The sequence below is a fragment of the Paenibacillus sp. J22FR5 genome (assembly GCF_059691975.1).
This window is the reverse complement of the sequence record NZ_JCAUAN010000001.1, coordinates 173,014-284,633: the sequence shown is the minus strand read 5'-3', so window position 1 is coordinate 284,633 and position 111,620 is coordinate 173,014. Positions and strand designations below refer to the sequence as shown.

Sequence of the window (111,620 nt, the reverse complement as noted above, 5' to 3'; positions counted from 1 at the left end):
GTTTGCTCTGCGCTTTGTTCGTCGCGAGTCCCTTTGCGCTTCGGCCATGCGAATGGGTCCTTCTTACGCTCGTTGCTTATATAGGTTTGACAGCTATCAAGAGTGAGTCCGACTTGATCAGCAATATCCGCAATCCGCATGCCGGAAATGAACAACGTATGTAGCTGTTCCATATTAACTCCCATCTTCAACCCTCCCTCTGATCCCACAGCAGCCTAGCCACCATAGTGATCTGATCGTAATTGTGCACCGCCTGCCAGCCCTTGTCTTCAACCCAAATATCGACCTCTGCCCACTTCTTGCCTTTGTTCCTAGTAAAGTTACTAGCTCTGTACGTTCGCCTGTTGACTGTAATCTGAGGAAGGAGATTAATCTCGACGGCAGGTTTGTTCATCTTGTTTTACCTCTAAACAATCGACCTACGATCCTCGCGCCAATTACTGCTATCACAGCCACAAGCGTCGGCTGGCTGACTCTGATCAAGGTATATAAATACGGATGAAATTCTGCCCATCTCCAGTACATCATTTCCGACGACGCGCTTGAGTGCTGATTGAATAGGTCCCACATGGTTAGCCCTCCAAGAGTTCGGGGTTTTGGTGGATGTTTCCAATGATTTCGCATTCTTCTGCAATATAATCGGTGTCTTCATACATTGGCGTCTTATCTAAACGAAAAGAACATCCATAAAAATCTACAATTTGATTGTTATATGTCATTGATGTATTTTCGGGAAGATCGTACCAATCAGGAACTTTTAAAATATCTCCTTCGTATATCTCCCGATTACGCTTGTCATTAAGACCTGTGAATTGACTGACCGTTTCAGGTCTTACCTGATATGCAAATGGCATCCCTACCGCGTTAGAAATATAGTGGCCTTTCTTAAGATGTCTGGCGTTTTCCGTCAAGACAGCAAGGTTTCCATAGAACCATCTTCCATCTATGTCCATCCCTCGAAACTTAATCTCTCTCATAGGTTAGCCCTCCACATCAATCCAACATTTTTGCCACTCTTCATCACTTGTGTTTTTGTATCGATCGAAGTCACCTGTTTTTCTGAGCATATGAACCTTAGTCGAACAGGTGTGTTCGGTCTTCCCGATTGCAAAAGATACACTCCTAAGTCCATCAATTTCATAATATTTGCACATATAAATAAGGTCGGACTTTGTAAAAGGCTTACCATGATTCGGATGAAAGTCAGGATGATATTCCATGCGGCCACACTTGTTATAGGTTATCCCGTCTTTTATTTCATCCTCATCTAACTCACGCACAAACATTTCACTCACTCCTTTATAGGAGCCCCCGCAGCGCAGGGGCATCGACTGATTACCATTTCTCGTTACTGTCTTCGTCGTCGTCTTTTTCAACTTTTATAGGTGCATCTGGATCATCTTCGGAGATGTCAGAGTTCTTCACGCCATCTCCTTCGCTTTCTTCCGAATTCGCTTCTTTTTCATTCTTTTGGCCAGACGCTTGAGCAATTACTTGATCAACTACCTTTTGTTGACCTTGTCTCCATTCATCCCACTTGGCAGCTAATGGAGCAATTTTTCCATAGTAATCTTCAAGTAGCTCAGCAAGTTTACCACTACTCAAATCCAAGCTTGATGCAATTCGCATGTACGATTCCCCATCAGCATGCCTTTTGACGATCAATTCAAAGTTGTAATCACCTTGACGCGGTGCTAGTCCTGATAAGATGAATTCATCAACAATATCGCGTGTAATTTCGGCTGTTTCTTCTTTGATAACTGGTTTCTCTGCTGGCAAACCAAGATCAAGTTCTGTCTGAGAACCTTCGATTTTAACCTCTTCAACTACACCTGAATCACTGACTTTGTAGCTGATGATTGGTTCATCGGTCTTTGCATTTTTACGAACACTGTAGCTAATCACTTGAGAATCGAGTCCAAGAGCAACATCCTGATCGATCATCTCACAAATAGCTTCAAGTTCACCTGCGCTCATCCTTACATTTGTTTCAAAGACAAATACCTTCTTGCCATCCTTACGAAGATCCACTTTCAAAAGCTTAGCTTTAAGGTTTGCAAACATATTTCATCACTCATCCTTTTGGTTTATTTTTTATAACCACTTGCCACAAATAAGACATTCATCATGGTCTGGTTGCATCACATATTCGCCCGGAATGTAACTCCAAACTTCGTGCGTTAATGGATGGTGACAATTTAGCTTGAAGCGCTCGTACCGTTCTTCGCTGTCTTGTTTTTCGTAAGTGCAACGAGCGCAGAAATGCTTAGTCACACCAATAATTTCGTTCCCGCATTCATAAACTTTCCGCTTGGTGTAATAAATGTGACCTTTCAAGATCGGTTTTCTGCATATAAGACAGCAATTTTTAATTTTTCGTGGTGCTATATGACGCTTCACTTCGGACCCTCGCCCCTCGGCTGCCCATTCCACTCAGCTTCCAGAATCTTCTTTTGCTTGTTCTCCGCGCGCTTCTGCTTGTCATATTCCTCTATGGTGATCCATCCGCCGAATTTCTTCACATATTTCATGACAACCAAGGGCGGGAACTCAGGGAAATTGTAATCAAACTGCTTCCTCTTAATAGGGAATTTCTGATCTTCAGCTCCCTTAACATCAATGAAGATCGTTTTTCCACTGAAATACGTCACTTTAAAATCTGGTGTGTAAGTTACTGCCTGGTGCTTGATACCCTCTTTTTCGAATTTGGGAATTAGAGTGAATTTGGGTTGCATCTCAACGATGATTGATCTTTCCTTGATCAATGGCAGCAACTCGTCAAGGTAATATCTACCTTCCAAATAAGAATCGAAGAGGACATGAAGCGTTTCGTCGTATGCTGTTTCTTTGAATTTCTTGAACTGCTCCTTTGTCACCTTGACCAGTGAACCAGTGGCGATCGTTAATATGGCGTTATTAGCGTTGTATTTGTTCTTTGGCTGTTCGCTTTCAACTTTCTTTTTAGCCCCGAATCTCATACTCGTTTCCTCCGAATCTTTGTTTGAGTTGTCTTGGTGTGAGACTGCGATTGCTGGCGCCGTCGAATTTCATTCAGGGCCGCCAGCTTGTGCTCAACACTGCAACCAGAATCGACATATGCTATATCCACTAATTGATAGAGCTTGGCTTGCTTCCACTTCACTCTGCTTTCACCGCCGTCCGTTCGGCTATCTCATCATCTGTAAGCCCTGAGTAAGCGTAATGGCAGGCGTCCACAGCTTCATAAGGCGGAACAGCCAGCTTATCGAGAGCACTCTTAACTGGACATCCACCGTTTAACTCCGGTGATCCGTCGCACTCTTTACAAGCAAATTGCATCGTTGCAAGCGCCAAGTTGAGAACTATGTCCACTTCTTCTTGCACAATCTCATTCCGCATCTGAGCATCAAGAGCAGCGTTCTTCCGGACAATCTTTTGTGCATCGTTCTTATGCATTAAGCCGAATTTGTAAACTTGGCTTTCTCGGTAAACCGTCGCTGTTGTCTTCAGGTCCTTATCTTTAACCCACTCATGGGCTCCGAATGCTATCCACTCTCTAGCCTGTTCGAATGCATATGTAGACATCTGAGGCATCGTGGGAATCTTGGACATTGCAGCTGGGAACTCTGTTGCCAGGGCTAGTGCGACTATAAATGCATCACGTTCTGCGCTGTTCATGTAGTGTTTGGCTTTGTGCTGGACCAGAGTGAAAGTTTCAGTCTGATCAACTCGAACCGTGTAATGAGCGCCGCAGAGTGAATTACCTGTCTTTGGGTCCGCATATCTGCAGGTAATGCTCATCGTCTTTCGCTTCTCTTCGGCCGGGATTTCAATAACGTTAGGATGAGAGCATTTTGGGCATTTAGAGCGATAGTGAGTGTGGATCATCGTCCATGACCTCGAAGCTTTTCGATATGACTCTCATTACATTTACGGATGAACTCATCGACATACAAACTCACATCTTCACTAACCAATGTCTCCTTGCCAGCTGCCCGAAGCATACTGACAATTCCCTGTCCTGCGGCCAAGTATGCTGCGAGCATCGCTTCTTTGTTAACCGGCTGAACACATAATTCAGAGATGAGATCGTCCAGTGCTTCGAGTGTCTTCCTTCGCGCTTTCTCTTCGTCATGTCCTGTCTCTGAGTTGTTGAGTGTTATGATAATGGATTGCATGGGTTACTCCTTCCTATAGCCACTCCGCAGCGCTAGTGTAATCATTGGTTTCTGTTGCGGCAGGCTCGTTTTGTGTTTCTCCGTCACTTTTACTAACGACTTCGGTACTTTTAATCACATTAGGGGCAGTCGTATCCCGTGGTTCGGTTTTTCCTACTCCTACTACCCAGCCTAGTTGTTCGTAGATAGCGCGGACGCCGGGGTATTTCTTACAATACTCAGCGCGGTCGTAGCCTTTCATGATCGATACCATCTCATCGTAAGCCAGTATGTAACGGGCTTTTTCAGCTGGTTCAAGTAATGGATCCGCGATAAGCACCGAGGCTTTAATAATTCTACTTTGCATTTCATCACGTTCGGCATCATTGGTAACCTGATTTGTTTTCGCCATGTATTAGATCGCCTTATCTTGATGACTTCTATCGATATTAATAAAGCGACTAGTGGATCGGACATAAATCATTTCAACAACACCAGTTCCAACATCTCGACCTTTAGCAATGATGAGCTCAATAATGTTTTTCTTCTCAGCATTCGGGTTATAGTAATCATCCCGATACAGGAAGATAATAACGTCAGCATCAGATTCAATGGAGCCTGATTCTCGAAGGTCCGACATCATCGGCCGTTTGTCCTGGCGTTGCTCACATTGACGTCCAACCGCGGAAATTGCGACTACCGGAATATCATAATTTCTAGCTATTTGCTTCAATCCCTGAGATACAAATTTAATCCCATCATCATTTTTGACGAATTTCTTTCCAGGGTTAATCAGTTGGAGGAAGTCAATATACACGATAAGATTTGGAAATTTCTCTTTCAATTTCTTTATCTTTCTCTCGATGTGATGCAAAGCAAGACCTGGTGTATCATCGATGAAGATATTAAGGCTGTTAAGCTTCCACAAGCCCATATGCCATTTTTTCCAATCACCTTCATCCATCTGACCAGACTTAACTTTTCGACCGTCTAAGGCGCCCAAGGAACACACAGCACGCTCAGCAATCTTTTTACTTGGCATCTCTAAACTGAATATCACGGCAGCTGAACCTTCATGTTTATTCTCTTGCGCGTGATCCTGACCGGATATTGCATCATTGATAAGGAAAGCAGTTTTGCCGATAGATGGGCGAGCTGCCACGATAATTAGGTCTTGCTTTTGATGACCTCCGGTTAATGCATCCAGGTCCTTGCCTGCCGTCTTTACCCCTGTAACACCTTTGCTCTCCCTACGTTTTGCTATTTCTTCCTCATGGTCTTTTAATACCGATCCAAGCTTAACCATTTCACGATCAACTTGAGTCTTGTTAAGTAACCCTTCTAAGGATTGAACAGCATCAGCAATATACTCGGCTGCATTGTCGGCTGCAAATCCTGCTTCTGTCTTTTCCTTTAATACAAGGATAGCTGTTCGTGTGTCTGACAGATTCTTCACAACACTTTGGTAGTAAGAGAAATTCGATATGCTCGGGACAGCATCTTTAAGTTGAACTAGGTAATCGAATCCACCAATTTTTTCGATGCGGTTTCCTGCTTGCTTAGCAATTGATAGTGGATCAATAGGGATATTGTTTTCGTTCAAGTAAATAAGGTACTGCATAATTAGCTTGTTTCTAGGATCGTAATCATCATAGAAATCATTTGCCTCTAAATTACATTCAGAGATCAGTTCGGGCTTCTGAAGAATACTGCCTAGAGCAAATCTTTCTGCATCCAAATCATGTGGCAGCTCAAACGTTGTCGACATCTTTATCAACTCCTTCCGCTAAAAACAAGGTGCGTAGATGCGGCGGGCAATCAATGGCTTTTTTAAAACCTTCCTCTTGTGCTTGGAGGAGCACTTGGGTTTCTTGGCGCAAATGTTCATAATTTACGAATTGATTAACATCTTCACATCGGATGTCGGCAATGGTTGGAGGGAAGCGATTGGTCTTAATATGGTTGGCTAGATTCTGTTGAGCTTTACCAAAATCCATATCCTGCAGCATGCTATGCCAGAGAGCTGCTTCTTCTTTACTCAGTTCCACGTTCCGGTAAGCTGTGGTTACCAGTAAAAGTAACTGCGCTGTCTGAGCCTTGTTCATCGTGCGCCTCCTCCATCATTTCTTTTAAGAGTTGACGGTTACGGTCTGATTTACCTTGGCTTGGAAAAGGTAAGTGTTGTTGATCAGGCATCTCCGCTGGTATTTCTAAAAAGTCTTTGTATGTTTCTTGGTTAACATAGGATGAAGCATCTTTGTAGAAACGCTTAGCTGTCTTGCAGTAATTAACGTAATTCTTTGTTCCAAGGATAAAATCATCAAAGCTGAATTTTTTATCTTTATGCAAACGTTCAAAGTGTCTTAATGCGTCTTTCTTTCCTACTTTCTTTGGGTAGTAGTTCCAGAATTCATTAAAACGACTATTTATTATTTCTTTAATATCTTTCTTTAAATCTTTCTTTATATGGGGGGTGCTGTTGTCCTCTCCAGAGTGGGTACTATTGTCCTCTCTAGAGTGGGTGTCCATGTCCTCTCCAAACAAATCTTGAGGGGGTAATTCTGTCCTCTCCATTTTTTTCACACTCCCATCTATTCGCCACAGATCAACGTATTTATTGAAGCCTATTTTTCTTGGTGCTTTGTTCGTAGGCTGCTGAGTAACTATTAATACACTTGCATCGATTAAACTTTTTAAGTCTCTTCTGAGTTGTCTTGGATCAAGTTCGGTCAATTCTTCAAGGAAAGCTAAACCAAATTCATGATCCTTTCGCTGGTATCCGTATGTGTATCGCCAAACAGCGTGAATGATTCGATACTGTGTAGGAGAAAATTTAGTCTTCATCATGGCATCTAGGATGTTATTGGCGACCCTGGTGTATTTGTCTTTGAGATTTGACAAGGCGGATCACCTTCTCACTGTGCTGCTTGATCCTCGCGGATGATTTGGGTTACTCGATTGAAAACCATTTTATCAAAACAAACTGCCGACTCATTGGAATCATTAAATTCGAGTTTTGACCATTCATCACGCACATCCTTGATTGCTGCTTTGATCTTGTTTTCAACCGTTTCGACTGTGTAGCCATTGACGAGTGCCTCTAAGAATCTGCCGCCATTGTTCTTAATGAACGTCTTGAGGACAACTGTGGGCGGAATATCTTCCAGCTCAATCGGTTGCAACATTCGCGATACGAGACTACAGTAGCTATGGCTATAACGGAAATATTCAATTGCATCTGCTACTTCCAAAGGAATTAATACTGGTTTCTGTCTTTCGACCTCATGCTCGATTTGTTGTAGAAGTAAATTCTTCTCAGCAATAAGTTCATCCAACTTCCTGACCATTTTGCCCATTTCATAACCACCAATCGAAATGTCACAGTGGTTAACGGATATTGTTTTACCTGCATCAGGACCTTTTCCGATCACTGTATAATATCCATCACCAGACGGTTCGACGAAATGACTTGCTCCGAGCTTTCCTGTGTACCAATTATCATGTTTCCAATTTTTAATTATTGCTTTCATTCGCTGACCACCTCCAAGTGATAGTGTTCGCCTTCCTTAAATCCCTTTTCCCGCAGCGCCCTCATGACTTCAGCCCGAGCATGCATTGGAGTGTTGTTGCTGCTGGATAAGTGGGTGAGTATGATTCGTTCTTGCTTGCCCTGTATTAACTCTTTCAGTGCTGCAGCTGTCTGAGTATTGGATAAGTGGCCCCGATCTTCACTCAGTATCCTTGCTTTCAAGATGTCGGAGTAATCACCATTTACCAGTAGATCCTCATCATGATTGGCCTCTACAATGTAGATGTTGCCTTCCATCATATGGAGCATATCCTCGTCAATCTTGCCTGTATCGAACACTACGCAGCATCGATTTCCAACGTCATCCTCTATTGCATATCCGACTGGCTCATGTGCATCATGGTAAGTTGGAAAGGGATAAATGTGTAAATCACCAAGTTCAATTGTTTCGTATTTTCCGTATGTGCTAGACAATGTGTGCTTCAAATCATCATTCACTCCCGATATACCGCGCCATTCGCCTTCAGTCGCGTACACTGGGTAGCTGTATTTATTCGCAAGTGTCAATCCGCGAATATGATCAGAATGGGAATGCGTAATGCATATGGCTTGAATGTCTGTTACTGGGTTGATTCCTTTCTCATTCAACCGTTTTTCTATATCCCTTTTCCACTTGCCAGCATCGATTAGAACGCCTGAATTACCACTTTGGATGTGCACGCAATTCCCGTCTGAGCCTGAGGCAATGATGGTAACCTTCACCCCTTATTCCTCCACACTCAGCGGCGTTTCATCTTCCGCCTGCTTATCAGCGATCTTTTGATCAAGTAGCATGATCACGCCTTGCAGTTCAGCTAACGTTGGTTTTTTCCAATCCTTCATCTTTACGCCATTTTCTTGGAAGAATTTAAATTTATCGTCCCGTTCAATAATTCCAAGTTTGTTGAAACGATCTTTCATATCATTTTGCGCTTGCTCAATTGGATCGACCTTAACTTCAGGTTCAGGCTTCTTTGTAGGATCTGTGTGGTTCGCTTCTGATGTAATATCTCTGCGCCCTTGATATTCTGGTACAGCAGCACCGCCACTCGCTTCAACCGGCGTATCATCCTCAGCAATCTCAATTCCAAACTGACCTTTTGCCGATCGCTTCGTGCAAGTCTTTTTAAAGAAGTCATTGAAATATTTCTTCCAGTTCCCAGCATTGGTGCCTGTAAGGTGATGTTGCACTTCATCCACTTCCATGAATACTGTGTATGGCTTGAATCCTTCTCTATAAGCGATGGAGTAGCAGGCGATAACCTTACCTCGTGGAAACTTGAATTTATGAACACCGATAACCCACTTGCCATCTTGATCAATGTAAGCCTCGAATTCATCATTCTCATGGACCAATTGAGTGTCAATCCCTTGGTAACCTTCCACCCGTTTGGCAAGGAATACGATCCCCTCAACTGATACCTGGATACTCATTTTGCCGTTGTATACGATGCAGTAGATGTGGTTAAGGAATGGATTAAGTCCAGATGCTGCAGCCGTACGAATAAAGAGTCCGAACTGAGCTGGTGTAGCGCCTACTGCGAGAGTCTGCTGCATGACCTCGACTTCCTCGATTGAAAAGTTACCGACTGCTTTAATTTGTGTTGACATTTATTTGTTTCCTCCCGTTTATCGAATAATGTAATCAACCGTTACCTTGAAAAAATCAGCAATCTTGATGAGTGTCTTTATATCCGGCTCCCTGCGGCTTTTCTCGTAATGAGATAAAGCTGCACGCTCAATGCCTATAAGTGGAGCGAGCTGCCTCTGTGTAATGCTCCTAGACCTCCTCAGCTCAGCTATCTTGCTGCCATATGCCATATGATCACCAACAAGCAACCAGCAATGAGCACCACCCAAAGAGCCAACGAGATAATAATTCCATTAATGATGCCCCGCGCTGCGCTGAGTTCATCCTCTTCCAGCTCTGTCGGAACTTCTACCATCTCAAATGGCAAGCCCACCGCCTTAAGCCACTTAGTTTCTATTAGCGCCTGTACGGACGATAACGCGAAGATTAAGCATATATAGAAGGTAATGGTTGGCGACAGCAGATATCCGCCTATTACAGCCGCTGAGACCCATATACCCGCACACCAATAACAGTTCATTATCTTGCCAATAAACTTCCGAACCTTTCCGCCTTGAAGTGTAAATGTTAGGTTCTTACCATCAAATCCACGTGTTACAAAATGCTTACGGATGGGTTCGAAAATTTTGTCAAAGACGATTAGGTGAGTAATGCGGTAGACGGCAAGGGCTAGAATGATGAAGGTTAGGAAGTTAAATGTCATAGTTGATAACCTCCTCCTGCTGCCTTTTCAATTTATCAAGTAGTAATATTAGGTCGTATGAAAATTCATCCTTATCATAATTGCGACCGAGATTACCGTTCTTAAGTCGGTGCTCGAGTGCTTCAATATTTGTTTCTTCCAGACTCCATTGACCCTCTAATCCGTAGCAGGAGCAATGTGAGCCGTTTACTTCAAATAGCTTTCCTTCTTTGATAAGGAGGACAAATGCTGACCCGGAATAGCATTCATATGTGTAAGAAGCTAATAAAATTTGAACACCTTCTAAGACGGAGGAACCAATTTCGAAATCACTGATCATTCCTTCTTGACCACTCTCGGACCAATCATTTAGGTACAATGGCGTCATTCGCTACATCCTCGCTTTCAATCAGCAATTTTTGATCCGGTACCGCTCTCCCTGTGATGAGTTGACCATATACAGCAACCTTGCCCGTGTACTCCCCGATACCATCCACAAAGGTAGGAACAATCAATTCGCTTTGCTTATACAAGACCTCTGAAAGCTCTAAGCCCGCGCTAATCTTCTCTCCAACTGACAATGCCGGATAATCCTTGCCGTTCATCTGGATGACGAATGCAGGCTTGTATTCGCCTGTCGATGCGACATAATCGAACAATCGGACTGACAGAGTGGTGAATAGCTCTTGCACTTTGGACACCTGAAGTTCAGCTTCCTTCGCTTTGAAAGCCTTAATCGCATCAAGTACAAAGATCGCATCGTTCTTCGCTTTGAGGTAATCCACTTCATTCTGCTTCGCCTTCTCAAGATCCTCAGTTGCTTTTGTTCGAACGATATCCGATTGAAGCTGTGAGTTAATTTCGCCGATGCGAGTGATTAGGTCTGCAACCGAATAATCAGGTCCTTCCAACACCGGCAATGCTTCAAGCTGCTTAACGTGTTCCTTCTTTTGTTCAAGGAAATCATTCACTCGCTTAGCAATCCCGTTTACAACAGTCTTTTTGTTACCGAGCGATGTTGCTTTAGCCTCGTCCGTTAAATCTTGGCCGCATGAGCTGCATGTAGTGCTGATCTCGGTATCCTTTGATCTGGCGTGATCCTGCTTGCCGTCAATAATGCGCTGGGACAATGAATCAATTTGTGATTGTAACCGACTCCGCTCTTTATCACGTTGGATAACTTTTGCTTTGTCATCCTCATAAGACTGGATTTTAGCATCGAGCGTATCGCCTTCTTGCTGAAGTGCTTCTTTATCAATGGCTAATGCCGGCCCCAATAAATCAAGCTGAGCCTTGAGTGTTTTAACACTACCCTGTGACTGAATATGTAGTTTGTCGTTCTTGCCCTTGAGGTCCGTATGCTTCTTCTCCAGGTCGGCTATGGTGAGTTTCTTCAATTCCTCTTCAAGTCGCGCAGCCTGCGGGTTAAGCACAATATCCTTTGCTTTCTGATCAGGTGATGTGCGGGACATTGCTTGGAACACTTCTTTATTAGAAGGCGCCGATACATGTTGCATGACTTGTTCTCTCTGCTTTGACCAATGTTGAGTAAAGAAGAAGCCCGGGCTGTAAAGTGAAAGGAACTGTTCTTTATTGAAGATTGATGAGATGAATGCGTCATACTCAGTAGCCTTTTGCGGCACATCGTTAATGTAGAATTTGTTGGAGCCATTCACGATCTCCCGAGCAACGAGAACATCAGTGCCATCTACTGAGAGCAGCAGAGAACCGAATACGCGGTCAAAAGGTCGATCTGTAGGTGATGGATTGAACTTACCTCCTGCTAAGTCGCAGCCCCAGAAGATCCATGCAGGCGATCCACCGATTGAGGATTTACCTTCACCGTTCTGGCCGCTGAGCTTAGTGATGTCGCCGAACTTAACTGTGATTTCGTCGTGTCCTGTGTAGCTGATAAGGTGTAATTGTTTGAATTTAATTGTTTTAGGCATGCGGAGCCTCGCTTTCTTTATTTTTTTACCTACCACTCAGCAAGCGGCCATGCTTTCTTAATGCCGTCCACAATTTCCTGAGCCATATTCATAACAAGGCTTAATCGAGTATTCTGGAGCACGAAGTATTCCATGAATCCACCAACATTGACTATTCCAGTTATGTGAAATTCACCAACCGGTGGTAAATCCTTATTTACTCCTGCACCGGGTTTAAGTGAACCTTTTTTCGCTTTGATACTCCCTACTGAGCTCACTTGCCCGAGGCATGCATCAATCGCTATAACCTTTTTCTTATCACTTATTTCATGCAGTCGTTCGCATAAATTCATTGCGTGTAGCGGTTCATCTAATGTGCCGATTACGTTTGTGTATCCCAATTCTTCCAGATAGGTGCCAACCAGTGGACCAAGCGAATCTCCTGTTGATCTATCTGTTCCAATACAAGCGAAGACTGTATTTTTAAGCATCAAACGATTGGGAATTACTTTTCGGAGTTCTTTGGAGAAGATATCTGAATGAGTCATTCTGGTTCCTCGCTTTCTTCATCATCTGGCGAAATTCTAGTTTCTGGATTTCGCTGACTTTTCGCAAAATCATAAAGTCTTTTTTGCTCCATCCGCTCGATCATCCGCTCGACTTCCTGTTCCTTGTAATCCGCCATCTCGTCCTCGCGAATGACACGGCCTGCACGTTCCCAGGACATCGGACGTTTAAAGCGATCTAGCAAACCGAAACCTATCTCAGCTTCGAATATCTTCCCCGCGATCATATCCGCATCGGCCTCATGCAGCAGGCCACTGTTTAAGATGTTGTGCAGCTGGTTAAGATGGATAGCATCACCGACTGTCATTTGCATCTGAGCGCACCTCCCTGAACTTCTCGGCCATCAAACCGATAAAGTTACCGTTCGTTGGCTTTTCATGAAATAGGTACATGCCGCCTGCATTAAAAGCAACTTCAGTCGCATGACGCATTGCTCTTTCAACCTTAGATGCAGTCGTCCTGAATTGTTCAGCTATCAATTCGTACAGATTAGACATGCTTTCGAGCTTAGACTCATCGCGACTCACTTCTGAAATAGCTTCACGAAGGAATTTATAACCTTTGATATTTACGGGTACACCGATTTGGTTAAGAGTAGCGGAAATGTCTGATCTGAGGTTGTTTGCGGGCTTCAACGATTGCTCTGCTATCCGAGCTGCAATAGTTGGTTCAGGTTTGGAAAAGATTTCGGATAGTAGCACCTTAAGTTCGTCTCTGACGAGTTGGCGTATTTGTTGATCATTCATCTTGCCAATGCCTCCTTAAATCATTTGTAATTCGAGTTCTTCAATTTGCTCACAAATTTCTTGGACCCATCTCATGTCGCCGGCAACTTGTGCTTCTAAGGCTAGGTTCTTGAGCGCATCGTGCTTCCAGACTAGTTCATAGTTCTTCTTTAGTAGCGGCATGATTTGCATAATTGTGACTGAATCCATATGTAGAATACCGTCTTCGTCCGTGTTCATCTGAGTAATAACGGCCAGCTTACGGTGAATGTCATGAATACCGATCATGCGAACAATCCTCCCTTAGCGATCATATAGATGAATGCAGCTCCAACAAGGATTACCGTGTATGCCTGAGCATCGGAAGCTGAAGATGATTCAATTGTGATTTTTGTGTTTCTGTCGATGTCCTTGCCGCCAACTTTGATCCGCATAGATAACACACTCCCATGTATTATTTTCATTACCACCACAACGATTAGTACGAATAGGGAGTATTCGATTGCGGGGAAGGACTTTTATTTCTGATCGTTCATGAATGATTGCAGCAGCATTAATTGACACATAATAAATTCGAGTGTTGTTTGATCTACATCGTTGATTAATTGAGTGAATTGCTCGATGACTGATTCTTTGGTGAGATTTTGTTGGGCTTCTTTTCGCAATAGCTCGGCTATGTATGCTTGATAAGCACTCATTCACATCACCCTTTTCATGAGATATAAAAACACGGCATTCATTTGTATGAGTTTAATTTTCACAAAAACCCCATGACTAAACAAACGTTTTGGAAACAAACGTTCTGATTGCGTGTTTTAAAAACACAAAGTATAATGAAAATGTAATCGAGAATATCATTCCATTGTTTTCAACTTACGAGTAACATTCTCCACTGCAATGGAGAAGAGATCAGGAAAAAGTTCTTCAAGTGGCTTTTTAAAAAGCACTGAATACATGAAAGCACTTAGTAAATTTGGAGTAGAGTCACCATCCTCAGTTTTTCTCACAGAAGAATCAGTTACCCCGAAGAAATGCCCGACCTCTCTTGCAGATCCAAAGTTATGTCTGCATTCCTTAAGTAAGCTTCGTTTCCCGTCTACAGAGATTTTAGTGCTTGGGCCTCGTCTCTTTTTTGTTTGCTTGTTCATATTGTCACCTCCTTGTGAAAACAATACTACCACGGGAAAATAAAACCTGCAATACCCAAAATTGTGTTTTTTAATCACTAGATAAATTTTACATGGAAAGGTGTGAGTAATTTGACTCCGGAAGAAAAGAAAGTTTTGGGAGAAAAGATACGCGTTCTAAGGGAAAGAAGGAGTATGAGTCAAGAAGACTTTGCTCATGTTATTGGCAAAACAAGAGACAATATCTCAAGTTATGAAATCGGAAGAAGTGCTCCCACAGCGGATACTTTAGTCAAGATGGCTGATGTATTTAAGATTTCAACAGATTACCTTTTAGGTAGAACAGAAGATCCAACTCCGCCAAAAATAGATAACGAAATTCCTACAGAGGATGAAATTAAGAAGAGAAAGTTTATGATCGAGATGGAAGAAATTCTGAGGAGAAGCAGCAACCTTGATGATGTCTTGATCCAACATTCATTGAAAATAATGGAGGTTACTTTCGTAGAGGGATTAAACAGAAACAAAAATAAGTAGAGTGGACAAACTTCGACAGTATTTTACAAAAAGGTCGTGTTATAATGTAACCCAATGTTCCTATTTTTTGGAACTTGGGAACTGTTTTTGTCATCATGCAAGATGACAAATTCGCCGGAAGAGGACCTAAATCAGTCTTCTTCATACGCTTGTTTCCCGCTTAGATGTGATTTCTAGGTATCAATTCATACACTCTCATCGGATCGATTCCGTATATCTCGCAAACGGTCAAAAGCAATGGGGTATGCATTTTTGTTTCTCCCCTGATTGTTCTTGATGCTTGTTGACGAGACATGCCTAATTTTTCCGCAAAGTCTTGATTCGTGACACCTAGTTCTTTAAGGATCTCTGGCAGGAAACAGCGCCCCAGCTCATATCGACGCATTGGAGAACTGTCCTTCCACCCAAAATTTGTATTACAAAATTAATGTAACAGCGCTCTTAATTAAAATCAAATCTTATTCTGGAAAAAGGAGGAAAAATAAAAAAACCATTCAACAATGTGCAGTAGTTTGGCCGCTCCAGCACAGAGTCAATGGTTCTCGAAAAATTCTTTATACAGATATTATACTACATAAAATTCTATTTAAAAGTGTAAAGTTTTAACATTTTTACGTTTTAAAATTTGCGTTGAGATGCAATTGAAAATGTATGCTTACGTATTTAGGCTTTTCAATTACACTCTCTAACATTACATAACCTGGAGGATGATTGAATGTACGATGACCAGAAATTGAATGCTTACAGATTGGCGATTCTTCAAAATGTACATGTTGAGCCCGTACCTCTCGGAGATATCTGTGGAATATATAAAGAGAGCGATCCCGGATTTTATCAACTCTTCCTAAATGAAAGTCTTTGCGCTGACGAGAATAAACGTGATCTATGCGACAGAACATTATACATCCTTATGAGACATCACAATAGCGATAAAAGAGGAGTTACGAAGGTTTTAACTCTTGATGATCTGGATTTCTTCAAACGAGTACGCGATGAAATTAAACGATATGAACAGAAAGCTGTTGATGGTTTTCTGAACAGTATTTCGTTTGGTAAAAAATTTAAGCCAGATTTGGAGTAACGAAAAAGGCGGGACCTCAATTACTGAGGAAACCCGCCTTTTAATTTATGTATTTTATTTCATCAATTCTTGTGGTACGTCTTCATTGTAGCAGCCAATCCAACAATTTGTTTTGCTGAATTTCTTACCAAGAAAACCAAGAACAGCTCCAGCTTTTTTAGCGACGAATTCTTTCATCCTTCCCCACCTCCTTTTATAACTTCAATTTGTGGATCAGCATTTGGGAGTACTTAATCGTGGTTATTGCTTGAAGTAAGAATGCCACGGCAAGACTGTGTGAATGAAAAAGGAAGTTTGTAGAAGCGATGACAACAGCTAAAACCTTAAGTATGGGATAATTCTTGGGATCCATTGTTCCACTAACACCATTTGGTGCACAAAACAATAGGACTAATACAGCAATTATATTTATAATGAGTCCTACATTCCAGTAATTAATTGGAAAATAGATTGCTGTTAGAATGAAACCGCAAGTAACCACATTACAAAAAGCATTTGACTTAAAGTGCATACCACCAGAAATGTGCCTGAGCAAAGGAAATGCCCAGACACAAGACAATGCATCTATAAAATGACCGGTTAAAGCAGCGATAATTAAGACGCTGGACATAATTACGAGAAGATTAATTAATACCTTGATTATGTATTTCATAACGGCCACTGAACTGCTCGGGTCATACTTATTGATTGAAGTTGCCAGGTATGTAGCTGCTTTATCTATTGTTATCATTAAATTCCTCCAACTTCATTTTTTCCAATACATCTTTCCTATCTTGTTGATCTTTTTTATTTTGAGAGTAACCATATCCTAAGAAGATAATTAAACCTAATCCTATAAGCCCAAGTATGCATTCGTGTAAAGAGTTAACGTATATTTTTTGACTTGAATAGATAAGGACTATTGTTAATGCAATAACTAAGACCATCCAAACAACATTGAATTTTTCGATTATGTAAAACTTATACTTATGAGCAATCAATCTATATCCAATATTAAATTTAACTAGGAGAAAAGCAATAATAAAATAGATGAGGGTTTGAACTAAATGAAACACTGTGAAATGTGTTAAATTATTAGCCATTAGATCAAAAGTACTAAGTTTAAGTCCAATTACTCCGAAGGAAACTCCGAGATCCATGAATGATCCAGCGGCTGATCCTCCAGTAACAACCAGGCATGAAAATAATAATGGATAACGTCTAAGTGCTGCTAATAATACGATATAAGTCAATGTTTGAATCAGTATAAAATATGGCGAATCAATTACGAATTTAAAGTAAAAGTTAACTCCGCCTACAACTAATGCTAATATTGCAATCTGCTTGTCATTTCCCTTGATTGGTAGTTTAAAAATAGCAAAGTTCAGAGTTATAAAGGCTGCCATGTAAATAATTGATAAGATCAATTTTAGAAATAATTCCATCTAGGTATTCCCCTCGCCTTTTGCTATTTTCTTTTTCTTTTGTTTCAATTTGTAATTCTCAGCTATTAAACGGCGGACAAACGATGATATTGATTGCTCAGATTCTTCAATAATCAACCATTCTTCTGCAGTTAGAGTCAATGCAACTCTTCTTGAAGTACCAATTTGTTTCCTTCCAGCTCCTTCTCTTTTTCCTCCTCTTGTCAATCAATTCACCTGCCTTTCCATTTGATTTATGTTACATTAATCATATTATAAATTTGTTGTTTAGTCAATTGAAATATGTTACATTAATCAAAAGAAAGAAGGTGCTTAATGAACACGATACTTGTCATCTCGATTCTATTTTTTATGCCAATTCTCAACGTAATCATGGTCAAGAAAATAAAATCAGCTACGTACAATGACAGAGCTAAAGAACGTGGTTACCTACTCATATACGCCGTTTACTGGTTACTCACATTACCGATCATACTTATGGGTCAAACAAACTACATAGCGCCTGAGAGCCCGTTTAACACCTTCTGGCACGTTCTCATTTGGATTCTAATCGCTTATCAAATATTTACCGTTGTATTGCCCTTCGTGCTTCTTCCATTCGTTCAAACGCTTCGTGAGAAGGTTGCAGAGAACTATGATTCTAAACTCTATCCTGTCACTGGGAAGCAACAGTTTATGTTCATTGGGGTCACTATTACCGTGGGGATCTGTGAGGAGATTATCTTCAGGGGATTCTTGCAGCAGTATGCCGTAAGTCTGGGGATGTCGGAGTTAGTGGCACTTGTGGTCATCTCAGTAATCTTCGGGGCCGGACACTTCATGCAGGGGTTAAGCGGGGTTATCAGCTCTACAATATTCGGATTGATTATGGGATATCTGTACTTCGTAACGGGCAGCCTGCTTGTGCCGATCATCATTCATATCTTTTACGATGCAAAAGCAATTTACATAACGAGGGTATTGCAAAATAATAAATAAAAAAGGCTCCCTTGGTTCATACATTCCGAGGGAGCCTTCTCGTTATCATTAGTAGATATGATGACTTAATTTTTCACGGGCTGGGATTAAATAATAGTCAAAGAGGGAATCCACGGCTTGAACAAGTTTTTGGGCCTCACTCTCTTTGCCCTCTATTCCAGCTAATGTTTCTGATGCATCAAGAATAAGACTAAAAGCACCAGTTAATACCCGCATTTCTGAGATTGCTTCATACAATTCGTCTTTAATTCCCAAAACCAACCAATCCCCTCTATTGATAATATTTATGTAGTTCAGGTATTCTAATAAAGTTAAGTACAACTTCCCGTCGCTGCTCGACAATCACTAAACAATTGATTCGATAAACAATCACCCCTAATCAGAATTAACCAAAATAAAAAACCACTATTGCATTTGAAAATAGACAGTAAAGAACTTGGATCCCCTTATCTCAGAACATGGGCAAACTACACCAATTTTATATTATCGAATAGGCGAAATTAAACATACCTATCCTATATTATGGGTAGTAAACAGATTTCACAGTGCACACTGAGTCTCACAGCATGCCTGTAACTATTGTAAGTTGCTCATAAACTCGACATGTAAGGGATAAAATTCTTACTTTCTGCTTTCAAATAAAATAGTAGTTTGAATTTTGGAATGATTAGAGTGTGATTGATGCAATAGATTAAAATTTTCTTAAGTACGTTTCAATTCAACATCTTATGTATTAGAAGATTCCCTGAGAACATTACCACTAATTGAGGTATATGTGCATGGTTGACCTCCCATGTTGCTCAATATAAACTTATCCGTCGACTATACTTCCACATAAAATAATAAATGTCTGTCTTAATGTTATAAGAATATTAGGATAATAAATTCAATGTTTTCCTTATTTCCCCGCGCATCATAGATATACTCATAAAAAAATCAGTCATTCTCTAGAATTCATTTAAAAAATATTTTTAAAATAAATTATCAAATCTAAATAAAAAATCTACAACTTATACTATTTATACTATTTTTTAATGTCATTTTGTTATCCTCCTTATGATTAGATTATTTAAAAAAATGAAGTCACATAATGGTGACTTATCAATAATATTAAAGCTTGTTCGCTTTTTTTGTCAATTAAGATTTGATAAAGAATTCTGAATATTTTTGGTAGACAAGCATTAATTTAGGTGATATTATATTCTTGTACCGGAAGCACTGGACAAATAAAAAGCCCTGAGGGAAAGAATCCCTTTAGGGCTTTTTTTATTTCACTTCTACTTCTTCTTTATTGCTTTTATTAACTGATTATGTCTGTTATCTGCATTGTATTGATTTACGACAAGAATTGCATGGATGACACCCGGTAAGTAAAACAAACATGTTAGAAGAATACTGAGGAAAAATTGAAATACCTTTCCACATGACAATACTGCAAGCGGTGGTATAAAACATAATAAATACCTCAAAGTACGATCCCCATCCCTCTTTTTTGAATAATTCAAATATTCTTTATTTGGATTAATTTTCCTTCTTCTAATATATGAGGGGTTCAAATTATTATTAGATCGGTTTCGGCAATTTCGAAAAAAACCTCGACGTACCCCCATGGGATTTATGTTTTTCTATATTTCATGAATCCCACTTATCACATTCAACTCTCTATTTTGAATGCTCAAACCTCCAACGTTTTTCTGTGTGGTTAGAGCATAGATATGTGGTAATATTACTCCGCTTCCCGACTTCCATTGTTGAAACTCTGCGATCTTGAAGGCTTCTTGAAAGAATGAATTGTATATGTCAAATTTACTCTGCCATTGCCTCGCACTTAACGGTGTTCGCTGCACTTCTACGCAGGCCAGTTTTTTCTTTCCTTCTGGTGTCGTAAATGCGAACACCGCATCAGGGTTCCACACAAGCTGCCTTCCTGCAAAATCAAACGTCTGCTTGTATTCATAGAGCCATTGAAACGGCTTCAAGGTAAAGTATATCTCCCCAACGTCTAACGCGTGTTCTACGTGCTCACAGGGCTGCCTAGATCCATTCATCATCATCAAACCTTTGCGTGTTAGCCTCCATATTTTTGATCTCTTGTGCCATTCCCATTCGATTAATTTTTCCTGTAGAAGGTCCTGAAGATGTTGTGAAGCTTTCTTTAGCGGACTGGAGTTGGAGTGGAACAATTTTGCGATTTGGTCCGTTCTCGCTATGGGCACTTGTGAAAGAGCCTTCAGTATAATTTCTTTCTTTGTTGGTGCGCTTAGAGCTGCCATTCTCGATGATCATTCCTTTCTTGAGTGGAGCCAATAACTTCTCCCACTCTCTATCGCCGCCAATGAATGGGACTTGAACTAGAACATCTTCTCCGTGTGAATAGATGCAGCGGCCTTTGTCTTTGGGGTCTATTTTTTCAGCGCCAGGTCGATCGATAATTATCTGAGATGCAAAGTGATCCTTGGTTCGAAATGCAATAGATGCCTCGACGTTATCTTTGAATTGTTTGTTTATTACGCGGGCATCCGGACGTTGTGTTCCGTAAATACAAAACACTTTTGGTTCTCGACCTTTGCGGCCAATAAATCCAATTGCATAGTCACAATCAAAAGCTATTTCTTTTTCTAGTGTTTTAGTGGCATACTGAGATGGAGAAAGGTCGGCGGCCTCATCGATCAGCACAACAATAGGTTTAAAAGTAGCTATGGTTTCCTCGCGATTACCCAGCTCTCTCGATTGTATTAATACCTTTCTCCGCTCCAATTCCTTCACCATTCCGAGCAATATCTTCCTGCATGTTTTAAGATCGTCAGAGACTGATACAAGCCCTTCGAATGGCGCAAATGAATATCCCTTCATGTCGCAAATATAAACATCATATCCCTGCAATAGAAGTTGATACGCAATCCATCTTTGCCAATCCGTCTTACCGGTCCCCGACGCCCCACCTTCAAGAATGTGTACGTTTAACGGATGATACACTGGCTGCAGTAATCGATCGTAACCAATAAGCAATTGATCGTTTTTGAGATGTTCCTTTTTAAATCGCAGCGGCGACGGCCAATCTTTTTCTATAATTCTACAAACAATAAGTCCTTTGTAATCGAGTAGTTCAACGTCTACTCCGCACGTCGCTATAAGAGCAGGAAGGCACTCTACGGCCTTTTCATAGGACGAACTTAGCGGTACATGGAATCCGATTTCCCATCCGCATATAACCTTTCTATGCTTGTGATAAGTCCAGCCCTTGCGACCTTCTTTAATATCTTTCTGTAGTGGTTTGTTTAGAACCTGGAGGATTCGTCTTGTGTAGTTCATATGCTTATGAGGATAAGTGCTGCTGCGATAGTTAGAAGTAGTACGAGCGTGGTTTTAGGATGTTCTTTAAACCAATTACTGTCCGGAGTAGATCCGGGTTGGTCTTTCCAAAATGGATCCATATAAGACAACCTCCACTGGATGAAAGTCCAAGCAACATTCATTGCTTGTTTATGAAGCATAATAATGAAACTCAGGGGTGATTGGTACAAGGAAGTAATTCTTTGCTTGTTCGGCTTATTTACCAGGACATTCACCCCCATCTTTTATTTCGTATCCTTTCGTCTCGTTTTCACTCATCTCACTTCTTCTCGCTTTCGCGATTAAAAAACGTCTGCCATTTCTTCGAATTCGGCAATTTCCCAAAGACAACACCTTCATGTTGCTGTCCCATGAACAGGACCATCAACAATGTAATCATGCCGTTTTCCCCACCAATCTTTTATAAGCTTTTGAACCTTTTCGAACCGTTGTAAATCGTTGTTTTTCATTTAGAATTTTGTATCCTATCCAAGAACCGATGATGTAGTAACGGTAAGCTGGGCATACGATATAGACAGTAATTGCGGCCAATGCAAAAGCTGGCTTTCCAATTTTCATGACATTCAACTCCTACACAAAGTTGTCTAAATGGTCAATCATAGACATTCCCTTTTCTTTAAACACTCGAATCATTTCTCGTATGGCGTTTTTGTCGTCAATATCAATGACTTTATTCAATATTTTTTGATACAAACCGTGCAGCAAACTATTGTCATAATGATTGTCAGGCTTACCTAGATACCTGTAGATTTTGTCTAAGTCCTCGACGCTCGAGCTGCTGTCGATTAAATCTTTAACGTAAGAAGGCGAGAGATCTACATCCGTTTTTAGTTCAGCAATCTTTTCGGCATGCGTCCAACGGAAAGAGTTCCCTGCAATTTGAATATCCTTGGCGACAATCCGGCCACCTTTATTCCCTAATTCTTTTGCGAGAAATTTGAGTAGCCCTCCTAATGGGCCGAGCATTACAGCAACAACTCCTTGACAATACTGATGATGTCGCCAGCAGTTTGTTGATTCATGACATCGGTCATATCTACCTTTGAAGCTTTGACCATCATTTTAAATATCCATCCCATAGTAGATCACTCTCCCTTTAATCTCCAGTACAACCGATACATCCATGTTTGCGGTATTTTTTCGTATATCTCTGGGTTATCATCCTTATCTGCGTAGAGATTTCTAGCTAGGTCTTCCCAAGTTTTAGACCTATCAAGGATATCTCCAAACCTGTTTAATGCTCTCGAATTCCTCTCTGACTCCTTTAAGCAGTAATAACCTCCGCGCGCCCATTCAACGATGTAAGCTGCAATGACTAATTCAAACACCATACTGACCAACTCCTATTTTGTTCGTGTGAAACTCATGTTATCTCCGATGTGATACACATAATGCGGAATATCTATCCACCAATCTATAGAAGCGATAAAAATCTCCAATGAGATACCGCCGATTGCAATTACCCATGCGAGTGTGTCTTTGTTCATGTTAGCCTCCTACTACTGCTTTGCAGCAATCATTTACCCACCACCAGGTTGTGTTATCCCAGAAAGTATGCAAATAATCGTGGCCTGCTTTCATGGTTCCGTGATAAACATCTTTACTAAATCCACCTAGTGATTTAATGACTTTCAAAGTGTCGGGTTCTGCTATGGCCTTGCCAATTAACTTTGCTGTGCATGCATCAGGGCTAGTGTTAGCCCCGCAAGCATCAATAGCCTTCTGACAGTTCGATTGATCAGTTAGCTGCGAACACACTCTTGGGACCAATTGAATGTTCATAACATTATGTGGAACATCGGGGCAAGTTCTTGAATCTTATCCCACGCGTATTTGATTCCAATGATTGCAGCTGCCACATCCAAAATAATTGTAAAAAAGATCCCGAAGTTTTTACCACCTAAACTTACAATGACATTGTTGCCGATATGACCAATTACCGCTAAACCAACAATGGATATCACTTGACCAGGAACAATCATTTTTTCACTTCCCCGTAATAAATTTGGAGCGCATTGCGGATAATCTTTGATGCATCTTTTTCTTTGAGCAACATCTCCAGCAACCAACCTTTCAAACGAAACGTGATTCGTTTCTCCATCACTTACCCAGCTCTTGCAGATGCGTTTTAATGACATCTCTTACTTCTTCTGTAGAAATCCTCTGAGCTTCTGATAAATCACTTTTCAGCAGCTGCTCTACTTCACGTTGCAGATGTTCCAATCCCAACTTAGTTGCACGTTTCAAAAACTGACTTTCCTGTTTTGCCATGTTGTTTTCCCTCCCCTGATTACCAGCGATTCCTTGAATCTTTGCGGCTTTGCACGATTGCGTTAGCCATGTTCAGAAAACTTTTAACCTCTTGTTCTTCCCTTTCTTCTCGTTCCTTTTTACTTTCGCATCTCCGCTTCTTATCAGCTTCCCGTAACGATTTGTCATACTCTGCTTTAGACTTCATATTTTCAACCACCTCTCTTGTTGTCTGACAATATAGGTATATGGCCTATGCTTGGGCATGTTGTAAGGAATTTTGAAAACAGCTTGTATCTTTTTCATAGATTTTGTCCACTCTGGTGATATAAAGGGAGAGTGGATAATATGTTTGGATTAGGTAAACCAAGAACTAAAGCAGGGCGGTATTTGGATCGAAATAAACTAACTCAGGAGAAGGTGAGGACTGCCGCGGATATTGACCGTATGACAATGGCTGAAATATGCGGGAACGAGGACTACAACCCTCACATCAAGACGAGAATTAAATTCGTAGGGGCACTTCGCAAATTGGGGCATGACGTATCAATAGAGGACTTCTGGTAAACAAAAAAACGCCATCAGAGTTACCCGATAGCACCGCGGTCTTATTGCTGAAATTAATTCCACTAAGTATAATATGAGAACGAACATTCGCATCCGAGGATGGTGTTATACTTGAGCATTACACGAAGAGAAACATCCGATTTTGTTTCAAAATATATACATGAGCGATATGGGAAAACAATTACTGGTGATGAGTTGTTGTTGCAAAAACCTTGGCATTTAATCGTTTGGTATAAGTTTATGGCATATGCTTACTACAAAACAAAGGATTTTTACGAAAGATGGGATGATGTGCCAAAACCTTATTACGAGGGTATGTTGGTGTCCATTGTTACCGTTGATATTATGGAGAGGTACCAATTTAAAAATGGAGGATGGTATGATTTAGGATCCTGTGATGCGAGTTGTTGGAAGGAATAGGGATTTATTTTGAATCCTTTTTAGAGGATTATACGTAGTTATATAGAATCATTTTGTATTCTATTATTTACCTGAGGAGGAATTTGCTTGAAAAAGAAATTACTGATCGCGCTTGGACTATCGGGGATTATCGCAGCTTCGGTTGCTGTGGGAGCTTATGCGGCATCGGATATTAAACTATTGATAAACGGGAAGTTGATTAATGCTGATCTTCAGATTGTGGATGGATCGAGTTATGTACCGTTGCGAGTTGTAAGTGAATCGCTCGGAGCAGATGTGAAGTGGGATGGGGATAAACGGGAAATAAGTATTGTTCAAAAGGGTGCATCAGTTCAAAAGGAAACAGATGATCAAATAGCATTAGAATACGTAAATACCTTTATGATAAATGATGATACAACAGCACGCCAAACTTTCTTGGAAAATAAGATCCATCCTGAAGTTAAATCACTTTTTTCGTTAAGCGTAAATCTAAAGAAAAGCGATATGAAATTATATACGTCCCCGAAAGTGATAAAAAACGTTCCATACCAGGCAGGGAGTAAAAGTGGATCATTGACTTTAATTCAGACCGACCAAGAGAAATTAATTGTTTTGGTTGTCGAAAATAAAATGAGTTACATTTATTTAGAAAGTGCTACGAATGCTGATCTTAAGGCCGCTTATGATGACCTAATAAAAAAATTCTAAACAAAAAAATCCCCCGCCAGCCATCACGGCCAGTGGGGGATTTGTCGTTTTACATCATGCGTTTTCTTTAGGTTGCCCTGAAGCAGCGCGTAATTCGTCAGCTAGTCGGCCAATCTCAGGATTCGGAGATAAATCGTAAACCGCCTTTAGAATAGCAATAATCTTGTTTGCATCCTCTGCCTTCAACATCGTTTCATCCTCCTTTTTCAGGGTGTTCCAAGTGCCTTCGTTTCCAGATCCTTCGTTCAGATCTACACTGATTCCATTCATGGATAATCCTAGACCTTCCGGACCGCAATCGTATTGATAAATATTAGCATATTCCGACACTTTTCCGTAACTCCATGCTCTTGTTTGCCAAAAACGTGAACATGCGCCCGCAGCTCGCATAGCTTCTACAACCGCATAAGAGCCGTACACACCAGTCGTATATTCGGGAGTAGCTTCACTGGATGCCCTAATATAATCAACCACCGTTGCCATTTGAGCTTTCGTAGCCTCGAAGTCCACAGCGAAGTAAATGCATGTTCCAACCGGCTGATCAACATTCTTGGCAACCTGCACAGCTACGGCGCCGTCAGCCAATCCCGCTGCACGCCCTCCGAGAGCTCTATCCGCTGTAGTCTCGAACACTGACACAATATCCAAGCCTGCTTGATTGATTAACTCAGCTTCAGCATTCGTCAACCGTTTCCCACCACTCGGGACTAGGTAACGAGCTGCAAAAGAATATCCATCGGATGCGAATGCTTCAGCAGTCTCGGCCGTCAACGGGGTTGCAGTATCAAAACCTTTTGTCATAATCCTTGACTCCTCCTAGCCTCGTTGGTTTTCTGCATCTGCCGCCCATTTGCGGAACCCTAGCAACACGTATTCATAAGAACCGTTGGTCAATGTTCCATTATGGAAAGCTTCTTCAAACCCTGTCCAAAATTCAGGAGTATCGAAGATCCCGTATTTAACCGCAATGTCGATTGAATCTTTAAACGTTAAATCCTCCGGTAACACTTTCTTAGGCGTATTAACATTACCCGTCCACATGTCCGTAACAAAACCTTTGTCAAAGAACTCTTGCGGAATGTAGCCATATCCACGATTACCCCAATCAACGCCCCATGAGTTTTTAGTAATTGCGTATACTTTGCCATCACTGAATTTCTGATAACCAACGACAAGCACCGCATGACCGCCTAAAAATTTCTCATCAGCTTTAGGCACAGTCACAACGCCCGTCAATGACGTATCGTGACTCTCGAATGATTCGTAGACCTTAATCCCAATGACAACAGGTAGTCCGTCAGCAAGCGCGTGCTGCATGTCTGTGAAGGTCAATACTCTGTGGTATTCATTGATCTTGTAGGCCACCGCTGCCGCTTCTGCTGCTGCTGTTGGCTTTGTTCTGAACTCTGCAACATCATAAGGACAAAGCGATTCAGGGGCACAACCTTTCGTCTGTAGCACCTTGAAGCCATCCCGAATATACGCGCCTGAATCCTCATTCACCGTTCCTTCTAAGTCGCGCTCATGCCAGTAGAGGTATAGTCTAGCCATTTGTACGAGTTTGTGCCCGTCACGAATCTGTAAGTATTCACGGAACCCTGAGCCAATAGCATTTGCTGTGCAGCTACCTAAAGCGCCCTGATCGAATACGGGTGATTGTTTCGGGCGTAGATCCACGAACTCAGGCAATGGCTTAATATCCTTCGGCGATTTCTTGAAAATGCGATCCCGCGAATCGTGCTTATCCGGTTTTACCGTGTATTTTCTCATAGTTGCACATCCTTATCGTTCGTGGGCGCATCGCCTTTGCTTTTCAATACCTGGATGATTTGCTTTAACCCCGGGGGCAAAGGACAGTTCATTCGACCTAAATTCTCGGTAATGCTGATTAACTCATTGGCACAATAAAAATAAATGGCTCCAGTCATGACGACATTGGAGCCAAATAAAGTATCTATTTTGTGTGCAAGCATAACAACAAGAAGCATGACACCTTTTTTTGCTAGCCCCTTAGAACCAATGCTACTACTTAGGCCAGTTCCCTCTTTTAGTGAAGCACAGATTCCACTAATGTAATCAACGACCATGGCCCATAAAAATAAACTTAGCAAGTCACTCCACCCCCCGAATGAATATGTAAGTATCGCACCTAGAACTCCTGTGGAGGTTGTTACTGCGACCTGTTGTGTAGTTGAGATCCCAAGCAAATCAGTGAATAGTTTTTTGTACATCGATTACATCTCCCTCGCATTTTAGGTACGCAAATAGCCCCGATGAGATCGGAGCAAGCAAATAAATATTTATTGTCAAACTCAACTTACCCATTTATAATTCGTTATAAAGAACGAGCAAAGGAGGTTTGATGCAAGTATGACGAAAAAGGAATGGGTAACACCCAGTTTAGAAACTCTAGCGGTTGAAGACACCATGTTTTGTCCTTCTTTGCCTCCTGATTATGGAGATGAGGGATCTGAATTTCCTAGCTATTGCTATAGTTAAGTCATTTAAACTCACTATTGAGAAATTCTATAATAGGTCCTTCTTCATTCATATGAGGAGGACCTATTTTGTTCTTTACGAAGTTACCCCCGTAATTAAGTCGAAGTTAGACGCGAGCGTTACACCAGAACCAGTATCCTTAGTGACATTATTGAATGTGCATTGTGCTATCCTTACCAGATTGGCAGTAGTAACAAAGTGTAGGTTGACAGCCATATTCTCTAGGTAGTTCTTTAAAAGGGTTGAGCTTGCACTAGCATTGTTGAGCTTATACCAAGAACCTTTAATGAAGTCACAGTCCTTGATAAGAGTGTTACCTAAATCCACAGTTATGTTCTCGAAATAGCTGCGTTCTACAACACATCTGCGATTTTGGCTTTGGAATACCCCTATACTCATGTCATTTGTATTTGAGGATACAAACTTGCTATCAGTTACAATAGCTCCATCTAGTTTGCCTGTTGAATCAATTACGGTTAGGCCCTCCATCAATAAGGGTCTACCCAACCAGTTATCTGGGCAGGAAAAGGTGTAACCTATCTTATTTACTGTGAAGTTTTTAATGACATAGCCTCCACTAAGGCCGATGCTATTAGGTACTAAAGGATCTACTCGGGTGTCTTTATCATTACGCTGCATGATTACATTCTCTATATAAGCCTTACCGTAGTCCCAACGTGCTACGATGTATCCAGCTACTCCTGAGTCTGTGATGGTGACTGGAGATCCCGTTGGAGTTGTAGATACTTGAAAAGTATTACCAACTAGGTTTACCACATAATATAAGTCTCCTGGTGTGATTCCAGCTGGAACTCTACCGCTCCATTGCTCAAATACCACCTTAGCACCTGAAGCTCCCATATCATGACTTGCCACACTAAAGGTACCTGTGCCTACGTTCAAGGCGGTTGGAGCACCGAAGTATCCATCAGTAGCTGCTCCGCTAAAGGAACTATTGAATCCATAGACGTTCCTAATCACTGCTCCATGTGCGGATGATATGACGAGTTGTGAGTCATTTAGCTCTAGTCCATCACAAACGTTGTCATAATTCACACAGAAAAGAGCATTTTTGACTACGTTATTGCTATACACTTGGTAAGGACAGTTCCAGGCATAAACTCCACCTATATTCATGCCTTCGAATACATTATTCTCCACAGTAGCATAGGGTCCGTCTGTGTTGTCATAGTGGCCTTTGTTATTGTGATGAATATAATTATCTCTAATCATGATTCTGTAGTTTACCTCTAGACCGTCAATACCAGCCCGTTCTTGTTTGTAGGGCAGATTGCTTTCTCCAGCCATTGACTCGATATCAATGCCGAATCCAGGAGCAGTAAAGTATTGGTTGCTATTAGATGGACTGTTTCCGTTATACCCGATATGATGAAGCTCGCAACCTTCGATCAACACATCATTATGTGATGTAAGAGATATAGCCTGTCTGCGGCAGTGGTGTATGTTGCAGTTCCGTATAGTGACATGATGCCCAACGCTGTTATCGGCAGTATAGTTAGCTGGATCATTCTCATAAATCCAACCAGTATATACTCCTTCTCCCGTACATTGTGATATCTCAATACCATCAACTTCTATATGCGCTCCTGCTTCAATAGAGATTCCATAACCCCATTCGTGTGTGTATCCTTCCCCGTCCACCTTAGCCGTCAATAACGCAATATCGGCATCAGACATAGGAGTTGCAGTAATGTCTATGGAGAAAACAAGTAGGTTAGCATTAGCCTTATCTGCTAGCCATCCTCGACCTGTTGATGATGCAGGAGCAAGTACACCATCAGTACGTGTGATACTGAGGGATGACGCACCAACAACATCCTTATACTCCCAAAAAGAGTACCCCGTAGCTGTTATTGGTACTGATCCACCGGAAGGAAGCCATAGACGGAACTTATCCAAACAGGAGTTTAGAGGCAATCTGCGATCTAAAGGTAAGCTTCGTATAAGGTTTGGATTAGAGTTGTAGGTTCCATCTGGATTAACTCCTCCCCGCACCCAAGTGGCACTAGTTTGGAACATATGCGTTAGTACATCTCCTATGACCTTTCCACCTGAAATTTTAGAGTGGAATACCCTATAGAAGCTAACAATAGAATAACCAGGGCTAGAGTTGGTTACAATCTCCAAACTAGCCGATGGATCTAGTTCTAGCCACATGTTACTAACCATCTTGATTCCTACCATACCAATACTGTACCTGCCAGCCGGTAAGTACACATGGTTATATCCATTTGCTGTGGCCCAGATCAGAGCATTATTAATACCAGTAGTGGTAGCTTCCGCAGATGTGAGGTCGTTCCTGATACCCCAACGACCTAGCTCTATTGTATAGGTAGTCGCCGAACCACCCCCTCCCCCACCAGAGCTGCCAGTTTTTTTGATAAGACCCATAAACCGCTCACTCCCTTTTATGATTAATTACAATGAACTCACCTTAAAGTCATCGAATTTCCCTGTATCATTTATTAAGAAGCCAACCTTAGAAGAGGTTTGTCCTTGTGTTTCCGTTACGGTTACGGGTGTAGATGAGTTTACCCAAGCTGTAATGCTAGACCCGCTACAAGTGATATTGATCACATCGCCATCAGTAGGCGTAACACTAATGGTACCCAGTGTGTCATAAGCAGCTGGAGCATATTTTGTAACAATGAGGTAATTTGTTCCGTTTGGATGGACGGCTACATACGTATTGTCATCCACATAACGAACAACTGACTGAACACCAGGGACGGATATAGCTGCACCTACTGACATTTTCACAGATGTGGTATAGTCAGAGACTCCAGCATCTAGATTACACGTCCTATTCAGATAGGCACCACTCGCCTGCTTATAAACCACATTTCCGTTAATTCCATAGTACTCCGAGTATGTGCAAGCCCACGTCTTGGTTGTTCCACCTTGAGCATTATTCGTATTTCCTACGTTACCTGCTCCATCTGAGGTATTAGACCTATTGAAGCTATCCGAGGCTATAACAGCAGGTGCCGTAGTTGATCCAGTAGTAGTAACCGCAGACGACCTTACAGCGCCACTATCTAGAGCCACTACCCTAAACGTATACGCAGTACTTACAGTTAATCCAGAGATAGTAAAGGTTGTAGCAGTAGGACTCACACTTGAACTTGCTACAGTATAGCTACTCCCCCCATTTGAAGAATACGCAACCTCATAATTAGCTACATCAGTTGATGAGGATAGCGTCCATGTGAGTGTCGCTGAACTGGAAGTAAAGGTACCTGCGCTCAAACCACTAGCAGGGTTAAGAACTGGTGTAGCACTAACGGAACTCGTTTGTGAGGATTCTCCGTTCGCGTTTACTGAGGAAACAGTATAGGAATAAGATGAGTCATTGGTTAAGCCAGTATCTGTATATCCATTTGTGCTAGGGCTGCCTACGAGAACTCCTCCGCGATATACCTTATATGATGTGGCCGCTCCTACAGCAGTCCAAGCCAAGTCCACTTTCGTACTCTTAGGAGTAGCAGTTAATCCGGTTGGTACAGAAGGCAATACTGGAGCCGCAGGTGTAGCAGATGTAGATGAAGACTGAGATGACTCACCACCTGCATTTACCGCTGAAATAGTGTACGAGTACGAAGTTCCATTGGTTAGTCCAGTGTCGGTATACGTCGTTGCTGTTGGGCTAGCAATCAATGTACCGCCCCTGTATACTTTGTAACTCGTCGCACCCGATAAAGCTGTCCACGTTAATACAACCTGAGTATTGCCAGGTGTAGCGGTAGGAGCTGCTGGTATAGCAGGGATAGGAGGTGCGGTAGTTGATAATGTTGCTGAAACGCCAGAAGAGATATTACCCGCAACGTCTTTAACCTTAATTGTGTAGGTGTAGGATGTCAGCGGTGTTAGACCGGTCATGGTGATAGAAGTAGCAGTAGAGGCAGCAGTAGCCACTTGTGTACCACCATAGAAGATGAGGTACTGAGACACATCTGTAGATACGCTAGCTGTCCAATTTATGGTTAATGTAGTGCTAGTCGCTCCACTTATGCTTTGACCAGTTACATTCGCTGGTGCTGTCGTGTCTATCACAAATGCGACCGTCTGTATTGCACTTACATTTCCTGAGTTATCCCTACCAAAGAACTTCAGTGTAGCCGAAGAGCTAATTGAGATCGGGGCACTGTAAACAGCACTACTTTGTGTAGGATCGGCTCCATTCAACGTATAGTAAATGGTTACGGCTCCTCCGCTATTATCGGTACCTGATAAGATGACAGACTGAGTTGAATTGAATAATCCTCCATTAGAGCTTGCTGTAACAACCGGTGGAGTTATATCAACTGTTGTACCAGTTATGGCTACACCATAGGTACTCTTTGCAATAGCGCGGAAAGGAACAGTTGTGTAAATTGAAAGTTGTGTAAGTGAACCAAGATTTCTCTCGTATACCTCACCAGATGGAACCATGAGAGTAATTCCATTCACATTGTAAGTTAAATCACTCAAGCCATCATTGCTTAGTATGATTCCGTATACAGGACCAGTGAAAGACCTCGCTAGGGATGTTGATCCACTAAAGGAATCTTTTACACTGTACGTTGGAATAACGGAATCAGGGATTAATGCGCTAGCTTCAGCATTAAATGTGCTAGTTGAGCTAATTAGAACCTGTGTAAAGGGATCGAAAATATCTTCAAATTCTTCATCCGTTTGGACTTGTATTGCAATTCCGTTGATCGTAAATATTAAATCATCGGTACCTGTATTAAGAATGTAAAATTTATGCATGCTCTCTGAGAAGGTTTTAGCTCCTGCAGTAGTCCATGCATCTTTCATAACAAACTCAGGAACCGCACCGCTAGCGCCAGGCGGACCTTGATCACCTTTGTCTCCCTTAATACCTTGTTGACCTTGGACCCCCTGAGGACCTTGTTGACCCGCACTTCCTGTGTCCCCTTTATCACCTTTCGTTCCGGTTGTAACTATAATCGGGGCAATTGCCGGGGCAGGGGTTACATTTATCGGTTGATTACTCATTGTGTCACGTCCTTAACTACAGGAATAATCATCGTATCGGATGATATCGTGACTCCTCCTGTTGTTCGTTCGATGTCTGTGAATAAAGATCCCAAAGGCCAAGCTTTCGTATTCGAAACACTAAGTCGAAATGTTCCTGGTGTTTCAGTATTTTCGATTACCACGTCTGAAATTAATTTACCTAATGAGTCCCTTACCTGTGACTTAAGTTCTACGAGGGAAGCATCAGTCCAAGTCGCGGTGTAGGAAAATGTATCACCACGTTTCAATACAGGTAGATTTATCACAATTAAATCAGACTCCTTCCTTTACATCGGTAACCCTTCATCCTTCTCAATGGACTTTTTGCAATGATCCTTCTGAAGCAAATTCAATAACCCACAAATAAACCTGCACACCTTACAATCGGTGCGCTTTCCCATTCTGGAGCTCAGCGTTTCATCTGGGAAACCACCTAAAAGTGTGTTGACCATTTGATCTATACTTATTAAAAGATTCCAGAAGTATCTTTTCACACAATCACCAACCAGCTACTATTGCATCAATTTGATCTCTTGCTGTCGTGTTCATGATGTTGGCCTCTGCATAGAGCAACTTGAATGCCAAAGTTTCTTCATGTTGTGCTGCATCATTGAGTACTTCGATAAACTGTTCACGAGTCATAGTAACGAATCCATCATACTTAGTTCCCCACGGGATTGTTGTAATGGATGGATTATTACTGATCTGAGCTGCTTTTTTCGTGAACCGTTTTTGCGCCGTATCGTCATAACTAAATTCTGAAGTAGAGCCTAAAGCATCAGTTGCAAATCCACTATTTAATTCTTCTGTATATAAACCCAATAAAAAATCAATTTTTACTTGTTTATATTTTTCGAGATTAAATTGACCATCTGGATCATCCCATAGTTCGTTTCGTGTAGTGCGCGTTTGCTCTACATATTCCCCAAACTCTAGGTCAAATGTGTAGTAAATATCTTCGACGGTTTCGGTGTCGATGCGGATTGTTTCCACTTTAGACGTAGAACCGATAAGCTGAGTAATGCCTTCGCCTTGGTAATAGACATTTGAACCATCATCAATGTAATGACTCATGATTTATACGCCCCCGAATAACGATATGCACCAGCATTACTGTTTGTTGAAATTTCCAACAGTAAACTATTATAGAAATAAACATTAGATGATCCGCCTAATACTATAAGTCCGTCACTTCCATCAATTGTGGGATATGGTTTCGCTGCAATTACACCACCACCCATGTTAAGGGCAGATGCGCTAGTCGGTCTTCTAACATTTAAATTTCCAGCTGTCGCTGTTGGAGATAGTTCCTTCTGATTAATCAAACCAATTGGTTTATCTGCCAATGTACCAGAACTAGCAAGAAAAATCTTAACTACTCCATCAATTGTTACTCTAACTTGATATACCGAAGTTACCGACGTAATAAGAGCGAAAAAAGTTTCTAAATATCCGCTGCCAACTATGTTGAGTAAAGTTATGAATGAACCACCAGTAGAAGTTATTCCACTAGCTTCTGCAGTAAATGGTGTTAGTTTTGTTACGTCAATTCTATTTCCACCGCTTTGTACACCGCCCGGAAATGGCATATCCTATACCCCCTAGTATGCGCCTGAGAAGCACGTTATTTGTAGTCCTGCCGCCACCGCTGTACCTATGGTTACATTAATCTTGTACCCTGATTGTAGGTAGAGTTGAGGCAAGTTAACCCCATCGAAGGCGAGTGCTATGTCTGTTTGCGCCGCTACTTCACTTAAAGTTGTTGCAGGAACAGTCACTTCATAGAATAAGCTGTTATTTGACGGCGTGGAGTTTGCCGCTCCGTTGTTGACGAAGAATCTCACTACAGTTGCAACGTTAGTACCTAGCGCCCGAATCTTAATCAAATCTACTCTTTGACCATTCGTACCAGCCGTGACGATTGTAGCCACCGAACCTGTCCCATCTTTAGCAGTGTTGGCTCCTGTAATAGCTGATGATGTATATGATACCGTTGGTGTTAGTGGAAAAATAGGTTGCACATTTGCGGGCATGTTAGAAACCTCCTAAGTTTTGTTGAGCGTAGATATTAGTAATTGCTGTAGCTGCGTCAGCCTTTGTATGAGCGTCAGCAATACCTTGTTCGATATTGTTCAGGTTAGACACATTAACCGCCGTTCCTGCTTGTGTAATAGTCCCTGCATTAGCTATAAGCGTGACAGACGACGACGTTTCTAAAGATTTGTCGTACCTGTTCGGGTACTGGACTGAACGATCTTGCCATACTGTTTTAGTGTAAGAAGCCATTAAATAACCATCCCTTCCGAGCCACAAACAATAGCCCCGCAATATCTATAACTCTGGAAAACCATCATACCCATGTTAAGCAATGAATTTGTATTGCTTTCTAACCTGTTCGCATCCGTGTAATCGAACGTTATCCCAACCGACCACGTTTTTTTTGCTAAGTATGCGGGTGGTGTCATAAAAGCAAGCCTGATAGCATCGAGGTTGTTCTCTATGCGGTTTATGCTCGATAGGTAGTCAATGCTTGTATTGTCCCGTGTTGTGTTCGTCGCTGTTGGGGTGGGTACGGCGTATTGAATGCTTACAAGGTAATTTTTTAGTTCCAGAATGTTATTTTCGATCCTGTTCCAATCCGCGAAATTTATATAATTCGCGTTGTTCCAATCCGTCTTAGGGGTTATCCATGCCATTAGTTAACCGTCCCCTTTGCCTCTGTGTTAGCTCGTAAATATCCGACATAGTTGAGTTCATTTCTCATCACGTAGGCGCTCATATTGGCTCCATATGAGTTCTCAAATGATAGAACATCATTTAGCTCAGCAGCAGGATTCCCACGCCAGTTAATGCGGTATGTGGCTCTGTATTTGAGCTGAGCAAAGAACCAGTTAGCCACTGATGTAGCTCTGGTTGAATCGTTTATTAGTGTGTTGTTTTCAAGCTTCAACGTGTCGCCTAGCGTGTCAGTAGTTGAGTTCACACCGACGATTGCGGATGTTGAAAGGTTTGACCAGTACGTGACCTCTACACGCTTTACAGCCTTGTCTAAGGCAATCTGAGGCTCATTGTACATATTGTCGAAGTCGACTGTATCGACTGGAGCGCCGATCAAAGTGGGATTACATTTCAGTGTGATGATGCTACCCCGTGTCACGTAAATATTGGCACATCCTGCAATTGCAATCATCTGCAAAATATCCTTGCAGTTTGCTTTTTTGACGAGCGAGTTTGTGTTGATCAAGGTTAACGCTGAATCAATCGAATAATTCGTGATACCGCAAAGCGTGAACATATCGACCGCAAATTGATACAGTGTTTTTGTGGACGACGAAAGGTTCTCATAATCGAACGATGCCATGAAATCTAAGTTAGTACGAGCCGTGAATGTAGCCGTTAAACTACCTTCATTGCTCTGCCAATCTTGCAAATAATACGTTCCTAGTGGTACATACTCAAAGAAACCACTAATTGTTTCAAGACCAATCTCAGCATATATTTGTTGCTTCTGCTGCAAGTATTTATAAAATCCAGTAGGGTTCAAGATGTTGAAAGCCCTATCGCTGTTGTCTACCGTGAACTTAAATTCAGGCGAAGGCATTTGACCAGTAAGTATATCCATTTGCTCAATGAGATTCATTGAAACTAGGCCGTCATCGTCGTATTGCTTAACAAACCCGAAATCAACCTCCATAACCCGCGCCCGCCTATTGGGTACCGACCATTTTTTGATAGTTACGGATACCTTTCTATAGTTGAGCAATTGCCCTAACGGAACAGCTATAACATCTGTATTACCTGTCACTGAGGTAGTCGCTATAACAGCGTTCGAAGCGTCATAAGCGGTCATATCGAAGTCAGTAGCATATTCCCCTGTTACTTGGTCAAATGTGACCGTCAAGCCCGCGCTAGAGTGGTTAGCATTGAATGTGAATGTTATTGTTTGGTTTGGCGTGAAAACTCTCGAAGAGTCACAAATAACAGAACTCAACCAACCCAATTCACCGTTATTCGCAATTGTATCGTCAGGAAAAGAAAAAGAACCGTCCAACTTGAAACGGTCTTGCTCTAGTGTAGCTGTGTTGTATGTTGAACTTCTGATCTTATCTATAAGCTGTGACTTCACACTCAACGGTGACTCTGAGGTAACAGTAATGCTCGCCACATCACCGACCGCCGTTAGATCCGAAATATCAAATGTAACGCGCCCTGTTGTACGTCTGGTAGGTGCATATATGTTGTTTTTGAAACTGGAACTCGTTGGATACATATATGTACCTACCTTTCAATAATATTGAATTTTACGTCTTTGTATCTCCCGACCCCGCCTAGAAAGTCGATCATTCCAATCGACCTATCTCCACAATAGAATGTGGCAGTTCGATTGCTCCCCGTCTGTGGATTGAAATAGGTTACGTCGAAAAGATTCGGAGCTACGGCATTCAATATCAAAGTTAACTGCGCTTGCGTTACATATTTCCAAGAAAGATCAAGCTTTGCTTTTGTTGCAATCAGTTCTGAAATCATGGACCCATTTGTGTTACGCTCTGCTTTTTTGATGTCTTGTATTCCATATGTGAAATCTGAGGGAGTAGGAAGATCTACTCCGCCAATGTTAATCAAAGCCGTCATATTCAACCAACTCCCATTTATGACGTGGTAATCATTGCTCCACCAACTCGGTTACTTTCTTTATTTAAGTAAGGTGCAATAGCACGAGCAATCGCTATACCGTCGATATTAAAGACTGTTTCACCTGATCCACCTTTATTGCTACCCATCTGCATAGCTGTGAGGACTGCGGTTCCCAACGCACTCGCTACTTTATCCACGAATGAAGTATTCTCAAGAGGTACAACCATCTCCGCACCTGCTTCACCGGCTATATAGTTACCCATATTCGTTGCGCCGTCTACGATACCGCCACGGGCTAGTTTTGGTATGCGAGGAATTGTTACTCCGAACTTCTTCCCCCCTAAGCCAGGAACCCAATCTGGAATATCGAACTTTATTGAACCAATTCCGTCGATAACGGCATTGATAGCGTCGATAATAAGATTCAAAGGTGTTTTGACGATTGTATATAGGCCGTCGAATATGCCCTTAAATACGTCCCTGACGCCTGTCCAAGCTTTCTCCCAGTCTCCTGTGAATACGCCAGTGATAAACGTCATTAGCGCCGTAAACGCTGTTTGTAAGTCTTTTATTACTGTACCGATAGCTTTGAAGGCTGTTTCAAACTCAGTTTTCAAAGTAGCTCCTACCCAGGTAACTAAAGGTTTCAATACATCGTTCCAGAGAAGCGAAACGATATCAACTATGGATTGGAAATGTCCTTTGAGTTCTTCGCCTAAGTAAGTGCCGAACGGTTTCAATACGTCATTCCATAGAACATTGAATACCGCGGATAACGCTTCTATAACTGGGTGGAATGTTTCCCCCAAGAACTTTCCTAACGGCTTCATTACGTTTTCCCAGAAGGATTTAGCTATGTCTGCCAGCGTGCTGAATGCAACCCCGAGAACGTCACCTAAAACGGTTGCTAGAGGTTCTACAACGTTATGCCAAAACCAGGATAGGAAGCTACCCAGAGGTATAAGGATATTTTTCCATAGCCATTCAGCCGCCACTGTTAACCCATCCCAAGCAGCTACGAAGACAGTTCCTATCCACTGACCAAAGGGAACTAGAACGTTGTTCCATAGCCAAACCGCCGTATCGCCGATGGCTTTTAAAATCCCATCAACAACACCTTTGAATGTTTCGTTCGTTCGGTAGAAATATATGAATGCTGCGACTAATGCAGCAACGGCCGCTACGATCAAAACAATAGGCCAACTAATTGCAGCCCACGTAGCGACGATGGAAAGTTTTAAGGCGTTGAATGCTGCAACTAGCCCAGAGATAATGGCATACCAATTTGTGGCTAGGAGGAAAGTAGCGAATCCAGCAGCAATTCCGCCCAATGCCGCAATTATGATATCCTTGTGTTCTTTGATGAAAGAACTTATGCCATTCCAAATTTCTTTTATCTTGTCTGCTGCCGCTTGTGCTCCTGCTGAAATAGAGTCGAGTGCGGATCCTTGACCTGAACCTGTGGCATCCGCTCCTGTTCCAGCCGCTGTTGCTGCATCATCACCACCTCCACTTGTGTCTGAAAGGGTGTGGACCTCATCAAAACCAGCCAGTGCCCCTTGAGCGGCTTTCCCTGCTTGTTTGTAAGAGTCCCCTAGTTTGCCGACTGACGCCGCTTGTGCATCTGTCGCCTTTGCTCCCTTTGTCATGTCTGCCTTGCCGAATAAAGCTTGAGAGAATTGAGCGACAACAGACATGATATGAGAAAGAGAAGTCGCAAAAGCGGTCAGAGATGGAAGTATGACATTAAGAATAGGGAGGAATGCTTGACCTAAACTTAGCTGGACATTTTTTAATTGAGTGGTAAAAGCGCCGAGCCTAGAAGCAGTGTTATCTGCTAATGTATCGCCATACTTCTTCGTGGTCTGTTCCAGGATACCGAACATGATAATTTGCTGTTTTACTTTGAAATCCAGTTGATCCCATGACTTGCCGTTTGCAAACTTCTTAAAGGCATCTGTGCTCTCTAGCATTGAGGCGTTAACGTTGACGCCTAAATCTTCAATACTTTCGGTATTACCGAGCATCATTGTGTTATCGCAAAGGCTTTTTATCCTCTGCTTCCGGGGCTTTCGCCGCATGATAGGATGTTCCTTCATCCTCGGTTCAGCGTACATTTTCACCCTCGCCCTACTAAAGCGACGTTCGGGGCTGGAGACTCTTGGGCGCATTTTTGCTCTCTTATCGCTCAGCGCCTACGCGTTACAAAGACTTGTGATTTCAAGCCCTCTCGGTATTAGCATGTCGGCAAACAAAGTAAGTCACCCTGCGGTAGGTGACTTACTTCTTTGAACTTCCATCTAAGAATGGTTCCATCTTCTAGCTTTCCAGCATAAGTACGTTCGTTTCGGCAACACATGCGGACGCCATTGGGATGAACGTTATAAAACAGAGCCGCTTCTTTTGCTGTATCGAATTCCTTACCTGTCGTCAAACACACAACGGGACGAGCGGCGGGATTGTCTTTACCCTGTCTCTTATTGCTCATTTTAGCGCGTGATGTAGCCGTATGACTCCTCCCAGTTGCGCGGGATCTTATTTTATCTCTAGCTTCATCCGAATGTTTCTTTCCGAAGAATGGATTCCCTGCACCAGAAAAGATGATACTATACCGCTCTTTTCGTTCGGCACTAATTGGTTTGCCGAACATCGGATTTAGAGAGCCTGTCATCTTTCCTTTGTGAGCAAGTGATTGCTTCAGTCTTGTTTCGAGAGATACCTTTCTGCCGTACATGGGATTGTTCACACCACCAAGTGCCTTTTTCCTTTTCTCGATTGATTGTGGTGAGTTTAGATACTTGCAAGAAACTGGGTACCTCCGTTTACAGGCATCACTTATTTTTTGTCTTGTTTCATCGGAAAGTATTTTGTTTGCCCTGCCTCCACTTTCATTATTAAACCCCTTGTGTTTATTGGTTGAATTGAATTTATCTATCCAATAAACTTCAGCTGCATCAATTTCTGATTCCTCGTACATTTTTAATATACTGTGTTCAAATTTTTCCTCACCGTACTTATCCCAAGCCCGTTGCAATTTTATTGAATGGTGACGACCAGAACGTAAATCATTTTTATGTTCTTTCCAACGCTTTTCAACATTCTTGGACTGACCAATGTATACTTTTCCAGTTGCCAAACATTCAATCTTGTAAATGGCGTGAAGTGTAATACTAATCACCTTATTTTAAATAAATTCCGCATTTTGCCGATTTAGCTTTCACCGATTTTCCCCAGTTTTTCATAGAGCATTTCTGCTCTAGGCGGCATACTCTCTACCGCTTCGAATTCTTTCCAGAACATCACCCATATCACGGCCAGTTGCAGCCGCAATCACTGACGATGCTTTCAATAGTTCCTTCGTGTGATTCGATATATCAGAGGTGTTTGTATCAAAAGTGGAAACCAAGTTCGAGAATGTAGCGCCAAAGCGAATAGCCTCAGAACGAGATAAATTAAAAGCGCCCGCGCTATTCTTCGCCCAGTCTGCAAATTCGGGTGCACTATTACCCATCATGCGGTTCACTTGCTGCATAGCAGCTTCAACTTTCATTGCATCTTCCACAACAGTTTTAAGGCCAAATCCGATGCCGATTGCTCCGAGCGTAGCGGTTATTCCAGCGACTGCAGTTCTGGCCTGTCTACCGAAGTCTTTTAAGTCCTTGTTTGCTTTTTGGAGCTCACGGCGGAGACCTGAAAAATCGGCTCCCGCGCGGATTACCAGGTTACGTATGACCGAAATAACAACCGCCCCCTTCCTTTAATACTCAGTCCCGCCTAATGCCGCGTTTAGTCGTTTCACCTCCGCGAGCATATCGACGGCAGCTTGTTCCTTTTTCACTTTTGGCTGTGGTTTATCTTTGAGGACGTCTTCTAACTTAGGCCAGTTTTTAACCCGTTCGAAATAAGCGCCCATATAAGCCGCTGCAACTCGTTCTTTTTGCATATACTTTTCCCGCTTATAAAATTCTTCAATGTGCATGTTCAACTCAAACGGCGTCATATCGTCATATTCACTAACTGATATTCCTACTGCCAATGCAGCCCTGAGTGATTCCTGCCAATCAAATGGCTTTACTTCCTGCGGCGATTCACCTGATTCGCTGGAGGCGTCACCGCTTGGGAGTTTCCCATAAATGACCCAGATGATTTAGTAAAGGCTTCTTGCAATTTTTCCATCATGTACTCATATGAAGGGGCGTAATCGAGAATATCTTCCATCATATCAAGAGTAAGTGTTTCTCCGTTTTCTTTAGCATCCTTTTCTAAACCGTAAAAAAAGATCAACTCGAGTTCTTCCAAGTTCAAGTCTTGATCTTCTTGTTCCATATCTTCGACAGATTTTCCAGTAAAGGCCAACATCTTCTTCATCGCTTTATGTCTGAACCTTAGTTCTCTAGGTCTGTCCAGTTCAATAATTACAACATCATTGTTGTTTTTAGTAGGTTTGATCATGGGATTCCAATCCTCCGATTAATAAAAATAAGGCTAGAACCGTTTAAAGTCCTAGCCAGCAATAAATTCAAGTGTCATGTCATCAGGAAGTTTTTACGACCACCACTTCGTAAACCTTCTGTGTTTTGCCCGACTCATACGCAAGGATCGTCAGCTTCTTACCGATGTTAATCGTCAACGTAATAGCGGCCGAAGGTGAACCACTCACTAAATCCTGTGAGTACGTGCCATCAATGTACAATTTCAACGTGTGTGACGCTGCCGTAGCTGTCACCGTTGCCGAAGTAGCCGAAACCCCGCTGAATGTGTAGCTATAGTTTCCATTAGCAAATGCAGGGGATAGAGTACCGCCCGTTGCCGTAACAGCCAAAGCAGTTAAGCCACCACTTGCAGTTGTGCCAAGCGAAGGAGATCCAGACACCTTGATAGTAGACTCGAAACCAATTGCATTATCTGTGTCGATGTCAGTTGTTTTAAATCCAGTAACAACTCCCGTGAACGTCCATGACGCGCCCAAAGCAGATGGGAAAATGATAGTGAAGGAATTCGTTACGCCCGATTGGAACGCTGAATACATAGCCATTTGACCATTAGTGTCAGACGGATTGAAGAAACCAGTTACGGCAACCTCGCCCGCATCTTTGAAACCGCCGATAAATTCGCGATAACCGCCGGTACTTGCCAGTGTCGTCGTTTCAATCGTGTCTGCAGACAACTCAAGACCGCCAATGGACTTCAATTCTGCGATGGAGTTAGCCCCGATTTGTAACAGTGTACCAATTGCTCTTTGTGCCAAATTAACGACCTCCTATAAATGAATTTGAAAAGGAATGAGGCTTCTATACAGATCAGGTAAGTCCTCATAGAATTCAAGTGGTTGTGAGTAAGTTAAATCTTGAACGTATAGCGCCTCATTTCCGATCGTGCGAGATTGGAAACTGATAATTTTCTCAAGAGTGAGTGAGGCGATTTGCTTCATTTCACTATAAGTTTTAGCTACGACATTGACCTCAACATTGATTGTTTTGCTGTCAATATATCCACCAATCGTCTTATCTCTAAGACCTTCGCTTGATCCGAAAGCAGCATAAGGAGCAGTTTTCCCTTCAGTAACAACTAGAGGAAACACCTTCCCTGATAGCGCTGGAATCATTGATAACTCAATGACCAAAGCTTGTTCGAAACTCAATCAATCTCACCTCTCTCTGAGAATCTTATCTATTTCTTTGCCTGCTGTATCAATAACTTTCCGTTCAATTGCCTCGGAATTATTCTCTAATGAATGTCTCAAATATCTGTATCCCGGAATGTATTTCCCCGTGGCAGTCATCCACCCGTATTCTTGCGATGCAGGGTAATATGACCGCTTACCCGTTTTTGAAAGCTTAACGAATATGTCATTCTTCTTTGGATCTGGCATGATGTCATATACTTTTTTCCCTGCTTTTACTCTTCGCTCCGGCTTTATAATAAGTCCCGATTTTAGCGCACCCGTATCAACTGGCGCATTGTTCTTTGCCGCTTTTTTAGCGATCGTAGCGCCCGCGCGAGCTGACTTTGTAACTACCTTTTGCGGAACCTCTCCAAGCCTTCGCATCATTCGTTCTAATTCTCGCAAGCCCTCGATTTCACCACTTCTAGCCACCGTGGACCACCAACTTACAGTAAATGAGTAATTCCTTATTCAGAGATTGAACATTAATTGCAGAAAGGATCTCATACACCTCAGAACCATGCTGTATCCGCATTGCATTATTGATGCCATCTCGATACCTGATCCTAAACTTTACCTCTACCAAGCTTTGCATTTGCTCTGCCTTGAAGTATTCGTTACCTAATAATGGTTCTTTTGATGCCCGAACAGTTAGATAATCCAGCCATTCGTGTGTACTCTCTCCATACTCATTACGATTAGAACTTAAGTATTTAATGGTGATCGAGTGTCGAAGCCTACCTGCTTGCATCATTGGAGCCTCACAACCTTGTACGGGCCAATTAGCAGATCGAAAGTCATCGGGATAATCTCAGTTTTAGTATTTAAAGTAATTGGTTCACGGTTCTCATAAAACTGTGAGATAAGGAATAACATTGCTTGTTTTAGTGCCCTCGGGACAGCATCAGCATTTCCGTACCCAGCAACAAAGCGAATGCGAACAGCAGCTGCAGGCTGAAGAATTGCGACCGGCCAAACCTTAGCAAAGCCTAAAAAGATTCGCCCTGGTACGCTTTTCGTATCTACAACGTAGTCTGTTACGGGCATGATGTGTTCAACACCAGAACTGTCCGTATAATTCACACTCGTTACAGATTGAAGCGAAGGCTTCCGCAGTTTAATCTCACTACACACAGGAAAGTCATCCAATACATAATCCCAAGTCTGAGTGATTAAGGCGCGGTTTGTACGCTGCTCAGTGATCTCTCTAGCGACTGTAATAAGTGCGAGGATATAAGCGTCGTCATCATCGAAATCAACCCGTAAATGGGCCTTGGCTTCTTCTAATGTGATTGGTTCATCGGCTGGCTCGCTAACAACGGACAAAGCCCACTCCTTGGAAGCTCCTCGGAAGTCTTGGTACATCATCGATCACCCTTTCTAATAAAAAAGGGCATCACGAGGATGCCCAAATTCCTAATCTATTCTTCTAGTGCTTCGTTCTTCAGCTTTGTTCTTAAAGCTTCGATAGCTGCTTCCTTACCTTTTACTTTCTCCCCGTCAGGAAGCTCGAATGTTCCGCCCCCAACGTGATGGAGCTGAGCAGCAAGTTCTTCATCTGTCAGGTCAGTTTCATCTTCCTTCTGGTCCTGGTCGTCATCTAAGGGACGATCCAGATACTCGGCATAGTTACCACCTACCAGAGATTCAGCTTCCTCTGCTGAGACAAGATAGATGCCACCTTGTGCCATCACACCATCAGGCCCAGCACTCATAGTCTTCATTCTAATTTTCGGCATATGTCGTTATCCTCCTAAGCCAGTGGTTTCTTGCGAGCTGGGCCACCACGGATAATTGTCGCCGCATATACGCCACCCGTAGTCGCACCAGAAACAGTTGTTACTGCGCGAACATAACGCTTGATACCTTTGTATCCGATCCGCTGAACTGAGTTAGAGGTTAGTACCGCAAGGGTACCGATAAGATCCGGAGTAGCAACGTTGGTAAAGGTGGTGTTGTCGTCACTTTCTTGTAGTGAAATCGTGTGTGTACCATCGGTGATTGTTCCCGCTTGAACATAAAGAACCGCGCCTTCAACGCATGAAAGGTCAACCCCTGTTCCGTTAGCAGTTGCAGTTTTAGCAGAAGGTGCAAGTGTTGTCCATACATCAATTTCATTTTTAATATCTAACATTGATATTTCACGCTCCTAGTTTTTATTTTAGGGGGCAAAAGCGCCCCCATTTCCGTTAATTAGCCTAATTTCACACGAACAAATGCCTCTTCAAGTACAGGCATGCCATCGCTTTCCATACGGCCAATGAAGCCGGTCTGATTTGTGCGGGCATACAACTCAACCAAACGTTGAATACCCATGTCAAGTGCGTCAACAATCCAGTAGAAATCGAAATTTCCGATGATTCCTGCGTACTTGCCAGTTGTGAAGGTGTTTGGAGCGAATTCAGACATTTGATATGCAACATCAAGGATTGTATCAGGTTGACCAGTCTCGATGCCCGCTCTCCAGATATATTCACCCGTAGTATCCTTAATTTTACGGATACCCTTCACAGCATCACGATGGAAAATCCATTGCGCGCCTTTCCAGTACTGAGGCTTAAGCTTGAATTTCGCCTCGATCAGGCCATCGGAGCCGATATCAGTAGATGTATTTCCCGTGCTTACGTCGCGAGCAGTAGAAATACCGTTTGTAGAAGCTGTAAAGATGCCCAACGGCTGATTTGCCCCAGAACCAGTCATAAATGCCTTCTCCTGAGTAACCGCGAACTTATAAGCCAGGCGGTCACGAATAAGACCTTCCACATCAATCGAGGAAGAACGTAGCAACTTGTTAGAAGCACGAACTAATTTAGCTACAGCATGTGGTGTTAACTCACGCTTACCAAAGTTGATATCCGTTTCTTGTCCAGTATCAACCTCAGAAGTCCAATCTGCATCACTCGGATCAGAATCAAGTGTCGGAACGCCAAGGCTTTGTGCTTTGTCGACGGTGAATTTACGAGCTAATTGGCGAATGATCACTGCGTCATCCATAGATTTTAAGAGTTCATTAACGAATTGCTGTGGAGTTACAACAAATCCACCTGCAGTGTCCGTGTCTGCTTGAAGAGCTTTAAAGTCATCTGGTGACATCGCATTTGGACCGCTGCGAACGTAATTAGCGAAAGCTCTGCTGTACGCCTCAGTTTCACGAGCATTTTTCTTATCCTCAGGTTGTTGAGGAGTCGGTTTGCCAGCAGAAAGACCACTGCTCGACTGCATGAACCCTTCACGTTCCAATTGTTTCTCCATGCGAGCAATATCTTCACCGAATGCATCGAAATCTTTGTCCATACGGTCATAACTTTGTTGCTCTTCAGAAGTCAAAGATCGTTTTTCAGTGTCTGCCTTGTCAAGAATAGTACGCATATCCACTACGAGTTGAGCACGTTGCTGTTTCTTTTCATCGATTTTTACGGACATTTACAAATCATCTCCCTAGATTGTTTTATTTTTTAGTTCAAGCTTTTTGCGCAATAAAAAAACGCCTAGATCATTGTCCAAAGCGTCGGGTTCTTGCTTATTTAATTGTGGCTCCTGAGAAGGAATGAGACTCTTGACGATATCCGCTACCATCGAGCTAATTTCATCTCGACTAAGCTGGATTGGCTCAGAAGGAGGTTGCTTTTCCTCCTCAGGCAGCTTTGGAGCGTTCTTGAAACGGCTCCAATCCATTTCCACTCCGTTGATAATAGCAGTTTCACCTAGAAGGGATGCGGCTATTGTCATTCCTTCTTCGATTTGTGTGGCGAAACCAGATGCAACTGCTTCTTCAGCGGTGTACCAAGTTTCATTTACCATGATAGACATTACATCTTCAGGTGACTTTTCGGACTTATCCGAATATATCGCCGCCATTGATTCAGCGATTTTATCAAGTACATCAGCTCGATTTCTCATGTCTTCAGCAGTTCCAACCACACCTGACCAAGGCCGATGAATCATCATCATGCTACCTTTTGCCATGGTAATTGTGTCTCCAGCCATAGCGATAATCGAAGCTATAGATGCCGCCAATCCATCGACAATCACATTGATCTTCGCGTCATGGCGTTTTAACATCGCGTGAATTGCAGTTCCGGCAAAAACATCACCACCAGGACTGTTAATTCGAACGTTGATTTGATCGACTTTGCCTAGAGATTTAAGTTCAGCATCTAATAGATTCGGAGTCACTTCATCTCCCCACCAACTAGTACTAGAAATCTCTCCGTAGAGAATTAATTCCCCAACAGTCGGAGTCGTTTTTTTTGTCATCCAGAACTTTTTCAATTTGTTTTCACCTCCTTTGTCTGTGATGACGATTGATCCGGAGACATATTGACTGGCTTCCAGTACTCCGTTCCAGCCACTCCATCAATTGGGTTCATGTCCTCAAGTTCACGAATATCATTGGCATTTAACCAACCATCAAGGCGAGCATTGTGATAAAACTCGGATCGGCTCTTACTGTCGCCTCGCATCAGACCATTAATCATGAATTTCGTGAAATACGTACTATTTACACCTTTTGGATCTTTTGCAAATATGAGTTTCATGTCCATACCTTGCTCCCAACGGGTGTACCAAGGCAACATCGTGTTTGTTACAAAATCAATACTTTGCTGTTCGATATTATTATTCGTACTCCGTTCCAAATCACCGATCATATGCGGAGGCACATGATAAAATCGCGCAATATCAGTCACTGCGAATTTGCGCGTCTCTAAGTATTGCGCTGTTTGCGGCGGAATGCCGATTTGGTTGTACTTTAATCCCTCTTCTAGAATCATCAAACGATGGGATTTCTCTAAACCACTATGGAGTTCTTCGAAAGATTGCCTCAAATTCTTTCGGCCGTCTTCACCAAGTTCACCAGGATGCTCTAAAACACCGCTAACAGTAGCCCCATTCCCAAAGAAACGTGCTCCATACTCTTCTGCAGCGAGCCCAATTCCAATAGATTGAGCAGCGAGGTCGATTGGATTATACCCCCGGATCCCATCAAAACCGAATCCAGCAATGTGTAGTACTCTGTTTCTTGGTAATTTAACTGTTGTTCCATCGGGCAACGTGGTGAAATACTCCAGCTCCCTAGTCTCTGGATTCCTATACGGATAAGTTTTATCCGGTCTAAGCGGCCATAATCCGATAATCTGTCCTGCATTATTGAGTTCAATTTCGGAGTACCCGTTTCCCCACAATCCTATATGACCTTGCATAGTTTCTCGCCATATAAAGCTGCTCATCTCACTGTTTGCAGCCTTATGAAGTACGGGATAAAGCGGATGGTTGACAGCTTTTAGCTTTCCACCAGTTGATTGAGATTGAAAAACGTTAAGTGGAAGAGTTGCGATATTCTGGGCAAGAATGTGCACACACGCGTACACGGCCGTATGCTGCAGAGCCTTCATTTCAGTAACATTGATGCCAGTTGAAGATGCTCGCCCTCCTAAAAAGTTAGTTAACCATTCGGAAGGTTTTGACACCCCGGATGTAGGTCCTTTTGTGGCACTCCAAACGCCTTGTAAGATACCCATTAGCCTCTACTCCTTGCAATTGCTATTAGTAATAGGAGAGCACCAAGAACAACGTAGGCGGCTGGCGCCGACCATAGATGAATACCGTAAAACAAAACCCCCATACCCGCTAAGGCAAGAAGGTCGTTTAGATCGGGTGGATCTGGTTTGCTTCTAATTTGATTCAAAGCGCCTCAACTCCTCTTGTTTTATAAACTGACGGCTTTTTGATTGGAACATTAAAAGCCCGAACATGGGCATCTATCACAGCAGCCGCAGGGTCAATGCGCTCTGTAGATTTGTCCTTGTCGAGCATGATGTTTTCGTTATGATCCTGTCTTACAACTGCGTTACTAAACGCCCATCGCAAGACTGGATTTCGATTATGAAGGATTCGCTTCGAGTAGACCATGTCTCTGAAATCCTTGGTCGGTCCTGAAAGAGTTTGAACACCTTGTCTAATCTCAATGCATTCATAGCCCTGCGATTGGAGATCTGATGCGAACTGAGTCGCATTGTAAGGGTCAAAGCATACTTCTTTGATCTTCCATCCCTTTTCCTGAACTACTCGCAGCATATACGAGCTGATGAAACGATAGTCCGTTACGGCACCAGGAGTATCTGTGATCCAACCTTGGCTTACCCATAAGGCATAGGGAACTTTATCCGTTTGCGTTTTGGATTTTAACGTTTCTTCTGGCATAAAAGAATGAGAGTACACAGCGTATGTACCGTCATCTAATTGGAACTCAAATGAAATACTGGTTAAATCGATCTTTTTAGATAAGTCGATTCCCACGAAGCACTCACGGCCACGCAGATCCGGCATATCTTTATCATCAACACCGCATGCGTCCCATTTATTTAAAGGCATATAGCCATTATCTTTCTGATCAATCCACAAATTAAAGTTCTTTGTGAATACTCCGCGCCGCTTCTCAGGCATTTCCTGAGCTATTTTCAATTCACCGCGAAGGAATTTCAATCCCTCTTCAGTTTGTGCAAGCAGCGGATTAGCTTTTATCCAGTTTCTTTCGTCATTGATATCATCTTCTTCGTCCATCTCAGCAATGTAGATGAAATATTCATCATTTTCATAGATGCCATCTAAAACCTTTTTGCAATAAACATATTCGGCGTAACATGGTCCAGATAAATTAAAGCCTGCTGTTGAGATAACGAACATCAGCGGCTGCCGACGCATACCCATACCCGAAATAAGAACGTCATACATATCACTGGTTGGATGTGCATGATACTCATCGACAATTCCACAGTGTGGATTGAATCCGTCCATCTTTTTTGTTTCTTTAGAAAGCGGCAGCATTTTCCCGCCGTTTGTTTTGTGGAACATGGTGTTGCGGCGAGTTTTAATCTTTGCTTTTAAAACCTTGTTCTGCTCAACCATTGCAGCTGAAGCGTCATAAACAATCTTCGCCTGGTCCCGCATTGTACCGGCTGTATATATTTGCGGACCACCCTCACCATCAGCGGCCAACATTTTCAAGCCTACAACGCTTAGTGTCGTAGACTTGGAATTTTTCCTTGCTACTTGCTCGTAAGCCTTCCGGAAACGTCGCAGTCCTGAATCTTTATGAACCCACCCGAATACACTCCCGATAATGAAGTGTAGGAATGGATCGAATGTGACCGGATCACCTTTTCGAACTGTTAATCCATCTTCAATATGACAGCAATACTTTTCAGCGAATGTGAACACATCTGTTGCTTTTTCGTCGCTAAAGACGTAGGGAAAGCCTTCCGATCCCTGCCGTTCTAAATCGTTTAGGTGTCGCTTGCATGCCAGGATTACGTATTTACCCGCTACGATCTTACCGCTCACCACATCAAGAGCGTACTGCGTTGTAGGATGATTAATGCTAATCGAGACCGTCATCCTCTTCACCTTCATCACCGTCGTCTGGTAGTGTTAGGCGCGCCCTGGCTGCCGGTGATAGCCCGAACTCTGCAAGGTATGATTTAAAGATGGTGTGGTATTTATGAGCGATCGCGACGGAAGGATTTTGTATCTTATTCGTTGCCTTACCAGTGTTCGTATACTTCAACTTTTGGCCTTCCCGTTTTATTGCCCGTGTTGCTTTAACATAGTTCGAAAAAGCATCGCAACAGATAGCCAAGGCGTAAACATCGACGTTCGTCATTAGCCCTAAAAGACCGAGTTCTTCAACCAAAACTCTCCACATGTTCATGCCGGTTGCATCCATAGGAATTGGACATTTTATTTTGTCCTTTCCAAATTTAAAGGCCGCTTCCGATTCACGGCGGGCCTCGATTTCTTCTGCTGTTAAGTGTGTTTTGCCCTTCGCTAGAAGGACCTCAATCGGAGCTTTATTTCTGCCCGCCAAATGAACCACCTCCTAAGGGGCTAATGTCAAAAAAGGAAAATTTCGCGCACAAAGCTGGCACACGGTCTTGGAGAGCGCCCCTTTCGAGGAATTTGCCCCCATACCCCCTGCCGTATCCTCGTTCACTTACTTTTCGTACATGGTTTGAACTGCATTGAATGCACGTTTTAGATCCGCTATTGCTTCTGGGCTACTCACGACACCTTTAGTTGGCATCTCAACCTCAACCAACCTGTACCTCTTACCACACACCTCAGCAGTTAGGTTAAGCATGGCATCCACTTCTATATCAGAGTCCCTCAGGAATAGCTCTGCTGTTAGGGTAGGAACACCACCTACTGCTACACTGTAGCTAATAGCTCTTACGCCTTTCAACGGTAGGTCATCAATCAATACATTTGTGCTAAATGGATTCATTCCACCTGTTATCTTAACCTTGCTTATCATCACTTCATCTCCCTTTGAATCCACCATCTTCAAGTACAGTCTTAGTCGAGTGACATGGTTGACATAACCCTTGATGATTCTTCGGTTCCCAAAACAGTGGATCATCTGGTCCCTTAACAGCAACGATATGATCCACGTGTGCGCTTGGCGTTATCCTACCTTCATTCTCACAATGCACACACAGAGGATGCTTCTTTCTATACCTTATAGAGTACTGTGTCCACCTGTATGTATAACCACGTTCGGCAGGTGAACCGCGCTGCTTATCATACTTCTGTGCCTTATCTTTCTTATGTGCTGGACAGTAACCTTCGAGTGTGAGCTCAGGACAGCAAGGTTTATTACATGGTCTCTTTAATGCACTTGGTATGATCGATCACTCCTTATATCAGAAAACACTATCCCTGCAATGTTTTTCCGTTGTATCCGTTACTATCGCGCCGTGATACAAATCACATCGATTAGTACCTTTGTCATCTCGTAGTTGCTCACACTCAGAACAACTCATCGCATTCTCAACTGGTTCCCTATTATTCATGAGTTACCTCGCTTTCCCTGAAATAGAAAAAGCCCATTCTCGAAAGAACAGGCTTCACGTTTAATCATATTTAGTTTTATTCCGTTTCGTTTGTTGAACTATCATCAAGAATAACTTCTAAGTTGTATCGGATGATTCCAGTGGCTTTTAAATTAGGATACTTACCGTCAATAGTGTCAGGTAGCATTTCTTCAATATCTCGTGTGACACTTCCGCCAAGGTGAGTAACACTTACGTCTTCATTTTTCAACTTCTCCAGTAGCTGCTCTAAGAGTTGAATCAACGTTTCTTTGTTTTGCTCGGGACTTCTCAATACAACATCTCCTTTAGAGCACCAATGTTACTAAGGCGCTGTTTTAAAGATAAAACCGTGGTCACTTCGGACCACAAATAAAGAAAAGGGGCTCATAGCCGCCCCTCTGTCCCTACTGAAAACCGTACGGGACATTCACCTATGCCTAGTCATAATGCTGAAAACCGCATTACGACCGGTATATTTTTCTCAATCTTTTAAATTATCTGTAGAACAGGTCAAGAGCACACAATTGCTTCGCTCTGTGTTTAAGATCCTTGTACTTAGTTACTAGAGAGAAGAGAAGGACAAGATCATTTTACTGATTATGAAGTCTACGTGTCAACTATCCCGCTAGTGGTTTTTTCATTTTCCAAAATTTCAACTTTTACTGCTTTGGATTCCCAGTGAACCTTATAACTAACGCCGCAACCCTCTTCACCATCGCAAATCCGTTTAGACCATCCATATTCATATACCCAATCTTCATCATGTCCAGTGTCATCACTTCCACATTTAGGGCATACGGTAAAATCGATGTCACTCATTTGGATTCAACAACCTTTCATTTCCATTCTTTCGGATCTTCCACTCTTGAAATTACATAATCAACACCATCGACCATATATGTCCAACTTCTCAAATAGATGTTTCTTCTAAAATCCTTAGTCACAATCCACCAAGCCCATTTTCGCAACCATTTACTCATCAGGGTTCAACCCTTTCTGATTAAGTGTTACTTCGAGTATTCCTTTTTCTTCAAGCATTGAAGCAATCTTCTCCTGCTCTTGAATACCCAACATTCCAAAAGCCTCTACGAAGCACGAACATAGATTTTTGAATACGTCCAAGTCCTTTATGCTTATGTTGCAATTTAGTTTGCTCATGGATTCAACAACCTCTCCAGCCTAATAATTTCTTTCTGCTGATACTGGATACAATCAACCAATTCCTCAATGATCATTAGCCGCCAATCGAATTTATCATCTGGACAATCATCCAGCGTGTGACCGTACTTATTCAAGCCCTTCTCGGTCTGCTTGTTGAAGTATTCGAAGATACGGCCTTTGATGCTTTTAGGGTTAACGCCGCCTAAATAGCCCATAACTACTTTAGCAAAGTCTACACCGTCTATCTTCATGACAACTTCCTGTGGATCTACGCCACCAATCCTTTGTAGGTTGTCGGCGTTGACTATGCCGCCTGTCGCTAAAGGTTGGCAATTATGTTTTAAATAATCGTCCAACAACTCAAACGGCCTACCGCATTTATCACATTGAGACATAATCATTGCTTATCCACCTCTCTATCACCTCATACAAAGCCCTCAGCGCCCCGTACAGCCGTTTTCCAGTACAGAACATACATTTGTAGCACTCAACTCTAAATGGCTATCTCAGGCGCTTTTAGATTACTCCCCAATCTTCTGCAAACATATCTGGTTGCGAAGGATTCCAACCGACTGTAACTGAACCATCAGCCGCTTTCATGTCAATGTGTGAATTGATTGTTACCACGCCTGTGCTGTCGCCGCAAGTTGAACAATCTTTCAAATGTGTGTACGCCTCGTTTATCAAACGATCTTTATCATAAAAAGTGGAACGTACCATGTAGATAAACATACCCTTGCCATTCCAACCAGAACGAGCAACTTTTTTACCTCGTTTCAATTCTTCCAGAGCTCCACCAAAGTTCATCTCTCATCCACACCTCTCTTATTTAAACCGCACTTAAAACGTGAAACGAGTAAGGTTCCCCTCAATACCCAAGTTTCCGCAAGGATATTCATTCCACGTTCTAAATGCAGTTTGTTTAAATTAAAAAGCCACCCTGTATGAAGGAGTGGCCATCTCGCGTTTAGGCTGTGTCCCGTCAGCCGTCTAACCCAATCAATTACAGGTCGCCTTTCCGCTGCTCCTGTACAACGCTTCACTGACTAGCGCCTATCCAACCAAAGAGTCCGGGCAAAAGAAAAAGCACCCGCGGTGGAGTGCTTTCCTGTTTACTACTCTTCTTTTGATAATTCGAATAGTAAACGTTTTTGAAAATTGCTCTCAATTTCCATGTTGTTACGCATAATAGCCCGGCTAATCGCTTCGATTAAATCATCCTTACTTACCATTTCACTGTACCTTAACGCATCTTCGATAATTGCTTTTAAATCTTCTTGATCGAGACCTAATTTCATATAATCACCCCCATCTATATTCTCTAACATAGAAAGAGGTTTGTCTAATTGAATTCGGCAGTTAAAAGAAGTGTATCGCAACGACCGGTCTTTTCTGTCGGAAAGCGACCATAGATTTTTAGTCATCGTTGCGACTAAGAAAACCAAAAGAGAGCTGACGATCCCCGCAATGAGTTGGACTCACACGCAGCTATTCACTACTGCTGCGCGGCCAATGCTCGTTAGCGTTCGGGGTGTCTTGCTCTCTTCTCGATTTCCTATGGTACTAATATACCACGGTGAAAACCTAATAACACACGCGGAACCCGCTTTAAATCCGTTTCATCGGCGTGCGAGCTCATTGTTCAAATAAGACCTTCCTGTCTCAACCTTTCTTCATACCCGTTCTCAATAAGTTTTTTACGAACTATATCCACGCAAGTCTGATTTACATTCTGTATTTTTGTCACACTGACTGGATCGATAGCTGTCTTTTTGATTTCCGCCAGTTGATCACGTTTAAAACACATGTATTGAAGTTGCTTTATTTCAATCTCAAAATACAATTCTGAGATACGTTCTTTATTTTCTTCGAAATTTACAAAAAGAGCTTCACGTTCGTTCTTTGTCACAGTAATCTCTTCCCACTTTGAGTCCATCTTCTGTTTAATATTCACAACCATCACATTCACGCTCCTCATTTTCTTTTTCTCTCATCCTACGCTTCATCTTCTGTTCCATATGCAACTTCAGTAATCCGCGGCGCTCTAAAGCCAAATTCCGCTTATACGCAAACTTGAATGCCTGCCGCTGCGGTGTGATCGGTCCGCCGAATGGTGTGTTACGGGTCATTATCGAACCATCCTTTTATTAAGATCTGCTTCGATTATCTTGGTAGTATTTATAGCTTGATCGGGAGAGCGCATCGCTGGCAGCGATGAGGTCAGGGGTTCGATCCCCCTAGGCTCCATACAATAAAAACCGCGATCCTTCTGGATCGCGGTTTTTTGTATGGATCATGGGGGTGAGAACCCCTCAGGGTTCGCCCGCGCGGACGGAGAGGTTGAGTCCACTTCATTGATAAAGCTTCAAGTGCAGGAGCACGGCGTCTGAATCCACCGCTAAAAGTCCTCGTCGAGTATGCTTCGTCAGCCATTTAAATCATGATTCGGACATCCCTAATTGGGATTGCCATGCAAGTGGCATCCCCCTAGGCTCCATACAATAGAAACCGCGATCCTTCTGGATCGCGGTTTTTTGTATGGATCATGGGGGTGAGAACCCCTCAGGGTTCGCCCGCGCGCCGCTAATTAAGAATCCAAATCGCCCAATGGAGAAGGTTTCCACCAAATAAATCATAAATTGCTTTACAGGACACGTAATGGTGTTATATCATGAAATAGGACACCTAATGGTGTCGTATAATAATAAATTAAAAGGGAAGAGGATACAAATGCATATACTAACCATCGTTATTCAAAGTTGGCTGCTTTTCTCCATGGCATTCTTTGGCGGAAGCAAGCTTGCAGGAGCCAAGCATCAGGTCGAACTGTTTGATTCGATTAAACTTCCTCAATGGTTCCGCGTCATTACGGGCTACGTTCAAATTGTTGGATGCATAGGACTCATTATCGGCTACTGGTATCCGGGGATTGCCGCATGGACCGGAATATTGATAAGCATTATGATGCTATTGGCGATCCTTTCACATTTCAGAGTCAAACATCCGATCGGAAAAGTGATGCCGGCCATATTGAATCTCCTGATAGCTATTGCAGTAGTATTCTTATATGCAGACGAACTGCCCCATCTTTTTGGGTAAGTTCATATCTATGGTAGTGAAATACCCAATGGTGGGAAAGTGCATCGCTGGCAGCGATGCGGTCATGGGTTCAATCCCCCTAGGCTCCATATTGAACGAGAGGCTTAGGAACACTACGTCTGAATCTACATATAAGCTTGTCCTCGTCGAAATATAGCCTGTTAAACTTAATCAATAGGCTGAAACCACGCAAATTAGCGTGGTTTTTGTTTATTTTAGAAACTTTTAATCGAAAAGTCATTCTTTGACGGCACCAATTGCAATCCCTTTAACAAAGAACCGTTGCAGGAAGGCATAGACTACCAATATTGGAAGTGCGCCGATAAATATCTGAGATGCTCGGATCGTTCGTTGAGATTGATTGGCAACCGCTGACAGATCAATCTTCGACATATCTGCTTGAACAATAATGGTTTGCATGAAACTTGCAAGCGGCAGATGTTCAGCATCTTTCATATAGATCAAGCCGTCAAAATAAGCGTTCCAATGTCCTACCATCGTAAACAATGTAATTGTCGCTATGGCCGGTAATGAGATGGGCAAGTAAATCATGAAGAAGGTTCGAAAATGCCCGGCTCCGTCAATAAAGGCAGCTTCCTCAAGATCTTTAGGAACGTTACGGAAGAAGTTAAGAAGCAGAATGAGGTTGTAGACAGCTACCATTCCTGGCAGAATAAGCGCCCACATCGTATTCATCAAACCAAGCTTATAGATAAGGATATAGTTGGGAATCAAGCCCCCGTTGAACAGCATGGTTATGACAAAATACCAGAGATAGCCGGTACGAGCGCGAAAAACGCGAGTATCTTTCGAGAGCGCGTAAGCTGCAATGGCGTTAATGAACATCGCTAGTACCGTTCCAAGGACAGTTCGTTTAATGGATACCCCAAGTGATGTAAGAAATTGGGCATTGTTAAACGTTTTTTCGTAGGCTGCAAAAGTAAAACCAATCGGCCAAAACGTAACCAGCCCGGCGTTGGCAGGAGCGTTTGAGCTTAATGACACCATCAATAAGTGAAATAACGGAAGTAGGCAAAGAACTGAGAGTATGATCAACAGCGCATTGTTAAACACGGAAAATATGCGATAAGCTAAAGTTTTGTGGTACATATGTTGTCCTCCTTAAAGTTTTCGCAGAAAGCTGGCTTCATAAGCATTCGCTTAGAAGATTCGATATCCAGCGAATCTATAAGCAAGACGGTAGGATATCATGATTAAGATTAAGCTGATCACTGATTTGAATAGACCGACTGCTGTTGCGAAGCTGAATTGTCCACTAAGTAGACCTTCCCGATAGACAAATGTGTCGATAATATCTCCCTGCTGATAGATCAGAGGACTATACAAGTTAAACACCTGGTCGAAGTTCGCATTCAGTACATTGCCCAGTGCCAAAGTTGCAACAACGATTGCGATCGGTATAAGTGATGGTATGGTAACATGCATCGCTTGCTTTAAGCGGCTCGCACCGTCGACTTCAGCTGCTTCGTACAGTGCGGGATTAATGCCAGTAAGCGCTGCTAGGAAGAAAATCGTATTGAACCCGAACTCTTTCCAGACATCACTGAAGATAATGGTAAATCGGAACCAGTTGCCGTCACCTAGGAAGAAAATCGGCTTAATACCGAAAACATGGGTAAGGAACTGGTTGACGAGCCCAGTCTGGGAAAGCAAATCGATCAGAATTCCTGCAAGTGTGACCCAAGAAAGAAAATGTGGAAAGTAGACAAGTGTTTGGATGGACCTTTTGAGCCCCATGTTCCTTACCTCATTCAATAACAGGGCGAAAATAAACGGGATGATTAAGTTCATCACGATCTTGGTGCAAGCAAAGAATAGGGTATTCCACGTAATTTTCAAAAAATAATCATTCTCAAACATATATCGAAAATGCTTCAATCCGACCCATGGAGAGCCGGTTATTCCCAATCCAGACTTATAATCCTGAAACGCCATAATGATCCCCGACATTGGAAGATAAGAAAATACGAATACCAATATAACAGCCGGCAGCACCATGAAATGAAGCATCCATGGTTGCTTGTAGCTGCTTTTCCTTTTCACACGTTCGGTAGCTTGGTGAGTCACTTGCTGTACAGTATTAGTATCCATAGCTCTCTACCCCGTTCCTTAAAACTTATTTGTATATTTTGAGAAACCCTGATATATATAGTATCAACAAATTCTACACAGAAACTATATGACATTGTTAGGATGGATAGGGTTTTGTTAGGGACATCTTGTGGGGGGATCGGTTATGGTACTACGAAGAGGAAGTGGTATTGCGTTTGTCAAAAGAAAGTTCGGTTTCAGGTTTAGTCTGTTTGCGAAAATGAACGGTCTCATTTTAATTTTGTTCATCCCCATCATTCTCGTATTTACCTATTCCAACAGAATTGCATTCGATGTGATCAGCAAAGAGCTTCAGGTATCTAACATCAAACAACTCTCTTTCCTATCCAGCCAAATTGACTCGAGGATCAATCAGATGATGGACTTTGTCACGACCTTTTCGAAAGATCCGAATGTTCAGAAATTCAATGGATTAAACATCTGGGAAGATCGTTATGATCGCATGCAGACTAGATATGTGGTCCAGGAAAAAATGGTGCTGCAGTCCGGTATTATGAACATCTGGCCCGTTAAATACACGGTGTATTCCCAACAGAACAAAGAAACCATTTCTAATGCTATTCAAACAACCGACTATGATGAGACTTATTTGAAAAGGAATATGACTGGAAAATGGACTTACGGTGATGGAGAAACCGTACCCCCAGGTAGTCCGAAAGCCTTTTATTGGTTCTATACGGATTCTTTCGGTCAACAAAATACGCTTAGTGGAAGTAATTTGGTGGTTGAAGCCAGCTTCGGTCACGAAAATATTCAAAATTTGCTGGACACCTATAAAGCAGGCGGTCAAGGAGATCCTTTCTTTTATCACAAGGGAGAGACTCCGATCTTGAATCGCAGCGCGTCCACGCAGTTATCAACTGATCTTATCCATTATTTGGACGGGCAGTCTTTGGAAGATACGATGCAGCAGGTAGTAAGATTAGGGAATAAAAATTATTTGGTTAGTGCTGTGAAATCTCCCCTATTGGATTGGCATCTGGTTGATATTGTTCCGCTCGATCAAATTTTGGGCCCGATATCATTCAGTCGCAAAATATTTTACTTAGCGATGGTTTTACTTTTTGTTGTTGGTATTTCTTCCTCCGTGTTGCTATACCGGAACGTCCAACGTCCGATCAGAAAGCTGATTCGTGGGTTACAGAGCGTACAACGGGGGGATTTTTCAGTAAGAATCAACCCCAATGTGAACAATGAGTTTTCTTTTCTGTTTTATCGATTTAATGATATGTCTCAGCAAATTCAAGGTTTAATTGAAAAAGTACTCAATGAGAAACTCCGAGCTAGGGACGCAATATTGAAACAATTACAGGCTCAAATTAATCCGCATTTTCTTTACAACTGTCTCGGCTACATTGTTAACATGGCCCAGATGAAGAACGAAGAGGCTGTCGTTTCCATGGCGTATAATCTAAGTGCTTACTACCGTTACACAACTCGAATGGAGAGGCAAACGGCTAGTCTGGATGAAGAAATTCGACTGATTGTCAACTATCTGGATATTCAGAAGCTGCGCAATGGCAGGATTTATTACACGATCGATATACCCGATGAAATGCTGAACCAACAAGTCCCGCGCTTGATGCTGCAGCCAATCGTGGAAAATGCTGTCATTCATGGGGTAGGAAAATCGTATTCATCGGGTGAAATTCGAATTAGCGGCGAGATGGCAAACGGCTACTGTCGGATTTATATCGATGACGACGGTCCTGGCATGGCGGAGGATCAGCAAGAGGCGTTAAATCGTAAAATGCGGGAGCCGTTGCAAGAGCAAATGGGCTGCGGCCTTTGGAATACCAACCAGCGGATCATTCACCAATTTGGAGATCTTTCTTATCTTCATTTCACGAAATCAATTCTAGGAGGATTTCGGACTGAGATTATTTGGGAGATAACCTCTGGAGAAGAACATCGCCATTATCCATTTATTCAAGGAGACATGTAACATGCAGATGATCATAGTAGACGATGAAGCTCACTGGGTAGACAACCTAGCTATGCACAAACCTTGGCACACATTCGGCATCGAACAGGTTCATAAAGCTTATTCTGCACATGAGGCGCTTCAAATCCTTGAGACGCACCCTATCGATATTGTCATATCGGATATTCTTATGCCTGAAATGACAGGCATAGAGCTAATAGAACGAATTCGCATGTTTGATAAAAAAATAAAATGCATTATTTTATCAGGTCATTCCGACTTTGAGTTTACGAAAGAGGCCGTTCGGAACCAAGCGGTGGATTACCTGTTGAAACCGCCGACTGACAATGAATTGTTCGGAGCAGTCAAAGTGGCCATCGATCAGTTGAATACGGAATGGGAAAGCATCAGCTCCAATGAACGGACCCAGTTCACCCTTCGTGAAAATTTACCTCTTCTTCGTGGCCAGTTGCTTCTTGACGCCTTGCGGGGTCATCGCATGCCCGCCAACGAATGGAGTCGGAAGCTGGAGAATTACGGATTACCGTTCTGCAAAGGCGACTGTGCCCTTGTTCTCGTCCGAATGGAGGAAGAGTTCGAACAATATACAAACAATGGGCAGCAGTTGATGGAATATGCGATCATCAATATGGCCGAAGAGATTATTGGAGAATTTGCAGAGGTCTGGGGTGTTAAGGAGGAGCACGGATATCTTGCCTTTCTGCTTCAACTAAAGGGGGACCGTTCTCACCTCGGGAAAGATACGATGCTAGAAAAGCTGGCTATGCAGCTTCAGTATAAAGTGAAACAGTTCTTGAAAGGATCTCTGTCGATCGTCATCACGGAGTGGTTTCACTTTCCAGATCAGTTACCGGAAAATTACAGGAAAGCATCGGCCTATTTCCGGCAAATTGTAGGTGACGAGCGGGAATTCGTTCTTCGGGTCAGCGAATTAGAGATGAACTTCTCACAGGGAACTTTGGACGCTATCCATATGCCTCCTACTTTGATTCATTTGTTGGAAGCCGGGCGATGGGAAGCGGCTGAAGATAAACTTGCGACTATATTTGCGGAGCTGGAGCAGAGATGGTCCGAATCATGGGAGCACTGTATGGAGGCTGGATTTTCAATCGCTTCTTCCTTCACTCATCTCACACATCGGAATGGCTATACGCTGACCAACTTATTAGGATCTGATATTGAACCTTTGCAGAGCGGAGACGTATTCACCTCCATCAGCAAGCTTCGAAAGTGGTCTCTGGGCGTGCTTGGCAAGCTCAAAGAAAGTACGTCGAATGAAGTCAAAGATATTCGCTCCTTGTATGTGAAAAAAGTTCAGGATTTTGCGGAGAAAAACCTGCATCTTGACGTTTCGCTGCGTGCGTTGGCAGACCATGTTAATCTGCATCCGACACATTTATCTAAAATTTACAAGATTGAAACCGGTCAAGGCATCAGCGATTATATGTCCTCTCTCCGAATGGAGCGTGCTAGCCACTTGCTAAAGACAACCGACAAAAAGGTGTATGAAATCAGTATGGAAATCGGTTATTTGGATCCTGCTTACTTTATTAAAGTGTTTAAACGCCAGTTTGGCGTAACGCCGCAAGAATTTAGAGACGGTATATAATTGCCTAACAAAGTCTTACCGAAACTAAAATAGTCATATAGATACAATCCCCAATAAGTTGGTAGAGTTAGCATGTAGTCATCTTACACCGTAGGGGGAGATCAAAAATGAGTAAATTCAAAAAACCATGGATGCTGCTCGCAGTCACAGCACTTATGGTCATTACGGCCTGTACTGGAAAGTCGGGCGAGAACGCGCAGCCAGTCAATACCGCATCGAATGAGACCACTGCATCCGATGCTGCATTCAAGAAAGGCAAATACGATCCGCCGATTGAGATTAGCACCGTATTAATGCCAAAGAAGTACGTTAAAGGTGACACAAAAGAAAACAATGTCCACGACCGTTGGATGCTGGAGCAGTTCGGTATCAAGCACAAAGATACTTGGTACCCTGCCGGCGCGGATCAATATAAGCAAAAGCTTCAGCTTGCTATTGCTTCCGGCGAGAAATTGCCTGACTTCGTATTCGTACCGACCGATCCTGTATTGACCAACCAACTGATTGATTCCGGCCAGTTTGTGCCGATTGACACACTATTTGAAAAGTACGCCAACAAAACATGGAAAGACCATACCGTTCAACATCCCGAACTATGGTACCCTTTCACGAGAAATGGCAAGAAGTATAACCTGCCAATTCTTGAATATACCGACAATGACGATACAATGTTATGGCTGCGGGAAGATTGGATGGAAAAGCTGAATCTGACGGCTCCCAAGACGATCGCAGAATTAGAGAACGTGATGGACAAATTCAAGAATCAGAACCCAGACGGGCTTGCTGCTAAGGATGTCTATCCGCTCGCGATTTCATTGAAGAACAATACGAACACATGGATGGGCGGGCTTGATTGGCTGTTCGGGGCCTATGGCTCTGTTGAGGAGCAATGGAACAAAGATGCCAATGGCAATCTTGAATATGGTTCAGTTAATCCAGGAGCCAAGAAAGCGCTAGCCAAGCTTCAAGAATGGATGAACAAAGGCTATATTCATCCTGATGCAGCTTTGTGGGACGAGGGTAAATCAGCTGAGATCTGGACCAAAGGGAATGCAGGTGTTCTGCCTGGAGCAAACTGGGTTCCAGATTGGCCGGCTCCGGATTTGTTAAAGAACGTAAAGGGATCGAAATTTAAAGCCTATCCGGTTCCCACAGGTCCAGATGGGTTGGCGGGTACGAAATGGCAAAACAGCGGCGTGAACAGCTCCTTTATGATTAATAAAGATGCCAAGCATCCAGAAGCATTTTTCCTATATTACAACTACATGCTCGACAACTTGGCCAACCCGCCAACCGGCAGCAAATTTGAATATGGCTTTGCTCAAGGCTACGACTGGGATATCGTGGATGGAAAACCTACTAGCGATAAAGAAAAAATTAAGGACTTCTCCAATGAGTTCAATTTCATAACAGGACCAGCGCGGATTCCAGATCTGTACATGAAAACTCTGGTTAAGCTTGCAGACGGTAAGAAGCCTGAAACACCTTACGAGAAGCAGATCGCGGATTTCCGTAAACCAGAAAACTGGTATGCTGCGAAAGTCGTTATGTCACAAATGGACATTCGCAAGCAAAACTATTTCACCGGTGCGGCGACGCCAACGATGATTTCGAAATGGAATCTTCTGCGCCAGTCTGAGCTGGAAACCTTCAACAAAATCATTTATGGCAAACTGCCAGTCAATGCGTTTGACGAATTCGTCGCCAGTTGGAAGGCTAATGGCGGTGATCAGACTACGAAGGAAGTCAATGAGTGGTTCGTGTCTGTATCCAAAAAATAAACAATAGAGTAGCGAACTAATAAAGTAGAAAAAAAATGTGAACTATCATCTCGTTTGTAACTAATCATGCATTATAGAATCCGGGAAAAAGTCAAAAACCCCCAACTTTCAAAAGTTGGGGGTTTTGAGTTTTGTGGAGCACGGGATTTAAATCTTAGTCTTCACTCGGCAATTTGACATTCTCTTTTCTGAAATCATAAGGATGCTTATTCGTCCATTATTTGAATACTTTAGCCTAAGGGCTGACCATCTTTAAACTCGCCTTCATAGTCGAGGATGCCATCTGTGTAATACTTCCCTTTACCATTGAACAATCTTTGAATTTCTTGACCCTCATAAAGAAGCTTGCCATTATCGTTAATACTTGTCCTAACGGACATCTGAGACGTTATTTCTTCATATTTCGATCTATGCAGAAGCTAACGGACATTAGAGACGTTAAATGGCCATAAACTGCTGATTAATGTGTGCATTCAGTTAAATAGCGTCTGCTGTGTCCGTTAGCGATCTGGGTTCAGGGTTCAGGGTTCAGGGTTCAGGGTTCAGGGTTCAGGGTTCGCGGTTCGGGTTCAAGGCTCGGGGTCGGCCGATCCTCGCCGAGCCGCCCTCCAATTTGCCATACCCCTTCGTCTATCAATCCGTTTTTCTAAAAATCAGCGTCTCATTGCTATCGATCCATAACATAGACGAGTCTTCCACAAACTGACGATTATCCGTCCCCGTTTGATAAATCACATGTTTCCAATCCAGGATACAGTCGTTGGCGATGGGGCTATTTTCAAAACGAACAAACAACGAATCCTCTGACAAATTCACAACAATCAGATAGGTAACCCCTTCATACTGTCTCGTATACGACAAAACCTTTTCAGCCGAGTTACGAATGAACGTCAATTCACCTTTCCAAATGGCTGGGTTGTTCGTTCGAAGCTGAATTAAGAATGAATAGTGCTCAAATATCTCCGTATCAAATTGCTGCCAATCCAATTTGTATTCATCGAATAACGAAGTCCACGTTTCCAAGGTGCGCTCATTAAACTCCTGCCCCATCATCAAACATGGAACACCTTCTAGCGTAAGCAAAATGGTAGATGCGGGTCCTGCAAGCTTTTCACCCAAATAGGGAGTGATTCTTGATTGTTCTTTCTCCTCAAGCCAACTCATTCTAAGCGCATGTTTAGGAAAGCTATACTTAAAAGAGTTATAAATTACAATGAAATCGCTTTGCGTGATCGTTCTGTCCATCCAATCGCGAATCAGAATGCGAAGTTTACCATCGTACGTCAAATCGCAAGCTTCAATATGATGATATTCATCGTAAGATTGTGAAATGAGGACCAGATCGGATTTTACCAGTTGCAACTTTTGTTTAATTTCAGTAAGAAAATCATAGGGAGTAATGTCCGAATCGTCCAATCGAATACCGTCAAAATCAAACGCAACGATCCAATACTTCATAGCCTCAATAACATAGCTTCTCATTTCACGATTATCGAATTGCAACCCCGCGAAATATGTACGGTTGGGTACGTCATAATAGATCTCGTTGTGTTCATCTCGTGTAAAATATTCAGGATGACTGCCGGTCATGATATGATCCACACTCGTTCTGTTCAAAACCCAATCCAGAATGACCTTCAACCCGCTCTCATGCGCTAATCGAATAAAAGCGAACAGTTCTTCTTTCGTCCCAAAGCTAGGATCGATACTATAGAAATCTTTGACTGCATAAGGGTCGCCAAAGGCACCTATCCTACCCTCAAATCCAACTTCGTTAAAAGGCATTAGCCAAAGCGTGTTGACCCCGAGCTTTTTGAAGTAGTCTATTTTAGCCGCCAATCCGTTGAAGCCGTTTTCGGTAAATGCTCGAATATGTAGTTCATAGATAACGGCTTTCTTAATCCATTCCGGACTTTCAATAGCTGTAAAATGTTCATACATATACCCCGGCTGTTCTTTCGAAATCTCATTTGTTCTAATGATTACGTCGCCCTGCTCGGTCACCGTAATCGCGGAATTATTTTGCCCATCTTCCGACACACTCGGGTTCATGGGGTCTACAATCCAAGCCTCCCCATTCACTACAAATTTATAGAGATGTCTTCCTTTAGGAATGGCTAATTCAATCTCCCAGCCTTTCCTGTCCTCCATTTGATTCATAAAATGTCTATCGCCATTCCAATTGTTAAAGGTCCCTGCCACCGCAACGCTTTCTACTTGACTATCTGTGTAAAAATAAAATCGCACACCGTTTGAGCCTTTTCTCGGAAAATGCGGCATTGACGTTCATCCCCTTCTGAGTGGAAAATGCGAATGTATATTCTCTTCCCCCATCGTAGCTGAGATGTAAAAGCCTGCCAATATCCGTTTCTACTCATTTATGATGCGATTGTGCTGCAGAACACAAAATTCTTTTTGAGTACATAGCCTATCTAAACTATATCTTAATCCATACACCAATACAAAATATCCCAAAATTTCATTGAAAGAGCGATAGACTCCTAACTTCCAATATGTTACTATTTTTTCAACTTGAATTATTTCCCTAAAGGAGCAATGACATGATTGCCACGATTCTCAGAGTCCTCCGTATGTCTATTAAGAATCAATACCCTTTCAAGTATGTAACCCATTTTGCTAGGGAAAATAACGAAATTTTCTACCTTGAGCGATTTCTAATGAAATTCGATCATCGCGTAGGACACCTTATGCTAGGAACCATTCAAGAAGCTGGGGACGTCGATTGGAAAATCTTCATGAGTTATCCTCCTTATTTCATGGGAATTCCTTGGAAAAAGGTCAAAAACAATAATGTCGCTCCTATTGCAAAACAGTATGTGAAGAACAGACAAAAAGCACTTCGGAGAACCTCCGGTAGCCCTGTCAGCTTCGTTGATTCCAACCTTGAGCAGTCAATTCGCCACCAATTAAAGAAAATTGAAGGTCCATTAACAGATACAGATTTGGTAAATATGGTTAATTTCGATAATGATGATTACGCTATTATTCATATGAAAGATCTGGATCAAGTGAAGAACTTACATTCCATTTGTGTAAATAACAGTCCGCAGCTTCAGAAGGAACACATTTCGAGCTTCACTCACGTACATAATATTGAAATGCAAAATTGTGGTATTCAGGATCTTCGATTCCTTACGCCGCTGACGAAGCTCTTTTTCTTAAAATTGTATAAAAATCACATCTGGGATTTAACGCCGCTCGTAGAATTACCTAAATTAGAGCATTTGTACATTGCAAATAACAAGATCACTGACGTTTTGCCGCTTAATAATATGAAGAAGCTGGCCATTGTCAACCTTGATCATAATCCAACCCAGAACTTGAATGAGTTACGTAGTAGGACTATTAAGTATTTACGTATCTGCCACAATCCAAGCCAGGATTTGCAAAACTTACCTGAGAATCTTCCAGAACTACAGCAACTTACGCTGGATCAGTCTCAAATGGATGAACGTACATTGCGTGTAATTACAAGGCTTCGTAATAAAGGTGTTCAGGTCGATGTAGAAAATAGTCATAGAGATACGATTGATGAAGTATCATAATTACAAAAAAAGTGCCCTAGAATAAAATTCTAGTGGCACTTTTCTTATAAAAATTCATCCATTTAGTTGCTTTTCGCAAAAAAGCAAAGAATACCCAAAATAACTGCAACGACTGACCAATACTCCATTCGTACGAAGAACAGGCTGTGACTTCTTCCCACGTTTATCTCTTTCCCCGTTTCTCTATCGATCAGGATTCGTTGGGAGCGTGAATGAAACCATCTTCCCATATACCAGATCGGAACCGCCGAGATCATAAGCCCAATCCCAATAATGATGTTCGCAACGCTTGATTTCATCACGTCCCCGCTTACGAACAACGTTGAAGCCATAGCAATTACGAAAATCCCAAGTAGTGCAATGGGAATGACAAGAATCCCCCAACCTCTCCAAACGATCAATTCAAACACCCCTACTTTTATCATTTACAAATCATTCCACCTCATAGTATATCGCAGTAAGTTTATTCCTGTATATACAAATTTCGACTTTATCTCCCCATATACCCTTCAGCCCCTCAGCCTTTCAGACCTTCGCCCGCTTGCGATCCCGATACTGTTTCGGTGTGACTCCGACAATTTTCTTGAACGACTTGATGAAATGAGTTTGGTCGTAATAGTTCAGGCGAGTAGCAATCGTAGAAACCGATTCACTTGTGAAATCCAGTAGCTTCTTAGCCTCGTCCACCTTCTCCTGCTGGATAAAGTTACTGATCGTGACACCGGTCTCCTTTTTGAAAAGTGAAGACAAATAGGTTCCATTTAAGCCTGTCTTAGCAGCCAGCTCCGAAATGGGAATCACATCATACAAATGATTGAATATATATTCGCGGCACTGGGCGATCGGCTTAGATACGGTGCCTTTTCGGTTTTCGCTGACACGCCCCGCAATATCTAAGAATGCGTCGATCATCGCGGTTTCCACCGAGCGAACATCTGTCAGCTCCTCAATATGCTGAATGTACGTATCGCTTAATCGGTACGCAAGCTCGGTATATAGTCCTCCCTCCATGGCCGCTCGAACCGCTACAGCAATTCCGCATATGGCAATATTTTTGCGGCTTCTCAGAAGACTCCGTTTAGAGAGAGTTCCTGCCTCACCAATCGATCCCATGACAAACATATTCTTAAGTGCTTCTTTATCACCATTCTTAATATGACGTAATAAGATTTGTTCAATTTCTGGGCTCGTATGCAGATCAGAGAGCTCATTCATCTCCGACATCGAGATCTCAATAGCTTCCTCTGACAAAAATCGTTGGCCTATTCGAAAATTATGCTCAAGTACATCTGACAGTTCTAACGCCTCTTGATTCACAATCCAATGTGTCATCAACCCTATGTGAAATAATCGCTGTTTAGAAACTAGCGGAAGGCCTCTTAAATAATCGGCCCAAATCGCATGAAACTTACCAGGAATCTGACTATCATTCATGAGATTTCGAATGGTCTCCTCCGAGGGCCTATGATCAATAGAAGCGCCAATGACGATGGTGCCTACTCGCTTCTCATCCGAAAAGACAGGCTGCAAGACAAACTGTTCCAGAAACTCTGTCGTCTGGATAACGGGAAAAGCCTTATCCCAGGTTCGTTTAATTAATTGTTGTAAGTATTCGGGATTTTGTAAGGTTGAAGCCGGAATATGGGCGTTGGCTGCGAAATACTCCTGATCGTCTAGTTCATTCTCACTTATCCAATAGACAGGCAGTTGAACGCTTTCATGAATTATTTCGGCTAAGAAGACAGGATTAAATTCCATCTTATGACTCCTAATATATTTACTTTTTTTCAAATAATCATACCATATTTCGGCCTGTTCGATCATCTATAATGAGTGAGCAGTCCCAATGAAAACGCTTCATAATTTTAATCATTTAACAATAGGAGGATTCAAAATGAATCGTGACATACAAAAGATTGTTTCACAAATGACTTTGGAAGAAAAAGCTGGTATATGCTCTGGCTTAGATGTCTGGCATTTAAAAGGTGTTGAGCGTCTCGGAATCCCTTCCATCATGGTAGCCAATGGCCCTAATGGCCTGCACAAACAATCGGCTTCATCCGCAGGCATTGACATGAATGGCGGTATTCCCTCCATTTGCTTTCCATCTGCTGCCGGACTAGCTAGTACGTGGAACCGTGATCTGGTTCGTGAAGTGGGCGTTGCACTTGGTGAAGTATGCCAAGCCGAAAATGTCGCTGTACTATTAGGACCTGGTGCCAACATTAAACGTTCGCCACTTGGTGGACGCAACTTTGAATACTTCTCTGAAGACCCTTACTTATCATCTGAAATTGCAGCTAGTCATATCCAAGGCGTACAAAGTCAAGGTGTTGGTACCTCTCTCAAACATTTTGCTGCGAACAATCAAGAACATCACCGGATGTCCTATGACGCGGTTATCGATGAACGCACATTGCGTGAAATTTATTTAGCTAGCTTTGAAGGTGCTGTTAGAAAAGGTCAACCTTGGACGCTTATGACAGCTTACAATAAAATTAACGGCGATTATGCTTCACAAAATGAGCATTTACTGGGGGATGTCCTACGCAATGATTGGGGCTTTGAAGGTTTAGTCGTGTCCGACTGGGGCGCTGTCGATCAACTCGTTGACTCACTCAGTGGCGGTCTTGAGCTTGAAATGCCTGGGAACAGCGGCATCAGCGAGAAGAAAATCATTCAAGCCGTGAAAAGTGAAGTACTCGCTGAAGAAACATTAGACCGTGCTGTAGCACGGATGCTGCAACTCATCTTCCTGCACCTGGACAACAAGAAGGAGAATGCTACTTTCAATCCAGATGAGCACCATTTCTTGGCTTCTAAGGTAGCCAGTGAAAGTATCGTTCTTCTGAAAAATGAAGAAGGTATACTCCCGCTAGAGAAGAGCAGCAAAGTTGCCATTATCGGTGCACTTGCCCAGACACCGAAATACCAAGGCGGCGGCAGTGCCTTTGTTGTACCAACACGCGTTGACATTCCGCTTGATGTAATCAAGCAACTTTCCTCAAATCCAGATTCGATTACTTATGTGTCTGGATACGCCTTGGACAACGAAGATGTGGACCATAACTTGATTGAAGAAGCAAAGCTGGCAGCCCAAGCTGCTGAAGTCACTGTTATTTTCGCTGGATTACCTGATGGCTTCGAATCCGAATTGTCCGATCGCCAACACTTGAAGCTACCGTTTAACCAACAACAGCTCATTGAAGCTGTCGCAGCCGTGCAGAACAAGGTTGTTGTCGTCCTCATGAACGGCTCAGCGCTGGAAATGCCTTGGGCACCGCAAGTTGGCGGGATCGTTGAAGCTTACTTGGGCGGACAAGCCGTAGGAAGTGCGATTGCAGACGTACTATATGGAGAATCTAATCCGAGCGGTAAACTAGCCGAAACATTCCCAATGAAACTGGAAGATAATCCATCTTTCCTTCACTTCCCTGGCGAAGGCGATCGCGTGGAATACAAAGAAGGCATCTTTGTTGGCTATCGCTATTATGACACGAAAAAAATGGCGCCTCTTTTCCCATTCGGGCATGGGCTTAGCTATACATCTTTCGAATATTCGAATCTTACAGTGAGCCGCAATGAATTATTTGATACAGAAACCGTTGATGTACAGGTGACAGTCACCAACATAGGAAGTCGCGCAGGCAAAGAAACTGTTCAGCTTTATGTGAAAGATGTCGAGAGTACAATAACCAGACCGGACAAAGAATTAAAGGATTTCGCTAAGATAGATCTCCAACCTGCTGAACAAACGACTGTCTCTTTTACACTAGATAAACGTTCCTTCGCTTATTACAGTATCCAGCTGAAAGATTGGCACGTAGAGAGTGGTGAGTTTGAGATTCTCATCGGTGGATCTTCTAGAAATATAACTCAGCGAGCTTCGATTCAAGTGAATTCAACGGTGGAACTCCGCCAAACGTTCACGCGAAACTCTTTGCTTGGAGATCTCATGAGAAATCCGGTTGCAGCACCAATGATGCAAGCACTAACACAGAATTTCCAAGCCTCCATGGGTATAAGTGACGGTGACGAGAAAATGGCCAAAATCATGCAAGCCGCGCTGATCTCCATGCCACTTCGTAATCTCATTTCATTCAGCCGAGGCGCTTTTACAGATGAAATGGCGGAACATTTGCTCCTTCAATTAAACGGACAAAACTAATCATAGAAGCGAGGACCCGACAATGGAACAAACAAAAATCAAATTTTCTGAGAAGCTGGGCTACGGCGTTGGGGATCTGGCAAGTAATCTCATCTGGACATCTGCTGCGACTTTCCTGACCTTCTATTATACGGACATCGTTGGCTTCTCCGCAGCTGCCGTAGGTACTTTGTTATTGATTGCCCGTTTCTTCGATGCTTTCGTAGATATCGGTGTCGGTGTGCTCGTGGATAAAACAAGAAGCAAGCACGGCAAAGCTCGTCCCTGGTTGCTTTGGCTTGCCGTTCCTTTCGGCATCTCCGGAGTCTTACTGTTCTCAGCTCCAGATTTAGGCCATACAGGCGCACTTATTTACGCTTATGCGACTTATTTCCTAATCAATATTATTTACTCTGGCGCCAACGTTCCTTACGGCGTGTTGAACTCACTAATCACACAAGAGCCCTACGAACGATCCTTGCTTAACATTTTCCGCATGTTGATGGCCATTTTTGGTGCCGTCGCAGTATCCGTCATGACCGTTCCCATCGTTAATGGGTTTGGCGGAGGTAAACACGGGTGGACAATGACCTTTATCGTTTACGGAGCCGTTGCCGCTGTTCTGTTCTTGATTACTTTCCGCACGACGAAAGAGCGAGTTAAGTCTTCTGTTGTTCAAAATGCGGTTCCGCTTCGTCGCTCTCTGAAGGCGCTCTTCCGCAACAAGTACTGGGCCTTGCTTGTCGTCTTTATGATGCTAAGCTTCATCATGACTTCTGTTAGCACCGCAGTTAACATTTATTATGCGCAATATATTTTAGAAAATGTGGATTTAATGTCCGTTCTCGGTCTCATTTCCTTTGTCCCATTGGTACTCGGATTGCTATTCGTTGCCCCGATTATCAAAAGATTAGGTAAACGCAACTCTGCGATTCTCGGCTTGGGCATCACTATTCTTGGAGCTGCGATTACCATTATTGATCCGACAAGTCTGAAGATTGTCATCATCGCTTCCGTGATTAAATCACTTGGCGGCGTGCCACTAGCGGCAACGATGTTCGCTATGCTGGCAGACACCGTTGAATATGGCGAATGGAAAACAGGTATGCGAACTGAAGGCCTCGTATACAGCGCTGGCAGCTTCGGCTCAAAGGCAGGCAGCGGGCTTGGCGCTGCGATCGTTGGTTGGTTGCTTGCGTTCGGAGGCTATGTAGGTGGACAAGAACATATCAGCGAATCTGCGCGTTCTTCTATCCTGTTCATGTACATTTATTTGCCGATCATCATTAGTGCGCTCATGGCGGTCATTCTTTACTTCTATAAATTAGATAAACAATTCCCGCAAATTGTGAAAGAATTGCAAGAATCTTCGGATGAAGAACAAGCATTAGAACTTGGGAAGCTATTTAAGTAATAGCTTTCTATGAACAAGCAGGTGCCTTTAATCGGCGCCTGCTTATTTCTTTTCAACACCTTTGCTAACTTCGCCCCAAGCTGCTTCACTTTATCCAACCATTTGGCTCGTTTTTCAGGAGAAGATGGCTTAATCGGCCCAATCTCTGTAATGCGTATCGGTGTGATCCCGCAGAATTGCATAATATTATGTTTCATGACGCGATACCCCGACAATATCGGACCAACATCCACAGTGGACAAATCAGTGCGAATCGATGAACCTTTGCAATGCTTTCATCTTTATATTAAAACAGCGTTTCTTAGAGTCAGACTCTTGGAGCGTCATTATTTCATATTTACAAACCAACAGTCTGTTTGTATAATGAAAACAGAAGGATGTATTTCCCATTTTCGGAGGATAACCATATGAAGAACGAGGAACGCAGAGAACTCACCACGCGCAAATTACTTGTGGCAACCAAGGCACTATTGCAGGAAAAAGGCTGTCACGCCATTACTATGAAGGATATCATGGACCGATCCTCCCTTTCGAAGGGAGCCATCTTTCATTATGTCAAAAGCAAAGACGAAATTTATGCATGGGTACTGCACGAAAGACTCGAGGAAATCAATGCGAGTTTCATGCACGAGACGGAGCAATCTGCCAAAACCTTCGAGGCTCCGATGCAAAGTATTGTGCGTAATCTTACTGCTCTGGAAGACGCCAACGAAATTACAAACAAGGTGATCAAGTATTTGCTCGGCAAAGAAGATGATCCTGCTGTCGCTGAAGTACTTCAACATTTCTATGAGCGTTCCGTATCATTCGCCAAACAGTGGATATTACTTGGCCAGCATCATGGCGTTATTGTTGAGACAGTCGATGCGAACAAAACAGCTGAGATGTTCGTCCTTCTATCTCTTGGGTTGCGTGTCCGTTCTTCTTTTGCATCGGAATCCACGCTTCTATCGCAAGAAGTATCGTCTTTTATGTCTACGATTTTGAAAGTCTAGGCTGGCTAAAATGACAGGAGGAATTCCTATGGCGCCATTCATTGCGCTTGTATCATCGTTTATTTTATTCCGGGGAGTTGGGTATTTCGGCTGGTCTTATTTCGATGATTGGCACTCCGCCTTGCAAGCAGCTCTAGCTGTCATGCTACTGCTTACGGCCTCAGCCCATTGGGGCAAAAGACGGCAAGATCTCATTCGGATGGTCCCTCCGGCTTTTCCGAGACCAGCGGTGATCGTAACGATCACCGGATACCTGGAACTTGCGGGAGCTATCGGTATTTTGCTGCCTGCAACATCCCTTGCTGCCTCCATTGGTTTAACGCTCATGCTGATCGCTATGTTTCCAGCAAACGTCTATGCAGCTCGCAGGAAATTAACGATTGGCGGCACTCCGGTGCCACCGTTGACGGTTCGGACTGTGCTGCAGGTTGTTTTTATGGGTGCAGCGGTTTTGGCCTCGCCGGTTTTTGGTTGAACGTTTCTGAGTTCGTAGGGTCATGAGCTAATCGATATTTGTGATACAATGGTAGTTAAAAAAAGGAGCTGCTGACATGCAAAAAATCAGCCCATTTCTATGGTTCGACGGCAATGCAGAAGAAGCAATGAACTTCTATACCTCGATCTTCAGCGATTCCAAGATTGAAAGTATCAATCGATCGGGGCCAGAGGATCCAGTGATCTCAGGTTCATTTTTGCTCAATGGCCAAAGGTTCATGGTCTTAAATGGCGGTCCTCAATTCAAATTCACACCTGCCCTTTCCTTGTTTGTGAACTGCGAGACGCAGGAGGAGGTTGACACCCTTTGGGATAGACTCTCTGAAGGCGGGGAACCTCAACGCTGCGGTTGGGTACAGGACAAATTCGGCTTATCCTGGCAGATCATTCCGACCACCTTGGGTGAATTACTCCATGCCAAGGATCCCGCCAAGGCACAACGTGTAATGACGGCGATGCTAAGCATGCAGAAAATTGATATTGCCGCACTCCAGCAGGCTTACGAAGGATAAGAATTCAAATAAGAAAACCTTAATCCATTGGAGGTGTAGTTACTCCTCCAAATGTCTGTCCAAATCGTCTACTTCTCCTAACGGACATGAAAGACGTTCTTTCTGCCAGAATGGTTCTCTCAAGATGAGCGACCGCGTTTAGTGGAAAGTTTTATCGCCAATAAGAAAGCAGTTTTCGGGAACCGAAAACGTTTACTTTCTTATGTGGAAATCTGTAATGAGGAGGTGAGACATAATCTCACCCCTCTTTTTTTATCACTTTTTTACAACCATTACCATGCTGTAAGCGTTCTCGTAACAGGTTGCTCCAAAACACCTGAGGCTTCACCATCCGCAGCTGCATCCGTCGCACCTGCTGCAACTACATCAGCGGCTACACCTACACCTGAAGCACAGAAACCAGTCACACTTAAATTCTGGGGTGGGGTACCTCCAGAAAGCGGTCCGCAAGAAGCCGTAGACAATTGGAATAAAGCGAATCCGAATATTAAAGTGGAATATACACGTTATGTGAATGACGATCCGGGCAACCTGAAGCTAGAAACAGCCCTGCTCTCGAATACAGATGCGCCCGATATTTATATGAATTACGGTGATGCATACATGACGAAACGACAAGCTGCTGGCATGGCAGAGCCACTGGATGATCTGATCGCCAAAGCAGGCTTTGACGTTGAAGGAATTATCGGGGCAGCTAACATCAAGAAATTCGCAGATGGGAAATATTATTACCTACCTGCTAACAAGAACTTAGGCGCAGTGATCTTTAACAAAAAAGCGCTAGACGAGGCCGGCGAGAAACTACCAACGGCTTGGACTTGGGATGATTTCAGTGCCATGGCCACGAAGCTGAACAAAGGTGATCGCAAAGGAACGATGCTCGATCCGGCCTTATCTTGGTTTGGCGACTTAGTCCTACAAACATCGAAGCCGCAAGATTGGTCGATCGCCGCAGACGGCACCTCTAATTTCAACAGCCCAGCTATGATGCAAAAGATCTGATCGACGAGGAATCCCTGAAGTCGCTTGTATCGCGCTTCTGATGGACCGATCAATCAGTTCCTCAAGACGGTTGGCATTGCACATCCGCCTGGTTGGCTGTCCAGCCCTAATTCCGCACTATTCGCCATTATCATCATGCAAGTTTGGGTTACGATCGGTTATGCCATGGTACTTTACTTAGCGGGTTTGCAAGGCATTTCGAAGGATTTGTATGAGGCCTCGGATATTGATGGAGCTTCGAAGCTGCGCCAATTTTTCCAAATTACGATACCGATGCTCACACCAACAACCTTTCTAGTTGCCATTACACTCATTATCGGGTCATTCCAGGTATTCGGACCTGTCAACATTATGACCCAGGGCGGACCCATTGATTCGACGATGGTTTTATCCTATCACATTTTCTTGCTTGCTTTCCGTTTCTACAAAATGGGCTATGCAGCTACCGTTTCTTGGGTGCTATTCGCCATCATCTTCGTTGTCACGATCATTCAATGGCAAAGCCAGAAACGTTGGCAGCAGCACTTCTAATTGTAAAGGAGTTTACCCCCATGGAAACTATTGTACCTGTTGAATCTATACGAAAAACGGCAGTCGCCAAAAACAAAAAGGGCCGCCTATGGCTGAAAAGCTTCCTCACGATCCTTGTTGCGGCTATCGCCTTGATCATGATTTTGCCCTTCATCTGGATGATTTCCACCTCCTTCAAAATTAACGGCGAGGTGTTCAAATATCCGATCGACTGGATCCCTAATACTTGGCATTTTGAAAATTATAAGAAGGTTTGGTCCGGTACAGATCCGTTCTATTTATTTTATTGGAATTCGATCAAGATTACGGGAATTACCGTGGCTGGTAACCTGCTCACAAGCGCCATGGCTGGCTATGCCTTTGCCAAAATCCGTTTCAAGGGCCGCAATTTTCTGTTTCTGCTTTATTTATCAACGATGATGATTCCGGGTCAGGTTTTGCTTGTTCCCCGCTTCATCTTGTTCGATCAGCTGAAGCTGATCAATACACACGCTTCACTTATTTTACCAGGCTTGTTCACGGTATTCGGCACCTTCTTGATGCGTCAGTTCTTCAGCTCTCTTCCGAATGAACTGCTGGAGGCAGGACGCGTTGATGGGGCTGGCTATTGGCGGACCTTCTGGCAAATTTGTTTGCCGCTGACCAAGCCTGCGGTAGTCACACTCCTTATTCTCACCTTTACTTGGCATTGGAACGATTACGAGAACCCGCTCATCATGCTTCGAGAAAAGAACTTGTACACCATCCCACTGGGCTTAACGAGTTATGTTGAAGAGTTTGGGACGAATTACGTTCTCACGATGGCAGCCTCCGTTTCGGCACTTGTACCGCTGCTTATCGTCGTCATTGTATGTCAAAAATGGTTCGTAGAGGGTTTCGCCAGCTCGGGATTAAAAGGCTAGTGATGGACAGCACATTCGCCAGTGGTAAGATTGGTTTCCGTACTTATAAACAGACTGCGAGTTTTGATGAGGTATTGTGAATTAAGATTTGGATGTAAGTTCAACGCGAAAAGGCTAACTCACGTAGATATTCTACTAGAGTTAGCCTTTTGGTTTGTTATTTCGGATAATAGGAAAATCCCGGATATTTGACAACGGGCCGCTTTTCCTTGTGTAGAGCATCCAATAGTTCTGGTCCAACATGCAAGTTAGTACTAACAAGGTCCCGTGGGGTAAGCGCCATCCATTGGTTTAGCGATACATCAACAAATCGATCACTTTTAAACATCTCCAAAAACCATAAAGATTGATTACCGGTGTTCTGTATATAGTGTCCAGTAGCAAATGGTACATAGCCGACATCACCAGCTCTATAATCAAATGTACGTGCGTTGCCATTTCCAGTAAAAACCGTCATTCGTCCCTGCCCTTTAAGGTAATACTGCCACTCATCGTTATTCGGATGCCAGTGCATCTCTCTCATCCCGCCAGGTACAATCTCAACAAGCGCGGCTGCAATATTTTTGGATATAGGAAAATTTGAAGAGTCTACGATTCGTACGCTGCCGCCAGGAGTTTTAATCGGGGTTTGCGATAGCAGTTGATGCTTGAAGCTTTGGGGAATGGTTCCGTATGGGGACTGTATCTTCTCACTTTCCAGTGGACCGGGAACCTTGTCTTGATAGATATAGACCTGCTCTGAAGGAATGTTGTTAAAGGCACTCACAGGTACTCCGAAATTGGCAGATAGCACATCTTTTGGCGTTCGTGAAAACCAATCTGAGATGGATATGGTGTTTAGGTCGGAGAAATTACCGTCATCGAATACAAGCAGAAACTCGCAGTGCTCTAACCCCTGAATAGAGTGAGGGAGCCCAGGAGGAAAGTACCAAAGGTCACCCGGACCAACGTCAGCAATAAAATTTCGCCCATCTTGGTCTATGGACGTAATTCGAGCTCGACCTAAAATCATATAGGACCATTCTGCTTGTTGATGCCAATGCAATTCTCGAACACCGCCAGGAGTCAAACTCATATTTACACCTGCAAGCGTGGTCGCAATCGGTAATTCTCTAACGGTAATTTCCCGTGACCAGCCCCCATAATTTAATTTCATAGACGTGTCAGAAAATGAAAATTTCATGTTTGGAAGCAAGCCAGAATCCGTTATAGGCGGAACTAACATGTCAGGATTTTCAATATCCCGCATAATATCCCGGGGACCGATATCCATCCCGCCGGCGCCATCATTTCGGATGGGCTGCGGCACATTTCCGTACACATTCTGATTCCGTCTCGGAATTTCCATTTGGTCGTCTCCTCTCATTAGACGTTATTCTTGGTTAACTTATTCTAAATGATATATGAGACTTTATCTGTGTTCATTACTGTTGCACCCTTTTCGATATAGAAGAGGCCCTGCAATTGAAAAAAGACGCTTTTCGTAAGCGTCTTTCCCTTTCCCCTTCCCCTACCCATAAACCCGAACCTCAACCACTTCCGCACGAGGACAACCGTTCGTCGACTCAACAACAAGTCTCAACCGATTCGTCGTAATCGCAGCCTCCAACGGCAGTCTCCGTGTACGCTTACGATTGTTCGTCACCCGCTGCAGCAGCTTCCAATCTCCATCCATCCAAGCCTCCAGCCGGTAGTCTTTCACCAACTCAGGTCTGACTTCATCACTCGTTCTAAAAGCATGAAGATTGATTAAATCCTCTTGCACATTATCATTAAAGGTCACTTGTACATATCGCAGAATTTGTGATTCATCCCAGCAAAGCTCCAGCCATTCCTCCCTCCCATTACTGATCGTCTCCGACATCCATTGATGTGGTGCGCCGTAAGGACGAAGGTAACCATTCGTCACCTTTTCTGCGGAGAAAGCACGCGTTTCTGACGTGAGCCGGAAGCAGATCGGCTTGCTATCTACGCCATTTTTCATGCTCCACTGAACAACTGGCTGATCAGGCTGATGATTCTCCAGCTTTGGATCTACGATGGGCTTCGTGCCCCGTACAAAAGCAATTGTTCCGGTGTGCTGTTGGTCGGCGTGATATACGACCACATACTCATTCGCCTTCACGATGACAAAAGCATTCTGTTCCTCGTCAGGCTGCCAGCTCAGCGGAAAGCTCACCCATTGACGTTCGCCTGCCTGCACGGTTGCCCCCGCTTGCATGATTCGTCTCTTCGGCACGTAGTTCTCCGCTCTGCCCGTATCCCACAGCTCCACGTAGATTGTCGTCGCTTCGCTCACATCGACAAGCAACTCAAACCCGTCCACGTGTGGCGCAACCGGGAACAATACGGCCACGTCGTCGATCAATCGTCTAATCTCCACCGCGCGTGACACACTCAACTGCGAAAGCGTAGTGGAAGCAGTTACCTTAGCCTTCCTGCCGAGATCCCCCTCATCCTCATTACGCACGCCAATCAAGGAAGCATCCTGACGAAGCAGCACCTGCTGCAGTTCCTTTCGATGCTTCTGATATAGCTCACGCGGTGTCACTCCCTTCTGCACACATAGGGCCGCCCCCGTTCCTGCTGCTTCACCGATCACAGCACAGGTGGCCATGACTCTTGTCGTACCAAAGGCCACATGGGACGCGCTTATATTCCGACCAGCCATCAGCATGTTGGATACATTGACCGAGTACAAACTGCGAAACGGAATATGATAAATACCATCCGCATGCAGATGCTTCGAACCGCTCTCCGTCGAATACATCCCCTGCGGCGGGTGTAAATCAATCGACCATCCTCCGAAGGCAATGGTATCCTCGAACCTCGTCTGCGCCAGAATATCATTCTGATTCAGCATATAATCCCCGATGAAACGGCGGTACTCCCGTTTGCCAGGCAACGCCCCCACCCATTCTAACGTCATATGCGCTGAATCGAATTGACCTGAATTTTTGATATAATCCCATATCCCATAAATAACCGACCATAATTCGTCCCGGATTCGCTCGTTTTCATGTACCGTGTCCAGCTCGCCGCCCCATTCAATCCACCAATAATGACAGCCCGAATCGCCGCTGCGGATCACCCGTTTTATCGGAATCGACGTTGTCGTTATGTCCTTAGCGAAGCTCGGCGGATGGTATTTGACGGGATGCCCCACGTCTTTGGTATAAAATAAAATCGTACTCCCGAGCGTAATGTCATCCGCTGTCTCAGGTGCCCACTCCTCTTGAAATTCCTCCCGTGCTTCTCTACCGATACGGTATTTCGCGCCAGCCAAGAACCCAATAAGTCCATCCCCAGTACAATCTAGGAAGACATCACTTTCGAAACGAATGCGTCGCTCGGAGCCCATCATCCACCCTGTAACTGAGCGAATGACGCGATTGTGCTCATCTCCGTCCGCTTCCACCTCATGCACATCCGTGCCCAGAAAAAGCTGAATATTCGCCTCCGCACGCACCGCTTCAAGTACAATAAGATCCCACACATAGGGATTCCCATCTGGATTCTGGTACTGATTCTCAACAAACAACTCACCCATGATGCCAGTTTCTCTTGCATAGCGATTAATGCCATGTGCAGTTGCTCCGCAAACCCACACGCGGACCTCACTGGATGAATTCCCGCCGAGTACGGGTCTATTTTGAACCAACGCCACCGTTTGACCTAATCTAGCAGCGGCAATCGCTGCACAGACACCAGAGAGTCCGCCACCGACGACTGTTATATCCCTTTTTACTAATTCTTCTCTCATTGGATAACCTCCATGAAATCTATGATTACCCTTATTCTAAAGGAAGAATAAAGCTTTAAACCATGCACGCTTTTATCATTGACTTATACAAAATTTCATTTCAAAGCTTTCTTCTGCTAAGTGTAACCATTATTATAAAAGGAGAGATTATATTAACGATGGGACTCGGAAAGTGAGAGGTGACAAGGACGATGCAACCACAAGATGCAGCCGCGATACGACCGAAACTGCTCAGTCATATGTACTGGAAGGAGAAAGCCGTCTTCCAACTCCAAGAGGATTCCAATGAATTTTGGGTGCTATTTGCTGTGGAGAATGGAAGCTTTACCTATCAGATCCATGAATACGAGGGAACAGCAGCTTTCGGAGATCTTGTGCTATGTCCCCCGGGGGTTATGTTTCGTCGGGAAGTTGTTCAGCCCTTATCTTTTCACGTCATGCTGCTGCAATGGGTAGATGAGACTGGGCAACCTCTGCCAACGGAAGGCACCTTGCCCTCAGGAAAAATCACCATTCTCGATCTTCACCGAGCAGCATCTAACTATGCCTACTTGAAAAAATGGTTCCAATACGAAGGCACCGTCGCCTCTTCCATCCGTCAACATGTGCTTACCGACCTCTGGATGCAAGTTGTGGAGGAATCTTATTCGGCTAGTCCCGAAGCAGCTTCCCCTTGGACACTCGGTAACCCGCACGAAAAGGATGACCTCATGATGCAAGCCACCCAAATCCTTCATGAACAGGCGACATCCACCCCTATGATGAAAAATATTGCTAAGGAATTAGGCCTCACACAGGTCCAATTTACCCGTAAATTCAAAAAATCGACCGGCATGCTGCCGATCGATTACTTAACCTCTCTGCGCATTCAGAAGGTGCAGAAGTTGCTGCTGGACAGCGATATGACTTTAGGGCAAATAGCTGGACAGTGCGGGTTTGAGAACGAATTCTATTTAAGCCGCGTATTCAAAAAGCGCATGAAAATGACGCCTTCCTCCTACCGCAAGCTGCATCGCCTATGACCTTACGCCATAGAAGAATAAGTGCACCATTTCCTCGATGACAGTGTCCATATTGCCGTGCTCCTCAGCGTAAGCGATCATGGTATCCGCCTGGTTCGTCATCATGTTCATATACATCATAATCGTTGACGTGGAAATAGCCTCGGATATCTCTCCCGCCTTCTTCCCGTCTTCAATAAGCTTGACGACCAAGGGGATGCCTTTGGCCATATACTCTTCATGGACGAATTTCGCCAGTTCCGGATCCTCCAACCAAACTTGCTTCATCATTTGAAGCCCGAACGTCCGAGACGACTCCTTCTTTTGAAAAATAATATATTCGATTTTCTCCTTCAGAGAATGCTCGGCGTTCAGAAATACCTCAAACTCCGTAATGGTTTTCCTTATATATGCAACAAACACTTCACGTACTAGATCTTCCTTACTGCCAAAATAATTATAGATCGTGACTTGCGACACGCCTGCCGCGGCAGCAATATCCGCAATTCGCATGGTCTGAGAGTTTGCGGTCTTCAAGAGTTCTAGGGTTGCCGCCATAATTTTATCTTTTTTGAGCTGCGCTCTTTTTTCGTAGCCATTCATTTGCATCACCTGATTTTTGGAATAATGAAATTATACCACAAATATATTTCATAAGTATTGACGGTTTGAACGTTCAGGAGTAACATTAGTTTTGAAATTATACGAAATAAATATTTCATAACTTTATTTCTTAGCTTTCATCTATGGAGGTGGCCGCTATGTTAACTGTTCATCAGTTGACCAAAACTTTTCCAAATGGAAAAGGCATATTCGATGTATCTTTCTCCGTCAAAAAAGGCGAAGTGTTCGGATTCCTAGGACCGAACGGAGCCGGTAAATCAACGACTATCCGCCATATCATGGGCTTCATGAAGCCTGATAATGGCACCGTACAAGTGGGTGGCCTCGATACTTGGACCGAGCAAGGCAACGTGCAGCGTTATCTCGGCTATTTGCCAGGTGAAATCGCGTTTATCGAAGGCATGACAGGCCTATCCTTCCTGAATTTCATGGCAGAATTACAGGGAATGAAGCAAACCGCTTGGCGTGAGGAGCTCATCGAGCGGTTCCAATTTGACGTTAAGACGCCTATCCGTAAAATGTCCAAAGGCATGAAGCAAAAGGTCGGCATCGTCGCCGCTTTCATGCATCGACCGGAAGTCGTCATTTTGGATGAATCCACTTCGGGTCTAGATCCCCTCATGCAGAAGGTGTTCATCAACTTGGTGCTGGAGGAGAAAGCTCGGGGAACAACCTTCCTGATGTCATCACATAGCTTCCAAGAGATGGAGAGGACTTGTGATCGAGCTGCCATCATTAAGGACGGTCGCATCATCACCGTGAAAGATATTCACGAGTTGCAGTCGATGCAGCGTAAGCTGTTCGAGGTCACGTTCGAACGTGTGGAAGATGCTGAAGCGTTTGTGAAAACATCCGGCATCGTAATCGAATCCCGTGATGGCAACCGAGTGCGAGCGGCTGTGCAGGGAGAGTACGCACACTTTCTAGCCGCAACCTCCCAATATGCGATCCGTAACCTCGATGTGTTCACACAAAGCCTCGAAGACGTGTTCATGAACTACTACGACCGGAAGGGGACAATCGCATGAATAAAGCTCTCTATAAACATATGATGCGTATTCATATCAAAGTAATGATGAACTATGCATTCGGCTCCGCTTTCTATATTTTGCTCATGTTTTGGTTATTTCCTAGCTTCGCTAATAACAATGCGGCACTCGATGAGATGATCAAAAATCTACCTCAAAGTTTGACGAACGCTTTTAATTTGGGTAGCGGCTTCGGTACGGTGGAAGCCTTCATTTCTGGTGAATATTACGGTTTGTTGCTCGTGATCATCCTGTCTATTTTTTGCATCCTGTTCACCACTCAATTGATGGCCAAGTTGGTTGATCAAGGTGCGATGGCCTATTTGCTCGTCGTTCCTACAGCGCGTGGGAAAGTAGCGCTGACGCAAGCTGTTGTTTTTGTGACTGGTCTCTTTCTGATTATCGCGGTAACGACACTGTGCGGATTTGCGGGCTATGCCCTCTTTATCGGAGATTTGAGTGACTTTCACGGGGGCGCATACATGCAAATGAACATTGCCGCATTCCTGCTTTTCTTCGCTGTAGGTGGGATTGCCTTCCTCGTCTCTTCACTCGCGAATGACGAGAAGAAAGCGCTGGGGATTTCAGCGGTATTGACTTTTGGATTTTTCAGCCTTGATTTTCTCGGAAAACTCAGTGACAAAATCGATTGGCTGCGCAATTTGAGCTATTTCTCCCTGTATGATCCCAGCGGTGTCATTGGCGGCGAGGTTAGCTTAACCTTCCCCTGGCTGCTGTTGACTGCAATTGGCTTCGTTACCTACGCAGCGGCAATTGTACTTTTCCGCAAACGTGATTTACCTCTGTAAAGCTAGTTCATGTAGAAACCGTTCTTCTAGCAGCATAAGACTGCTAATAGAGCGGTTTTTTGCTAGAGATCATGTACGAAGTACCTTAAAATTAGTATGATACTAGCATCACATCTCTTAGCTGTTCTGCTTTCTTAATACATACTGGAAGGTGAGATTTCCATGAACGTTCTGATTTTTGGAGCCACGGGGATGGTCGGACAAAGCGTGCTGCGTGAATGTCTGCTCGATCCTCAAGTTCATAACGTACTCTCAATTGGCCGAAGTGCTACAACACAGTCTCATCAGAAGCTCCGCGAGCATGTTCTGAAGGATATCACCGATTTGTCTGCTTTCACGGATCAGCTTACGGGCATTGATGCCTGCTTCTTCTGCCTCGGCGTTTCATCTGTGGGCATGAGTGAGGAGAAGTATCGGGCGATCACCTATGATCTGACCATGAGCATTGCCAACACATTAGTCAAAATCCAGCCCCAAATGACCTTCATCTATGTCACAGGTGCTAGTACCGATAGCACCGAGCATGGCAGCAGCATGTGGGCACGTGTGAAAGGCAAACGGAAAATGACCTCCTCAAGCTGCCTTTCAAATCAGCCTATATGTTCCGACCTGGCGCCATTCTGCCGAAGAATGGCGTGAAATCCAAAACGAAGCTCTACCAAACCGCTATAGTCATCATGAGGCCCATTTTTCCCATCTTGCAAAAATGGTTCCCCAATGCCGTCATTGACTCCGAGCAGATTGGCCGGGCTATGATCCATGTAGCGCGGGGTGGCTATCCGAAAGCGATCATGGAGAGCATAGATATTCGCCAGGCGTCGGGGAAATAGACAGGCGTACGGGAGAATCGTTCGGAGGGGAACTGCTTATTGTTAACGTCTGAACCTTTGCTTCCTTGAATTGAAGGGGTTCCACGTATAACGTTCCAGCAGCCCTAGCTGTCGAAACTGTTCCTAGTTAAATAGACGTATTTCCCTTATAAGGAAATTTCGACGATTTGCATCCGGAATTCGAAGTCCTCGATTGGAGGGGATTATCTTATTTATGCGATTTCGCCTGGCTGACGAAGTTCGTAAAGCTGATCATCGAAATTAAGAGCTTTGGCCCACATGTCAGAGATATGGACAGGCAAAAATATTGTAACAAGCTGAACCGGGAAACATGTTTAGCTGCGATGGGGTATCAAGTGATTTCGTTTTCTTATGAATAAGCGGTTTAATGCGAAAATAAATCAATCTCAACCTAATTTCAGAACATTCATACAAAATACTGCGAAAATGCATCATCCCCCCTAATTCCTTATGATTTGTATGACATCGACGCAAGTTCATGTATTTTTGCAGGATATGACCACAATACAGCCAAATTCAAATAAAATTGCTGCACTTTCGCAGTATCTCCATCAAGAAGGCATTCGTTTTGTTCCCGCCAGAATACTTCCCTCCGTCAAAATCGGCTATACGCTCTCAGTTTTATCCCTTTCTAATTGACATTAAATTTCAGGGATGATATAAAGTTAGTGTATAGCACTCACAGCGTGCGAGTGCTAATGACTCATCTAACACATACCCTGTTACATATCGAAAGGAGATCTATCCGTGGAAAAGAAACAGTTTCAAGCCGAATCCAAGCGTCTTTTGGAAATGATGATCAATTCGATTTACACACAACGCGAAATCTTTCTAAGAGAGCTTATCTCCAACTCCAGCGATGCGATTGACAAAATTTATTACAAAGCACTTACAGACGACTCGCTCGTTTTTGACAAAGATAGCTACTTCATCAAAATTACGGCTGATAAAGAAAATCGTATCCTAACTATCCGCGATACGGGTATCGGGATGACGAAAGAAGATCTTGAAAACAATTTGGGGATTATCGCGAAGAGCGGCTCCCTTGCCTTTAAGAAAGAGAACGAAAGCAAAGATGGGCACAACATTATCGGTCAATTCGGGGTAGGCTTCTATTCCGCATTCATGGTGGCTGACCACATTGCGGTAACTAGTAAGGCCCTTGGAAGCGACACGGCTTACAAATGGGAATCGGATGGCGCTGACGGTTACACGATCGCTCCAGCAGAGAAGGATTCCGTCGGTACGGAGATTGTCCTCTCCATCAAACCGAATACAGAAGATGATAACTACGACGAATACTTAGACGAATATCGCCTCAAAGCAATTATCAAAAAATATTCCGACTTCATCCGCTATCCAATCAAAATGGATATCACTGGCAAACGTCTGAAAGAAGGCAGCGAAAGCGAATTCGAGGACTATCAAGAAGAGCAGCATGTGAACAGCATGGTGCCGATCTGGAGAAAGAACAAAAGCGAGTTAACGCCTGAGGATTACGAGAAGTTTTACCATGAGAAGCACTATGGCTTCGACAAACCGCTTAAGCACATTCATGTGAGTGCAGATGGCGCGGTGGTTTACCAAGCGATCCTATTTATCCCGGAAAACATGCCTTATGACTATTATTCCAAGGAATATGAGAAAGGCTTAGAGCTTTACGCAAACGGCGTTCTCATTATGAATAAATGCGCCGACCTGCTTCCTGACTATTTCAGCTTCGTCAAAGGGATGGTTGATTCCGAGAGCTTGTCGCTCAACATTTCCAGAGAAATGCTGCAGCATGATCGTCAGTTGAAGTTGATCGCCAAAAACATTTCCAGCAAAATTAAAGGCTCGCTGCAAAGCCTCCTGAAGGACGAGAGAGAGAAATACGAGCAATTCTACAAGTCCTTTGGCAGACAGCTTAAATTCGGTGTATACAGCGACTACGGCACGCATAAAGAGCTTCTACAGGATCTGTTGATGTTCTCTTCCTCCAAGGAGAAACAACTTGTCACATTGGACGAGTATGTATCGAGAATGCCAGAAGACCAGAAGTACATTTACTATGCTTCCGGTGAGTCGATGGAAAGAATCGATAAGTTGCCGCAAACCGAGCTTGTGACTGATAAAGGCTACGAGATCTTGTACTTTACGGATGATATCGATGAATTCGCCATCAAAATGATTATGACCTACAAAGAGAAAGAATTTAGATCTGTTTCGAGTGGGGATCTCGGTATTGATGTCGAGGATAACCAAAACGATTCCGAGTCTGACAAAAAGGAAAATCAGGATCTATTCGACTACATGAATGGCTTATTGGCTGGCAAAGTGACGAGCGTAAAAGCGTCCAAGCGCTTGAGAAAGCATCCAGTATGCTTATCAACGGATGGCGATGTCACCATCGAGATGGAAAAAATCTTAAACGCGATGCCGAACAACCCGAATGTGAAAGCCGAGAAGGTACTGGAAATCAACGTCAACCACGACGTTTTCGCTTCCCTGAAGGACGCTTTCGAGAAAGATAAAGAGAAGTTGAACCTGTACACTGCACTCTTGTACAATCAAGCCCTCTTAATCGAAGGCCTGCCGCTGCAAGATCCGGTTGAGTTCACCAACGATATCTGCAAAATCATGGTATAAATAAAGTAAAGCACTGCAACTTCATCGTTGTAGTGCTTTTTTTTGGGGGTTAGGCAGGATCCGAAGGAGAAATAGGTTCCGTTTTTTCACAGGTTAGGACGGCTTTTGTACCCGAATAGACATATGCGAGTAAGCGGTCTTGATCGATACCAAGCGCTTCCGCAACCTTCATAATATCCAATTGACAAGAAATTTTACTGGATTTAGGGCTATTGACGGACATAGGATTCAACCATCCTTCGAATTAATGTAATTGATAGCAAGTCAAACCTAACCTGTGATATAGTTTTCATATAAGCGGTTATCGGTACGATAAAGGCAAAATCACTGAAAAGTGATGACGCAAATCTATAGGGACTACATTGGCACTTCTGTCTTCTGTCCAGTATGTCAGCCAGCTACCGCCTCCATCCGATAATTGCAGTACGACAAAGGAGGAAACAGATTGGTAAATAAAATAGTCATTGACGGCAATATGAGCTTAGATGTGAAGCAATTAATTGATAACTTGCATCTTCCTGAAAGTGAAATTCTGGACATGTTCTCCTTTACGTTTGATAACAACGTATTAACCCCTGATGAAGCTATTCGGTTTATTCATTTTCTTCGCAGTGAACTGGACAAACGTACTCAATAAACGAATTATGCCTTATCGATTACAAAAATACAGTCGGTTGATGTCAATAGAATAATTTTTTTTAAAATGTTCATGATGTGGCGTCATTATTGGCTTCGCCGTCATGAAACAGCAAAAGACAGCGGGACACCCGCTGTCTTTTGCTTATTTTTTGTCAGATTTCGAAAAAAAACAAATCAATTCGTGTCAGCATTATACAACCTTATTTATCCCGGAGTAATCCGGTGTCATGCTTTCCCAATATTTGCGTTAACTCCTTTAGGAACATGTTGATGTCCTTAAATTGCCTGTATACAGAGGCGAAGCGAATGTAGGCCACTTCATCGACGGGGTACAATTGTTCCATCACAATTTCACCAATGCCTAGGCTATCTACTTCAGCATGAGCTGTTGTGCGAAGCTGCATTTCAACTTCAGACACGAGCATCTCCAGTCGTTCCATGGAAACCGGTCTTTTTTCACAAGCACGAATCAAGCCACGTAAAATTTTCTCACGACTAAATTCTTCCCGGCTTCCATCTTTTTTAATCACAATTAATGGTGTTTCTTCTACCATTTCAAAAGTTGTGAATCTTCTTGCACATTTCTCACACTCTCGCCGACGACGAATCGATTTATTCTCATTGGCGGACCTGGAGTCAAGCACTTTCGTACCAGAATGGTCACAGAACGGACATTTCATTCGCTTTCCTCTCCTTTCTCTCTTGGAAATTTGGAAATTTCATTACCATATGTTACATGTCTTGAAGTTTCGAGATCTGCACACAATAGATTTACCAACCGACAAGGAGGTGAACAGACATGAGTTCAAACAATACTTTAGTCGTTCCACAAGCTAATGCAGCCTTGGATCAGTTGAAATACGAAGTAGCTCAAGAGCTTGGTATTGCTATCCCACAAGATGGCTATATGGGCAACATGACTTCTCGTGACGCTGGCTCTATTGGTGGTAGCATTACTCGTCGCCTGGTACAAATTGCAGAACAATCTCTAGCAGGTCAATTCAAGTAATCTTGAATTAACCAGGCTCGTGACGACTCTGCCACACAGGAAGCATTGGACTCTTCGCTCCCCCGGGAGCTAGTCCAATGCTTCTTTGTATGCTGACAAAGCAGCTTTTTCAGCACCGTTCCATTGCTCCGTGTAAAGCTTCGTATATTTCTCATAGTAATAGAGAACTCGTTGTACATAATGTCGAGTTTCGCCAAAGGGAATATCACGAATCGTCGATTCAGAACCGTCCCAAACCCCATTGTTTTTCCATTTATTCACATTACCTTGACCTGCATTATAAGCGGCAATGGCGTAGACCAAATTCCCATTATAATGCTTAATCAGCCAATTTAAATACCATGATCCCAAATAAATGTTGATATCAACACGAAGCAAATCTTCTTGCGTATGGGGCCCTAAATTCGAGGATTCTACAATCCAATCCGCGGTATCAGGCATAAGCTGCATCAACCCCAATGCCCCTTTGCTTGATTCTAAATGATATTTATAATTCGTTTCCACACGTATAATGGCAGCAATCAGAAACGGATCTATATTGTGTTTCGCCGCGCTTTGCCTAATCTCCTGCTGAAAGTAGATGGGATATAGCTTTCTTCCTATAATTGCGCTATTCATGAAGAGGATCATGACAAAAACGATAAGCAGAAGTGCGAACATTCGTTTTTTACGAAAGAACGTCATGCTAATCCCTTCCCTACCCAAAACCGCTCTACCCTCATGTTGGTTTCTTCCCATGTCCCGCTATTGTCGATAACGATATCCGCCAACTTCTTTTTCTCCTCGATCGACATCTGCGCATCAAGCCTAAGCTGTGCATTCTCTGCCGACAAGCCATCTCGCTTCATAAGTCGTTCCACTTGCAAGTGACGAGGAATATAAACAACCATAATTTCCTGAAACATCGAGACCAAATTCGATTCTATAAGTAAAGGAACATCAACCACAACCAGCTTGGTGGGGTAGTCCCGTTCATACGATGCCATCTGTTCACGCATCCTTGCGCGAATAGGGGGATGAAGCAGTCCCTCCAGCTGCTTACGCGCTTCTGGGGATCCAAAGATAATTTCACCTAGTTTTTTGCGTTGTAGAGAGCCATCTGATCCAATCACAGCTTGTCCAAAATGTGCAGCAACCTGTTCAAGAACAGGGCTGCCAGGCTCGACAACATCACGAGCAATCTGATCTGCATCGATTAAAAGGGCGCCACGGCTAACCAGCATGAGGCTAACCGTGCTTTTTCCACAGGCAATGCCTCCTGTTAAGCCGATATTCATAAGCTTCTCTCCTAAACGTTCATAGATGATGGATTATAACATTTTCAAAAGTCCCATGACAATAAGAACACATCCTGGAAGGATAGAAAGCTTTTTCATCCAGGGCATCTCCGCATATCGAAAGCCAATCCGTAAACCTACAGCAAGTAAGGATCCACTTGAAATGGAAATGACAGAAGCCGTTAGTAACGGAACGAAGCCGATTAAAGCAGCTCCTATTCCCGCTCCGAAAGCATCTAAAGACAGGGCTAGACCAAGTAAAGTTGCCTCAGAGGCTGAAATATTGCCAGACTTATCAACATCCGCGATGGATGGAGTTCGCAATATTTGAATCACAAGGCCAAAGCGTTTCAGTTCAATATTGAGTATCTCTTTCGTTCTCTGCAAGGTGTCAAAGGTCACTGGTTCCACATAGCCTGAGTTACGAATATCCGCATAAGGCATTGAGCTGAGGCTGATGGCTCCATGATCATCTGAGACAGCTGCCAGCTCTTGTTGCGCTTGGTTTTTCTGCCCTTGTCGCATTTGGATAAGAGCCCAAATACCGATTCCGATTAGTATAAGTGCGCCAATTCGTTTCGCGAACGAGGGTGACATGAAGGAAGACATAAGAACGCCGATCTGCATCGAAGTGAAAATGATGATACCAGACCAAAGCGAAATAATCCCAATGGATATAAGGGGTATACGGATTTTGCGTAACCCATACATAACGCCAACACCGAATCCATCCAAAGAAACCGCAAATGCCAAAATAAGCAGAGAAATGACAGGAAGCATACAAACCCTCCTAAGCGTTTTACCTGTAAACGAGCATTGCGAGCTCATTATCTAGGCTAAGTACTCCATATCATATGGGGAGGGTACGCTTCACGTGCCTATTTCTCAGACTTCTTTCGTGACCGCTTGGGCTTCAGTGGTTGACATGTCAAACAAATGTGAGTTCCTCGGCCGCCAACGACGGTCTTCATAATCTCATTTCCACATGTTTTGCAGGGCTGTGATTGTCTGCCATAAATGTTCAATTGATGTTGGAAAAGGCCAATTTCACCTTGACCATTCACATACGATTTGATCGACGAACCTCCTACTTCAACCGAGTCTTGAAGGGTGCGAATAATCGATTCATGCAGCAGGACTAGCTCCTTTTTACTCAAAGAGGAAGCTTCCCGTTCAGGATGAATCCCAGCTAGAAAGAGGGACTCGTCTACATAAATATTCCCGATCCCCACAATATATGCTTGATTGAGCAGCAGCGGTTTGATCTTCGTAGAACGATGGGCAATCACCTCTCGAAAAGCCTCAAAGGTGAACGCCTCATCCAGCGGCTCAAGACCGAGCTTAACCAGCGGAGGCTGCGTAAGCTCCTCACCCTTAGGAAACAGATGCATCGTTCCGAATTGCCGCACGTCCTTGTATCTAAGCTCACTCTCATCCGTAAAACGAAACAACACATGCGTGTGAGGCTCAAGCGGATCATCGCCTGCATACAAGCCGTACCGGCCTTCCATCCGCAGATGGGAGACCATTACATAATCGGTGAGAATGAATCGAAGAAACTTGCCTCTTCGTTCAATGGTTTCGATCGTTTGACCTTGCAGCAGCGTTTCAAATTGCTGAATATCGTCAGGCTTTTGAATAATACGAGGCAGCCTAACTTGAACATGGGCGATTGTTTTCCCAGTAATTAATTGATTTAACGTTCGTTTGACGGTTTCAACCTCGGGTAGCTCAGGCAAGGTGTTCACCTCCTTCTTGGTGTTGGGAGCAGCTCACACGGATGGCACCCTATTACTTGGCGTCATACCAAGTAAGGCCGAAATCCACGTCTGCACGCAGGGGAACATCCAGCTTCAGAGCAGCCGCCATAACTTCTGGTACGAGCTGACGCATCGTCTCTAATTCATCTTCAGGGACTTCAAATACGAGCTCATCGTGTACTTGAAGCAGCATGCGGCTCTTCAGCCCTTCTTTTACCAATCTGTCCGCCATTTGAACCATAGCGAGCTTAATAATATCTGCGGCTGTCCCTTGAATCGGTGTGTTCATCGCAGTACGTTCCGCAAATGAACGTATATTAAAGTTCGATGCTGTAATTTCAGGCAAATAGCGTCGACGCTGCAGCAACGTTGTGACATAGCCATCTCTGCGCGCATCCTTTACAATTTCATCCATATAGCGGCGAACCCCTTGGAACACGGCAAAATACTGTTCAATGAACTGCCCTGCTTCTTTCCGGGAAATATCTAAGTTCTGGGACAAGCCATACTCGCTGATGCCATACACGATGCCGAAATTAACGGCTTTCGCTTGACGGCGCATATTGCTATCCACAGCGCTTTCCTCTACGCCGAAAACGTCCATCGCTGTCTTCGTGTGAATGTCCATATTCTGAAGGAACGCTTCTGTCAGCTTCTCATCCTGCGAGATGTGCGCTAGCACGCGCAGTTCGATTTGTGAGTAATCCGCTGCAAGAATGTACCATCCAGGCTCGGATGGGACGAAGACCTTGCGGATCTTACGACCCTCTTCCAGACGAATCGGAATGTTCTGGAGGTTCGGGAACTGGCTGCTGAGACGTCCCGTCGCGGCAATCGTCTGCCGGTAATAGGTGTGCACCTTACCGGTCTCAGGCCGCACCTCTTTGAGCAGCCCTTCGACGTAGGTCGACTGCAGCTTCGCTAGCGAGCGGTAGTGCAGGATCTGCCCGACGACTTCGTTGTAGGGCGCAAGACGTTCCAGCACCTCGGCATCCGTCGAGTAGCCGGTTTTGGTCTTCTTCGAAGCTGGCAATCCCAGCTTCTCGAACAGAACCTCACCGAGCTGCTTCGGTGAGTTGATGTTGAACTCGACGCCGGCGAGCTTATAGATGCTGGACATGATCGTGTCCAGCTGCTTGCCAAGCTCCACGCCGAGCGTTTTAAGCCCTTCGGCATCCACGGTGATGCCACGTATCTCCATCTCCGCGAGAACGCCTGCGAGAGGCAGCTCAAGCTCGTAGAAGAGGCGATGCATCTCGCCCTTCTCTAATTCATCGCGCAGCACGGGAACCATGCGCGCCATGGCCATTGCTTTGCGACCTAAGTGGTCGCTAAGCGCAGCTAGTTCCGGCAGGCGAAACTTCGCGCCCTTGCCGAACACATCCTCGTCTGCTTTCACGGCCGGCAGACCATACTTCACAGACAGGCCGCTCAAGCTGAGATTCGACTCTGTCGGATCGAGGAGATAAGCGGCCAGCAGCACGTCGAAATCCACCCCTGCGAGGTGAATGCCCTGCCAAGCTAACGCCAGCTGCGCGCGGTGCAGATCGAAGAGCTGCTTCTTCTTGGAAGCATCGCTGATCCAATCGCGCAGCGGCTTGCCCGCTTCACTCTGCAGCAGTGGGAAAGGCACATAATAAGAGGTGTTGCTAGCACCATCGTCAATAAACCATACAACCCCAACCATGATAGCTTGATGGGGGTTTTCGCCAACAGCTTCCACGTGGATAGCTGCATGATCATCCAATTTAGCAATCAACGTATCTACATTGGCTTCTGTAACCGCGACAGCTTCCAGACTCTCGACGACAAGATCTTCCGCCTCCATGCTGACGGCTCCGAAATCCATCTTCTCCAGCAGCGATTTAAACTCCAACTTACGAAACATACTGGACAGAGCTTGTCCATCGAAACCATCATAGCGGAACGAATCCCAAGCTGTTTCCATCGGAACCTCACGGTAGATGGTCGCCAGCTCCTTGCTCATGATGGCATCCTTCGCATGCTCTTCCACTTTCTCTTTCATCTTGCCCTTCAAACTCGCCGAATTGGCTAATACTTCTTCAACCGTGCCGAATTCATGCAGCATTTTGAGGGCCGTCTTTTCACCTACACCAGGGATCCCCGGTATATTATCGGACGTATCGCCCATAAGACCCTTCAAATCGATAATTTGATTCGGTGTGAGGCCGTATTTTTCTTTAATCGCTTCTGGGCTGTACAGATCCATCTCACTGATTCCCTTACGGGTAATGGCAACTGTGACTTGCTCAGAGGCGAGCTGGAGCATATCCTTATCGCCAGACACGAGAAGAACCTTCTCCCCTTTGGCGTCCGCCGCTTTCGTCAGCGTCCCGATAATATCATCCGCTTCATAGCCTGAGAGCTCGAATTGCGGAATTTTGAACGCTTTCAGCAGTTCTTTAATTAACGGAAATTGTTCAGAGAGCTCCGTTGGCGTTTTGGCACGGCCGCCTTTATATTCGGTGTATTCTTTATGTCGAAACGTAATTTTCCCCGCATCGAAGGCAACGAGAAAATGGGTTGGCTTTTCTTCTTCAATTAATTTCAGTAGCATGGTTGTAAAGCCATACACCGCATTGGTGTGTAAACCGCTTGAATTGCTGAGCAGCGGCAACGCATAGAAGGCACGAAACGCAATTGAGTTCCCATCAATAATAATAAGCTTATCCATAAGTTCCACCCCAATTTTAGACATACTTCCTTCATCATAGCATACGAAATTAAAATAAAAAAACGGTTCCCTACATAAACATGTAAGGAATGCAAGTTAGGATGGTCCGGTCTTCAGAAGGAGGTTCTCCGTATGAGCCCTTTTTTCTCACCCACACGCAAAAAGGTTATATTTTTTGATATGAATAATACGATTCTAGATCGCAGACAATGTTTCGACTCCGCTTTTCTTGAAGTTATGCAGGATTTCACGGCAAGGTGGGAAACAGAGGATACGAAACTGACCGCGCAAGAGGCGCTGCTTAGCTATAAGTCCGAGTGGAGCCGCCATCGTAAAACGCCTATCCGAAGCCCCATCTCTCCCGACGAGCTGCGGCATATTTGTTTAATCAAAGCGCTCCATCCCTTTCCTATGCAGGTCAATACGGCGTTTACGCGAACCTTTTTCAATCAAGTTGAAGAACTGGAAGATAATTTCGTCGCCCTATTTCCAGGAGTAGAAGATACGTTAGAGGTGTTATCCCGTCATTATAAGCTGGCCATCATTAGTAACGGGAATCGGAAACGACTGCAGCGCAATCTGGAGAAAATGAAGCTGACCTCGTGGTTTGATCAGGAGCGTTTGTTTACGACGGAGAATGATGGTCCGCGAAAGCCGCATCCTGCGATTTTTGAGGGAGCTCTGAAATCCATGAACACGGCTTCCAGCCAAAGTGTGATGGTCGGAAACTCATGGCGTAATGATGTGGTAGGTGCAGCTTCAACGGGCATGGACGCGGTCTGGATACATCCGGGGAATATTAAGAAAATATCGGAGAGGCGAATCGGGAAGCAGAAAGTCATTATTGTTCGTTCATTCAAACAGTTAATTTATACATTCTGAATGTTGTTTACCTGATAGGTAGGATGCGGGCAGGGTTAACCTATGGCTTGAAAATGAGAAAACCTCTATCGAGGTCATTCAAGGATGAGCGACCGCGTTCAGATGTAGGTTTTATCGCCAATCGAAAGCAGTTTTCGGTTGCCGAAAACTTATACTTTCATGTGGAAATAAATACTGCCTTGATGCGCCTTCGCTTGCTTTTTGAGTTGGGCTGCCGTTTGTGATATGTGCTCAAGTGAAATGGGGGACTCACAGCTGCACAGAACTAAGGATAGCGAGAGCGTGACCCCCTCGCTCTTCAATTGATTACCGCTCCGATCTACCACATGCACCCATTCTTCTCCTTCGTAGAACAGCCGTACCCCATCTTCAAAGCGATTGATAATTTCCTGACATAGCAGCTTCGGTGAGAATGTTGTGGAGATTGCAATAAAATCATCTCCACCGACATGTCCTACAAAATCTTGCGGGGTTCCATAAAACGCGATCGCTTGCTGCATGACATCCGCCGTATATTGGATGAGTTGGTCACCTTTTTGAAAGCCAAATCGATCATTAAACCATTTGAAATAATCCAAATCCGCATAGATGACATGAAAGGGTTCACTCTCACCTATCCGCTTGTTCAATTCCCGATTAATTTGCAAATTCCCTGGAAGACCCGTTAATGGATTGGCGACTCGGGCCGACTCCATCCGTACATTCGTAATACTTTCCAGAATCGTTCGAATGGACGCCGTTCCCGCCATTTTCCCATTGCTCGTAATGATGACCAGGTCGTATAAATGATGAATGGCGCGAGACGTTGCAAGCAGCGACACTTGCTCAACTGCCACCTGCTCGTCAACGATAAGAGGTGATGCATCCATCACACTATCTATCGTACGATTCCAGTACAAGGAGTAAGCATATTGTCCGGCTAAATGTTGAAACAAACGATCCCGCATAACAAGCCCAACAGGCTGCTCTTCATGAACGATGACCACCCCGACCGCTTCTTGATTCTTCTTGAAGTAATCCGCAACCTGTGAAATCATTGCATGCATATGAAACACCCCAACAGGTGTTTTCAGCCCGCCGATATGCCAAGTCATATTTCCTCCTTGTATATTGCGATGCTGCCAAATGATCATTTTATGTGTGTCCAGTACCCGCGCTGGCGTTGTCGAAGGCTTTCCGAGCAGGAAACCTTGCGCAAAATGCACACCCATTTGTGTTAATTTGGCCAGCTCTTCTACTTGTTCAATGCCCTCAGCGATTAACGAGATGTTCATCTTTAGTGCAAACGTTACGAAGGTTTCGAGAATATACGCTTTCACTTTATTTATGTGAATATTTTCGATCAGCGAACGATCGATTTTAATAAAATCCGGCTGAAGCTCGGCAATCGCTTGGAGAGAGGAATATCCCGCTCCCGCATCATCAATGGCAATCCGATAGCCTTGCGTCCGATAATGGGCGAGAATTTTCTTAGCGAGTGAGAAGTCCTCGATCGAGCTTCTTTCGGTAATTTCGAAGACGACATTGCTCGGGCTAAGTCCATATTTCTGCAAGATATCCAGCGTTTTGCCTGGAACAAAGCCAGGGTCTTCAAGAACGTGCGATGATATATTGATAAATAGTAGTTGCTGTTGATGTTCCAAAATGGATCCTTGAATCGCCTTCTCACGCGCTAACTGCTCTAGTCGATAAAGCTCGCCCTGCTGTTCCGCATATTGAAACATCGCTAATGGTGACTGAAACGGACTATCAACGGGACCTCGTGTTAAGGCTTCATACCCCATGACCTGGCCATCCCGTAAAGAAACAATCGGCTGATAAACGGAAGAGATCCGCTGCTCCTCGATCAGTTTTTGAAACTGTACTACCACGTCTAACTGCGCTTTCATGTCCATCATCCCTCATCTATTTCTGCATGTACCTCTAGTCTATCAAAACAAATGATAAGCTTGATTAACCATATGTAAAATGTATGTAAAGACTTTAAAGAAAAAAGAGGGAATTACACTTTTTCCTCGAAAAGGTGTGATATGAATTGTTAGGTGCGTACAGCAGATATCGTGCGGAAAGGACAAGAGATGGAACAACAAGTAAAAATCTTGGCGGTAGATGATCGCTATGAAAACTTGCTGGCTCTGAATAGCATTCTGGCCTCTTCTTCCTATGACGTTATTTCTTTACAATCAGGGGAGGAAGCACTTCGATATTTATTAAAAGAACCTGCCGATCATATCGCGGTCATTTTGATGGATGTGCAGATGCCAGGGCTTAGCGGCTTTGAAACTGTAGAACTAATCAAGCAAAGGAAAGCTTGTCAGGATATCCCGATCATTTTCTTAACCGCCCTCAGTACCTCGATTGAGCATGTATTACGGGGCTATCATGTGGGGTCCATTGATTACTTATTTAAACCTGTCCATCCCAAAATGCTGCGCATGAAGGTGGATGGTTTCGTAAATATGCATCTGAACCATCAGAAGCTGAAGTCCCAGAGTGAGCTATTACATAAACGCACCCTGGATCTTGAAGAGACGAATCGCAAACTCGCAGAAGCTGAGGAGAAATTAATCGAGCAGAACTTACTTCTCGAGAATTGGGTTGAAGAACGAACTTCAGAGCTGGTCGATGCCCATGAGAAACTGATGAACTCCCAAGAGCATTTCAAAAAAATGTTCATCCTCTCGCCTTCCTTGATGTCAATCCGGCGTCTACCAGACCTTACCTATATCGATGTCAATGAAAGTTGGAAGCAGCATACTGGCTATGGAGACGAAGTTATTGGCACAACTCTGAATCTGTTGCGAGACGAACTCAACAATACGACGAAGTATGGAGATATCGTGCGGAATGAGAAAGTTCGGTATGAAACAAAATCGGGCGAAATTCGAACCGCTCTCCTATCCACAGAGATCATCGATATTGAAGATGAAAACTGCTTGCTTCATGTCGCGGTAGATATTACGGAGAGTCTAAGATTTGAATCCGAAATGGCGCGTTTAGCCCAATTAAACCTAGTCGGTGAAATGGCCGCCGGTATTGCTCATGAGATTCGGAATCCGATGACGACCATTCGCGGCTTCCTCCAACTCTTTCAAGAGAATGATCGCCATATGCAAAAAGAATATATCCCTATAATGTTAGAAGAATTGGACAGAGCGAACGAAATCATTACGGAATATCTTTCCCTCGCCAAAAATAAACAGTCCTATCAGCGTCCTGAGCATATTAACCGCATTATCGAAAGCTTACTGCCCTTGATTCAAGCAGAAGCCGTCATGTCTGGCAAGCATGTCAATGGACAATTCGGCTGCTGCCCAGAGATACAGCTCGACGATAAAGAAATGCGTCAGCTCATCCTGAACATGTGTATGAATGGACTTGAAGCGATGAGCACGGGCGGAACTTTGACCATAGAAACCTATCAAGAATTGGAACATGTTGTTCTCATGATAGCTGATCAGGGCAGTGGTATTCAGACGGAACATTTGGAGAAATTAGGTCGACCCTTCTTCACGACGAAAGATGAAGGAACAGGACTAGGCTTAGCGATCTGTTACAGCATTGCCGCTAGGCATCACGCGTCGATTGAAGTAAGCTCCAGCCCGAATGGGACAACCTTCTTCATTCGGTTTCCACTTCCACAAATTTGAGAAAAAGGCCGCCTCCGAAGTAGATTGTTCTACTTTTGGAAGCGGCCCTTCTTTGTTTATAACTAGCCTTACACGTTCAAATCTTTTCGTTTCCCCGTGACCATATAGATGACACCTTCACCGATATTCGTTGTATGATCCGCCACACGCTCCAGAAAGTGTGCAACGAACAACAGATGAGTTAGTTGACGATTACGATGATAATCCGTACCCATCATGCCCATAAGCTCCTGCATCACGGTGCTATAAAGCTTATCTACCCGATCATCCTTCTCTGCGAGTGAAGCCGCTCTATGTACATCGCGCTCCGTGTACGAGAGAAGGCTTTCGTGCAGCATTTCAATCGCGATTTCCGCCATTTGCGGAATCACTTCTAGCGGTTTGACTAACTCTTCACCCGCGAAACGAATCGTAATCTTGGCAATATCAACAGCATGATCCGCAATACGTTCCAAGTCTGTCGCAATCTTCAGTGCTGTACCAATAATCCTTAGGTCACTTGCCATCGGTTGTTGTAAGGCAATTAATCGAAGACACAACTCGTCAATAGTCATTAAATAATCATCTATAAGATCATCTTTCTGGATAACTTGTTGAGCAGCCTTCTCATCCAGCTTCGCGAGCGACTCCACTGACTGGTGAATTAAGTCCTCCACGCTTTCTCCCATATGCTGCAATTCTTTTTGTAGTAGGGCTAATGATTGATGAAACCCCGGTCTTGCGTCCATGTGCATCTCTCCTTCAATGTGTGTTTAGCCGAATCGACCCGTAATGTAATCTTCTGTACGCTGATCATTCGGATTGGTGAAGATCTTATCGGTTTTGTCTGTTTCTACTAAATAACCGTTAAGGAAGAAGGATGTCATATCTGATATTCTCGCTGCTTGCTGCATGTTGTGTGTCACGATGATAATCGTATACTTCTCTTTTAAGGTTTGTGTTAGTTCTTCAACTTTCAGCGTTGAAATCGGATCAAGGGCGGATGTCGGCTCATCCATCAGTAGTACATCAGGCTCTACCGCCAGCAAACGAGCAATACATAACCGTTGTTGTTGTCCACCTGATAACCCCATCGCAGACTTGTTCAGTCGATCTTTTACTTCATCCCAAAGTGCGGCTTGTACCAGACTGCGTTCTACAATTTCATCAAGTACCGCTTTTTTCTTCGTACCATGAATACGCGGTCCATAGGCAATATTATCATAGATGCTCATTGGGAATGGATTAGGACGTTGGAACACCATACCCACACGCTTACGAAGAGAAACAACGTCGGAATCGGAGCCATAAATATTGTGTCCGTCTACTGCCACGTTCCCTGTGATTCGTACACTATCAATGAGATCATTCATCCGGTTCAAGGTACGAAGGAAGGTAGATTTCCCACAGCCTGATGGACCAATTAACGCCGAAATTGATCCTGTCTCAATATTCAAATCTATGTCGTGAAGCGCCTGATTATCTCCATAAAATAAATTCAACTTTTCTGCCTTAATCTTATACTTCGTCGCAATAGCCATGTGTTATTTCCCCCCGGAAAGTCTTTTTTGCAAGATTCGACTTGGTATCGAAACCAGCAGATTGAAGATTAGGACAACGATTAGAAGCAGCGCAGCACTTCCTTTTGCGATTTCTTTCGCATCAGGAACGAGTGATTCAGCACCGATATACCAGAGGTGAACGGAGAGTGTCTCTCCCATTTTGAGCGGATTGAAATCTGGGAAGTAGCGAGAAACGGACAAACCTGCTGTGTAAATGAGAATCGCTGATTCACCAAGCGCACGGCCGGCAATTAATGTGATGCCTGTAATCAAGCTCGGCAAAGCCGCTGGAATGAGTACTTTGCGGATAGCCTGCCATTTCGTTGAGCCCAGCGCCAAGCTAGCTTCCCAATAGGAATCAGGCACCGTACGAATGGCTTCTTCCGTAACCCGAACCATGACGGGTAAATTTAATAGGGCAACGGTAGCCGCGCCGCCGATCAATGAAAATTTGAGTCCTAGCAAATTAGCAAACAAGAGGAAACCAAACAATCCAAACACGATAGACGGAACGGAAGACAACGCCTCAACAGAAATTCTGACGAGGTCGGTAAACCAATTCTTTTGCGCATAAATCGCTAGGTAAATACCTGAGAATAAACCGATTGGGATCGAAATGACGAGTGACAAGAGCAAAACATAGAAAGAGTTGAAAAGCTGAGGTCCTACCCCGCCGCCGGCTTTAATTTCTTCAGGTTTACCGAAGATGAAATGCCAGGATAAGTGCGGGATGCCATCGCCTAGTATGCGAACGAGAAACCATGCCAGAATCCCGATAATAATAATGCCCGATGACCAGAAATAGATCGTTGCGATGCGGTCCGTTGTTTTACTTGTCATTTAAGTTCACTCCTCTTTGCTACGATACGAATAATGAGAATGAGAGATAAGGAGATGACAAGTAGTAACAAAGCCATCAAGTAAAGAGCGTTATTCCATGTTGATCCGTAATTCGTATTCCCCATATCCTTGACGATTGCTGTTGTTAACACCGTAGTGGAGTCAAGCAGCGATTTCGGCATTTGTGGTGAGTTCCCGATGACCATGAAGACCGCCATCGTTTCGCCAATTGCGCGGCCCATACCAAGGATAATAGCTGTCAGAATTCCAGGTCTTGCTGCTGGCAAGAGAACACGCCACATCGTTTGCCACCGCGTTGCCCCCAACGCCAGTGAGGCTTCTTCCAAACGACCCGGAAGCGAACGAATGGCATCTTCGGAAATGGACAGAATAGTCGGTAGAATCATAATGGCTAGGATGATAGCAGCTGGCAATATACCATAGCCAATACCGCCTGTTATTTTACCAAGTGCAGGGACAATGACGGTCATCCCGATTAGTCCGTATACAACGGATGGAATCCCGACGAATAAATCCGTTGCAGGACGCATGATTTCGCGCATCCATTTAGGTGCGATTTTGGCCATAAATAAAGCACCCGATAACGCTAGCGGAACGGAAAGGACGACAGCAACAAGTGTCATTAGCAGCGTACTGTATAGAAAAGGAAACGCTCCGAATTTATTTTGACCAGGCGTCCAATCGGTTGAGAAGAAAAATTCTAAAGGACTTACACCTTGGAAAGTTTTGATCCCCTGCATGCCGACGAACACGATGATTGAGAATATAATTGCAGAAACTAAAGCAGCACTGCCGACAAACACCCATCTCATCATTCTATCTTGCCGATGCTGATTTTGAGTCCACTTGGTGACGACAGGGCGACTTTCATCCGATTTTGCGCTGGTTAGTTGATCTACTATGGAATTCACTGCGTGATTCCCCTTTCTCTTCATACACAAGACTTAGTAATATCATAGAATACGAATGTTATTGGATCGTAAATGAATTGTTAAGCGAATGTAAAAGTTTTGGTTGGAAACGATAAAAAGAGCGCTCCTTAGATTGCGAGCGCTCTTAGTATGTTCTTTTTAAGAATTTATTATTTTTTAAGCAAATCAGCTGGTAGGAACTTCAAATCGCGAACTTGTTTAGCTTGGAATTCTTTACTGGAGATATAAGCGATAAATGCTTTAGCTGGATCCTTAGCTTCGCCTTTTGTATACATGTGTTCCACACCGAACAATTTGTATGTGCCGTTTTTGATGTTGTCTTCTGTGTAAGCTACGCCATCAATTTTCAAAGCTTTTACAGTATCATCGATATAAGGTGTATCAACATAACCGATAGAACCGGATTGACCTACTACTGCCGTTTTCATTGCACCGCTGTTTTCTTGTGTGATTCCGTCTTTAGTGAATTCTTTGCCGTCCAAGATGATTTGTTGAACCAATTTACGGGAACCTGAGCTGTCTGGACGGTGAACAAGAACGATTTTCGCGTCATTACCGCCAACTTCTTTCCAGTTCGTTACTTTACCCATGTAGATATCTGCTGCTTGTTGCTTCGTTACGTTATCTACTTTTACATCTTTATTTACGATTAGTGCGAATGGAGCAATAGCCACCTGGTGGTCAACAAGACCTTTATCTTTATATTCAGCAGCTGGCTCAACATCGGAGTTACCAATGTCTGATGTACCGTCTGCTACGTTTTTGATTCCTGTACCTGAACCACCTGCAGTTACGTTAATCGTTACCTTAGGGTTCTTTTCCATAAACTCTGTTGCCGCTTGTTTCACTAAAGGAAGAAGTGCGCTTGATCCAGAAGCTGTTACCGTACCACTCAAATCAGTTTTAGGTGCTTCACTAGGCTTTGCAGAAGCTGCTACAGTTGCAGCAGGTGATGCGGAAGCCGTATCTTTCGTTTCTGTTTTAGCGCCGCAACCAACCAAAGTCCCCATCATTAATACCGCGGATAGTGTGAATGTAATTCCTTTTTTCGACATGAAGTTAAACATAGTTAACATGTCCTCCTTTGAATGTATGTTTCTGGATTTGGTTAAGTTCGATCCCCATCTTCTTGTGTGTCGAACGACCTTACTTCTACATCGTAACAAGCGAATGTAAAATTCAAACCATCGAAACGTAAACGTAATGTAAAACTTTTAATTTACAAATTGTTTACATAGTTCGATGCTCTAGTTAATAGAAGCCCCCTATATTAATAAGTAGGTAAGCAGAAAAATGTCAAAGCTTGCCTATTTATAGGAGGTATACATATGCGTATTATGTCTTTGTCCAACTTTTCTATGCGTGCTAAATTGATCGCAAGCTTTAGCGGCGTGCTGCTCGTTTTCTTGGCCGTGGCCCTGTTCAATCTCCATCAGGTAACGCAAATTAAGCAGCATATGACCGAGCAGAACGATAAAGTCGATCTTAAAGTGATGGCACTAGAGCTTAAGAATATGGTTCAGGAGATGAACATCATTGCTTCTGGACTTGAGATTTCAAAGAAACCGGAATTTATCGAGAAGTACAATAGTAAACGAAAGCCCTATAACGATCTCATTCAGAAGATTGGCAATACCGCCAGCTCCCCGGATCAGCAAAAATGGCGAAGCCTTTTAATCCAAGCATCTGTTGATTACATCAATAATTTCGATACGGCAGCCAAAATGGTTCAGGATCCGAATATCAAAGCAAATGATCTTCAAATCAATCTGTTGTACTTATATAGTGAATCGCAAGAGTTGAAGGACAGCATCTTTGGATTAGTCGATAAGTTTTATGTCACCTATGCAGACGGCGCTGCAGCGGCCATTGCTAGCTCCTCCAAGGCCCTTAATGATAGCCGCACAATCATGTTGGTCGCTTCAGCCTTCGTCTTCTTCCTAACCATGGCCATAGCTTTTCTCATTATTACGTCGTTCACACGTCCGATCTCTGTTTTGCAAAAGGCTGTTTCCCGCATTGCTGCCGGTGATTTGACACACACCATTAATTCCACCGCCAAAGATGAACTGGGTCTGTTGAGCAACAGCTTCGATCAAATGATTAAGCAAGTGCGTCTCATGCTCGGCGCGACCAAAGGGATCGCTTCTTCTTTATCCGCTCACTCCCATGAGTTTCATCGATTCTCCCAGCTGACAGCTTCAGCTAATACAGATATTCTGAAAGCAATCCATGAAATTTCAACAGGCGCTGACGAGCAAGCGATGAAAACAGAGAGCAGCTCGATGCTCATTGCCGAGCTGGAAGCAGAGATCCGCGACATCAGCGCGTATACCAATGAAATGAAACGCAGCAGCGACGAGGCAGCTGTCGGTACACAGCAAGGCACCGCGTCCGTGCAGGCGCTGAAAGCTGCGACTGCGCAGTCGCAGATCCTGCTGCAGAAGGTAGATGCGGCGATGCAGACGCTCAGCGCCAGCTCGAACCAGATCGGCGCCATCGTGCGCTCGATCATGGATATTTCAACGCAAACGAATGTGCTTGCGTTGAATGCCGCGATCGAAGCGGCCCGTGCCGGTGTGCACGGCCGCGGCTTCTCCGTGATCGCGGACGAAGTGCGCGAGTTGTCCCTGCAAACCAACGGATCGTCGAAGACGATCAGTGGCATTATCGGGACGCTGCAGGGGCAGATCCAAGAGCTGCAGCTCTCTTTGGTCGATGCGCGTGAATCTGCGTTGACGCAGAGCAGCCACGTGGAGGAGACGTTCGGCTCTTTCAGTCGAATCGAACAGTCGACGTTCGTCATCCGCGAGCAGATTGTGCAGATTCATCAGAAAATCGAGCAAGCTCAGTCCAAAAACGATCACCTCGTCGATTCCGTTCAGTTCGTTGCCGCGATTGCACAGGAAACAGCCGCTGGCGTGGAAGAGGTCAACTCGACCAGTATCCAGCAGGACGCATCCATTCGACGTATTGCCCAAGAGTCGGATGATATTCTCGAGCTTGCACAGCAGCTATTTGCTGAAATAAGTAAGTTTCAGATTGCCGAAGTCGATGGTGAACCTAAGGTGATTGAGGCGGTCGCTAGCTTTGCGACTAAAGAAAAGGATGTTGAGCTAACGAGTCAAACCGTTGTGCAAATCGTTAATCAAATTGCAACAATTGAAGGGGAATTGAGCATCGACCCCGAGTTGGAACAACGTGTTCCGGTGGAAACTGTGGAAGATGATCAGGTTAAACTTCAGGAGAAGAAAAAGGAGCTAGTAACTTCCAAATAGGTGTCCTCCATACAGAAAAAAGAGCTGAGCCCCTTCGGGGACTCAGCTCTTTTGCGTATTTCACGATGCTTGCTTGGCATCATCTCGAACATTCTTCGTTATCAGTGTTCCGCTATTTACTTCGCGATCTCATCGGTTGCCTTAATGTTACGTAGGATACTCACTTCAACACGGCGGTTTTTGGCTCTGCCTTCTGTTGTCTCATTCCCAGCAATTGGACGGTACTCCCCATAACCAACCGAGGAATAAGACGCAGGCTGAATCTTACTGTTATTGAGTAGTATTTTCATAAAATTCACGGCTCGCTTCGCGCTTAAATCCCAGTTTGTTTCAAAATCCGCCCGATGAATCGGTATATTATCGGTATGTCCAGCCACCTCAACCTGATAGCCTGGATATTGCCCAAGTAAATTCGACATCGATACAGCTAACTTTTGCGACTCCTGCTTAATGATAGCGGAACCGGAGTCGAATAGCGCACGATCACTAATCGTGATCGTTAGCTTCTCATTATCGAGCTTCGTTGTCAGCTGTTCACTCATGTTATTTTCCTTAATAAACGCATCCATGCTTTGCTTTAATTCTTTCAAATCTTTCTCTTCCTTCTGAAGCTTAGTGGCCAGCTGGCTTTCTGTCTTACTCTCTTCTTTGGTTGGTGGATTCTGATTTTTCTCATTATTTTTCGTGGAATTCGCAGCATCATTAATGGGAATTAAATTTGACATGGCGAAGGGGGCTTCGCCACCCGTAAAGGCATTGTTTAATGAATGCATGATGGAGTCATATTTCTTGGAATCCAGTTGACTAGACGCAAACAGAATGATAAAAAGGGCAAGGAGTAAAGTTAATAAATCCGCATAGGGAATCAGCCAGGTTTCATCGATATGTTCTTCATGATCCTCATGCTTCTTTTTTTTACTCACTGGGCTGCGCCCTCCTTCATTTCATCGTCATATGCTATACGTTCCTTATTTGCAACGAAGATCATCATTTTTTGCTTCACGGAATTCGCGGATACACCCGATTGAATGGAAAGCAAGCCCTCAACAACCATCAACTTGATTTCTACTTCTTTCTTAGACTTCTGCTTAAGCTTGTTTGCAAAAGGATGAAAGACGACATAGCCTAAGAAAATCCCGAACATGGTTGCCACGAACGCGGCTGAAATCAAGTGTCCAAGCTTCTCAACTTCACTCAAATTACCAAGTGCAGCAATAAGACCTACAACGGCTCCGAGTACCCCCAACGTTGGTGCATATGTACCTGCTTGTGTAAAAATGCTTGCATATTTCTTATGTCTTGTTTCCATTTCTGCAATATCTTCAAGAAGAACATCACGTACGAAATCAGGGTCATTCCCATCGATAATCAGACGCATCCCACTTTTCATAAAAGGGTCGGAAAGCTCCTCTGCTTGCTTCTCCAAGGACAATAGCCCTTCACGACGCGTAATGCTCACCCAGTTAATGAAAGTCTCGATCAACTCTTTTTTGGGCATTAATTTCTGTTCAGTAAAAATGATTTTTAATAAGGCCGGGATTTTCTTCATCTCGTCGAGCGAGAAAGCAATGAACAGCGCCGAAGCTGTTCCACCGAAAATGATTAAGGCAGCCGCGGGATTTAATAAGGCCGCTAGACTTGCTCCTTTTAATACCATACCGAAGCCAATTGATACTGCTGCCAGGACGATACCTATGATTGATGATTTCTCCATGCTTAAAGCACCTCTTTACGATCTATTTGTCATCCGTTATGCAAAATAAACGACTCCACCGTCCTTCTTGGCAGGGTGCGTTTATCAAGAAATATAGCCCAATTATCGTGTGAAACAGATAAACTGTTATATTTTACATCAACTTATTCGACCAAGCTTTTCGACAATAAATGAGTTCCTCTATTTATAATAAGTTTATTTGGACGTTACGACAATCCTTTTCTGTAAAAAAATAGGTCTAAAGTCCCTCCAATTCATAAATTCGATCAAATTAGGTCGAAACTTGACGATCATCTCAACTTTAAAGTTATAGATAAGAGGGTGATATTCCTGCTTGTTTCGCTCTCTCTTACGGAATTCACTCCATGTGTAGTAAAATTGGTATGTCTTGGTATTCATTTTGGGAACGATAGGACAGAACACCATCAGCTTGCCATCGTAGGAGGAATGATTGGATTGGAGAAACGGCCTTTTGGCTCGACCGGAGCACATTTCCCACTATTAAGCTTCGGCGCTCAGCGTATTGTGGATGAACATAACTGTACAGAGGAACAAGCGATTCAGATTGTGAATCGTGCGCTCGATGAGGGAATTACCTATTATGATACGGCGCCAAGTTACTCTGCGGGTCAATCGGAGGAACGTCTCGGCAAAGCGTTAGCACTGCACAAACGCAGGGATGACGTGTGGATTGCGACGAAAACACATGACCGTACTAGAGATGGATCCTTGCGACTTCTAGAAGCGAGTCTGAAGCGTCTCCAGACGGATCATGTTGAGGAGTGGCGCCTGCACAATATTATGAAAATGGAAGAGTTGGAGCAGTGTTTCGCCAAAGGCGGTGCCCTGGAAGCACTTATCGAAGCAAAGGAACAAGGCATGATTAAGCATATTTCGATCAGTGGTCATACGAATCCCCTTGTCCAATTAGAGGCTATTGATCGCTATCCGTTCGATAGTGCACTCGTCGCGCTGTCAGCAGCCGATCACCTTGTCTATAGCTTCGCCCATGAATTTCTGCCGAAAGCGAATGAAAAAGGCGTCGCGATCATCGGCATGAAGGTCATGGCACTAGGTAAATTAGCGCCATGGTATGAAAAAGCACTTCGCTACACATTGTCCTTACCGATCTCAACTGCCATCGTTGGCATGGAGTCTATGGAGCAGCTCGAACAGAATCTTGCGATTGCGAAAACCTTTACCCCGATGACCGATCTCGAACAGCTCGATTTTCTCAAGGAAATCATGCATTTGGCGAACCCGGATGTCCTGCGGTGGAAATCCACGGACTGGGTGTCTGGAGAGTGGTATGTGAGGTAGATAGGACGCAAACAGCCGCCCCACAAACGAGAGGCGGCTGTTAACGTTTATTCTAGTCCAATTGCCGAACATGCACACCCTTGTCACGAATACGATCAAGCGCTTCCTTACTCGTGAGCCGGTCCGTAATGACATGCTGGATCTCCGACCAGCCTGCCACTTGCGTTAAGGCTTGTGTGCCGAACTTACTATGATCAGCGAGCAGATAGGTTTCGTCTGCAATGCTGATCATTTTGCGCTTAATGAGCGCTTGAAGCTCGTTTGATTCGCTGATGCCACGCTGAACATGCACCCCTTTGCATGAGAGAAAAAGCTTATGCGCATGGTACATATCCAAGGATCTTTCCGATAAAGGCCCCACGTAGGATAAGGACTTCGGCGAAAGTAAGCCACCTGTGGAGATGACTTGTATCTTCTCTTTGCCGCTTACCTCGAGTGCAACCTTCATCGAATTCGTGATGATGGTGATGGCCATATCCGGAATCATTTTGGCCATATACCAAGCCGTTGTACTTGCATCAAGAATGATCCTATCATGCTCTTGAATATGCGAAACGGCTTCCTTCGCTATGCTATTTTTGAAGTCAGCGTGCGCTGTCTCCCGCTCCATGAAAGGAACCTCAGTCTGCGCTTCCTTCACGCTCACCGCGCCGCCGTGGCTGCGCATAAGCTTGCCATCTGCCTCTAACCGATCCAAGTCACGTCGAATCGTTTCTTCCGTAACTTGACACAGCTCGCTTAGCTCGGTTACCCGGATGCTTCCTCTTTCATTTACCAATTGAACGATTCTCTGCCATCTTTCTGCTACCAGCATCGTTACCCCTCATTTCACCGTCGATCGGGAGGCCACATCACAAAATACTGCATACGCCGCCTGCCAACCCGCGCCATCCTCTGGATGATACGTTTTGACCGGGAACGAATTCCGAATCAGTTTCCTGGCTTCGCGCAAATTCGCGATATACCCTAGTGCTATCCATTGTACTACAAGGTTTCCTAAGGCACTACCCTCTACTGGGCCCGCCCACACCTCACGCTGTGTAGCGCCCGCTGTGAATTGGCAAAGCAGCTCGTTCTGGATGCCGCCGCCAACGATGTGAAGTCCACGGTACGTTTTACCTGAAAGCTGCTCTGTACGCTCTAAAATAAAGCGGTATTTCAGCGCTAAGCTTTCCAAAATGCAATGCACGATTTCACCGTCGGTTTGAGGCACAGTTTGCCCAGTATCACGACAATATTGCTGGATTTGCTTCGGCATATGAGCAGGGTTGAGGAACATATCATCATCCGGATCGATAAAGAATTGGAAAGGTTTCACGGCTTCCGCTTGCTTCACCAGTTCAGCGAAGCTGCCTGTTTTCCCTTCCTTCTCCCACGTCCGTTTACACTCTTGAATGAGCCATAAGCCCATGATGTTCTTCAATAAACGGTTCGTGCCGTACACGCCGCCTTCGTTCGTGAAATTCCAAGCTAACGCTTGTTCCTTGAGCACTGGCTTCTCTGTTTCTGTACCAAGCAACGACCATGTTCCACAGCTTAGGAACGCAAAGTCATCATCAAGAGCAGGAACAGCAACTACCGCGGAGGCTGTATCATGCTCGCCAACAGCAATGACAGGAATGGAAGGAACATCCAGTTCTTCACAAACGTCAAGACTTAATGCACCGACACGTGTTCCTGAAGCGACTGGCGGCAAGAAGATCTGTGCAGGAAGTCCTAATTGTTCGAT

The 111,620-nt window shown here is 43.8% G+C and carries 141 protein-coding genes, 1 tRNA gene, 1 pseudogene and 1 riboswitch (2 of these 144 only partly in view); of the genes and pseudogenes, 33 read left to right on the top strand and 110 right to left on the bottom strand.

The features are described 5' to 3' along the window. From AC58P7_RS01400 to AC58P7_RS01270, 27 genes are all read right to left on the bottom strand, one after another. Positions 1-185: the 5' portion of a hypothetical protein gene (locus AC58P7_RS01400; RefSeq protein WP_497339599.1), read on the bottom strand. The gene continues 178 nt to the left of window position 1, outside the view; the window shows 185 of its 363 coding nt (coding positions 1-185); the start codon lies at positions 183-185; its stop codon lies beyond the left edge, outside the window. A gap of 2 nt (positions 186-187) precedes the next feature. Then, positions 188-394 (bottom strand): hypothetical protein, encoded by a 207-nt coding sequence (locus tag AC58P7_RS01395; protein ID WP_497339597.1) that lies wholly within the window; start codon positions 392-394, stop codon positions 188-190. Further along, a complete protein-coding gene (locus AC58P7_RS01390) occupies positions 391-570 on the bottom strand; it encodes a hypothetical protein (protein WP_497339596.1) in 180 nt (59 codons plus the stop codon). The genes AC58P7_RS01395 and AC58P7_RS01390 overlap by 4 nt, the downstream gene beginning before the upstream one ends. A 2-nt stretch (positions 571-572) precedes the next feature. Further along, the gene (locus AC58P7_RS01385; protein WP_497339594.1) at positions 573-977 is read right to left on the bottom strand and encodes a YopX family protein; all 405 of its coding nucleotides are present in this window, start codon (positions 975-977) and stop codon (positions 573-575) included. 3 nt (positions 978-980) lie between these two features. Beyond that, positions 981-1,286 (bottom strand): DNA-entry nuclease, encoded by a 306-nt coding sequence (locus AC58P7_RS01380; RefSeq protein WP_497339593.1) that lies wholly within the window; start codon positions 1,284-1,286, stop codon positions 981-983. Between the two features lie 49 nt (positions 1,287-1,335). Next, positions 1,336-2,064, bottom strand: a complete 729-nt coding sequence (locus tag AC58P7_RS01375) for a 2-methylcitrate dehydratase (RefSeq protein ID WP_497339592.1) — start codon at positions 2,062-2,064, stop codon at positions 1,336-1,338. 332 nt (positions 2,065-2,396) lie between these two features. Then, positions 2,397-2,978, bottom strand: coding sequence for a DUF1064 domain-containing protein (locus tag AC58P7_RS01370; RefSeq protein WP_497339590.1), 582 nt, complete (start codon positions 2,976-2,978; stop codon positions 2,397-2,399). A gap of 160 nt (positions 2,979-3,138) precedes the next feature. Beyond that, entirely contained in the window at positions 3,139-3,564 is a 426-nt protein-coding gene (locus AC58P7_RS01365; protein WP_497339589.1) for a hypothetical protein, read from the bottom strand. A gap of 299 nt (positions 3,565-3,863) precedes the next feature. Then, complete coding sequence (locus AC58P7_RS01360) at positions 3,864-4,157, bottom strand: hypothetical protein (RefSeq protein WP_497339588.1); 294 nt, start codon at positions 4,155-4,157, stop codon at positions 3,864-3,866. Between the two features lie 13 nt (positions 4,158-4,170). Then, positions 4,171-4,548, bottom strand: coding sequence for a hypothetical protein (locus AC58P7_RS01355; protein WP_497339587.1), 378 nt, complete (start codon positions 4,546-4,548; stop codon positions 4,171-4,173). A gap of 3 nt (positions 4,549-4,551) precedes the next feature. Continuing rightward, entirely contained in the window at positions 4,552-5,904 is a 1,353-nt protein-coding gene (locus tag AC58P7_RS01350) for a replicative DNA helicase (RefSeq protein ID WP_497339586.1), read from the bottom strand. Beyond that, a complete protein-coding gene (locus tag AC58P7_RS01345) occupies positions 5,888-6,184 on the bottom strand; it encodes a replicative helicase loader/inhibitor (protein WP_497339585.1) in 297 nt (98 codons plus the stop codon). The genes AC58P7_RS01350 and AC58P7_RS01345 overlap by 17 nt, the downstream gene beginning before the upstream one ends. After that, the gene (locus AC58P7_RS01340) at positions 6,171-7,037 is read right to left on the bottom strand and encodes a replication protein (protein WP_497339584.1); all 867 of its coding nucleotides are present in this window, start codon (positions 7,035-7,037) and stop codon (positions 6,171-6,173) included. The genes AC58P7_RS01345 and AC58P7_RS01340 overlap by 14 nt, the downstream gene beginning before the upstream one ends. A 14-nt stretch (positions 7,038-7,051) precedes the next feature. Then, positions 7,052-7,666 (bottom strand): hypothetical protein, encoded by a 615-nt coding sequence (locus AC58P7_RS01335; RefSeq protein ID WP_497339583.1) that lies wholly within the window; start codon positions 7,664-7,666, stop codon positions 7,052-7,054. Beyond that, complete coding sequence (locus AC58P7_RS01330) at positions 7,663-8,427, bottom strand: MBL fold metallo-hydrolase (RefSeq protein WP_497339582.1); 765 nt, start codon at positions 8,425-8,427, stop codon at positions 7,663-7,665. Before AC58P7_RS01330 ends, AC58P7_RS01335 begins: the two co-directional genes overlap by 4 nt. A 3-nt stretch (positions 8,428-8,430) precedes the next feature. Next, complete coding sequence (locus AC58P7_RS01325) at positions 8,431-9,315, bottom strand: RecT family recombinase (protein WP_497339580.1); 885 nt, start codon at positions 9,313-9,315, stop codon at positions 8,431-8,433. Between the two features lie 18 nt (positions 9,316-9,333). Then, positions 9,334-9,525, bottom strand: a complete 192-nt coding sequence (locus tag AC58P7_RS01320) for a helix-turn-helix domain-containing protein (RefSeq protein WP_497339579.1) — start codon at positions 9,523-9,525, stop codon at positions 9,334-9,336. Beyond that, a complete protein-coding gene (locus AC58P7_RS01315) occupies positions 9,504-9,998 on the bottom strand; it encodes a DUF1360 domain-containing protein (protein ID WP_497339578.1) in 495 nt (164 codons plus the stop codon). The genes AC58P7_RS01320 and AC58P7_RS01315 overlap by 22 nt, the downstream gene beginning before the upstream one ends. After that, positions 9,988-10,365, bottom strand: a complete 378-nt coding sequence (locus AC58P7_RS01310; RefSeq protein ID WP_497339577.1) for a hypothetical protein — start codon at positions 10,363-10,365, stop codon at positions 9,988-9,990. The genes AC58P7_RS01315 and AC58P7_RS01310 overlap by 11 nt, the downstream gene beginning before the upstream one ends. Then, on the bottom strand, positions 10,343-11,926 hold the full coding sequence (locus AC58P7_RS01305; protein ID WP_497339576.1) for an ATPase: 1,584 nt from the start codon (positions 11,924-11,926) through the stop codon (positions 10,343-10,345). Before AC58P7_RS01305 ends, AC58P7_RS01310 begins: the two co-directional genes overlap by 23 nt. A 29-nt stretch (positions 11,927-11,955) precedes the next feature. Further along, complete coding sequence (yyaC, locus tag AC58P7_RS01300; RefSeq protein ID WP_497339575.1) at positions 11,956-12,453, bottom strand: spore protease YyaC; 498 nt, start codon at positions 12,451-12,453, stop codon at positions 11,956-11,958. Further along, positions 12,450-12,785 carry a hypothetical protein gene (locus AC58P7_RS01295; RefSeq protein ID WP_497339574.1) on the bottom strand — a complete coding sequence of 112 codons (336 nt, stop codon included), beginning with the start codon at positions 12,783-12,785 and terminating at the stop codon, positions 12,450-12,452. Before AC58P7_RS01295 ends, yyaC begins: the two co-directional genes overlap by 4 nt. After that, positions 12,766-13,218: a sporulation initiation factor Spo0A C-terminal domain-containing protein gene (locus AC58P7_RS01290; protein ID WP_497339573.1), complete on the bottom strand. Its 453-nt coding sequence runs from the start codon at positions 13,216-13,218 to the stop codon at positions 12,766-12,768. The genes AC58P7_RS01295 and AC58P7_RS01290 overlap by 20 nt, the downstream gene beginning before the upstream one ends. Positions 13,219-13,233: 15 nt before the next feature. Beyond that, positions 13,234-13,485 carry a DUF7667 family protein gene (locus AC58P7_RS01285; RefSeq protein ID WP_497339572.1) on the bottom strand — a complete coding sequence of 84 codons (252 nt, stop codon included), beginning with the start codon at positions 13,483-13,485 and terminating at the stop codon, positions 13,234-13,236. Further along, positions 13,482-13,631 carry a hypothetical protein gene (locus AC58P7_RS01280; protein WP_497339571.1) on the bottom strand — a complete coding sequence of 50 codons (150 nt, stop codon included), beginning with the start codon at positions 13,629-13,631 and terminating at the stop codon, positions 13,482-13,484. The genes AC58P7_RS01285 and AC58P7_RS01280 overlap by 4 nt, the downstream gene beginning before the upstream one ends. An 84-nt stretch (positions 13,632-13,715) precedes the next feature. Next, positions 13,716-13,895, bottom strand: coding sequence for a hypothetical protein (locus AC58P7_RS01275; RefSeq protein ID WP_497339570.1), 180 nt, complete (start codon positions 13,893-13,895; stop codon positions 13,716-13,718). 156 nt (positions 13,896-14,051) lie between these two features. After that, on the bottom strand, positions 14,052-14,345 hold the full coding sequence (locus AC58P7_RS01270) for a hypothetical protein (RefSeq protein WP_497339569.1): 294 nt from the start codon (positions 14,343-14,345) through the stop codon (positions 14,052-14,054). Positions 14,346-14,456: 111 nt separating this feature from the next. Here AC58P7_RS01270 and AC58P7_RS01265 point away from each other — a divergent pair, with 111 nt between their 5' ends. Next, positions 14,457-14,861, top strand: coding sequence for a helix-turn-helix domain-containing protein (locus tag AC58P7_RS01265; RefSeq protein ID WP_497339568.1), 405 nt, complete (start codon positions 14,457-14,459; stop codon positions 14,859-14,861). Positions 14,862-15,021: 160 nt separating this feature from the next. On the opposite strand, the gene AC58P7_RS01260 is transcribed toward AC58P7_RS01265, so the two are convergent. Further along, positions 15,022-15,246: a helix-turn-helix domain-containing protein gene (locus AC58P7_RS01260; RefSeq protein ID WP_497339566.1), complete on the bottom strand. Its 225-nt coding sequence runs from the start codon at positions 15,244-15,246 to the stop codon at positions 15,022-15,024. Between the two features lie 330 nt (positions 15,247-15,576). Between AC58P7_RS01260 and AC58P7_RS01255 the strand changes: the two genes are divergently transcribed. Beyond that, on the top strand, positions 15,577-15,942 hold the full coding sequence (locus tag AC58P7_RS01255) for a hypothetical protein (protein ID WP_497339564.1): 366 nt from the start codon (positions 15,577-15,579) through the stop codon (positions 15,940-15,942). 54 nt (positions 15,943-15,996) lie between these two features. On the opposite strand, the gene AC58P7_RS01250 is transcribed toward AC58P7_RS01255, so the two are convergent. From AC58P7_RS01250 to AC58P7_RS01235, 4 genes are read right to left on the bottom strand one after another with little or no spacing between them, the layout of a single operon-like run. Further along, the gene (locus AC58P7_RS01250) at positions 15,997-16,119 is read right to left on the bottom strand and encodes an AgrD family cyclic lactone autoinducer peptide (RefSeq protein ID WP_497339563.1); all 123 of its coding nucleotides are present in this window, start codon (positions 16,117-16,119) and stop codon (positions 15,997-15,999) included. Between the two features lie 16 nt (positions 16,120-16,135). After that, a complete protein-coding gene (locus tag AC58P7_RS01245; protein WP_497339562.1) occupies positions 16,136-16,672 on the bottom strand; it encodes an accessory gene regulator B family protein in 537 nt (178 codons plus the stop codon). Beyond that, positions 16,656-17,327: a hypothetical protein gene (locus AC58P7_RS01240; protein WP_497339561.1), complete on the bottom strand. Its 672-nt coding sequence runs from the start codon at positions 17,325-17,327 to the stop codon at positions 16,656-16,658. Before AC58P7_RS01240 ends, AC58P7_RS01245 begins: the two co-directional genes overlap by 17 nt. 39 nt (positions 17,328-17,366) lie before the next feature. After that, the gene (locus tag AC58P7_RS01235) at positions 17,367-17,573 is read right to left on the bottom strand and encodes a CopG family transcriptional regulator (RefSeq protein ID WP_497339560.1); all 207 of its coding nucleotides are present in this window, start codon (positions 17,571-17,573) and stop codon (positions 17,367-17,369) included. Between the two features lie 108 nt (positions 17,574-17,681). Here AC58P7_RS01235 and AC58P7_RS01230 point away from each other — a divergent pair, with 108 nt between their 5' ends. Then, a complete protein-coding gene (locus AC58P7_RS01230; RefSeq protein WP_497339559.1) occupies positions 17,682-18,344 on the top strand; it encodes a CPBP family intramembrane glutamic endopeptidase in 663 nt (220 codons plus the stop codon). A 48-nt stretch (positions 18,345-18,392) separates the two neighbouring features. Here AC58P7_RS01230 and AC58P7_RS01225 read toward each other — a convergent pair whose 3' ends face one another. The 12 genes from AC58P7_RS01225 to AC58P7_RS01170 form a co-directional block, all read right to left on the bottom strand. Beyond that, positions 18,393-18,665, bottom strand: a complete 273-nt coding sequence (locus AC58P7_RS01225; protein ID WP_497339558.1) for a hypothetical protein — start codon at positions 18,663-18,665, stop codon at positions 18,393-18,395. Between the two features lie 956 nt (positions 18,666-19,621). Beyond that, positions 19,622-19,954 (bottom strand): YqaE/Pmp3 family membrane protein, encoded by a 333-nt coding sequence (locus tag AC58P7_RS01220; protein ID WP_497339557.1) that lies wholly within the window; start codon positions 19,952-19,954, stop codon positions 19,622-19,624. 15 nt (positions 19,955-19,969) lie between these two features. Further along, on the bottom strand, positions 19,970-20,323 hold the full coding sequence (locus tag AC58P7_RS01215) for a hypothetical protein (protein ID WP_497339556.1): 354 nt from the start codon (positions 20,321-20,323) through the stop codon (positions 19,970-19,972). A 55-nt stretch (positions 20,324-20,378) separates the two neighbouring features. Next, the gene (locus tag AC58P7_RS01210; RefSeq protein ID WP_497339555.1) at positions 20,379-21,656 is read right to left on the bottom strand and encodes a hypothetical protein; all 1,278 of its coding nucleotides are present in this window, start codon (positions 21,654-21,656) and stop codon (positions 20,379-20,381) included. Positions 21,657-22,073: 417 nt separating this feature from the next. Further along, on the bottom strand, positions 22,074-22,256 hold the full coding sequence (locus AC58P7_RS01205; RefSeq protein WP_497339554.1) for a hypothetical protein: 183 nt from the start codon (positions 22,254-22,256) through the stop codon (positions 22,074-22,076). A gap of 12 nt (positions 22,257-22,268) precedes the next feature. Further along, a complete protein-coding gene (locus AC58P7_RS01200; RefSeq protein WP_497339553.1) occupies positions 22,269-22,664 on the bottom strand; it encodes a hypothetical protein in 396 nt (131 codons plus the stop codon). Between the two features lie 119 nt (positions 22,665-22,783). Beyond that, a complete protein-coding gene (locus AC58P7_RS01195) occupies positions 22,784-23,029 on the bottom strand; it encodes a hypothetical protein (protein ID WP_497339552.1) in 246 nt (81 codons plus the stop codon). Between the two features lie 12 nt (positions 23,030-23,041). Next, positions 23,042-23,185, bottom strand: coding sequence for a hypothetical protein (locus AC58P7_RS01190; protein WP_497339551.1), 144 nt, complete (start codon positions 23,183-23,185; stop codon positions 23,042-23,044). A 1-nt stretch (position 23,186) separates the two neighbouring features. Beyond that, a complete protein-coding gene (locus AC58P7_RS01185; RefSeq protein ID WP_497339550.1) occupies positions 23,187-23,480 on the bottom strand; it encodes a hypothetical protein in 294 nt (97 codons plus the stop codon). Beyond that, positions 23,477-23,836 (bottom strand): hypothetical protein, encoded by a 360-nt coding sequence (locus AC58P7_RS01180; RefSeq protein ID WP_497339549.1) that lies wholly within the window; start codon positions 23,834-23,836, stop codon positions 23,477-23,479. The genes AC58P7_RS01185 and AC58P7_RS01180 overlap by 4 nt, the downstream gene beginning before the upstream one ends. Further along, positions 23,799-23,969 (bottom strand): hypothetical protein, encoded by a 171-nt coding sequence (locus tag AC58P7_RS01175; RefSeq protein ID WP_497339548.1) that lies wholly within the window; start codon positions 23,967-23,969, stop codon positions 23,799-23,801. The genes AC58P7_RS01180 and AC58P7_RS01175 overlap by 38 nt, the downstream gene beginning before the upstream one ends. Positions 23,970-23,988: 19 nt before the next feature. After that, positions 23,989-24,156, bottom strand: coding sequence for a hypothetical protein (locus AC58P7_RS01170; RefSeq protein WP_497339546.1), 168 nt, complete (start codon positions 24,154-24,156; stop codon positions 23,989-23,991). 140 nt (positions 24,157-24,296) lie between these two features. Between AC58P7_RS01170 and AC58P7_RS01165 the strand changes: the two genes are divergently transcribed. From AC58P7_RS01165 to AC58P7_RS01155, 3 genes are all read left to right on the top strand, one after another. Next, the gene (locus AC58P7_RS01165) at positions 24,297-24,515 is read left to right on the top strand and encodes a transcriptional regulator (RefSeq protein ID WP_497339545.1); all 219 of its coding nucleotides are present in this window, start codon (positions 24,297-24,299) and stop codon (positions 24,513-24,515) included. A 111-nt stretch (positions 24,516-24,626) separates the two neighbouring features. After that, positions 24,627-24,935 carry a hypothetical protein gene (locus tag AC58P7_RS01160; RefSeq protein WP_497339544.1) on the top strand — a complete coding sequence of 103 codons (309 nt, stop codon included), beginning with the start codon at positions 24,627-24,629 and terminating at the stop codon, positions 24,933-24,935. Positions 24,936-25,022: 87 nt separating this feature from the next. Then, positions 25,023-25,625, top strand: coding sequence for a stalk domain-containing protein (locus AC58P7_RS01155; RefSeq protein ID WP_497339543.1), 603 nt, complete (start codon positions 25,023-25,025; stop codon positions 25,623-25,625). 54 nt (positions 25,626-25,679) lie between these two features. Here the strand turns inward: AC58P7_RS01155 and AC58P7_RS01150 are convergent, their stop codons facing one another. From AC58P7_RS01150 to AC58P7_RS00955, 40 genes are all read right to left on the bottom strand, one after another. Further along, positions 25,680-26,426 (bottom strand): DUF1906 domain-containing protein, encoded by a 747-nt coding sequence (locus tag AC58P7_RS01150; RefSeq protein WP_497339542.1) that lies wholly within the window; start codon positions 26,424-26,426, stop codon positions 25,680-25,682. A 15-nt stretch (positions 26,427-26,441) separates the two neighbouring features. Further along, complete coding sequence (locus tag AC58P7_RS01145) at positions 26,442-27,395, bottom strand: C1 family peptidase (protein WP_497339541.1); 954 nt, start codon at positions 27,393-27,395, stop codon at positions 26,442-26,444. After that, positions 27,392-27,856, bottom strand: coding sequence for a phage holin family protein (locus tag AC58P7_RS01140; protein WP_497339540.1), 465 nt, complete (start codon positions 27,854-27,856; stop codon positions 27,392-27,394). Before AC58P7_RS01140 ends, AC58P7_RS01145 begins: the two co-directional genes overlap by 4 nt. A 343-nt stretch (positions 27,857-28,199) precedes the next feature. Continuing rightward, positions 28,200-30,536: a right-handed parallel beta-helix repeat-containing protein gene (locus AC58P7_RS01135; RefSeq protein ID WP_497339538.1), complete on the bottom strand. Its 2,337-nt coding sequence runs from the start codon at positions 30,534-30,536 to the stop codon at positions 28,200-28,202. 27 nt (positions 30,537-30,563) lie between these two features. Beyond that, complete coding sequence (locus AC58P7_RS01130; RefSeq protein ID WP_497339537.1) at positions 30,564-33,146, bottom strand: fibronectin type III domain-containing protein; 2,583 nt, start codon at positions 33,144-33,146, stop codon at positions 30,564-30,566. Next, positions 33,143-33,415 (bottom strand): hypothetical protein, encoded by a 273-nt coding sequence (locus AC58P7_RS01125; RefSeq protein ID WP_497339536.1) that lies wholly within the window; start codon positions 33,413-33,415, stop codon positions 33,143-33,145. Before AC58P7_RS01125 ends, AC58P7_RS01130 begins: the two co-directional genes overlap by 4 nt. A gap of 250 nt (positions 33,416-33,665) precedes the next feature. Beyond that, the gene (locus AC58P7_RS01120) at positions 33,666-34,241 is read right to left on the bottom strand and encodes a DUF4376 domain-containing protein (protein WP_497339535.1); all 576 of its coding nucleotides are present in this window, start codon (positions 34,239-34,241) and stop codon (positions 33,666-33,668) included. Then, a complete protein-coding gene (locus tag AC58P7_RS01115) occupies positions 34,238-34,756 on the bottom strand; it encodes a hypothetical protein (protein ID WP_497339534.1) in 519 nt (172 codons plus the stop codon). Before AC58P7_RS01115 ends, AC58P7_RS01120 begins: the two co-directional genes overlap by 4 nt. A 12-nt stretch (positions 34,757-34,768) precedes the next feature. Beyond that, on the bottom strand, positions 34,769-35,200 hold the full coding sequence (locus AC58P7_RS01110) for a hypothetical protein (RefSeq protein WP_497339533.1): 432 nt from the start codon (positions 35,198-35,200) through the stop codon (positions 34,769-34,771). Between the two features lies 1 nt (position 35,201). Further along, positions 35,202-35,453 (bottom strand): hypothetical protein, encoded by a 252-nt coding sequence (locus AC58P7_RS01105; protein ID WP_497339532.1) that lies wholly within the window; start codon positions 35,451-35,453, stop codon positions 35,202-35,204. Beyond that, the gene (locus AC58P7_RS01100) at positions 35,453-35,863 is read right to left on the bottom strand and encodes a hypothetical protein (RefSeq protein WP_497339531.1); all 411 of its coding nucleotides are present in this window, start codon (positions 35,861-35,863) and stop codon (positions 35,453-35,455) included. Before AC58P7_RS01100 ends, AC58P7_RS01105 begins: the two co-directional genes overlap by 1 nt. Continuing rightward, positions 35,863-37,437 (bottom strand): hypothetical protein, encoded by a 1,575-nt coding sequence (locus AC58P7_RS01095; protein WP_497339529.1) that lies wholly within the window; start codon positions 37,435-37,437, stop codon positions 35,863-35,865. The genes AC58P7_RS01100 and AC58P7_RS01095 overlap by 1 nt, the downstream gene beginning before the upstream one ends. 8 nt (positions 37,438-37,445) lie before the next feature. Beyond that, positions 37,446-37,799 carry a DUF6711 family protein gene (locus AC58P7_RS01090; RefSeq protein ID WP_497339528.1) on the bottom strand — a complete coding sequence of 118 codons (354 nt, stop codon included), beginning with the start codon at positions 37,797-37,799 and terminating at the stop codon, positions 37,446-37,448. A gap of 17 nt (positions 37,800-37,816) precedes the next feature. Further along, positions 37,817-39,832: a phage tail protein gene (locus AC58P7_RS01085; protein WP_497339527.1), complete on the bottom strand. Its 2,016-nt coding sequence runs from the start codon at positions 39,830-39,832 to the stop codon at positions 37,817-37,819. Positions 39,833-40,038: 206 nt separating this feature from the next. Beyond that, positions 40,039-40,980 carry an NUMOD3 domain-containing DNA-binding protein gene (locus AC58P7_RS01080; protein WP_497339526.1) on the bottom strand — a complete coding sequence of 314 codons (942 nt, stop codon included), beginning with the start codon at positions 40,978-40,980 and terminating at the stop codon, positions 40,039-40,041. Between the two features lie 78 nt (positions 40,981-41,058). Beyond that, a complete protein-coding gene (locus AC58P7_RS01075) occupies positions 41,059-41,352 on the bottom strand; it encodes a hypothetical protein (protein ID WP_497339524.1) in 294 nt (97 codons plus the stop codon). A gap of 207 nt (positions 41,353-41,559) precedes the next feature. Beyond that, positions 41,560-41,838: a hypothetical protein gene (locus AC58P7_RS01070; protein WP_497339523.1), complete on the bottom strand. Its 279-nt coding sequence runs from the start codon at positions 41,836-41,838 to the stop codon at positions 41,560-41,562. 35 nt (positions 41,839-41,873) lie between these two features. Continuing rightward, the gene (locus AC58P7_RS01065; RefSeq protein ID WP_497339522.1) at positions 41,874-42,254 is read right to left on the bottom strand and encodes a hypothetical protein; all 381 of its coding nucleotides are present in this window, start codon (positions 42,252-42,254) and stop codon (positions 41,874-41,876) included. A gap of 82 nt (positions 42,255-42,336) precedes the next feature. Beyond that, complete coding sequence (locus AC58P7_RS01060; RefSeq protein WP_497339521.1) at positions 42,337-43,050, bottom strand: phage tail tube protein; 714 nt, start codon at positions 43,048-43,050, stop codon at positions 42,337-42,339. Positions 43,051-43,062: 12 nt separating this feature from the next. Then, positions 43,063-43,443, bottom strand: a complete 381-nt coding sequence (locus AC58P7_RS01055; protein ID WP_497339520.1) for a DUF3168 domain-containing protein — start codon at positions 43,441-43,443, stop codon at positions 43,063-43,065. Between the two features lie 6 nt (positions 43,444-43,449). Further along, positions 43,450-43,899: an HK97 gp10 family phage protein gene (locus tag AC58P7_RS01050; protein WP_497339519.1), complete on the bottom strand. Its 450-nt coding sequence runs from the start codon at positions 43,897-43,899 to the stop codon at positions 43,450-43,452. Beyond that, positions 43,892-44,218: a phage head closure protein gene (locus tag AC58P7_RS01045; RefSeq protein WP_497339938.1), complete on the bottom strand. Its 327-nt coding sequence runs from the start codon at positions 44,216-44,218 to the stop codon at positions 43,892-43,894. Before AC58P7_RS01045 ends, AC58P7_RS01050 begins: the two co-directional genes overlap by 8 nt. After that, positions 44,218-44,832 (bottom strand): head-tail connector protein, encoded by a 615-nt coding sequence (locus AC58P7_RS01040; RefSeq protein ID WP_497339518.1) that lies wholly within the window; start codon positions 44,830-44,832, stop codon positions 44,218-44,220. The genes AC58P7_RS01045 and AC58P7_RS01040 overlap by 1 nt, the downstream gene beginning before the upstream one ends. A gap of 56 nt (positions 44,833-44,888) precedes the next feature. Next, the gene (locus AC58P7_RS01035; protein ID WP_497339517.1) at positions 44,889-45,206 is read right to left on the bottom strand and encodes a hypothetical protein; all 318 of its coding nucleotides are present in this window, start codon (positions 45,204-45,206) and stop codon (positions 44,889-44,891) included. Positions 45,207-45,220: 14 nt separating this feature from the next. After that, entirely contained in the window at positions 45,221-45,601 is a 381-nt protein-coding gene (locus AC58P7_RS01030) for a hypothetical protein (protein WP_497339516.1), read from the bottom strand. Between the two features lie 59 nt (positions 45,602-45,660). Then, positions 45,661-46,890 (bottom strand): phage major capsid protein, encoded by a 1,230-nt coding sequence (locus AC58P7_RS01025; RefSeq protein ID WP_497339515.1) that lies wholly within the window; start codon positions 46,888-46,890, stop codon positions 45,661-45,663. A gap of 15 nt (positions 46,891-46,905) precedes the next feature. Then, positions 46,906-47,739, bottom strand: coding sequence for a head maturation protease, ClpP-related (locus AC58P7_RS01020; protein WP_497339514.1), 834 nt, complete (start codon positions 47,737-47,739; stop codon positions 46,906-46,908). Next, positions 47,736-48,986, bottom strand: coding sequence for a phage portal protein (locus tag AC58P7_RS01015; protein WP_497339513.1), 1,251 nt, complete (start codon positions 48,984-48,986; stop codon positions 47,736-47,738). Before AC58P7_RS01015 ends, AC58P7_RS01020 begins: the two co-directional genes overlap by 4 nt. Then, complete coding sequence (locus AC58P7_RS01010; protein ID WP_497339512.1) at positions 48,986-49,153, bottom strand: hypothetical protein; 168 nt, start codon at positions 49,151-49,153, stop codon at positions 48,986-48,988. Before AC58P7_RS01010 ends, AC58P7_RS01015 begins: the two co-directional genes overlap by 1 nt. Further along, entirely contained in the window at positions 49,150-50,862 is a 1,713-nt protein-coding gene (locus AC58P7_RS01005) for a terminase large subunit (protein WP_497339937.1), read from the bottom strand. Before AC58P7_RS01005 ends, AC58P7_RS01010 begins: the two co-directional genes overlap by 4 nt. After that, positions 50,846-51,331, bottom strand: a complete 486-nt coding sequence (locus AC58P7_RS01000; RefSeq protein ID WP_497339511.1) for a phage terminase small subunit P27 family — start codon at positions 51,329-51,331, stop codon at positions 50,846-50,848. The genes AC58P7_RS01005 and AC58P7_RS01000 overlap by 17 nt, the downstream gene beginning before the upstream one ends. A 126-nt stretch (positions 51,332-51,457) precedes the next feature. Continuing rightward, positions 51,458-51,811: a hypothetical protein gene (locus tag AC58P7_RS00995; protein WP_497339510.1), complete on the bottom strand. Its 354-nt coding sequence runs from the start codon at positions 51,809-51,811 to the stop codon at positions 51,458-51,460. Beyond that, positions 51,783-52,148 (bottom strand): HNH endonuclease, encoded by a 366-nt coding sequence (locus tag AC58P7_RS00990; RefSeq protein ID WP_497339936.1) that lies wholly within the window; start codon positions 52,146-52,148, stop codon positions 51,783-51,785. The genes AC58P7_RS00995 and AC58P7_RS00990 overlap by 29 nt, the downstream gene beginning before the upstream one ends. Before the next feature lie 244 nt (positions 52,149-52,392). Next, entirely contained in the window at positions 52,393-52,629 is a 237-nt protein-coding gene (locus AC58P7_RS00985) for a hypothetical protein (RefSeq protein ID WP_497339509.1), read from the bottom strand. Positions 52,630-52,943: 314 nt separating this feature from the next. Further along, a complete protein-coding gene (locus AC58P7_RS00980) occupies positions 52,944-53,156 on the bottom strand; it encodes a hypothetical protein (protein WP_497339508.1) in 213 nt (70 codons plus the stop codon). Positions 53,157-53,491: 335 nt separating this feature from the next. Then, a complete protein-coding gene (locus AC58P7_RS00975; RefSeq protein WP_497339507.1) occupies positions 53,492-53,893 on the bottom strand; it encodes a hypothetical protein in 402 nt (133 codons plus the stop codon). 121 nt (positions 53,894-54,014) lie between these two features. Beyond that, on the bottom strand, positions 54,015-54,305 hold the full coding sequence (locus tag AC58P7_RS00970; protein WP_497339506.1) for a DUF2829 domain-containing protein: 291 nt from the start codon (positions 54,303-54,305) through the stop codon (positions 54,015-54,017). 308 nt (positions 54,306-54,613) lie between these two features. Continuing rightward, a complete protein-coding gene (locus AC58P7_RS00965) occupies positions 54,614-54,922 on the bottom strand; it encodes a hypothetical protein (protein WP_497339505.1) in 309 nt (102 codons plus the stop codon). Positions 54,923-55,140: 218 nt separating this feature from the next. Then, complete coding sequence (locus AC58P7_RS00960; RefSeq protein WP_497339504.1) at positions 55,141-55,458, bottom strand: hypothetical protein; 318 nt, start codon at positions 55,456-55,458, stop codon at positions 55,141-55,143. Further along, on the bottom strand, positions 55,442-55,627 hold the full coding sequence (locus AC58P7_RS00955; protein WP_497339503.1) for a hypothetical protein: 186 nt from the start codon (positions 55,625-55,627) through the stop codon (positions 55,442-55,444). The genes AC58P7_RS00960 and AC58P7_RS00955 overlap by 17 nt, the downstream gene beginning before the upstream one ends. Before the next feature lie 53 nt (positions 55,628-55,680). On the opposite strand from AC58P7_RS00955, the gene AC58P7_RS00950 reads away from it, so the two are divergent. Continuing rightward, positions 55,681-55,745 (top strand) — tRNA-Ala (locus tag AC58P7_RS00950). Positions 55,746-56,228: 483 nt separating this feature from the next. Next, on the top strand, positions 56,229-56,597 hold the full coding sequence (locus AC58P7_RS00945; protein WP_497339502.1) for a DoxX family protein: 369 nt from the start codon (positions 56,229-56,231) through the stop codon (positions 56,595-56,597). A 237-nt stretch (positions 56,598-56,834) separates the two neighbouring features. On the opposite strand, the gene AC58P7_RS00940 is transcribed toward AC58P7_RS00945, so the two are convergent. Both AC58P7_RS00940 and AC58P7_RS00935 read right to left on the bottom strand, forming a co-directional pair. Beyond that, entirely contained in the window at positions 56,835-57,707 is an 873-nt protein-coding gene (locus tag AC58P7_RS00940; protein ID WP_497339501.1) for a carbohydrate ABC transporter permease, read from the bottom strand. A 51-nt stretch (positions 57,708-57,758) separates the two neighbouring features. Continuing rightward, a complete protein-coding gene (locus tag AC58P7_RS00935) occupies positions 57,759-58,709 on the bottom strand; it encodes an ABC transporter permease (RefSeq protein ID WP_497339500.1) in 951 nt (316 codons plus the stop codon). Between the two features lie 145 nt (positions 58,710-58,854). Between AC58P7_RS00935 and AC58P7_RS00930 the strand changes: the two genes are divergently transcribed. The 3 genes from AC58P7_RS00930 to AC58P7_RS00920 all read left to right on the top strand — a co-directional run bounded on the left by AC58P7_RS00930 (position 58,855) and on the right by AC58P7_RS00920 (position 64,065). After that, on the top strand, positions 58,855-60,675 hold the full coding sequence (locus AC58P7_RS00930) for a sensor histidine kinase (protein WP_497339499.1): 1,821 nt from the start codon (positions 58,855-58,857) through the stop codon (positions 60,673-60,675). A 1-nt stretch (position 60,676) separates the two neighbouring features. Beyond that, positions 60,677-62,284, top strand: coding sequence for a response regulator transcription factor (locus tag AC58P7_RS00925; RefSeq protein WP_497339498.1), 1,608 nt, complete (start codon positions 60,677-60,679; stop codon positions 62,282-62,284). A 107-nt stretch (positions 62,285-62,391) separates the two neighbouring features. Beyond that, complete coding sequence (locus tag AC58P7_RS00920) at positions 62,392-64,065, top strand: type 2 periplasmic-binding domain-containing protein (RefSeq protein ID WP_497339497.1); 1,674 nt, start codon at positions 62,392-62,394, stop codon at positions 64,063-64,065. Positions 64,066-64,295: 230 nt separating this feature from the next. Here the strand turns inward: AC58P7_RS00920 and AC58P7_RS00915 are convergent, their stop codons facing one another. After that, complete coding sequence (locus AC58P7_RS00915; RefSeq protein WP_497339496.1) at positions 64,296-64,445, bottom strand: hypothetical protein; 150 nt, start codon at positions 64,443-64,445, stop codon at positions 64,296-64,298. Positions 64,446-64,698: 253 nt separating this feature from the next. Then, a complete protein-coding gene (locus tag AC58P7_RS00910) occupies positions 64,699-66,345 on the bottom strand; it encodes an alpha-amylase family glycosyl hydrolase (RefSeq protein WP_497339495.1) in 1,647 nt (548 codons plus the stop codon). A 281-nt stretch (positions 66,346-66,626) separates the two neighbouring features. On the opposite strand from AC58P7_RS00910, the gene AC58P7_RS00905 reads away from it, so the two are divergent. After that, positions 66,627-67,631, top strand: a complete 1,005-nt coding sequence (locus AC58P7_RS00905) for a leucine-rich repeat domain-containing protein (protein WP_497339494.1) — start codon at positions 66,627-66,629, stop codon at positions 67,629-67,631. Positions 67,632-67,693: 62 nt separating this feature from the next. Here the strand turns inward: AC58P7_RS00905 and AC58P7_RS00900 are convergent, their stop codons facing one another. Beyond that, positions 67,694-68,056, bottom strand: a complete 363-nt coding sequence (locus tag AC58P7_RS00900) for a hypothetical protein (RefSeq protein WP_497339493.1) — start codon at positions 68,054-68,056, stop codon at positions 67,694-67,696. Between the two features lie 100 nt (positions 68,057-68,156). Beyond that, complete coding sequence (locus tag AC58P7_RS00895) at positions 68,157-69,389, bottom strand: helix-turn-helix domain-containing protein (protein WP_497339492.1); 1,233 nt, start codon at positions 69,387-69,389, stop codon at positions 68,157-68,159. A gap of 136 nt (positions 69,390-69,525) precedes the next feature. On the opposite strand from AC58P7_RS00895, the gene AC58P7_RS00890 reads away from it, so the two are divergent. The 8 genes from AC58P7_RS00890 (at position 69,526) to AC58P7_RS00855 (ending at position 77,629) form a co-directional block, all read left to right on the top strand. Beyond that, entirely contained in the window at positions 69,526-71,799 is a 2,274-nt protein-coding gene (locus tag AC58P7_RS00890; protein ID WP_497339491.1) for a glycoside hydrolase family 3 C-terminal domain-containing protein, read from the top strand. Between the two features lie 22 nt (positions 71,800-71,821). Further along, positions 71,822-73,192 (top strand): MFS transporter, encoded by a 1,371-nt coding sequence (locus AC58P7_RS00885; RefSeq protein WP_497339490.1) that lies wholly within the window; start codon positions 71,822-71,824, stop codon positions 73,190-73,192. A gap of 407 nt (positions 73,193-73,599) precedes the next feature. Next, positions 73,600-74,187 carry a TetR/AcrR family transcriptional regulator gene (locus tag AC58P7_RS00880; RefSeq protein ID WP_497339489.1) on the top strand — a complete coding sequence of 196 codons (588 nt, stop codon included), beginning with the start codon at positions 73,600-73,602 and terminating at the stop codon, positions 74,185-74,187. A 28-nt stretch (positions 74,188-74,215) separates the two neighbouring features. Beyond that, positions 74,216-74,662 carry a DoxX family protein gene (locus AC58P7_RS00875; protein WP_497339488.1) on the top strand — a complete coding sequence of 149 codons (447 nt, stop codon included), beginning with the start codon at positions 74,216-74,218 and terminating at the stop codon, positions 74,660-74,662. A gap of 76 nt (positions 74,663-74,738) precedes the next feature. Continuing rightward, positions 74,739-75,194 carry a VOC family protein gene (locus AC58P7_RS00870; RefSeq protein ID WP_497339487.1) on the top strand — a complete coding sequence of 152 codons (456 nt, stop codon included), beginning with the start codon at positions 74,739-74,741 and terminating at the stop codon, positions 75,192-75,194. Positions 75,195-75,335: 141 nt separating this feature from the next. Continuing rightward, positions 75,336-76,196 (top strand): ABC transporter substrate-binding protein, encoded by an 861-nt coding sequence (locus AC58P7_RS00865; RefSeq protein ID WP_497339486.1) that lies wholly within the window; start codon positions 75,336-75,338, stop codon positions 76,194-76,196. A gap of 24 nt (positions 76,197-76,220) precedes the next feature. Further along, positions 76,221-76,727, top strand: coding sequence for a carbohydrate ABC transporter permease (locus tag AC58P7_RS00860; RefSeq protein ID WP_497339485.1), 507 nt, complete (start codon positions 76,221-76,223; stop codon positions 76,725-76,727). A 20-nt stretch (positions 76,728-76,747) separates the two neighbouring features. Continuing rightward, on the top strand, positions 76,748-77,629 hold the full coding sequence (locus AC58P7_RS00855; protein ID WP_497339484.1) for a carbohydrate ABC transporter permease: 882 nt from the start codon (positions 76,748-76,750) through the stop codon (positions 77,627-77,629). Positions 77,630-77,786: 157 nt separating this feature from the next. Here the strand turns inward: AC58P7_RS00855 and AC58P7_RS00850 are convergent, their stop codons facing one another. Both AC58P7_RS00850 and AC58P7_RS00845 read right to left on the bottom strand, forming a co-directional pair. Continuing rightward, entirely contained in the window at positions 77,787-78,977 is a 1,191-nt protein-coding gene (locus tag AC58P7_RS00850) for an oxalate decarboxylase family bicupin (protein ID WP_497339483.1), read from the bottom strand. 162 nt (positions 78,978-79,139) lie between these two features. Continuing rightward, entirely contained in the window at positions 79,140-81,392 is a 2,253-nt protein-coding gene (locus AC58P7_RS00845; RefSeq protein WP_497339482.1) for an FAD-dependent oxidoreductase, read from the bottom strand. Between the two features lie 191 nt (positions 81,393-81,583). On the opposite strand from AC58P7_RS00845, the gene AC58P7_RS00840 reads away from it, so the two are divergent. Next, entirely contained in the window at positions 81,584-82,414 is an 831-nt protein-coding gene (locus AC58P7_RS00840) for an AraC family transcriptional regulator (protein WP_497339481.1), read from the top strand. Here the strand turns inward: AC58P7_RS00840 and AC58P7_RS00835 are convergent. Next, positions 82,409-82,996, bottom strand: a complete 588-nt coding sequence (locus tag AC58P7_RS00835) for a TetR/AcrR family transcriptional regulator (RefSeq protein ID WP_497339480.1) — start codon at positions 82,994-82,996, stop codon at positions 82,409-82,411. The two genes, AC58P7_RS00840 and AC58P7_RS00835, sit on opposite strands and share 6 nt — an antisense overlap. Positions 82,997-83,154: 158 nt before the next feature. Between AC58P7_RS00835 and AC58P7_RS00830 the strand changes: the two genes are divergently transcribed. The 6 genes and pseudogenes from AC58P7_RS00830 (at position 83,155) to htpG (ending at position 88,333) form a co-directional block, all read left to right on the top strand. Continuing rightward, a complete protein-coding gene (locus AC58P7_RS00830; RefSeq protein ID WP_497339479.1) occupies positions 83,155-84,045 on the top strand; it encodes an ABC transporter ATP-binding protein in 891 nt (296 codons plus the stop codon). Continuing rightward, positions 84,042-84,854: a DUF2705 family protein gene (locus tag AC58P7_RS00825; RefSeq protein ID WP_497339478.1), complete on the top strand. Its 813-nt coding sequence runs from the start codon at positions 84,042-84,044 to the stop codon at positions 84,852-84,854. The genes AC58P7_RS00830 and AC58P7_RS00825 overlap by 4 nt, the downstream gene beginning before the upstream one ends. Positions 84,855-85,016: 162 nt before the next feature. Then, entirely contained in the window at positions 85,017-85,493 is a 477-nt protein-coding gene (locus AC58P7_RS00820) for an NAD-dependent epimerase/dehydratase family protein (protein ID WP_497339477.1), read from the top strand. A 38-nt stretch (positions 85,494-85,531) separates the two neighbouring features. Further along, positions 85,532-85,684, top strand: coding sequence for a hypothetical protein (locus tag AC58P7_RS00815; RefSeq protein WP_497339476.1), 153 nt, complete (start codon positions 85,532-85,534; stop codon positions 85,682-85,684). Between the two features lie 152 nt (positions 85,685-85,836). Beyond that, a pseudogene (locus AC58P7_RS00810) lies at positions 85,837-86,061 on the top strand (hypothetical protein); the annotation flags it as partial. A 391-nt stretch (positions 86,062-86,452) separates the two neighbouring features. Then, positions 86,453-88,333 (top strand): molecular chaperone HtpG, encoded by a 1,881-nt coding sequence (gene htpG, locus AC58P7_RS00805; protein WP_497339475.1) that lies wholly within the window; start codon positions 86,453-86,455, stop codon positions 88,331-88,333. Between the two features lie 49 nt (positions 88,334-88,382). Here the strand turns inward: htpG and AC58P7_RS00800 are convergent, their stop codons facing one another. Then, positions 88,383-88,556 carry a hypothetical protein gene (locus AC58P7_RS00800; RefSeq protein WP_497339474.1) on the bottom strand — a complete coding sequence of 58 codons (174 nt, stop codon included), beginning with the start codon at positions 88,554-88,556 and terminating at the stop codon, positions 88,383-88,385. 84 nt (positions 88,557-88,640) lie between these two features. Continuing rightward, positions 88,641-88,739: riboswitch (cyclic di-GMP riboswitch) on the top strand. A gap of 39 nt (positions 88,740-88,778) precedes the next feature. Between AC58P7_RS00800 and AC58P7_RS00795 the strand changes: the two genes are divergently transcribed. Then, entirely contained in the window at positions 88,779-88,970 is a 192-nt protein-coding gene (locus tag AC58P7_RS00795) for a hypothetical protein (RefSeq protein ID WP_497339473.1), read from the top strand. Between the two features lie 202 nt (positions 88,971-89,172). Here AC58P7_RS00795 and nrdR read toward each other — a convergent pair whose 3' ends face one another. After that, complete coding sequence (gene nrdR, locus AC58P7_RS00790; RefSeq protein WP_028557296.1) at positions 89,173-89,652, bottom strand: transcriptional regulator NrdR; 480 nt, start codon at positions 89,650-89,652, stop codon at positions 89,173-89,175. A 119-nt stretch (positions 89,653-89,771) separates the two neighbouring features. Here nrdR and AC58P7_RS00785 point away from each other — a divergent pair, with 119 nt between their 5' ends. Further along, complete coding sequence (locus tag AC58P7_RS00785; protein ID WP_477589597.1) at positions 89,772-89,981, top strand: alpha/beta-type small acid-soluble spore protein; 210 nt, start codon at positions 89,772-89,774, stop codon at positions 89,979-89,981. A gap of 69 nt (positions 89,982-90,050) precedes the next feature. Here the strand turns inward: AC58P7_RS00785 and AC58P7_RS00780 are convergent, their stop codons facing one another. From AC58P7_RS00780 to polA, 5 genes are all read right to left on the bottom strand, one after another. After that, entirely contained in the window at positions 90,051-90,665 is a 615-nt protein-coding gene (locus AC58P7_RS00780; protein WP_497339472.1) for a lytic transglycosylase domain-containing protein, read from the bottom strand. Beyond that, positions 90,662-91,258 carry a dephospho-CoA kinase gene (gene coaE / locus AC58P7_RS00775; RefSeq protein ID WP_497339471.1) on the bottom strand — a complete coding sequence of 199 codons (597 nt, stop codon included), beginning with the start codon at positions 91,256-91,258 and terminating at the stop codon, positions 90,662-90,664. Before coaE ends, AC58P7_RS00780 begins: the two co-directional genes overlap by 4 nt. Before the next feature lie 33 nt (positions 91,259-91,291). After that, positions 91,292-92,038 carry an MntP/YtaF family protein gene (locus AC58P7_RS00770; protein WP_497339470.1) on the bottom strand — a complete coding sequence of 249 codons (747 nt, stop codon included), beginning with the start codon at positions 92,036-92,038 and terminating at the stop codon, positions 91,292-91,294. A gap of 98 nt (positions 92,039-92,136) precedes the next feature. Continuing rightward, the gene (mutM, locus tag AC58P7_RS00765; RefSeq protein WP_497339469.1) at positions 92,137-92,997 is read right to left on the bottom strand and encodes a DNA-formamidopyrimidine glycosylase; all 861 of its coding nucleotides are present in this window, start codon (positions 92,995-92,997) and stop codon (positions 92,137-92,139) included. Positions 92,998-93,049: 52 nt separating this feature from the next. After that, positions 93,050-95,713 (bottom strand): DNA polymerase I, encoded by a 2,664-nt coding sequence (gene polA / locus AC58P7_RS00760; protein ID WP_497339468.1) that lies wholly within the window; start codon positions 95,711-95,713, stop codon positions 93,050-93,052. Between the two features lie 132 nt (positions 95,714-95,845). Between polA and AC58P7_RS00755 the strand changes: the two genes are divergently transcribed. Next, positions 95,846-96,595 carry an HAD family hydrolase gene (locus AC58P7_RS00755; protein ID WP_497339467.1) on the top strand — a complete coding sequence of 250 codons (750 nt, stop codon included), beginning with the start codon at positions 95,846-95,848 and terminating at the stop codon, positions 96,593-96,595. Positions 96,596-96,744: 149 nt separating this feature from the next. Here AC58P7_RS00755 and AC58P7_RS00750 read toward each other — a convergent pair whose 3' ends face one another. After that, positions 96,745-98,484, bottom strand: coding sequence for a GGDEF domain-containing protein (locus tag AC58P7_RS00750; protein WP_497339466.1), 1,740 nt, complete (start codon positions 98,482-98,484; stop codon positions 96,745-96,747). A gap of 153 nt (positions 98,485-98,637) precedes the next feature. Between AC58P7_RS00750 and AC58P7_RS00745 the strand changes: the two genes are divergently transcribed. After that, on the top strand, positions 98,638-100,245 hold the full coding sequence (locus tag AC58P7_RS00745; RefSeq protein ID WP_497339465.1) for an ATP-binding response regulator: 1,608 nt from the start codon (positions 98,638-98,640) through the stop codon (positions 100,243-100,245). A gap of 68 nt (positions 100,246-100,313) precedes the next feature. On the opposite strand, the gene phoU is transcribed toward AC58P7_RS00745, so the two are convergent. The 5 genes from phoU to AC58P7_RS00720 all read right to left on the bottom strand — a co-directional run bounded on the left by phoU (position 100,314) and on the right by AC58P7_RS00720 (position 104,646). Beyond that, on the bottom strand, positions 100,314-100,973 hold the full coding sequence (phoU, locus tag AC58P7_RS00740; protein ID WP_497339464.1) for a phosphate signaling complex protein PhoU: 660 nt from the start codon (positions 100,971-100,973) through the stop codon (positions 100,314-100,316). Positions 100,974-100,997: 24 nt separating this feature from the next. After that, positions 100,998-101,765: a phosphate ABC transporter ATP-binding protein PstB gene (pstB, locus tag AC58P7_RS00735; RefSeq protein ID WP_497339463.1), complete on the bottom strand. Its 768-nt coding sequence runs from the start codon at positions 101,763-101,765 to the stop codon at positions 100,998-101,000. A gap of 3 nt (positions 101,766-101,768) precedes the next feature. Next, positions 101,769-102,626 carry a phosphate ABC transporter permease PstA gene (pstA, locus tag AC58P7_RS00730; RefSeq protein WP_497339462.1) on the bottom strand — a complete coding sequence of 286 codons (858 nt, stop codon included), beginning with the start codon at positions 102,624-102,626 and terminating at the stop codon, positions 101,769-101,771. Beyond that, positions 102,623-103,558 carry a phosphate ABC transporter permease subunit PstC gene (gene pstC, locus AC58P7_RS00725; RefSeq protein ID WP_497339461.1) on the bottom strand — a complete coding sequence of 312 codons (936 nt, stop codon included), beginning with the start codon at positions 103,556-103,558 and terminating at the stop codon, positions 102,623-102,625. Before pstC ends, pstA begins: the two co-directional genes overlap by 4 nt. A 170-nt stretch (positions 103,559-103,728) precedes the next feature. Continuing rightward, complete coding sequence (locus AC58P7_RS00720; RefSeq protein ID WP_497339460.1) at positions 103,729-104,646, bottom strand: phosphate ABC transporter substrate-binding protein; 918 nt, start codon at positions 104,644-104,646, stop codon at positions 103,729-103,731. A gap of 261 nt (positions 104,647-104,907) precedes the next feature. Here AC58P7_RS00720 and AC58P7_RS00715 point away from each other — a divergent pair, with 261 nt between their 5' ends. Next, entirely contained in the window at positions 104,908-106,857 is a 1,950-nt protein-coding gene (locus AC58P7_RS00715) for a methyl-accepting chemotaxis protein (RefSeq protein ID WP_497339459.1), read from the top strand. A gap of 116 nt (positions 106,858-106,973) precedes the next feature. Here the strand turns inward: AC58P7_RS00715 and motB are convergent, their stop codons facing one another. Then, the gene (motB, locus tag AC58P7_RS00710; protein WP_497339458.1) at positions 106,974-107,780 is read right to left on the bottom strand and encodes a flagellar motor protein MotB; all 807 of its coding nucleotides are present in this window, start codon (positions 107,778-107,780) and stop codon (positions 106,974-106,976) included. Further along, positions 107,777-108,571 (bottom strand): flagellar motor stator protein MotA, encoded by a 795-nt coding sequence (gene motA / locus AC58P7_RS00705; protein WP_497339457.1) that lies wholly within the window; start codon positions 108,569-108,571, stop codon positions 107,777-107,779. Before motA ends, motB begins: the two co-directional genes overlap by 4 nt. Positions 108,572-109,018: 447 nt before the next feature. On the opposite strand from motA, the gene AC58P7_RS00700 reads away from it, so the two are divergent. Further along, positions 109,019-109,891, top strand: coding sequence for an aldo/keto reductase (locus AC58P7_RS00700; RefSeq protein WP_497339456.1), 873 nt, complete (start codon positions 109,019-109,021; stop codon positions 109,889-109,891). Between the two features lie 52 nt (positions 109,892-109,943). Here the strand turns inward: AC58P7_RS00700 and AC58P7_RS00695 are convergent, their stop codons facing one another. Together AC58P7_RS00695 and rhaB are read right to left on the bottom strand one after the other, a co-directional pair. Then, complete coding sequence (locus tag AC58P7_RS00695; RefSeq protein ID WP_497339455.1) at positions 109,944-110,705, bottom strand: DeoR/GlpR family DNA-binding transcription regulator; 762 nt, start codon at positions 110,703-110,705, stop codon at positions 109,944-109,946. A 9-nt stretch (positions 110,706-110,714) separates the two neighbouring features. Beyond that, positions 110,715-111,620, bottom strand: partial view of a rhamnulokinase gene (gene rhaB / locus AC58P7_RS00690; protein WP_497339935.1) — the 3' portion only. 597 nt of this gene lie beyond the right edge of the window; only the last 906 of its 1,503 coding nucleotides appear in the window; the start codon falls outside the window, past its right edge; it ends in the stop codon at positions 110,715-110,717.

Bases quoted from the DNA above. Each gene is read 5' to 3' on its own strand.
- AC58P7_RS01395 (WP_497339597.1), bottom strand. From the start codon at position 394: ATGAACAAACCTGCCGTCGAGATTAATCTCCTTCCTCAGATTACAGTC.
- AC58P7_RS01390 (WP_497339596.1), bottom strand. From the start codon at position 570: ATGTGGGACCTATTCAATCAGCACTCAAGCGCGTCGTCGGAAATGATG.
- AC58P7_RS01385 (WP_497339594.1), bottom strand. From the start codon at position 977: ATGAGAGAGATTAAGTTTCGAGGGATGGACATAGATGGAAGATGGTTC.
- AC58P7_RS01380 (WP_497339593.1), bottom strand. From the start codon at position 1,286: ATGTTTGTGCGTGAGTTAGATGAGGATGAAATAAAAGACGGGATAACC.
- AC58P7_RS01375 (WP_497339592.1), bottom strand. From the start codon at position 2,064: ATGTTTGCAAACCTTAAAGCTAAGCTTTTGAAAGTGGATCTTCGTAAG.
- AC58P7_RS01370 (WP_497339590.1), bottom strand. From the start codon at position 2,978: ATGAGATTCGGGGCTAAAAAGAAAGTTGAAAGCGAACAGCCAAAGAAC.
- AC58P7_RS01365 (WP_497339589.1), bottom strand. From the start codon at position 3,564: ATGTCTACATATGCATTCGAACAGGCTAGAGAGTGGATAGCATTCGGA.
- AC58P7_RS01360 (WP_497339588.1), bottom strand. From the start codon at position 4,157: ATGCAATCCATTATCATAACACTCAACAACTCAGAGACAGGACATGAC.
- AC58P7_RS01355 (WP_497339587.1), bottom strand. From the start codon at position 4,548: ATGGCGAAAACAAATCAGGTTACCAATGATGCCGAACGTGATGAAATG.
- AC58P7_RS01350 (WP_497339586.1), bottom strand. From the start codon at position 5,904: ATGTCGACAACGTTTGAGCTGCCACATGATTTGGATGCAGAAAGATTT.
- AC58P7_RS01335 (WP_497339583.1), bottom strand. From the start codon at position 7,666: ATGAAAGCAATAATTAAAAATTGGAAACATGATAATTGGTACACAGGA.
- AC58P7_RS01325 (WP_497339580.1), bottom strand. From the start codon at position 9,315: ATGTCAACACAAATTAAAGCAGTCGGTAACTTTTCAATCGAGGAAGTC.
- AC58P7_RS01320 (WP_497339579.1), bottom strand. From the start codon at position 9,525: ATGGCATATGGCAGCAAGATAGCTGAGCTGAGGAGGTCTAGGAGCATT.
- AC58P7_RS01315 (WP_497339578.1), bottom strand. From the start codon at position 9,998: ATGACATTTAACTTCCTAACCTTCATCATTCTAGCCCTTGCCGTCTAC.
- AC58P7_RS01310 (WP_497339577.1), bottom strand. From the start codon at position 10,365: ATGACGCCATTGTACCTAAATGATTGGTCCGAGAGTGGTCAAGAAGGA.
- AC58P7_RS01305 (WP_497339576.1), bottom strand. From the start codon at position 11,926: ATGCCTAAAACAATTAAATTCAAACAATTACACCTTATCAGCTACACA.
- yyaC (WP_497339575.1), bottom strand. From the start codon at position 12,453: ATGACTCATTCAGATATCTTCTCCAAAGAACTCCGAAAAGTAATTCCC.
- AC58P7_RS01295 (WP_497339574.1), bottom strand. From the start codon at position 12,785: ATGCAAATGACAGTCGGTGATGCTATCCATCTTAACCAGCTGCACAAC.
- AC58P7_RS01290 (WP_497339573.1), bottom strand. From the start codon at position 13,218: ATGAATGATCAACAAATACGCCAACTCGTCAGAGACGAACTTAAGGTG.
- AC58P7_RS01285 (WP_497339572.1), bottom strand. From the start codon at position 13,485: ATGATCGGTATTCATGACATTCACCGTAAGCTGGCCGTTATTACTCAG.
- AC58P7_RS01280 (WP_497339571.1), bottom strand. From the start codon at position 13,631: ATGCGGATCAAAGTTGGCGGCAAGGACATCGACAGAAACACAAAAATC.
- AC58P7_RS01275 (WP_497339570.1), bottom strand. From the start codon at position 13,895: ATGAGTGCTTATCAAGCATACATAGCCGAGCTATTGCGAAAAGAAGCC.
- AC58P7_RS01270 (WP_497339569.1), bottom strand. From the start codon at position 14,345: ATGAACAAGCAAACAAAAAAGAGACGAGGCCCAAGCACTAAAATCTCT.
- AC58P7_RS01260 (WP_497339566.1), bottom strand. From the start codon at position 15,246: ATGCGTCGATATGAGCTGGGGCGCTGTTTCCTGCCAGAGATCCTTAAA.
- AC58P7_RS01255 (WP_497339564.1), top strand. From the start codon at position 15,577: ATGTACGATGACCAGAAATTGAATGCTTACAGATTGGCGATTCTTCAA.
- AC58P7_RS01250 (WP_497339563.1), bottom strand. From the start codon at position 16,119: ATGAAAGAATTCGTCGCTAAAAAAGCTGGAGCTGTTCTTGGTTTTCTT.
- AC58P7_RS01245 (WP_497339562.1), bottom strand. From the start codon at position 16,672: ATGATAACAATAGATAAAGCAGCTACATACCTGGCAACTTCAATCAAT.
- AC58P7_RS01240 (WP_497339561.1), bottom strand. From the start codon at position 17,327: ATGGCAGCCTTTATAACTCTGAACTTTGCTATTTTTAAACTACCAATC.
- AC58P7_RS01230 (WP_497339559.1), top strand. From the start codon at position 17,682: ATGAACACGATACTTGTCATCTCGATTCTATTTTTTATGCCAATTCTC.
- AC58P7_RS01220 (WP_497339557.1), bottom strand. From the start codon at position 19,954: ATGGGGGTACGTCGAGGTTTTTTTCGAAATTGCCGAAACCGATCTAAT.
- AC58P7_RS01210 (WP_497339555.1), bottom strand. From the start codon at position 21,656: ATGAACTACACAAGACGAATCCTCCAGGTTCTAAACAAACCACTACAG.
- AC58P7_RS01205 (WP_497339554.1), bottom strand. From the start codon at position 22,256: ATGAAAATTGGAAAGCCAGCTTTTGCATTGGCCGCAATTACTGTCTAT.
- AC58P7_RS01200 (WP_497339553.1), bottom strand. From the start codon at position 22,664: ATGCTCGGCCCATTAGGAGGGCTACTCAAATTTCTCGCAAAAGAATTA.
- AC58P7_RS01195 (WP_497339552.1), bottom strand. From the start codon at position 23,029: ATGGTGTTTGAATTAGTCATTGCAGCTTACATCGTTGAATGGGCGCGC.
- AC58P7_RS01190 (WP_497339551.1), bottom strand. From the start codon at position 23,185: ATGAACAAAGACACACTCGCATGGGTAATTGCAATCGGCGGTATCTCA.
- AC58P7_RS01185 (WP_497339550.1), bottom strand. From the start codon at position 23,480: ATGAACATTCAATTGGTCCCAAGAGTGTGTTCGCAGCTAACTGATCAA.
- AC58P7_RS01180 (WP_497339549.1), bottom strand. From the start codon at position 23,836: ATGTCATTAAAACGCATCTGCAAGAGCTGGGTAAGTGATGGAGAAACG.
- AC58P7_RS01175 (WP_497339548.1), bottom strand. From the start codon at position 23,969: ATGGCAAAACAGGAAAGTCAGTTTTTGAAACGTGCAACTAAGTTGGGA.
- AC58P7_RS01170 (WP_497339546.1), bottom strand. From the start codon at position 24,156: ATGAAGTCTAAAGCAGAGTATGACAAATCGTTACGGGAAGCTGATAAG.
- AC58P7_RS01165 (WP_497339545.1), top strand. From the start codon at position 24,297: ATGTTTGGATTAGGTAAACCAAGAACTAAAGCAGGGCGGTATTTGGAT.
- AC58P7_RS01150 (WP_497339542.1), bottom strand. From the start codon at position 26,426: ATGACAAAAGGTTTTGATACTGCAACCCCGTTGACGGCCGAGACTGCT.
- AC58P7_RS01145 (WP_497339541.1), bottom strand. From the start codon at position 27,395: ATGAGAAAATACACGGTAAAACCGGATAAGCACGATTCGCGGGATCGC.
- AC58P7_RS01140 (WP_497339540.1), bottom strand. From the start codon at position 27,856: ATGTACAAAAAACTATTCACTGATTTGCTTGGGATCTCAACTACACAA.
- AC58P7_RS01135 (WP_497339538.1), bottom strand. From the start codon at position 30,536: ATGGGTCTTATCAAAAAAACTGGCAGCTCTGGTGGGGGAGGGGGTGGT.
- AC58P7_RS01130 (WP_497339537.1), bottom strand. From the start codon at position 33,146: ATGAGTAATCAACCGATAAATGTAACCCCTGCCCCGGCAATTGCCCCG.
- AC58P7_RS01120 (WP_497339535.1), bottom strand. From the start codon at position 34,241: ATGAGTCATTACATTGATGATGGTTCAAATGTCTATTACCAAGGCGAA.
- AC58P7_RS01115 (WP_497339534.1), bottom strand. From the start codon at position 34,756: ATGCCATTTCCGGGCGGTGTACAAAGCGGTGGAAATAGAATTGACGTA.
- AC58P7_RS01110 (WP_497339533.1), bottom strand. From the start codon at position 35,200: ATGCCCGCAAATGTGCAACCTATTTTTCCACTAACACCAACGGTATCA.
- AC58P7_RS01105 (WP_497339532.1), bottom strand. From the start codon at position 35,453: ATGGCTTCTTACACTAAAACAGTATGGCAAGATCGTTCAGTCCAGTAC.
- AC58P7_RS01100 (WP_497339531.1), bottom strand. From the start codon at position 35,863: ATGGCATGGATAACCCCTAAGACGGATTGGAACAACGCGAATTATATA.
- AC58P7_RS01095 (WP_497339529.1), bottom strand. From the start codon at position 37,437: ATGTATCCAACGAGTTCCAGTTTCAAAAACAACATATATGCACCTACC.
- AC58P7_RS01090 (WP_497339528.1), bottom strand. From the start codon at position 37,799: ATGACGGCTTTGATTAACATTGGCGGAGTAGATCTTCCTACTCCCTCA.
- AC58P7_RS01085 (WP_497339527.1), bottom strand. From the start codon at position 39,832: ATGATGCTCGGTAATACCGAAAGTATTGAAGATTTAGGCGTCAACGTT.
- AC58P7_RS01075 (WP_497339524.1), bottom strand. From the start codon at position 41,352: ATGAAAGTTGAAGCTGCTATGCAGCAAGTGAACCGCATGATGGGTAAT.
- AC58P7_RS01065 (WP_497339522.1), bottom strand. From the start codon at position 42,254: ATGATCAAACCTACTAAAAACAACAATGATGTTGTAATTATTGAACTG.
- AC58P7_RS01045 (WP_497339938.1), bottom strand. From the start codon at position 44,218: ATGCAAGCAGGTAGGCTTCGACACTCGATCACCATTAAATACTTAAGT.
- AC58P7_RS01040 (WP_497339518.1), bottom strand. From the start codon at position 44,832: ATGTACCAAGACTTCCGAGGAGCTTCCAAGGAGTGGGCTTTGTCCGTT.
- AC58P7_RS01035 (WP_497339517.1), bottom strand. From the start codon at position 45,206: ATGCCGAAAATTAGAATGAAGACTATGAGTGCTGGGCCTGATGGTGTG.
- AC58P7_RS01030 (WP_497339516.1), bottom strand. From the start codon at position 45,601: ATGTTAGATATTAAAAATGAAATTGATGTATGGACAACACTTGCACCT.
- AC58P7_RS01025 (WP_497339515.1), bottom strand. From the start codon at position 46,890: ATGTCCGTAAAAATCGATGAAAAGAAACAGCAACGTGCTCAACTCGTA.
- AC58P7_RS01015 (WP_497339513.1), bottom strand. From the start codon at position 48,986: ATGGGTATCTTACAAGGCGTTTGGAGTGCCACAAAAGGACCTACATCC.
- AC58P7_RS01005 (WP_497339937.1), bottom strand. From the start codon at position 50,862: ATGACGGTCTCGATTAGCATTAATCATCCTACAACGCAGTACGCTCTT.
- AC58P7_RS00980 (WP_497339508.1), bottom strand. From the start codon at position 53,156: ATGAGTGACATCGATTTTACCGTATGCCCTAAATGTGGAAGTGATGAC.
- AC58P7_RS00975 (WP_497339507.1), bottom strand. From the start codon at position 53,893: ATGTCTCAATGTGATAAATGCGGTAGGCCGTTTGAGTTGTTGGACGAT.
- AC58P7_RS00970 (WP_497339506.1), bottom strand. From the start codon at position 54,305: ATGAACTTTGGTGGAGCTCTGGAAGAATTGAAACGAGGTAAAAAAGTT.
- AC58P7_RS00965 (WP_497339505.1), bottom strand. From the start codon at position 54,922: ATGACTAAAAATCTATGGTCGCTTTCCGACAGAAAAGACCGGTCGTTG.
- AC58P7_RS00960 (WP_497339504.1), bottom strand. From the start codon at position 55,458: ATGGTTGTGAATATTAAACAGAAGATGGACTCAAAGTGGGAAGAGATT.
- AC58P7_RS00955 (WP_497339503.1), bottom strand. From the start codon at position 55,627: ATGACCCGTAACACACCATTCGGCGGACCGATCACACCGCAGCGGCAG.
- AC58P7_RS00945 (WP_497339502.1), top strand. From the start codon at position 56,229: ATGCATATACTAACCATCGTTATTCAAAGTTGGCTGCTTTTCTCCATG.
- AC58P7_RS00940 (WP_497339501.1), bottom strand. From the start codon at position 57,707: ATGTACCACAAAACTTTAGCTTATCGCATATTTTCCGTGTTTAACAAT.
- AC58P7_RS00935 (WP_497339500.1), bottom strand. From the start codon at position 58,709: ATGGATACTAATACTGTACAGCAAGTGACTCACCAAGCTACCGAACGT.
- AC58P7_RS00930 (WP_497339499.1), top strand. From the start codon at position 58,855: ATGGTACTACGAAGAGGAAGTGGTATTGCGTTTGTCAAAAGAAAGTTC.
- AC58P7_RS00925 (WP_497339498.1), top strand. From the start codon at position 60,677: ATGCAGATGATCATAGTAGACGATGAAGCTCACTGGGTAGACAACCTA.
- AC58P7_RS00920 (WP_497339497.1), top strand. From the start codon at position 62,392: ATGAGTAAATTCAAAAAACCATGGATGCTGCTCGCAGTCACAGCACTT.
- AC58P7_RS00915 (WP_497339496.1), bottom strand. From the start codon at position 64,445: ATGTCCGTTAGGACAAGTATTAACGATAATGGCAAGCTTCTTTATGAG.
- AC58P7_RS00910 (WP_497339495.1), bottom strand. From the start codon at position 66,345: ATGCCGCATTTTCCGAGAAAAGGCTCAAACGGTGTGCGATTTTATTTT.
- AC58P7_RS00905 (WP_497339494.1), top strand. From the start codon at position 66,627: ATGATTGCCACGATTCTCAGAGTCCTCCGTATGTCTATTAAGAATCAA.
- AC58P7_RS00900 (WP_497339493.1), bottom strand. From the start codon at position 68,056: ATGATAAAAGTAGGGGTGTTTGAATTGATCGTTTGGAGAGGTTGGGGG.
- AC58P7_RS00895 (WP_497339492.1), bottom strand. From the start codon at position 69,389: ATGGAATTTAATCCTGTCTTCTTAGCCGAAATAATTCATGAAAGCGTT.
- AC58P7_RS00890 (WP_497339491.1), top strand. From the start codon at position 69,526: ATGAATCGTGACATACAAAAGATTGTTTCACAAATGACTTTGGAAGAA.
- AC58P7_RS00885 (WP_497339490.1), top strand. From the start codon at position 71,822: ATGGAACAAACAAAAATCAAATTTTCTGAGAAGCTGGGCTACGGCGTT.
- AC58P7_RS00880 (WP_497339489.1), top strand. From the start codon at position 73,600: ATGAAGAACGAGGAACGCAGAGAACTCACCACGCGCAAATTACTTGTG.
- AC58P7_RS00875 (WP_497339488.1), top strand. From the start codon at position 74,216: ATGGCGCCATTCATTGCGCTTGTATCATCGTTTATTTTATTCCGGGGA.
- AC58P7_RS00870 (WP_497339487.1), top strand. From the start codon at position 74,739: ATGCAAAAAATCAGCCCATTTCTATGGTTCGACGGCAATGCAGAAGAA.
- AC58P7_RS00855 (WP_497339484.1), top strand. From the start codon at position 76,748: ATGGAAACTATTGTACCTGTTGAATCTATACGAAAAACGGCAGTCGCC.
- AC58P7_RS00850 (WP_497339483.1), bottom strand. From the start codon at position 78,977: ATGGAAATTCCGAGACGGAATCAGAATGTGTACGGAAATGTGCCGCAG.
- AC58P7_RS00845 (WP_497339482.1), bottom strand. From the start codon at position 81,392: ATGAGAGAAGAATTAGTAAAAAGGGATATAACAGTCGTCGGTGGCGGA.
- AC58P7_RS00840 (WP_497339481.1), top strand. From the start codon at position 81,584: ATGCAACCACAAGATGCAGCCGCGATACGACCGAAACTGCTCAGTCAT.
- AC58P7_RS00835 (WP_497339480.1), bottom strand. From the start codon at position 82,996: ATGAATGGCTACGAAAAAAGAGCGCAGCTCAAAAAAGATAAAATTATG.
- AC58P7_RS00830 (WP_497339479.1), top strand. From the start codon at position 83,155: ATGTTAACTGTTCATCAGTTGACCAAAACTTTTCCAAATGGAAAAGGC.
- AC58P7_RS00825 (WP_497339478.1), top strand. From the start codon at position 84,042: ATGAATAAAGCTCTCTATAAACATATGATGCGTATTCATATCAAAGTA.
- AC58P7_RS00820 (WP_497339477.1), top strand. From the start codon at position 85,017: ATGAACGTTCTGATTTTTGGAGCCACGGGGATGGTCGGACAAAGCGTG.
- AC58P7_RS00815 (WP_497339476.1), top strand. From the start codon at position 85,532: ATGAGGCCCATTTTTCCCATCTTGCAAAAATGGTTCCCCAATGCCGTC.
- AC58P7_RS00800 (WP_497339474.1), bottom strand. From the start codon at position 88,556: ATGTCCGTCAATAGCCCTAAATCCAGTAAAATTTCTTGTCAATTGGAT.
- nrdR (WP_028557296.1), bottom strand. From the start codon at position 89,652: ATGAAATGTCCGTTCTGTGACCATTCTGGTACGAAAGTGCTTGACTCC.
- AC58P7_RS00785 (WP_477589597.1), top strand. From the start codon at position 89,772: ATGAGTTCAAACAATACTTTAGTCGTTCCACAAGCTAATGCAGCCTTG.
- AC58P7_RS00780 (WP_497339472.1), bottom strand. From the start codon at position 90,665: ATGACGTTCTTTCGTAAAAAACGAATGTTCGCACTTCTGCTTATCGTT.
- coaE (WP_497339471.1), bottom strand. From the start codon at position 91,258: ATGAATATCGGCTTAACAGGAGGCATTGCCTGTGGAAAAAGCACGGTT.
- AC58P7_RS00770 (WP_497339470.1), bottom strand. From the start codon at position 92,038: ATGCTTCCTGTCATTTCTCTGCTTATTTTGGCATTTGCGGTTTCTTTG.
- polA (WP_497339468.1), bottom strand. From the start codon at position 95,713: ATGGATAAGCTTATTATTATTGATGGGAACTCAATTGCGTTTCGTGCC.
- AC58P7_RS00755 (WP_497339467.1), top strand. From the start codon at position 95,846: ATGAGCCCTTTTTTCTCACCCACACGCAAAAAGGTTATATTTTTTGAT.
- AC58P7_RS00750 (WP_497339466.1), bottom strand. From the start codon at position 98,484: ATGAAAGCGCAGTTAGACGTGGTAGTACAGTTTCAAAAACTGATCGAG.
- phoU (WP_497339464.1), bottom strand. From the start codon at position 100,973: ATGGACGCAAGACCGGGGTTTCATCAATCATTAGCCCTACTACAAAAA.
- pstB (WP_497339463.1), bottom strand. From the start codon at position 101,765: ATGGCTATTGCGACGAAGTATAAGATTAAGGCAGAAAAGTTGAATTTA.
- pstA (WP_497339462.1), bottom strand. From the start codon at position 102,626: ATGACAAGTAAAACAACGGACCGCATCGCAACGATCTATTTCTGGTCA.
- AC58P7_RS00720 (WP_497339460.1), bottom strand. From the start codon at position 104,646: ATGTTTAACTTCATGTCGAAAAAAGGAATTACATTCACACTATCCGCG.
- AC58P7_RS00715 (WP_497339459.1), top strand. From the start codon at position 104,908: ATGCGTATTATGTCTTTGTCCAACTTTTCTATGCGTGCTAAATTGATC.
- motA (WP_497339457.1), bottom strand. From the start codon at position 108,571: ATGGAGAAATCATCAATCATAGGTATCGTCCTGGCAGCAGTATCAATT.
- AC58P7_RS00700 (WP_497339456.1), top strand. From the start codon at position 109,019: ATGATTGGATTGGAGAAACGGCCTTTTGGCTCGACCGGAGCACATTTC.
- AC58P7_RS00695 (WP_497339455.1), bottom strand. From the start codon at position 110,705: ATGCTGGTAGCAGAAAGATGGCAGAGAATCGTTCAATTGGTAAATGAA.